Genomic DNA, 115,343 nt, shown 5'->3' with positions numbered 1-115,343 from the left:
GCCGACCTGCCCGGCAGCGGCGCCTCCGGGGGACTCGGGGCCGGGCTCGCGGCCGGGCTCGGCGGCAGCCTGCGGTCCCGGTTCGACGTGCTGTTCGACCAGGCCGACCTGGACCGGCGCCTGGCCGTCGCCGACCTGGTGATCACCGGCGAGGGCGCCATCGACGCCTCCACCGCGCGCGGGAAGGTTCCCGCCGAGGTCGCCCGGCTGGCCAAGCGCCGCGGGAAGCCGGTGCTGGCCATCACCGGCACCATCGGCGTCGGGGCGGAGAGCAGCTACGACATCGGCATCGACGCCATCGCCGGGATACTGACCGGGCCGGTCGACCTCGCCGACGCCATCAGCCGCGCGCCCGAGCTGATCGCCGACGCCACCGCCCGCACCCTGCGGATGCTTCTGCTCGGTCGGTCGCTCGCGGCCTGAACGCCCGTCTTCGATGCTTCGAAGCGGCGCAGCCGCTTGACCCACGCCCGCAACCGGCACCGCCGCGGGTTCTCAGGCGTCCTCTGGCGAGGACAGCTTTCCCGTGGCGTATGGGTGGATACGCGAGAAGAAGATCCCGGAGTCAGAGGGCGCCTGAGGTTCCGCCACCGGAACCGCTGCGCGAGGTGAGTTCGAAGACAGCCTCCGACTACTCGGCCACGGCCAGGGCGGGCCGGATCGGGCCCGCCTCGATCAGGTCGGCCAGCTCGGCCGAGGGCACCGCCTTGGAGAACAGCCAGCCCTGGTAGCGCTCGATCGGGATGCTGCGCAGGCGGTCGAACTGCCCCACCGTCTCGACGCCCTCGGCGACGCAGGAGCAGCCCAGTGCGCCTGCCAGGTCGGTCACCGCCTTGACCACGACGAAGTCGTACGGGCTGGTGGTGATCTCGCTGACGAAGGTCCGGTCGACCTTGATGATCTGCGCCGGGAAGTCGCGCACCCGGCTCAGCGACGAGTAGCCGGTGCCGAAGTCGTCCACCGCGAACCGCACGCCGCGGCCGGTCAGCTCGGCCATCCCGGCGCGCACCCGGCTGGGCAGGTCGACGATCGCGGTCTCGACCAGCTCCACGATGATCCGGTTCCAGTCGATGCCGCTCTCGGCGACCGCGCGCTCGAGCAGATCGGTGAAGATCGGGTACCCGGGCGTCAGCTCGCCGATGTTCAGCGAGACCGAGACCGGCTCGCCGTCCGGCGGTGCCGGCCAGCTCGAGGCGTCGCTCAGCGCCCGGCGCACCACCCAGCGGTCGATGTCGGGCATCATGCCGTTCTGGCCCGCGATCGGCAGGAACACGTCGGGGTGCAGCAGCCCCCGCTGCGGGTGCGGCCAGCGGATCAGCGCCTCGGCGGAGCGGATCGTGCCGTCGGCGCCGACCTGCGGCTGGTAGTGCAGGGTGAGCTCGTCGCGGTCGAGCGCCCGCCGCAGCTCGGCCTCGAGCCGCAGCCTGCCCTCCAGCGAGTCGATCAGCGCGGGTTCGGCCATCGAGACACCGACGCTGCCGGTCTTCTTCGCCCGCACCAGCGCCGACATGGCCAGCCGCACCAGGTCCTCGCCCCGGCCGCCGGACTCGCTGGCCACCGCCGCACCGATCATCGACGACACCTGGAGGCGCTCGCCACGCACCTCGATCGCTGCGTGCAGAACGCGCGAGACGGTGGTCGCCACCGCGGCGATCCCGCCCGCCTCCTCGACGTCCGGGCAGATCACCGCGAACTCGTCACCGGCCGCCCGGGCGACCGGCCAGCCCTCGGGCAGGTGCTCCTCCAGCCTCCGCGCCAGCGCGACCAGCACCTCGTCCCCCGCCGGGTAGCCGAGCGACTCGTTGATCCGGCTGAAGTTGCGGATGTCGCAGTAGAGCACCGCGGCGCGGTCGGGGTGGGCGTCGGCGAGCAGGTCCGGGATGGCCGCGCGGTTCCACAGCCCGGTCAGCTCGTCGTGGTAGGCCCAGTAGCGCAGCGACTCGGCCTCCCGGTAGCGATCGGTGACGTCCTCGAAGACCACCACCCAGAACGGCTCGCCGGAGTCCTGCTCGGCGCGGGCGATGTGCAGCTCGCAGAAGACCGGCTCGCCGTCGGAGCGGACCAGCCGCCACTCCTGGACGCTCTCCTCGTCCGGCCGGACGCCGCGCGCGAACGCTTCGACGAGTTGCTCGCGGTCAGGGGCGTCCCGCGGGATCAGCGCGGTGGCGTGACTGCCGCGCAACCGCTCGGGCAGGTGACCGAACAGCTCGCACATCGCCATGTTGCAGTCGATCACCGTGCCGTGGCGGTCGAAGAGCCCGAGCGCGACCGGCGTCAGCGAGAACAGGTCCCGGAACAGCCGGGAGGACTGCTCCAGCCGCCGCGAGGACTGCTCCAGCTTGTTGTGGACGACGGTGTCGTCCCTGGCGACCTTCGCGTAGCCGCGGAGCTCACCCCTCGACGACCACAGGGCGGTCGTCACCACGTGCGCCCAGAACAGGCTGCCGTCCTTGCGGAGCCGCCAGCCCTCGTCGACGTGGCTGCCCAGCTCCCTCGCCTGCTCCAGCACCCACTCCGGGTGCCCCTCGGCGCGCTGCTCGGCGGTGTGGAACACCGCGGCGCTGCGCCCGATCACCTCGGAGGCCGTCGCCCCGATGATCAGCTCGGCACCCAGGTTCCAGCTCGTCACCAGTCCGTCCGGGTCCAGGGTGAAGACGGCGTAGTCGCGCAGCGCCCGCCCCAGTGGACCGACCGGCTGGTCGGTGTCCCCGTGCAGACCTGTGTCGGACATGCGTCCCTCCAACTACCGAGAGCCGTCGCCGTCCGCGTGGAACGGGTGGTGTTCGCAATGCTCCGCCGAAGTCATTCGACCGTGCGACACGCCCTCCGTCCAGGCGGTGTTGGTGCACCGCCTGCTACCAGTGTCACCACTACTTCGACACGATGCAGCAGTCTATGTGGCGCGTGTGTGTCACGGCTCTCAGATCCTGGTCACCGCCCCGCGGCGTAGCCCTGGGCGCCGCGCGCGTTGGCCGCGGCGCGCAGCGTGCCGGTCTCGGGGTCGCGGGACACCGCCGACAGGCGGCCGAGCGCCCACGGACCGGCGTCGAGCACGTCGTGGCCTCGGCGGCGCAGCTCGACGATGCGGTCCTCGCCCAGGCGGGACTCCACGACGAGCCGTCCCGGCTCCCACGTGCGCGGGAAGAAGGAGCTCGGGAAGGCACCGGTGTGCCAGGCGGGCGAGTCGATCGCCTCCTGGAGGTTCAGGCCGGCCCGCACGTGGGCGAGCCAGAAGCACAGCTGCCACTGGTCCTGCTGGTCCCCGCCCGGCGTGCCGAAGGCCAGCACCGGCACGCCGTCGCGCAGCGCCAGCGACGGGCTGAGCGTGATGCGCGGGCGCCTGCCAGGGGCCAGCGAGTTCGGCAGGCCCTCGTCGAGCCAGAACATCTGCGCCCGGCTGCCCAGGCAGAAGCCGAGCCCCGGGATCGCCGGGGAGGACTGGAGCCAGCCGCCCGACGGCGTCGCCGAGACCATGTTCCCCCAGCGGTCGACCACGTCGATGTGGACCGTGTCGCCCCGGCTCTCCCCGCTCGGCGCAACCGTCGGCTCGCCGAGCCCGACCCCGCTGGGGTCCTTCGGGCCGCCCGCGCCGCGCTCCTGCGCGACGAAGCCGGGCAGGCGGGCCTCGCGGCCGCCGGGAGCGCCGGGCCGCAGCTCCAGCGACGCGCGCTCGCCGATGAGGACGCGGCGTGAGGCCGCGTAGTCGCGGGACACCAGGTCGGCCAGCACGCCCTCCTCGGCGGAGTCGCCGTACCAGGCCTCGCGGTCGGCGAAGGCGAGCTTGGCGGCCTCCGCGGCGGCGTGCACGGTGGCGGCGTCGGCGACGCCGCCACCGTAGCCGACCTCGGCGTCCTCCAGCATCCGCAGCTGCTGGACCAGCGCGGGGCCCTGCGACCAGATGCCGAACTTCGCCAGCGTCCAGCCGCCGGCCAGGTCCGCGGTGAGCGGGTCCTCGTAGGTGGCCTCGAAGTCGGCCAGGTCCTGGCCGGTGATCACGCCCGCGTTGTCGCGGCCGGAGTTGTCGCGGTGCGGGGTGCGGACGAACTCCTCGACCGCCTCCGCCACGAACCCCTGCGACCAAGCTCGGCGGGCTGCGTCGATGCGCGCCTCCCGCCCGGTCGCCGCGGCTTCGGACTCGGCCAGCAGCCGCTCCCACGTGTCGGCGAGCGCCGGGTTGCGCAGCATCGCGCCGGGCCTCGGCACCTCGCCGCCCGGAAGCAGCCACAGCTCGGCCGAGGTCGGCCAGTGCTCGGTGAACATCTCGCGGACCGTGGCGATGGTCGTGGCGATCCGCTCCACCGCCGGATAGCCGTTGCGCGCGTAGCCGATCGCGTAGGTGAGGACGTCGCGCAGCGACTTGGTGCCGTGGTCGCACAGCAGCGTCAGCCAGCCGTCCCACGCGCCGGGCACGGTCGTGGCGAGCAAGCCGGTGCCCGGGACCAGCTCGAGGCCGAGCTCGTCGCGGTAGTGCCGGATCGTCGCACCGCGCGGCGCGGGACCCTGCCCGCACAGGGCGCGCGGTCGCGGGTCCTCGGCGGTGGCGAACAGCGCGGGGACCTCGCCGCCGGGGCCGTTGAGGTGCGGCTCGACGACCTGGAGCACGAACCCGGCCGCGACCGCGGCGTCGAAGGCGTTCCCGTCGTCCTCCAGGACGGCCATCCCCACCGCCGAAGCCAGCCAGTGGGTGGAAGCGACCATGCCATGCGTGCCCGCTAGCTCCGGGCGGGTGGTGAACACTCGAACCACCCTATTCGGCCACACCCGACCGGGCGATATCCCGCCGATCCGGTGGGTGGAAGGCGACGCCGGGGTGCGTGGGGAGAGCGCAGACGGCCGGTCGTCCGGGGGCACCGATCACGGTTGCGGTCGGGCCGGCGTGCCGGGTCAGGGGGTGACCGGGGTGCGGCCCACACCCAGCCAGGACAACCCCGCCCGCCGCAACACGTCCGCATCCAGGTGGTTGCGCGTGTCGACCACCACCGGGCCGTCCAGCAACTCCGCCACCCGCGCCCAGTCCACCGTGCGGAACTCCTGCCACTCGGTCAGCACCACCAGCCCCGCCGCGCCCTTGGCCGCCTGGTACGGGTCATCCACCAAAGTCACCAGCTCCGCGACCCCGGGCTCATCCCCTCGCAACCCCGGGTCGTACGCCACCAACTCCGCACCCCGCTCCGCGAGCAGCCCCGCCACCGCCATCGCCGGCGAATCCCGCAGATCGTCCGTACCCGCCTTGAACGTCAACCCCAGCAACCCCAACCGCACGCCCGCCAACGACTCCTGCGGGCCCACCCCGCACGCCGCGGCGACCTTGTCCACCATCCGCTCGCGCTGGCGCGCGTTGGCCGCGATCGTCTCCCGCAACAGCCCGAACTCGAACTCCACCGACTCCGCCACCCGCATCAACGCCGCGGTGTCCTTCGGCAGGCACGACCCACCCCAGCCCGGACCCGGCTGCAGGAACGACTGCCCGATGCGGCGGTCGAAACCCATCCCCTCGGTCACGTCCGCGATGTCGGCCCCCAACCGCTCGCACAGCTCCGCCACCGCGTTCACATACGACAACTTCGTCGCCAGGAAGCAGTTCGCCGCGTACTTGACCATCTCCGCACTCGCGGCGTCGGTCAGCACCGTCGGCGCACCCAAGCGCGCGTACAACGCCGCCACCCGCTCCGCCGCGTCCTGCGAGTCCGAGCCCACCACGATCCGGTCCGGGTTCAGGAAGTCGTGCACCGCCGAACCCTCGCGCAGGAACTCCGGATTGCTCACCACAGCCACATCCGAGCGGCCGACCAGCTCCGCCACCCGCGCCGACGTGCCCACCGGCACCGTCGACTTGCAGACCAGCACACATCCCGACGGCAGCAACTCGCCCACCTCGGCGACCACCGACTCCACCGCGGCCAGATCCGCCGCACCACCCGAACCCATCGGCGTCGGCACGCACAGGAACACGACCTCGGCCTCGGCCACCGCCGCCGCCGAACCGACCGCGAACTCCAACCGCCCCGCGGCCAGCCCCTCGCCCACCAGCTCGGCAAGCCCCGGCTCCAGAATCCGCACCTCACCCCGCGCCAACGCGGCCACCTTGCCCGCGTCCACGTCGCTGCACACCACCCGGTGCCCCAGCGACGCCAGACACGCACCCGTGGTCAACCCGACGTAACCGGTTCCCACCACAACGATCCGACGGGCGAACACCGCACACCACCTCTCGGCGAAATCCCAGGCCCCGGCCTTCTCCAATCGAATCGTGGCACAGTCACGCGAAAGCGGAACCGACTTGGGCAACTGTTCACCGGACGTATGTCGCATGTGTCCCAGCGGTGTTGCGCCGTTTAGGCTCACGCCCCGTGGAACAGCGACGTCTGGGCGAATCCGGTCTGGTGGTCAGCGCGGTCGGCCTGGGGTGCAACAACCTCGGCAGGCCCGGTACGGCGACGGAGTCACTCTCGGGGGCGAGGGAGGTCGTGAACACCGCTCTGGACTGCGGCATCACGTTCTTCGACGTGGCCGACGTCTACGGCTCCCCTCGCGGGCGCAGCGAGGAGCTGCTCGGGCAGGCCCTGTCCGGGCGGCGCGACAGCGCCATCATCGCGACGAAGTTCGGCATGGACATGCAGGGCTACAACGGCCCCGACTTCGCGGCCCGCGGCTCCCGCAGCTACGTGCGGCGCGCCGTGGAGTCCTCGCTGCGGCGGCTGGGCACCGACTGGATCGACCTCTACCAGCTGCACAGACCCGATCCGGTGACACCGCTGGAGGAAACCCTCTCGGTGCTCGACGACCTCATCCGCGAGGGCAAGATCCGCTACGTCGGGCACTGCAACCTCGCGGGCTGGCAGATCGCCGACGCGTCGTGGACGGCCACCGCGGCCGGCCTGGCGACGCCCGTCTCGGCGCAGAACCACTACTCGCTGCTGGCCCGGGAGGCCGAGCGGGAGGTGGTCCCGGCCTGCCAGAAGTTCGGCGTCGGCGTCATCCCGTACTTCCCGCTGGCCAACGGCCTGCTCACCGGCAAGTACCGGCGGGACCAGGAACCGCCGGAGGGCAGCAGGCTCGCCGGTCGCGACCAGCTGCTGGCCGACGCGCCGTGGGAACGCATCGAGCGCCTGCGCGCCTTCGCCGACCAGCGCGGGGTGCAGATGACGGCGATCGCGGTCGGGTGGCTGGCCGCGCAGGAGGCGGTCGGCTCGGTGATCAGCGGCGCGACCACGGCGGAGCAGGTGCGGGCCAACGCCGCGGCCGGGCAGTGGCGTCCGACGCAAGCCGAGATGGAGGAGATCGACGCGCTCTGCCCGCCGTTGCGACGCTGAACGCCGGAAACGCACCCGTGAGTCCTTCGGGACGTTGTGGCGACGGAAGGACTCACGAGGTCCGGACGTCACCCGAACGCGGGCGGATCCCCTGGTGGTGCGGGCGCCGCACCCCGCCGATCACCACGGACGGTGCCTGAATCGTCCCAGGGATCGACCTCAGGATTCCACCAGCGGCGGACGCGGAAATGCCTGGTCAGGCTGCACCCTGGCAGGTATGGAGCTCATCGCGTTCGCCGCCGTGTTCGTCGGCCTCGCGCTGCTCGCGGCGCTGCCGCTGATGGCGCTGCTGCTGCTCGCCGACACGCCTCCGCGGCACCCCGACCACGACCGCTGACCGCCGCCCGCACCACCGACCTCCTCCGCCTCCCAGCCCAGGCCCGCCGCAGTCCTCCTCACCGCCGAACGGCTCCGCACGGGGTCGTTCCGCGTCGCGCGCCCGGAATCCCCGCAACGGTCGCGAGTGTCGCCATCTGTTCCACAGTCCGAGATCACCCGGTTAGGCTGCGACGGACTGCCGAAGCTGCGACATGCGAGGAGACCTGATGCTGATCACCGACACCGCGGCCATCGTCACCGGCGGGGCTTCCGGCCTCGGCGCGGCCACGGCCAGATCGCTGGCATCGCGAGGGGCTCGCGTGTTCGCCCTCGACCTGCCGCAGGTGATCACCAAGGCTCCGGTCGTCGACGGGGTCAACTACGTCGGCGCCGACGTCACCGACGCCGAGCAGGTGCAGACCGCGGTCGACCAGGCCGCCGGCGGCGGCGTGCCGCTGCGGATCGTGGTGAACTGCGCCGGGATCGGCCCGTCGGCCCGGGTGGTGGGCCGCAAGGGACCGCACGACTTCGACCTGTTCCGGCAGGTCGTCGAGATCAACCTGATCGGCACGTTCAACGTGCTGCGGCTGGCCGCGGAGGCGATCGGACAGACCGAGGCCGACGAGCAGGGCCAGCGCGGCGTCGTCGTCAACACCGCGTCGGTCGCCGCCTACGACGGCCAGATCGGCCAGGCCGCCTACGCCGCGTCCAAGGGCGGTGTCGCGAGCCTGACGCTGCCCGCCGCGCGCGACCTGTCCTCCTCCGGCATCCGGGTCATGACCATCGCGCCGGGCATCGTGGACACCCCGATGCTGGCCACCATCAGCGAGGAGTTCCGCAAGGGGCTCGCCGACAGCGTGCCGTTCCCGAAGCGGCTGGGCACGCCGGAGGACTACGCGCAGCTCGTGGTCGGCATCGTCGAGCACGACTACCTCAACGGCGAGGTCATCCGGATGGACGGCGCGCTGCGCATGCCGCCGCGCTGACAACACCCGTAGTGAAAGCGGGGAACCTCCTTCACCCGGCGAACGTCCTACCGGGTGAAGGAGGTACCGCTTCGAGGACGCACCAGCACGTGCGCGCCGCTCCCGGCAACGGTGAACGCGGCAGGCGCACCTCGTGACCGACCGCCCGACCGCGGTCGCACCACACATTCCGCTTTTCGACCGCGGTACCTCCTGCGCGGAAAGCGGCCGCGACTTTCGCCCGAGGGAGCCAGGGATGGACAACAGCCGATACGACCCCGACCGGCGCCGGGAGCAACTCCAGCGGTGGCAGCGCAAGGCCGCGGAACTGGAGTACTACGCCGAGCGCCTCGCCGAGGAGCGCTTCACCGGCACCTCCGACAGCGGTCTGGTCACCGCCGAGGTCGACGGCAACGGGCGGCTGCTGGGCATCTCGGTCTCCGCGGAGGCGCTGGAGCAGGCGCACCCCCAGAACATCGGCCCGGACACCGTCGAGGCCATCGCGCAGGCGCGTGCGACGGCCGCCGTGACGGCGATGTCGTGGACGGAGTCGGTCCTCGGGGAGGTCTCGGCATGAGCGACCGGATGCGCAGGCTGGTCATGCTCGTCGACGAGATGGAGGAGAGCATCGTGCGGGCCCGGCAGGCCGCGGAGACCGCCGCCGAGCACAGCTACTCCATGGAGATCGACGACGACCTCGGCACCGTCGTCGTCGACTCGTCCGGACGCCTGGTGAGCATCGAGCTCGACCAGGAGAACCTCCGCTACACCAACGCCGGAGCGCTCGGCCCCCGGCTGCTGGAGGCCGTGCTGGCCGCCGAGCAGGGCGCGGAGCGGGCGAGCAGGCAGATCTTGGATTCCGCGGGCCGGACGACCCGGCCCAGCTGACGAGAGGGGAACGCATGCCTGGCCAGGTGGAAGGAACGGGCTACTCGGTAGTCCCGGACTCCCTGCGCGGGACCACGACGGCGTGGGAGGGCTCGCGGGACAGGTGGCTGCAGCTCGCCTCCCGGATGGACGGCGAGTTCTACATGCCCGACAACGCCATGGGGCTGCTCGGCCGGGAGCAGAACTTCCCGCAGAGCTACAACGAGGCGCGGTCCACGATCGCCCGGAAGCTGGCGGAGGGCGCCGAAGTCCTCGCCACCACCAGCACCGACCTCGACCGGGTCGCCACCGAGTACGAGGAGAAGGACTACGAGTACTACAAGAAGTTCGGCTACCTCAACGACGAGATGGACGACCGCGTCAGCGGTTCGTTCTGAAAGGCGGTCCCATGGCACGCAAGAAGCCGGAGTGGCCGGAGGAGAACGCGAGCACGGTCAGCAAGTACGCGAACCGCTTCGACCATGAAGGCGCGCTCGGGACGCTCGACATGATCCGCGACGAGCTGTTCGGTGACTCCGAGACGATGGAGGCACTGGCCAGGCAGTGGGGCTCGGACAACACGATGACCGACTCCGGCCTGGAGATCCAGCGGTCGTCCAACGAGCTCGCCGGCTACTGGCAGGGCGGCGGCTACGACGCCTACACTAAGCACGAGTTCGCGGTCCGCGGCCTGTTCGGCAACAACGAGACGCAGATGAACGGCATCTCCGACGTGATGCTGGACTGCGTCGAGCTGATCTACGGCACCTACGCCGACGCGCTGCGGTTCATCTCGTCCTGCGCGCACGACCTGGTGTCGTTCAGCCTCGCCGACCTGATCCCGGGCGCGGGCACCGTCGTGAAGATCATCCAGGTGCTCAACGACTTCGTGAAGAACGTCTCCGACCTGGTGGCCGCCGCCATCGAGAAGATGGGGACGCTGATGGTGAAGAAGGGCAAGCTGACCACCTTCGCCAACGACTTCTCGGGGCTGGGTACCGACTCCGGCGGACCGCTGGCCCCGCCCGGCGCCGCGGGCAACCCGGACGCCTGGAACGTCAAGCCGATCGAGGCATAGGTTCCGTTTCACACGGCGGAGCCGCTTGCGGTGTGGGACTCGGCTGGACCACCCGTGGGCTCTCAGCCGTCTTCTCGCGAGGACAGCTTCGACGCCGCGTATCGGTCACATCAGTCGGAGATCGCGGAGCGAGAAGGCGGCTGAGGTTCCGCCAAGCGCCCAACTACACAAGCCACCTCTGGAACACGTCCTAGCTGGGCCGGGTCGCGCCCGTCGTGCCGTTCACAGATCTTCGGCGAACGGCACGGCGAGCGCGGCCTCGGAGCTCATCCAGCGGCGGATGGTCCAGGTCGCGCGCACGTCGTCCTCGTTGTAGCGCAGGATGCGGTCGCGCTGCGCCGCCACCGGCGGGGCGCCGTCGAGGCCGACCGCGTCGCGGTACCAGCGCATCGAGTTCTCGCCGCTGGCCTCGGGGTCGCGCCAGGCGAACCCGGCGCTGGGCGCGATGACCTTCAGCCCCTTGCCGTTGGGGCACAGGAACTGGTCGCGGACCGTGGCGAACAGGTCCACCCACTCGTCGGACTCGATGAACGCCCGGACCTCCGACACCGGCGGCACGCCAGGCTTGCCCGCGAACCGCTCGGCCGATGCCAGCATCCAGCGGTTCTCCGCCAGCTCGTTGTAGCAGTAGGCGCGGAAGGTCAGCCCCCGCTCCAGGGCGCGTTCGCGCACCGACGAGAACCACGACCAGAACTCGGCGAACGAGCGGGCCTCGTCGTCGGAGGGCAGCGGGTCCCAGGTGGCGAAGGCGCGGTAGCCCGGCTCCTCGCCGACATCGGCACCGGAGAGCCAGCAGCCCCACATGTAGGCGCCGGAGTCGGCGTAGCTCTCCATGTCCACGTCGACCTCGACCTCGGCGCGCGGCACGCTGAGCCTCCGGACCCGGCGCACCAGCGGCAGCTCGCGCAGCCACGCCTTGGCCAGCAGCACCACGTCGCCGGTGCGGGCGACGGTCAGCGGCAGCGCCTCGGCCGCCGAGGGCGACAACCGCGCCAGATCGTCCACGGTGGAGACGCCGATGGCGCGCAGGCTGACCGCGTCCTCGCCGCGGACCACCAGGCTCACGTCGCGGTCGGCGCGAAGCTGCCGCTCGCAGGTCGGCCACCACGGGCAGCCCTTGCACTCGGTGATCCGCGACGGCCGCGCCAGCGGCTCGGCGCCGGTCGCGGCCGCGGAGGCGACCGCGAGCCGGTCGGCGAAGCGCGCGTCGTACTCGGCCAGCGCGGTGCGCCCGCCCGGCCAGTTCGGCACCCGCAGGTCGTGCCACACGACGAGGTCGGCGTCGACGCCGATCACGCCGCCGGTCGCGCTCGCCGAACCCATGCCGGTTGCCTCCAGCATGCGCACCGCGTGGGCCAGCCGGAGCTGGTCGCGGGAGTGCGAACGCACCTTGAAGCGCTCGTCGGTCCGCGCCGACGCGGGGTTCGGGTCGGTCAGCGGGGAGGTGCGGGCGCCGCTGCCCGGGTCGGTGATCTTGTGGCGCACCACCAGCACCGGCAGGTAGCCGTCGCGGCCGCGCACCAGCAGGTCGACCGCGCCGCGCCTGCCGTTGGCGCGGTCCAGCGGCAGCTGCGCGCCGGAGATGTAGCGGACGCCCTCGTTCATGGCCGCCACCGTCAGCCGCTCCCGTTCGGCGGCGTCGAGGTCGCGGGGAACCTCGGTCCAGGCGTCGCCGAGCATCCTGCCGAGCCGTTCGGCCACGAACCGGCGGTGCTCGGTGGCGTCGGTGATGCGCTGCTCGATACCCGGATCCGGCGGTGCCTTCTCCACCTCGCGCATCGCCGGGTCGGATTCGAGGTGCACGCGTCGACGACAACGCGTCACCACGCCGGCGTCGAGCAGCACCCTGTCATCCACGGTTGAAGCGTATGTCCTCCTACTGACAGCCGCGCCCATCACCCCGGTGACACGACGGGGCGCCCCGCTACGCAGCGTGGCCGCTCCCGGCGCGTTGCTGTCGTGCCCGGCGGCGGGCGGACTTAGAGTGACCGCACCGCCGCCAGGACCAGGAGGGACACCGCCGATGCGCAGGTCCGCGAAGAAGCGCGCGAGGTCGCCGAGGCTCGGCTGCCCCCGCACCGCCGGGTGCTCGCGCATGGCACTGTGGAGGGCCGATCCGGCAGACCGGGCCGGCAGGCGCGCGACGAGGTCGCAGAAGCAGCAGACCAAGGCGCTGAAGCGGCAGATCAAGGCGGAGGAGAAGCAGCTGAAGCTCCAGGAGCGCGGCGAGAGCGGCCGGATCACGGCCGGCACCGCGAAGAAGGTCATCGCGGTGGCCAAGGTCGTCGTGCCGGTGCTCGCGCCGCTCGCCCTGCGGGCGTCGGCGGCCGTGCGTACCTACTACGACCAGATGCGTGCCCGGCGCCTGGGCGTTCCCGTCGACGACCTGGGCCGCTTCACCGGCAAGGGCGCCTCCCTGCACGCTCGGATCGCGGGCGACCGCGACGTGCTGCGGGACATGCGCACCCAGACGGTCGGGCGCAGCGAGGACGAGGTCTTCGCCGTCGACCAGTACGCGGAGGAGACCGACGGCAGGCTCGGGCAGCTCGCGAGCGCCGTCCGGGCCGCGGAGCGGATGCCCGCCCAGCGCCGACGCGCCGCGCACCGGGCGATCGACGGTGAGCTCAAGCGGCTGGAGGGCCACCTCCTGCGGCGGCTCGGGGTTTGACGCCACGTTTCGCCGCCAGGCGAAACGCGCGGTTCCTACGCTGGTCGGCGTGGGTGAGCGCAGAGGCGGTCCAGGTCTGGGCGCGGGTGGTGAGGCGGACTTCACCACCCCGGCGGAGCTGATCGGCAACCCGGCGCGCTCGGCGATGCTGCTGGCGCTGCTGGACGGCCGCGCGCTGCCGATGTCGATGCTGGCCTCCGAGGCCGGGGTGGCGCCGTCCACGGCCAGCGCGCACCTGTCCAGGCTGGTGTCGGGCGGGCTGCTGCGGGTGCGCGGACAGGGCCGCCACCGCTACTACGAACTCGCCTCGCCCGAGGTGGTCGCGGCGCTTGAGGCGCTGGCCCGGCTGGCGCCACCGAGGCCGGTGCGGTCGCTGCGCGCGGGCACCCGGGCGCACGCGCTGCGGCTGGCGCGGACCTGCTACGACCACGTCGCGGGTCACCTGGGCGTCGCGCTGATGCGGGCGCTGCTGGAAGAGGGCGCGGTCGTCGGCGGGGACGGCAGGCACGACCCGCGGGTGGCGCGCCTGGACCGGCTGTCGGCACCGGGGCACGACCTCGAATACCGCCTGACCGACGCCGGGTGGGCGCTGTTCTCCCGGCTGGGCGTGGTCGTGCCGAGCGGAAGGCGCAGGCTGACCGCCCACTGCGTGGACTGGACCGAGCAGCGCCACCACCTGGCCGGCGCGGCGGGCAGCGCGCTTCTGACCAGGTTCGAGGAGCTCGACTGGGTCAGGCGCGGCGCCAAGGGCGCGCCACGCGCGCTCGGCGTCACCGAGTCCGGTCGCCTCGGGTTCGCCGAGCACTTCGGCATCGACACCGAGGCGCTCGCCGCCTGACCGCCGACGGGTGGCCACTTCCAGGTTCTGCTTCAAAAGCGGCGGAGCCGCTTGCGGTGTGGGACTCAGCCTGACCACCCGCGGGTTCTCAGCCGTCTTCTCGCGAGGACAGCTTCGACGCCGCGTATCGGACATACATCAGTCGGAGATCCCGGAGCGAGAAGGCGGCTGAGGTTCCGCCAAGCGCCCAACTACACAAGCCACCTCTGAAGCATGTCCTGACCCCGACGTTTCGTCCGCAGGCGGAAACCCTGGTCCATAGCTTGCGGGGTAGCAGCAAGCACGTCGGGAGGACCGGGCCGGAGCATGACGCCGAACGCCGGGATCACCGCACCGCCACGTCGCAGGCTGCTGCTGGGGGTGATGTGCGTTGGCATGTTCCTGGTGCAACTGGACGTCACTGTGGTCAACGTTGCGCTGCCGCGCATCGGCGCCGAGCTCGCGCCGGATCTTTCCGCCCAGCAATGGGTCGTCGACGCGTACGCGGTGGTACTGGCCGGCCTGCTGCCGGCAGGCGGTGCGGTCGGCGACCGCTGCGGCCACCGGCGGGTGGTGCTCGCCGGGCTCTGCGTCTTCGGTGCCGCCTCGCTGGCCTGCGGTATGGCCCCGGACATCGCGGTGCTGGTCGGCGGCCGGGCCGTCCAGGGGCTGGGCGCGGCGATGCTGCTGCCCAGCACGCTGGCCGTGATCACCAGGGCATTCCCGGACCGAGCCGAGCAGGCCCGCGCGGTCGGCGTGTGGGCAGGCACCTCCGCCCTGGCCCTGCCCGCCGGGCCGCTGATCGGCGGCGCGCTGGTCTCCACCCTGGGCTGGCGTTCCGTCTTCCTGATCAACCTCCCGGTCATCGCGGTGGCCCTGCCGCTGGCGTACGGAGTGGTCGCGGAGTCCGCCGACCGCGGTGTACGCGCGCTCGACGTGCCGGGAGCCGCGCTGGCCACCGCCGGCCTGGCCGCCCCGGTGTACGCGGTGATCGAGGCGGGCGCGGCAGGGATGACCGCCTCGGTGTGGGGTGCGCTGGCGGTCACCGCGCTCGCGGTGACCGGTTTCCTGCTGCGGGAAAGCCGCGCTCCGCAACCCCTGCTGCCGCTGCGGCTGCTGCGTTCCCGCCGGTTCGCCGGAGCCAACCTGGTGGCCGCCGCGATGAACCTGGTGGGCATCGGCACCGTGTTCGTCACGACGCTCTACCTCCAGGGCGTGCAGCACCGGGACCCCGCCACCGCCGGAGCGATGCTCCTGCCGCTGTTCGTGCCGCTGGCCGCGCTCGCGCCGGTCACCGGACGCCTCACGGGCCGCTTCGGCCCGCGTCCGCCGATGACCGCCGGGCTCGTCATCGGCGCCGCAGGTGCCGCGTCCCTGGCCGGCATCGCCCCCGGCAGCGGCTACGCCCGGCTGCTGCCCGCGCTGCTCGGTCTCGGCACCGGCATGGGTCTGCTCACCGCGGCCGTGGTCGCCGCCGCGGTCCGGGCGGTGCCCGCCGACCGCGCCGGGCTGGCCGCCGGCGGACCGCCGTCGCCGAGACGCATGACCGCCGATCAGGCGGTTCCCCCGGCGCTTGGGCCGGGCCTCGACTGCAATGGCGGCAAGGCCGCCGATCGCGACCCGGCGGGGCAAATCCATCGGAAAGGCGGGAGAATGACCGTTCCGGAGCTCGACCACAATGCCACCGGGTACAGCTCGCGGCAGGCTTACTGGCTGGCCCGCGCGGCGGAGCTGACCTACCAGGACGAAGCGGAAATGCGGTCGGAAACCGGGAAGTGGGGCTTCGACCGCTTCCACTACTTCTACACGCAGCACCACGGGCTGCCGATCGAGGACACCCAGGGCTTCGTCGCGGCCAGCGACAACATGATCGTCGTGGCCTTCCGGGGCACCGAGCCGTCCAACATCAAGGACTGGCTGACCGACGCCAGCGGCCCGGCCGCGCCCGGCCCTGGTGCCAAGGGTTTCGTGCACCTGGGCTTCCACCAGGCGCTGATGTCGGTGTTCCCGGAGATCAAGGACAGGATCGCCGAGTTCAGCAGCAACGGCCAGACGCTGTGGATCACCGGGCACAGCCTCGGCGGCGCGCTGGCCATGCTGGCCGCCGCCCAGCTGCACTTCGAGGACCCGAGGCTGCTGCCCGACGGCGTCTACACCTTCGGCCAGCCGCGCACCTGCGACCGGCTGCTGGCCAACGCCTACGACAGCGCGCTGAAGTCGCGGACCTTCCGCTTCGTCAACAACAACGACATCGTGCCGCAGGTGCCGCCGGAGCCGGTCTACCACCACGTCAGCACGCTCCGGTACTTCGACTCGACCGGCAGGCTCCGGGAGCGGACCAGCCTTCTCGGCGGTCTCACCGACAAGGCCAAGGGGCTGACCGCCGACGTGTTCGCCCCGGGAACGGACGGACTGCGCGACCACTTCGTGGCGAAGTACGTCGAACTGCTGGAGAAGAACGCGAACTGACCCGCGCCGGATGCGGGTGGCCCGCGACGGACACCCGCATCCGGTGAACCAGTCGGCGCGATCGCGCGTCGCAGTCGTGTGGCAGGGGTCTGGCAGAGCTGGGGGCACGTCGTCGTCGCGGCGCTGCTCGCCGTTCCGGTGGCGGCCTTGGTCGTCGTGGCCCTGGCGCGCCTGCGAGCGCCGAACGCCGCGGACCGTCCCGCCGCGTGGCGGCGGTCCCTGGCGGAGGTCCTGGCGGTCGCCGGTACCGCGCCCTGGCTCTGGATGGTGCTGACGCCGAAGACCGGCGACCGGGCGGTTTCGCTCGTGCCGCTGCGAGACCTCCTGGAACTGCTCGGGGCGCGGCCCGTGACCATCGCCGTGCAGCTCACCGGAAACCTGCTGGTGCTCGCCGCGTTCGGCGCCGCCCTGCCGGTGCGCTTCGCCGCGATGACCGGACTCGCGCGGGTCGCGGTCGCCGCCGCGAGCGCCTCGGCCTCGATCGAGCTCGCCCAGTACGCTCTGCACCTCGGCCGGGTCACCTCGGTGGACGACGTGCTGGTCAACACCGCCGGCGCGGTCCTCGGCGCCCTGCTCAGCCGGCGCTGGTGGGAATCCCCCCAGGTAATCCGGGAGACCGGTGGCACGCACCGCATGCTCCGGTAGCCCGCAAAGGAGCTTTCGGTGCGGCGCGTGCCGGATGTTGGGCACGCCGAGTGGCGTGAATTCGCCCGAAGATCGCTCAATCGTGCAATTGCCGCAGGTAAACGTGGTGGACGAACCTGGTCCAGCACCGTTGGGACCGCGGCGGACTGGGATCAGGTGATGGACGTGGCGGCAGGGAACGCGGAACTCGATCCGCATCTGGAGGCGGTGCGGGCGAGTGTGCGGGCGGGCTTCCGCTTCCGCCACCTGCCCGACGCCGACGACGTCCACGCCCTGCAGGGTTTCCGGGTCCTCTCCGGCGCGATGGACGTCTACCTCGCCCGCGCCGCCGACGACGCGCTCGCCGCCCGCTACCGGCTCGAGGACCTCCAGAGCCCGAGCCCGGCGGCGCTGTGGCACCGGCAGGGCACGGTCGCCGAGGTGGTGACCGCGCTGCTGGAACTCCCCGAGCACGGCACGCCGAAGGCTCCGAAGCTGGCCCACGCCCGCCCGGAAGGGTTGTGGGTACCGCACCGCGCGAACCCCTGACCTGCGAAGCGGCGAGGGGTGTCCGCGCGGACGCCCCTCGCCGTCGCGGCTACGGCGAGGGGCGTCCGGGCACGGTCACGAAGCCCTTCTCCACCATCCAGTCGCGGGCGACGTCGGCCGGGTCGCGGCCGTCGACGTCGACCTGCTCGTTGAGCCTGAGCAGCTCGGCGTTCGTCAGCTTCGCCGAAACCGGCGCCATCACGTCGGTGATCTGCGGGTACTGCCGCAGCGTGTCGGCGCGCAGCGTGACCCCGAGGTTGTAGCGGGGGAAGAACAGCCGGTCGTCCTCCAGCACCTTCAGGTCCAGCGCCTGGATGCGGCCGTCGGTGGTGAACACCTCGCCGAACGTGCAGGTACCGCTGGCGGTGGCCTGGTAGATGCTGCCCGTGGCCAGGGTCTTCACCTTCGCCGGATCGCTCTTGAAGCCGTAGCGCTGCTCCACGCCGGGCAGGCCGTCGTTGCGGTTGGCGAACTCCGTCTCCACGCAGAAGGTCGCGTCCTGCGGGTTCTCGGCCACGACGCGTTGGAGGTCGGACAGCTTGGTGACACCCAGCCGCCGCGCCGCGTCCTGGTTGACCGCGAAGGCGTAGGTGTTGTCCACGTCGAAGGTCACGGCGGTCCAGTCGATCCCGTTGCGCTCCAGGTCGAGCTTGCGCACCGCCTCGTACTGCCTGCGGGCGTCGGGGATCGGGTCGGTGTTGCCGTTGTAGCTGATCCAGGACGAGCCGGTGTACTCCCACAGCACGTCGATCTGGCCGCTGGCCAGCGCGTTGCGCGCACTGGCCGAGCCGGTGATGTTGTTCAGGTCGCGGACGTTGGCGCCGGCCGCCGCGAGCGCGAACTGGGCGATGTAGCCCAGCACGATCTGCTCGGTGAAGTCCTTGGACCCCACCGTGATCCGCGCGCCCTCCAGCTCCGGGACCGGGCGGATCGAGCCGGGCGCGACCGGCAGCGGCACCGCGGCACCGGAGCTCAGCCCGCAGCCGCCGACCAGCATCCCGGCCAGGCCGGCCGACATCAGCTTGAGCGCGGTTCGACGGTTCAACGCAGCCCCCTCGGCGACAGGTACTCCTCGGCGAGCGCGGCGAGCCAGTCGACCAGCAGCGCGAGGGCCATCGCGAGCACCGAGCCGACGCACATCACCGTCCAGTTGTTCAGCTTGTAGCCGGTGTCGATCAGCTCACCGAGACCGCCGGCGCCGACGAACAGCGCCAGCGTCGCGGTGCCGACGGCCAGCACCAGCGCGGTGCGCAGCCCGGCCAGGATGTAGGGCACCGACAGCGGCAGCTCGATGCGCAGCAGCACCTTCAGACCCGACATGCCGATGCCGCGGCCGGCGTCGACCAGCGAGGGGTCCACCTGCTGCAGCCCGACCATCGTGTTGCGCAGCACCGGCAGCAGCGCGTAGACGGCGATCGGCAGCACCGCGATCCAGAACCCCGTCGCTCCCCTGGTGGCCAGGAAGAACAGCACGAGCAGACCGACCGACGGGGCGGCCTGGCCGACGTTGGCGATGCCGATGACCACCGGCGACACCCGCCGCGCCCACGACCTGCTGAGCAGCACGCCCAGCGGGACCGCGACCACGACGACGATCACCGCGACCGCGAGGCTGAGCGTGAAGTGCTGCCAGGTCAGGCTGACGATGGTGGCGGCGTTGATGCTGCGCGCGGTCACCTCGTCGAGGTCCTGGCTGAACGCCCAGCCCAGCACCGAGCCGACGATGGCCAGCACCGCGACCGGCTGGAGCAGCAGCCGCAGCCGTTCGGCTCCCCTGGAGCCCGAGTCGGAGGCGTACTGGCTGCTCATGACTCGGTTTCCAGGTCGTCGGCGTGCTCCTCGCGCAGCGCCTTGATGGTGTTCATGACGGTGTCGATGTCGACGACGCCGACGTACTCGCCGCGCGAACCGGTCACCACGGCGACGCCGTCGTCGTCGGTGAGGATCGCCTCCAGCGCGTCCTGCAGCGTCGAGGCGGGCGAGACGCTGTCCTCCACCGGGCGCCCGGCGCGGTCCAGCGACGAGACGGCGCCCGCCTCGCGCGCGGTCGCCCAGCGCAGCGGGCGCTTGCGCTTGTCGAGCACCAGGCCGATCGCGCCGCGGCGGGTGCCCAGGCGCTCGCGCAGCGCCGACGGCGGCTCGTCGGCCTGCGCGGTCGGCACCTGGCCGAGCTCGATCTCGCGCACCCGGCGCAGCGTGAGCTGCTTGAGCGCGGCGCCCGCGCCGACGAACCCGGCCACCGTGTCGTCGGCCGGGTTGGCCAGGATCGCCTCGGGCGTGTCGTACTGGAGGATCTTGGAGCGGTCGCCGAGCACCGCGATGCGGTCGCCGAGCTTGACCGCCTCGTCGAAGTCGTGCGTGACGAACACGATCGTTTTGCCCAGGTCTGCCTGCAGGCGCATGAGTTCGTCCTGCAGCACACCGCGGGTGATCGGGTCCACCGCGCCGAACGGCTCGTCCATCAGCAGCACCGGCGGGTTGGCCGCGAGCGCCCTTGCCACGCCGACCCGCTGCTGCTGACCGCCGGAGAGCTGGCGCGGGTAGCGGTTGCGGTACTCGGACGGGTCCAGGCCGACGAGGTCGAGCATCTCCTCGACGCGTTCGACGATGCGCGACTTGTCCCAGCCGACCAGGTTCGGCACCATGCCGACGTTCTCGCCGACGGTCATGTGCGGGAACAGCCCGGCGTGCTGGATGGAGTAGCCGATCTCGCGGCGCAGCTTGTCCGGGTCGAGGCCGAGCACGTCCTGCCCGCCGATCGTGATCCGCCCGGAGGTCGGCTCGATGAGCCGGTTGATCATGCGCATGGTGGTCGTCTTGCCGCTGCCGGACGGTCCGACCAGCACCACCGTCTCCCCCGCGGGGATGGTCATGGTGACCGATTCGACCGCGGGCAGCTTCTGACCGTGGTAGCGCTTGGAGACATCCTCCAGGCAGATCTCCACCCCGTGCCCGGGCATCTCGATGTCGTTGTCAGCCACGAATACCTCTCGATGTGGTCAGGCGCCCGATTAGCACGAAGATCGCGTCCAGCAGCAGCGCGAGGACGATCACGCCGAGGGTCCCCGCCAGCGCCATGTTCACCGCGTTGGCACCGCCGAGCTGGGAGAGACCGCTGAAGATCAGGTTCCCGAGCCCGGGGCCCTTGGCGTAGGCGGCGATGGCCGCGATGCCCATCAGCATCTGGGTGCTGACCCGCATGCCCGCGAGGATCGCCGGCCAGGCCAGCCGAAGCTCGACCCTGGTGAGCACCCCGAACCGGCTCATGCCGATGCCGCGGGCGGCGTCCAGGATCGGCTGGTCGACTGTAGACAGCCCGACGATGGTGTTGCGCACGATCGGCAGCAGCGCGTACAGGACCAGCGTCACCACCGACGGCGCCACGCCCAGCCCGAGGAACGGCAGCAGCAGGCCGAACAGCGCGAACGACGGGATCGTCAGGACCGCGCTGGACAGCGCGGTGGCGATCGCCGCCCCGGCGGGGCTGCGGTAGACCGCAACCCCGACCAGGACGCCGACGATCGTCGCCAGCACGATGCACTGCACCACCATGCTGGCGTGCTGGTAGGAGTCCACCAGCAGCTGTTGCCACCTTGAGGCGACGTAGTCCAGGAAACCCACAGGACTAGTCGCTTCCGCTCGCGGACTTCGCCTTGGAGTCCGCGTCGTCCCCGTCCTCGTCGCCGTTCTCGGTCGGCTCGGCGGGTGCGACCTCCAGCTGGAAGTCGCCGTCGTGCTCCTCGGTACCGATGATGACGGCCTGCTCCAGGACCTCGGCACCCTTCTCCTCGCGGAGGGTGATCCGGTCGCTGCGCAGGTCCCGCATCAGCGCGACGCACATCAGCACCATGATGATCGCGAAGGGCAGCGCACCGATGAAGGTCAGGTTCTGGATGCCCTTCAGCGCGGTCTCCTGCCCACCGCCGATCACCAGCATGATCGCGGCGACGGCACCGGTGGCCGCACCCCAGAAGATCACGACCCACTTGCTCGGCTCGATCGAACCGCGCTGGGACAGCGTGCCCATGACCACCGAGGCGGCGTCGGCGCCGGAGACGAAGAAGATCGCCACCAGGACCATGACGAGCACCGAGGTGACCAGCGTCAGCGGCATGTGCGCCAGCACGTCGAAGGTCTGCGCCTCCGCCGAGCCGTCGCCGTACACCGGCTGGCCGGCCTGCTGGGTGTTGATGGCCGCGCCACCGAAGATGGCGAACCACACCAGGCTGACCACGCTGGGGACCAGCAGCACGCCGCCGATGAACTGGCGGATGGTGCGGCCCCGGCTGATGCGGGCGATGAACATGCCGACGAAGGGCGTCCAGGAGATCCACCACGCCCAGTAGAAGACGGTCCAGCTCGACAGCCAGTCGAGCATGTCCGCACCGCCGGTCGCACCGGCGCGGGAGGCCATCTCACCGAAGTCGCTGAGGTAGGAGCCCAGCGTGGTGGGCAGCAGGTTCAGGATGAACACGGTCGGGCCGACCACGAACACGAAGACCGCCAGCAGCGCGGCGAGCACCATGTTGATGTTGGACAGCCACTGGATGCCCTTGGCCACACCCGAGACCGCCGAGGCGATGAAGCACACGGTCAGGACCGCGATGATGACCACCAGGATGGTGGTGCCGGTGTCGCCGATCCAGTTCGCGGCCTGCATGCCGCTCTTGATCTGCAGGGTTCCGATACCAAGCGAGGCGGCGGAGCCGAACAGCGTGGCGAACAGCGCGAGGATGTCGATCAGCCTGCCGATCGGCCCCTCGGCGTTGCGCTTGCCGATCAGCGGCAGGAACACCGCGCTGATCAGCTGCTTGCGCCCGCGGCGGAAGCTGCTGTAGGCGATCGCCAGACCCGCGACGGCGTAGATCGCCCACGGGTGCAGGGTCCAGTGGAACAACGACGTGGCCATCGCGGTCTTGACCGCCTCGTCGGTCCCGCCCGGGACGCTGCCCGGCGGCGGTTCGACGAAGTGCGACAGCGGCTCGCTGACGCCGTAGAACATCAGACCGATGCCCATACCGGCGCTGAACATCATCGCGATCCAGGAGACCGTCCTGAACTCCGGCTTCTCGCCGTCCTGCCCCAGCGGGATCCGTCCGTACCGGCTGAAGGCCAGGAACAGGGCGAACACGACGAAACCGGTCGCGGCCAGGACGAAGCCCCAGCCGAGGTTGGACATCATCCAGTCGAAGGCCGCCTGCGCGCTGGTGCTCAGCGAGTCGGTGCCGAGCACACCCCAGGAGACCAGACCGAACATGATCGCGGCGGTGACGCCGAAGACCACCCAGTCGGTGCGCGGGTGGTCGGCGAAATTCGGCTGACCTGGTAGTTCCGTCGAGTGGGGGCCCGGGGGCGGGCCACCGCTTCCTTGCTGCGTATCGGTCGACACAGGTATCGGCGCCGACTGCTCGACGCCCCCTCCTCTCCGTCGTCAGTTACGGCGGCCAGGAACCTCGCACCCGTCTCCCACTGCTCGTACGGGATCGATCCTGACCACCGTCTGCAACCCATAGACCGTGACCCAAACGGGGGACCAAGGCAAGCTCACCTGCGGTCGGCGTGGCCGAACCGACACCTAGACTTGACCGCTGTGACGGTCCAGTTGACACCGGCGAAGGGCGCATTTCGCGTCCTCCGCGGTGCCGGTCTGGCCATCACTTCGGCGTCACTTTCCGTAGCAGCGCACATGTCATCTGGCGGCTCGTTGCCCGATCCGGGCACGACCGCTTTGATCACCGTGTTGCTGTCCGGAGCCGGTGTGGCACTCGCCGGTCGCAGGCGGGGGTTGCCGAGCATTGTAGGGGCCCTGGGCGTCGCCCAACTGGCACTTCACGTATTTCTCCAGCTAGCGGGCTCTCACCAGGGCACTCCGGGGCACCTCGCCGCACCGTTCGACCCGCTGGGGATGTCGGCGGGACACGCGCTGGCGGCGCTGCTGACGGCCGTGCTGCTGGCCCGCGCGGAGCATGCACTCTTCGTAGTCGCGCGTGTCCTCGGCCTGTTCCTGCCCCCCAGCCAGCCACGACTACTCACGGTCACTAAATCGGGCACCGTTCGCATGCCCGCGCGCCCGGTTCGCATCCCGCCGCACCAGGCGCACCTGCGGCGGCATCCGCTGCGCGGGCCGCCCGCGCACTCCTGGTGATCAGGTGGCGTTAGAGCCACCCGATCGTTGTCGATTCGTCACTTCACCCGCACGCGCGAAAGCGTGCGGCCATCCGCATGACCAGGAGTTTCGTCCCCTTATGTCCTCCAAGTCCGTAAAAAGAGTTCTATCCCGTTCGGCGGCCTCGGCCGCGGTGGTCGGGATCGTCGCGCTCGCCTCGGCGGGCACCGCCTCCGCGCACGTCTCGGTCAACCCGGACGGCGAGGCCGCCAAGGGCGGCCACGCCAAGGTCGCCTTCCGGGTGCCCAACGAGCGAGACGGCTCGGGCACGGTGAAGATCCGGGTGACGCTGCCGCTGGACCACCCGCTCAGCTCGGTCCGCACCAAACCGATGCCGGGCTGGACCGCGCAGGTGGAGAAGGTCACCCTCCCGCAGCCGGTCGAGGTGGCCGGCGCGTCGGTGGCCGATGCGGTGTCGGCCATCACCTGGACCGCGCAGCCGGGCACCCGGATCGCCCCGGACCAGTTCGACGAGTTCGAGGCGACGCTCGGCACGCTGCCCACCGACACCGACCAGCTCCTGCTGCCCACCGAGCAGACCTACGACAACGGCGAGGTCGTCCGGTGGGACGCCCCCACGCCGCCCGGCGGTGAGGAACCCGAGCACCCGGCGCCGACGCTGGAGCTCGTCGAGGACTCCGAAGGCGGTCACGGCCAGCACGGCCAGCCCGGCACGGGAGAGCAGGCCGAGCCCGCGCACGCCGCCCAGTCCGCCGCCGACGACACCGCCCGCTACCTGGGCGGGGCGGGCCTGGGCGTCGGAGCCCTCGCGCTGGGAATCGGCATCGGCGCCCTCGCGCGGGGCAGGAAGGCCAGGTCATGAGGCGGCTCATCGCGGTCGCGGCGCTGTCGCTCACCGCTCTGCTCGGCGGCGCAGGCACCGCCCTCGCCCACAACGTGCTGATCGGCAGCGACCCCACCGAGGGGGCGCAACTGGAGGTCGGCCCGCAGCAGGTGCGGCTGACCTTCGACCAGCCGGTCCGGGCCGGGGAGGGCTACAACACCGTCAACGTCGTCGGACCGGACGGGACGTACTGGACCGACGGCGCGGTGCAGGTCGACGGCACGTCGGTCACCGCACCGGTGCGGCAGCTCGGCCCGGCGGGCACCTACACCATCGGCTACCGGATCCTGTCCGCCGACGGGCATCCGGTGCCGGGCAAGGTCACCTTCACGCTGACCAAGCCTGGTGGCGGCACGCCGGCCCAGCCGCCCCAGGCCCAGCAGGAGCAGCAGTCCGCCGATTCCGGCGGCATGCCGGTCTGGCCGTGGGTCCTCGGTGCGGTCGTGCTGGTCGGCGTCGGCCTGACGCTCGCGCTGCGGATGGGCAGGCCCACCGGCAAGAGCTGAGCCGCGCGGGTGGTGGGGCGCCTATGCCCCACCACCCGCCGCGGGGAGGACCTACCCCGCCACTCGTCGCGCGGAGGCAAATCGTGGCTGGAAACCGGTGGACCGGCGGAATACGCTGTTGATCATGATCGAGCGCGTGTCCCGGGGCCGGCTGTCGCGTTGCCGGCCTGGGAGATCCGCGCCGCTGACCTGATCGCCTGCCGACGGCTGCCCGGCACGGCGACCCGCACCCCGGTCACACGATGGTCGACGGGTCAGGAGCGCTGGTCGGGCTGCACGGACTGCGCGCCGGCAACCCCGGATACATCGCGACCGCCCGGGCCCGGTCGGCCGACCAAGATCGCTGACGTTCGGCGCGGGCGAAGTCCTGTGCGGTTCACCAGGAATTATTCCGCGATGCGAAAAATCGCGACTGTCGCTGAACGGTCACTCACGTTCGGTGAGTTGCTCCAAAGGTGGCCGCTTGGTTGACTCCATCCGGCGCAACGCGGCCTTGCCGCGGCGCTCCAGCTCGCGCCTGCTGATCCAGCCCGCCGCGTAGTGCCGGTACGCCTGGCCGAGCATGACCATCTCCGCCAGGTGGTCGGCACTGCGCTGCCTGGCCTCCGGCGAGAGCTGCGGGAGCAGCGCGACCTGAGCGTTCACCACGTCGTCCAGCACCTGCGCCGAGCGCAGCGCCCGCTTGCCGCGCCACCTCGGGACCAGCTTCGCCCGCCTCATGTTCGCGATCTCCATCGACAGCCCGTCCGGTCGCCTGACAGCTCTAGCCACTTCTGGTTTACATGCAAAAAGGTGAATCTGTCTCCCAGAATCACTAAACGACATGAGCGTGTCGAACAAGTTCGCCCGAACGTACGAAAGTGCGAGGCGCTGTCATCCACTAGTTGTAGGGCGCCCACTGCGCAGTGACGTCACCGGCCCGCATCGTGCGGAGCCTGCGGCGCAGCTCGCCGCGGATGCCGGGATTGCTGCGCAGGATCGGCAGCACGCTGACGGTGATCTTCAGTTCGCGCAGGTCGCGCAGCACCTGGAAGCCCTCCCACGCCAGCAGGTCGAAGCCGTAGGCGCGCGCCAGCTCCTCGTAGCGCTCCGGCGGATGTCCCAGGCGCAGGCGTCCCACGGCCATCGGGGTCAGGTCCCACTCCGGCGGGCCTACGCACAGCGAGTCCAGGTCGCACAGCACCGGACCGCCAGGTGTGACGATCAGATTCCCGAGGTGGGCGTCGCCGTGGATCACGCCGCGCGGCAGCGGGAAGCGCAGGGCGTCGAGCCGCTGCTCGACGTCGTCGCACCGCTGCTCCAGGAAGTACCGGTCGTCGGAGTCGAGGTCCTCGGCGTCGAAGAGCCTGCGCCGGACGTCCTCCATCGGCCGCCACTCCGGCAGCGTCGTCGGTGGCGGCAGCGAGTGCACCTTGCGCAGCAGCCGGCCCAGGTGCGCGCCGGTCGGCCGCGCACCGGTGTCGGGAACCGAACGCCACAACGTCGCCAGATGCCCGCCGACGCGGACCGGCTGCCGGATGCCCGGCAGCAGCCGCACCGCCGGCACCTCGTGCTCGGCGAGCCACCGCGCGGCCTCGACAACGTTGACAGCACGATATGAAAAAGAAGGCGCGAGGACGATGCGCACGATCACCTGCTCTCGTTCGAGCAGGAAAACCCCGTTGTTGACGAACCGGAGCAGCCGCGCGTCACGCGAGTCGAGCCCGACCGCGGCGCATATCTCGGCCAGCGCCAGCGCCAGCTTGGGCCGGGTGTACCGGCCGTCCTCCATGGAGCGTGTCTGGAAACTCATCATCAGCCAACCGATGCCTGCCCGGGCGGAGCCCCGGCCGCCTGCCCCCGGCGCGGCGCGGGACCGCCCGCGCCGCCGCCGGGGGCGTCCGCCCGGCGAGCTCCGGCCCTCACAATTCGCGGAACCGCCGGATCTCCTCGGAGAGGTCGCGGGCGTCGGAGTTCATCCGGTGCCTTCCCGCCTCCAGCTCGAGCGGCCGCAGCCGGTCGGAGACCCTGGCGGACTTGACCTTCTCGCCGATCGCCAGCGCGGTCCTGCCGACCTTGATGCCCTGCTGCAGGTCACCGGCCCGGATGTGGTTGGTGGCCTGCAGGCTGAGCCCGAACACGTGGGTGCGTTGCATGTCCGCGCCGTAGGCCTCGTTGCACTTGATGGTCTCGGCCACCGCGATCGGGGCATAGCGGTCCGGGTCGAACACGGCGAGCGCGTCGTTGGCGGAGCCGATCATGCCGTGCAGATCGTTCTCGGTGAAGAACCGGACCCAGTCCGGGGCGTCGTTGACGTCGGCCCTGGCGAACTCGTCCTTGGTGCGCCCGACCATCTTCTGCACCTGGTCGGGCTTGTTGAGCATGCCGTAGGCCCACGCCTCGTTGGCGCACAGCACGGCCACGGTGAGCGCCGAGCCGGACTCCTGGGCCGCGATCTGGCCCAGCTGGAACAACTTCAGGGCCTCGTTGGGCTCCTGGTAGTGCAGGTAGACCCGGCCCATCCGGTAGAGCACGCTCGCCACCAGGCTGTCGTCCTCGGCCTGCTTGGCGAACTCCAGCGCCTTGCCGAAGTGCCCGCGGGCGGGGTCGAGCAGGCCGGTGTCGAACGAGGTCCAACCGGCCAGGCTGTGCATGTCGGCCAGCGACACGAACAGCTTCCTGCGCACCTGGTCGGTCGCCGTGGCCTCGAGCAGTTGCTGCGCCCATGAGAGCTGGGCGACCACCGCGTCGCGACAGGTACCTCCGCCGTAGCGGTAGTCGAGGTCTCGCAACGCCTTCGTCGCGGCCTGGATCTGTTGCACGTCGGTCATGCCGATGCGGGCCGGGGCCGGCGTCTGGGCGCTTGCGGGCACCCAGTTGCTCTCCTCGGCGCCGAAGACGGCCGCACCCATGGTGACAGCCGCGGCATGGGACAGAAACTTCCGACGCTTCACCGACTCGTCCTCCTCAGCCTGGGAGTCGCTGGTCGAGTTAGCGACCCTCACTGCCGTCGCCCCGTCGTAGGCGAGGCCCATGTACCCCCTCGGTATTCCCAGCCCGTCTGCGATGCGGGCCAGCACGTCGTATGCCATGACCTGCCGACCCTTGAGGATCTCGGACACCTCGGACTGCGACTGCCCGGTGGAGGCCGCGATCTGGCGTTGCGAAACACCGTGCCTGCGAAGCTGCTTGTAGACCTCGCTGATGTTCCGGTTCGCCAGGGCGTCTCGCATCGGTCGCTCGTTCCACACGTCGGGTGTAACGGGCGAGCCGCTCGAACCGATGATGTTCATTTGGACCCCCTCACGCACTGACGGGCGTTGGTCGCAGAGTAAGGGCACTCCCGCAAGTCGGTGAAGTGCTCTTCGTCGGAGGTGATCGGCGGGGGTGAAGTCCGCCGACCGCTCGTCGTCGCCGTCGGCCCGGTCGTCGCCTACCGACTAGGCGAAGTGGCCCGACTCGCATCAATCTAGTCGTGGGTAAGCAACCGGGTACGGAGAGGAACCCCAACGACCGTGGACAGCACCGAGCAGCAGGGAGACCCGGCCGGTCCGGCCGAGTCCTCCGGTGGTGCGGGCGACCGCACCAGGTGGTGGCGGTTCCACTGTCGGGACGCGACCAACGCGCCGCGGGACCTCACCGTGCTGGTGAACCGGGACAAGGTGGTTCTCGTCGGACCGCCAGGCGAGACCGCAGTGCTTTCCACCGGCGGAGCCGGTGAGCTGAGCACCGCGCTGCGGGCCGCCGCTGAGCAGGCGAGAAAGTGACGGTGAGGTTGCGGTGGACGAGATACTGGGACAGGTGCTGCGCAACGCGGTGTGGGAGCGGCTCGACGTGCTCTCCGAGCTGGCGAACCGCGCGGACGCCCCTTCCCTGCTCGCCGTGGCGCGCTCCGAGCTTCCTCGGTTGACCGAGGGGTGGCGCACGCTGCTCTCCGCTCACGACGCCGACGAGAAGGGCAACTGCCCGGAGTGCTCGAGCCGCTGGCGCCCGTGCAAGGCACCCTGCACGGTGTGGCGCTCGGCCTACGAGCACCTGGTGAGCGGCGCCCTGGCGCCTCGTCCCGCACGGCACCTGCGCCCCGCGCACGCTCTGCGCGAGGTGGCGCCGGTGCCGTAAAGCCGGCGGTCTCGGTCCCGGAAGCAACATCCTCCTCCCCGACCCGGAACCAGACCGAGAAACCGCCTCGTGGTGGCCGACGAACGTGGACGTCGTGAACCCCCGACCTCGGCATCGCGGTCGTCGGCCACCACATCGACCTCCAACTCCACAGTGGAACTCCGCCGACGGCCGCCAGGCCGGGCGGACCGCAGACATCCGCGGACCGGTGCCGAAGCACTCCCCTCCCCCGACCGGTACCGGTTCGCGGATTTCCAAGCCTCTCCGCATCCGTCCTCCCCGACCCGGACGCGGAGTGTGAAAAAGGCCCCGGCACTCGTTTCCCCGGACGAGTACCGGGGCCTTTCGCTTGTGCCGGGGCCGTTCGGCCGTGCGGGCTACTTGCGCCGCAGGCGGACGCGTTCGGCGAGGGCGTCGTCCAGGCGCAGCCCGCCGGACGCCGACGGCCTGGTGTGCTGCGCCGGGACCATCATCCAGGGCTGGCGGGGTCCGAGCAGCGGTGAGTACACCGGGACGAAACCCTGGTCCAGCACGGCGATCGCGAAGTCGACGGCCACGTGCCCGCGGGGGTCGAGCACACCGGTGCCCTGCCACGGCAGCAGGCCCGACCCGCCGAGGTAGGTGAAGCCGCAGCGGCCGGGACGGGCCGCGCTGACGGTCAGCCGCACCCGGTCCGGGAACAGATCCTCGTAGCCGAGTGCCTCGTCCACCCGCAGCGTCGCCACGTAGCGGACGACGGTGTGCCACGCCCGGCTCAGCACCGCGGCCCGCGCCCGCCGGACCTGCTCCGGCACCGCCGGGTCGGCCGGGTTGTAGAGGTCGGCGTAGACCAGCGTCGACCAGGTGAGCCGGTCGACGCCGGCCGGTGCGGTCACCGGCACCGAGTACACCACCGACATCAGCATCTCCCGGAAAAGGCGCATGGCCTCGCCCAGCTCTCCGTCCATCCTGGACACCCGTTGATCGACTTCGTCGAGCGTGCGCAGCGGGTTGGCGGTGATGTCGAAGCCCTGGAGCACCTGGTAGATCTCGGCGCGGTACCGCGCGAGCCGCGCCGAGCGCCGAGCGGGCAGGTCGGGGCCGAGCCGCTGCCGGGCGACGGTGTCGATCTCCTCGACCGTCGTGCAGTCGTCGATGCCGACCAGCCGCACGTACTCGCGCAGCTTGCGGCTGTAGGCGTCGGTGATGGCGGCGGGGCGGGGCCGGAAGTGCCTGCCGTCGGTGAGGATGTTGAAGTGCACGCCGGGCGGGTGGACCGCCCGCACCGCGTTCCGCAGCTCCCGCAGCCGCGCCAGCCCGCCCAGCTCGGCGAGGTCGGGCAGCGGACCGAACGCCTTGAGCCGGTTCAGGCACTGCTTGACCGGGAAGCCCAGCAGCACGATCTCCAGCGGCTGGTCGCGGGAGACGAACGGGCCGGCGTCGCGGAGCATGTCCTCCCACCGGTAGTTCGACCGCGAGCCCTTGAGGAACTGCTTGCGCGTGAACACGTGGTGCAGCGCCCGGATGACCTGCTCGAACCCGGGCTCGCCCTGGTCGAGACCGAACTTCACGCGCGCACCGCGCGCGGTCCTGGCCGCCGAGCGGTCGGCGTCGGCGAGCACCGAACCGACCAGCGAAAGCGTCTCCCGCTCGCTGAGGTGCACCGCCCAGTCGCGCGAGAGCCGGTTGCGCCGCATGGCGCCGATCTGCAGCTCCTCCAGCGAGTGCGTGTTGGACAGGCTCGGTGCGGCACGGCGCGGGATCGTCTCGAACGTCGAGATCACCGGCGCCTGGTCGCCGGCCTGCTGCCCCGGCCGCCGTTCGGTGGCCATCCCCGGGATCTCCACCGCCACCGCCCTGGCCCCGGCGAACTCCCCGGTGAGCGCGACGCGGTTGCGCAGCAGGTCGTCGAAGACCGCGACGACGTCGATGTCGCCGAGCTCGCGCAGCTTCTCCGCCTTCAGCTCGGAGATCGGCCTGGTGCGGTCGTCGGGCATGCACAGCAGCGCCGCTTCCGGCACGCCCGCCGCCGCGAGCACCTCCTCGGTCTGGGCGCGCACGCGTTCGCGGCGGCCAGTGCAGAACACCACGCGGCCGCCGCCGTCGTGGACGTCCCACACGAACCGCGCGAGGCCGGGGCTGACGGTGTCGGTCCGCAGCCGCTCCCAGGGCCGGGAGAACGCGTGGAAGAACTCGGCGTGCACCTGCCGCCAGTCCACCGCCGGGTACTTGCGGCCCAGCCCGCTGAGGTCGACGAAGTTGTCCCAGGCCGATTCGGAGAAGTTGGGCAGCACCGGCAGCGAACCCGGCCGGGCGAGCTCGATGATGCCCTCGGGCGCACCCGGGCGCGGTCCGCAGACCGCGCGGGCCGCGTCGAGCGTCCGCCGCAGCGGCACGATCCCGCACATGTCGAGGTCGATGACGACCACGGGCTGCGGCAAATCGCGGTCCCAGCGCCGCTTGCGCGTGCGCTCCTCGACGACGCGCAGCACTTCCTTGAGCACCCGGTCCTGGTCCTCCGGCACGCTGTGCGCGAAGTCGCGCAGGCCGTGGTCGCCGGAGAGCAGCTCGGCCGTGCGCGGCCGCAGGAACCGCAGCTCCTCCGCCGTCACCTCCTCGACCGCCGCTCGCACCGCCTCGTGCCGGTGCCGTCCGCCCGCGAAGCCGATCGCGGCGAAACCGGCGGTCAGCTCGTCGAGCGTGCGGGTGAGCCCGTCGGCGGCCGCGGTGACCTCGGCCCCGGTCGGCTCCGGCCGGACCTCGCCGAGGTCGGTGACCACCGCGCGTCCGGTGAGCTGTAACTCCGTCGACAGCTCGAACCCGGCACCGTCGGGGTCCAGCGAGAGCAACGCGAGCCGGTGGTCGTCGAGCGCCAGGCGGAACGTCCGCAGCAGCGGCCGGACCAGGTGGTCGAGGAAGTAGCCGAGCTCGTCCTCCCGGTGCTCGAAGCGGTTCTCGATCACCATCCGCAGCAGCCCGGCCCGGCCGCCGGCGGTCGGACGCAGCAGTGCGGGCAGACCCGCGACGACGGTGCCGCCGGGATGCCCGGGGTGTCTCGGCGAGGGCTCGATGCCCTGCAGCAGCAGCGCGGAGTCGGCGTCGGCCAGTGCCCCCGGTACGGCCTGCGCGGCGCAGTGCATCCGCAGCACCGGGTCGGACTCCACCGCGGCCGCCAGCGCGGACCAGTTGCTCAGCTGGCTGCGCGCGGCACCGAGGTCGGTGGCGCGCAACCGGACCGGCGGGCCGGCCTCGCCCCGGACGGTGATCACCCCGCCGTTGTCGTCGACGACGAGGTCCGGTCGCTCCACCCCGCCGCCGGTGGCGGGGAACAGCGTCGAGCCGTCCGACGCCACCAGCGGGGCGAGGAAGTGGCGGAGGTCGGTGCCGCAGCCGGCCGTCAGCCGCTCCAGCCGTCCCGGAGGCACCACGACCCAGCGGGTCGCGCCCGCGGCGGGCACCTCGCCCGACAGCGTCCGGGTCAACCGGTGCAGCCAGGCCGGATCGTGCGTTCGCCGGGTCCGCCGCAACCTGACCAACGCGCGGTACAGGTCGCCCCAGGTCGGCTCGTCACCCAGCGGCAGCCCGACGCCTGCGCCGGGTCCGGTCAGCCGCCACGGTGCCGGCTCGACCCGGAGCCCGTAGGCGCCGTCGCGAAGCATGGCGTTGGCCTCCGCGACCGCCAACGGGGACCACAGGTCCCGTCGACGCCAACCGTCCAACGGGCGCTCTCCTCGTGTCGGTGCCCCCCGGCGGGCGAGGGCCTGCGACGCGGTCACCGGGCGCGCCGCGAGCCTGCCCGGGCGGCCGCGAGCCGCGGGCCGGGCGGCGCTTGCCGGGTGGCCCCGGCCGGTGTCCTACGCATGAGCACAGCACGAGGGGGGCCGGAAGATCGAGAGGCGGCGCCGCAGTTACCCACGATGACCCTTCTGTCGCGGACCGAGAAGACTCGAACACGCTAGATAGTGACCGTTCGCACTGGCAACGTGACCGAATGCATATGCCCTCCCGGCCGCTCCGGCCCCGCGCGGGCGGCGAAAGCGGCTCGACACCTGCGGAACGGCTCCGCGGTCGCGGTCAAGGCGTTGGCGGGTGAAACACCCGACCGGCTGATATAGGTTTCGGCATGTCCGCAGGGCGCGAACAGTGCCGGAACGAGAGACTTGAAGCATCGGGACAGCCGGGTCCCGGTGCACCAGACCGCCGGGCTCCGCCCCTCGGCGACGATGGAAGGGCTCCCCTGAAAGAGAGTCACGGTCGTGGTCGGCAAGATGGTCAAGAACATGATCAAGGAGTCGCCTTGCCCACCGAAGTAGCGCCCCTGCGCCGCAAGCCGGTTCAGCAACGCAGCGCCCAGCGGGTCGAGAAGATGCTCGAAGCCTGTGCCCAACTCATCGACGAGGTCGGTTACGACGGGCTGTCGACGACGCTGATCGCCGAGCGGGCGGGCGTGGCGGTCGGCTCGCTCTACCAGTTCTTCCCCGACAAACGCGCCGTGGTGCAGGAGCTGACCCTCCGCAACCTGGACCGCTTCGTCCGCACTGTCTCGGCGCGCTTCGAGGGCGTCGAGATGGCGCACTGGTGGGACGCCGTGGACGCCGTCTTCGACGTCTACATGACCATGCACCGCGAGGTTCCCGGATTCAGCCGCCTGCACTTCGGCGACGTCGTGGACCTGCGGCTGCTCGACGCGAGCAAGGACAACAACACTGTCATCGCCGAGAAGCTGACCTCCCTGATCGCCGCCGAGTTCGACCTGGACGCCGCCGAGCTGATGCTGCCGCTGTCGGTGGCGGTGGAGGCCGCCGACGCGGTGCTGCACCTGGCTTTCCGCCGCGACCCCGGCGGCGACCCGACGCTGGTCACCGAGGCGCGGGAGCTGGTCCGGGGCTACCTGGCCAACCGGCTGCCCGATGATCAACCGAAGGATCTGCCCTCCCCGCGGTAGGTGGGCACCGAGTCCGCCACCCGGTCGCCCTCGACCAGGTGGTACTCGTTGAACCGCTCGGCGAGCTCGCCGGCCTTGGCGTGGCGGAACCAGACCCGGTCGCCCAGGCGCAGCCGCCGGGCGGCGGGCCCGGCGACCGGCGTCTGCACCTCGCCCGCGCCTTCGACGGCGGTCAGCTTCAACCCCGCGGGCAGGTACGGGGTCGGTGCGCGGTCGGCGCCGACCGGCCCGGACGCGATGTAGCCGCCGCCGAACACCGTCGCGACCCGGCCGCCGGGGCGGTGCACGACGGGCAGCGCGAACAGCAGGGCGGGCTCCGGCCGGAACGACCGGTACGCGTCGAACAGGGTCGGCCCGACCAGCCCGGACCCGGCAGCGACCTCGGTGACGGCGGACTCGGCGGTGGTGGTCTCGATGCTGCCGGTGCCGCCGCCGTTGACGAACTCCAGCTCGGCCAGTTCCCGGATCGCGGTGACGATCTCGGCCCGGCGTCCGGCGAGCTCGGCGGCGGACCGGCGCCGCATCCACCGCACCCCCGCCCCGCGCAGCGGGTTGCCGGGCGGGGCGTCGCCGACCCCGGCGATCTGGCCTTCGTAGGCCATCAGGCCCGCGAGCCGGAACCCCGCTCGGCGCACGATCGCCTCGGCGAGCCGCCGGGCGTCCTCGGCGGTGTGCACCGGCGAGCGCCGGGTGCCGACGTGCAGGGCGGGCAGCGGCCGCCAGGAGGCGTCGACGTCCAGGCACACCCGGATGTCCGGGCGGCGCGTTCCGGCGGTGGCGTCGACCAGGTCCAGGTGCTCGACCGAGTCGACCATGATCGTGATGGCGGCCGCGGCCGCCGGACGTGCGGCGAGCTCGCGCAGCGCTGCCCGGTCGGCCGTCGGGTAGGCGACCAGGACGTCCTCGCTGAGGCCGTCGCCGTGCAGCCAGAGCGCCTCGGCGAGGCTGTAGCACATGAGGCCGGCGAAGCCGGGCGTCTTCAGGGTCCTGCGCAGCAGTTCCCGGCATCGCACCGACTTGGTGGCCACCCGCACCGGTCGTCCCGCCGCACGTCGCACCAGGTCGGCGGCGTTGCGGTGGAACGCGGCGAGGTCGGCCACCGCGAACGGCGGGTCGAGTTCGCGGGTGGCCGTGTCGAGTCGTCGCGACTCGGGGAGCGCCTTGAGCACGTTTCACACGGTAGGCCGACAACCCTTGTTATGTGAATCATATTCACATAATTTCTCCCCACCGAGTGTCATCCGGAAAGGGCTCGCAGTGACCAGATGGACGAACTGGGCGGCCACCGAGACCGCCGACCCGGCACGGGTCGCGGCACCGCGCGACGCCGAAGCGGCCGCGTCGGAGATCCGGGCCGCCGTCGAGGCCGGCCTGCGCGTCCGCCCGCTCGGCACCGGGCACTCCTTCACCGGGGTCGGCGCGCCCGACGACGGCGGCGTTGCGCTCGACCTGTCGCACTGGTCCGGCGTGGTGGGCGTCGACGGCGAACTGGTGACCGTCCGCGCCGGCACGCCCCTGCACCGGCTCAACCGCGAGCTCGACGAGCTCGGACTGGCCATGGCCAACCTCGGGGACATCGACCGGCAGACCGTCGCCGGGGCGATCTCCACCGGCACCCACGGCACCGGCGCCGAGCTCGGCGGCCTGGCCACCCAGGTCGAGGCGATGGAGCTGCTGCTGGCCGACGGCTCGCTGCGCCGCTGCTCGGCTACCGAAGACCCGGAGCTGTTCGCCGCCGCGCGGGTCGGCCTCGGCGCGCTGGGCGTGATCCACACCGTGACGCTGCGCTGCGTGCCCGCCTTCGACCTCAGCGCCGACGAGCACCCCGAGCGTCTCGACAGCGTGCTGGAGCGGTTCGACGAGCTGGCGCGGGACAACGACCACTTCGAGTTCTACTGGTTCCCGCACAGCTCCAACACGCTGGTCAAGCGCAACAACCGGCTGCCGGCCGGGACCAGCCCGGAACCGCTGGGAAGGCTGCGGCACTTCGTCGAGTACGAGATCGTGGAGAACCGGCTGTTCGGCGCGCTGTGCCGGATCGGCCGCCGCATCCCGGCGGCCGTGCGCCCGTTCAACCGGCTCTCCGGCGCGGTGCTCTCGGCCCGGTCCTACAGCGACCGCTCGCACCGGGTGTTCGTGACCCGGCGCGACGTGCGGTTCGTGGAGTCGGAGTACGCGGTGCCGGTGGAGGAGCTCGGTGCGGTGATCGGCGAGCTGCGCTCGGCCGTGGGCACGCTCGAACACCCGGTGATGTTCCCGATCGAGGTGCGGGTCGCCGCCGCCGACGAGGTGTGGATGTCCACCGCGTACCGGCGCCGGCCGGCCTACGTCGCCATCCACCAGTTCGTCGGGATGCCCTACCGGCACTACTTCGAGACGTTCGAGTCGATCGTCGCCTCGGTCGGCGGGCGCCCGCACTGGGGCAAGATGCACCGTCTCGACGCCGCGGCGCTGCGCTCGCGCTACCCGCGGTTCGACGACTTCCTGCGGGTGCGCAAGGCCGTCGACCCGGGCGGCGCGTTCGGAAACCCCTACCTGGACCGCGTTCTCGGCGCGTGAGCGTCAGGCGACGGCCGCCCGCACGCCGTCGGGGATCGGGGTGTCGCCGTTGACCGCTTCGAGGACCTTGCGGACCGATGCCGGTTCGTCGAGCAGCGCGATGACGACCGATGCGACGTCGGCGCGGGTGATCTCGGCCCTCGCCACCGACGCGCCGATGCGGACCCGTCCGGTCGGGGCGTCGTCGGTCAGCCTGCCGGGCCGCAGGATCGTCCAGTCCAGGTCGCGCTCGCGCAGGTCCTGCTCCGCCGCGCCCTTGGCGTCGAGGTAGGCGGCGAAGACCTCGCCGATGTCGGGCGGGTACGGGCCTTCGGTGCCCATCGCGCTCACCTGGACGAAGCGCCGCACACCCGCGCGTTCGCACGCGTCGGCCAGCAGCGCCGACGCCGCGCGGTCCACTGTGTCCTTGCGCTGCGCGCCGCTGCCCGGGCCGGCCCCGGCGGCGAACACCGCGGCGTCGAAGCCCTCGAGGTACCTCGCGAGTTCGTCGGTGCCGATCTGCTCCAGGTCGGCGACGACCGGCACGATCCCGTCGGCGCGCAGGTCGGCTTCGTGTTCGGGGTTGCGCACCAGGCCGAGCGCGGAGTCCCCGCGCGCGGCGAGCGCCGCACCGAGCAGCCGGGCGATCTGACCGTGTCCACCAGCTATCGCGACTCGCATGCCGACAACCCTAGTTCGGTGCTCGCCCGGTCGCGCTCGACGGCGTTCCGGCGAGCGCCGCCGGACGGCGCTCGCGGCGCGTCAGCCGCGGGTCGGGGCCGGGACCTCGACGGCCAGCAGTTGCTGGTAGACGACCTCGTTGATCCAGCGCGAGACCGCGGTGTGCTCCACCGGCGGCTGGTCGTCGAAGCAACGGCCTTCCAGCTCGCTCTGCACGCTCTCGCCGTCGGCGGAGAGCACGCCGATGCCGAACTGCCGCGCGCGGATCAGGCAGGTGGACATGAAGTCCGGCGCGACGGTGACGCTGCGCGGCACGACGATCGCGGTGTTGGTGAACCGCGCGAAGGGCACGGCCGCGGTCAGGGCGCTGCGCCAGTGCCGGGCGGGGGCGAGCACGCCGGTGACCCTGGCGGCGGGCGGCGGCACCCTGCCGTCCATCTCCGGCCAGACCCAGGTGGCGATCTCGGCCCGGTCCAGCACCGGTTCGCTGCCCAGGCAGAGCCGCTCGGCGTGCGCGTCGGGCACCAGGTCGGCCACCGGCACGACGTGCCTGCCCAGCAGCTTCAGCGGCGGCAGCAGGCTGCCGGACCAGCCCAGCACGCGCACCGACTGCTCGGCCAGCTTGCCTATGGAGGACGGTAAGTCCAGCGGTGACCGCACGTGGGCCGAGCAGACCCGAATCTCGTTGTCGATCGCGGTACGTCCCGGCGTTCCGGTCACGGTCTTCCGCCTCCCTCGATGCACTGCGAAGGCCACTGGCGTGGTGGTACCGATGACTAAAACAGCTCAGCGGCTTTCACAGGCGGTGCGGCGGCGGCTTCTGCGACCGGCGGACGGCAGCGGTCGGTGACTGGTCGATGAGCGACAACTCGACTTCAGCCCGGCGATCCTCCATTCAGGTGACGTCGGGGAAATCAGGGTGAAAGCATGCCGTCGGAGGCCGGGTCCTTCTCCAGCAGCCGCTGCCGGATCGACTCCGCCGCGGGCAGCAGCGGCTTCACCAGCTTGACCACCTCGGCCCGCACGCTGTGCGCGACCAGGCCGAGCGCGGCGACGACGGAGCCGGTCGCGTCGCGCACCGGGACCGCGACCGAGCAGTTGCCCAGGCTCATCTCCTCGGTCGCCTGGGCGAAGCCCCGGGCGCGCACGCCCTGCAGCTCACGTCCGAGCCTGCCGGGCTCGGTGATCGTGTAGGGGGTGTGCCGGGAGAGACCGTGCTCGCAGCACTCCTGGAGCAGCGACGCGGGCGCGTGGGCGAGCAGCACCTTGCCGACGCTGGTCGCGTGCAGCGGCAGCCTGCCGCCGCTGCGGGAGACGATCGGCACGGAGGTGTGCGCGGTGAGCTTCTCGACGTAGACGGCCTCGGTGCCGTCGCGCACGGCCAGGTGCACGTTGTCGCGGGTGGCGGCGCACAGCTCCTGCATGAACGGCAGGGCGACCTGGCGCAGCGTCGAGTTCACCGGCGAGAGCAGGCCGATCTCCCACAGCCGCAGGCCGATCGAGTACCGCCCTTCGGAGTCGCGGTGCAGCGCGCCCCAGTGCTCCAGTTCGCGGACCAGGCGGTGCGCGGTGGCCAGCGGGATGCCCGCGCGGCGGGCGATGGCGGTCAGGGTCAGCCGGCTGTGGTCGATGTCGAAAGCCGTCAGGACGCTCAGTGCACGCGCCGTGACCGAACGACCGGCATCTCGGCTGTTGCCCGCCATTTCGTACCTCCTGTCGTGACGGCAACAGCCCAGCACAGTCACCGCGCGACGCCAAGACACAGTCTCGAGTCATTTCGCAGCCACCGTCGGGTGACCCTTCGGAACGTCCACGCTGCTCGGGGACGTCCCGGCTCGCGCACGGGCTCCTCCCGCCGGAGGCGGAACGCGGGCGCGAGCGGCCGCCCGGCGGCGCAGGTGTAACCGAGATCTCTTGCCTTCCCGCGTTCCGGGCGGCGCGCACCGTTGAGTTCCACCGCGCTCGAAGTCCTACCTTCACTACCGGATATAGGGAGGAAGCTATGGATACGAGCAAGCACCGCGAGGGCCGCGGCTGGGAAGGCGAACGGCTCGACCTGGACGCCTACCTCGCCAGGATCGGCTACCGCGGCGACCGGTCGCCGACCATCGAGACGCTGCGCGCGCTGCACTTCGCTCACGTGACCTCGATTCCCTTCGAGAACCTGGAGATCGTGCTCGGCCGCGGCCTCCCGCTCGACCTGGACCCGCTGCAGGACAAGCTGGTCCGCCGGGCCCGGGGCGGCTACTGCTTCGAGCACGCCCGGCTGTTCTCAGCGGTCGCGGAGCGGCTCGGCTTCGGCGTGACCGGGCTGCTTTCCCGGGTGAGCCTGGGCAGCGGCAAGCTGCGGCCCGCCACCCACGCGGTGCCGCTGGTGACGACCGCCGACACCGATGCGAGGTGGCTCTGCGACGTCGGCTTCGGCAGCAGCCCGCTGCAGCCCATCGAGTTCGCCGACGGCACCGTGATGTCGCACGGCGGCTGGACCCACCGGCTCGCGCGCGACGGCGGCACCGGCGAGTGGGAGGTCCAGCGGCCGGCGGGCGACGGGTGGGAGGACATGCACCACTTCCCGCTCAACCCGGCCTACGCCATCGACTACGTGGTGGGCAACCACTACGTGTCCACGCATCCGAACTCGCCGTTCGTCGGGCGGGTGGCGTTGCAGCGGATGGAGCCGGGCGTGCTGCACGTGCTCGACGAGATGGTGCTGACCACCCACCGGCCGGACGGTTCGGTCGAGAAGCAGACGCTGGAGGCGGGCGAGGTGCCCAAGGCGGTTTCGGAGGTCTTCGGCATCGAACTCGATGCCGAAGACGACACGGCCCTGCTCGCGCACCTGCGCCGCGACACCGCATAACTCCCGGTCCGCGCCGTGCGGCCCCGGCCCGTGCGGTGCAGCATGGGGCGAGGCGGGCCCCAGTCCACGGTTCGGGGCCCGTGGCGACCCACTCCGCGGTGCCGGCCCTGTCCGGCGCCGCCGACATGGGAGGTGCGGGGGGCATGAAGATCAAGTGCGTCGGGGCCGGGCCGGCCGGGTTGTATTTCGCCATCTCGGCGAAGCTGCGAGACGCGGGCAACGACATCAGCGTCATCGAACGTGATCCACCGGGCGCGACCTACGGATGGGGCGTCGTGTACTGGGACGACCTGCTCGACGTGCTCTACAGCAACGACCGGGAGAGCGGGCAGCAGCTGCGCGCGGCCTCCACGCTGTGGCAGGAGCAGGAGATCTGCCTCCGCGGCGAGGACTCGGCCTACCTCGGCGGTTACGGCTACAGCCTCGGGCGGGCGGCGCTGCTGGAAGTCCTGGCGAACCGGGCGCGGTCGCTGGGCGTGGACGTGCGGTACCGGCACGGTGTGGAGGACCTCTCCGAGCTCGCCGACGCCGACCTGATCGTCGGTGCGGACGGCGTGCACAGCCGGGTCCGGCAAACCCACGAGCAGGAGTTCGGCACCCAGATCGATGTGGGCAACAACCCCTACATCTGGCTGGGCACGGACAAGGTGTTCGACCGGTTCACCTTCGCGTTCGAGGAGACCCCGGCGGGCTGGATCTGGTTCCACGCCTATCCGTCCAGCGCCGGGATCAGCACCTGCATCGTCGAGTGCACGGCGCAGACCTGGGAGGCGCTGGGGTTCGACTCGCGCACCGAGGAGGACGGCGTGCGGCTGCTGGAGAAGATCTTCGAACGGCCGCTCGGCGGGCGCAGGCTGATCAGCCAGTCGCGAGGGAGGCCCGCGCAGTGGATGCGGTTCACGCAGGTGCGCAACCAGAGCTGGGTCCACGGCAACATCGCGTTGATGGGCGACGCCGCGCACACGACGCACTTCACCATCGGGTCCGGCACCCGGCTGGCGATGCTGGACGCCATCGGTCTCGCCCAGTGCCTCTACGAGGGCGAGTCGGTGTCGGCCGCGCTGCACGAGTACGACCGGCTGGCCCGGGCGGCGCTGCGCCCGGTGCAGGCGGCGGCGCGCAGCAGCATGGCGTGGTTCGAGCACGCCGACGACTACCTGGACCGGGACGCCACGGCGTTCGCCTACGCGATGGCGTCGCGGCACGGTCTGCAGCCGCCGTGGCGCTACCAGCTGCACCGGGCGACGCAGGTTCCCGCGGTACGCAGGACGATGCGGGTCATCGACACGGGCCGGCGCCGGGTACTGGCTCTGCGGCGGGGTGAGTCGAAGATGCCGGCGCTGCGGCAGCAGCGGGTTCCGCTGACGTCCTGAGACCCGCGGAGACGAGCCCGGCCCCGACCACAGCGGTCGGGGCCGGGCTCGTTCCCGGTCAGGGCCGGACCCAGCGTTCGGCGTTGCCGCTCGAGGAGCCGTTGGGCCGCACCTCCGCCGGGTGGTGCAGCCGGTAGAGGTTGGCGTAGCCGCGGTCGTTGGCGAGCAGCTCGGCGTGCGTGCCGGACTCGACGACCACGCCGTGGTCGAGGTAGACGATGTGGTCGGCGTCGGCGACGGTGAGCAGGTTGTGCGAGATGACGATCGTCGTGCGCCCGGACATCAACCGGCGCAGCGGACCGAGCACGCGCTTGCTCGCCTCGGCGTCGAGACTCGTCGTCGGCTCGTCCAGCAGCAGCACCGGTGCGTCGCGGATCATCGCCCGCGCGATCGCGATTCTCTGGCGCTGACCACCGGAGAGCAGCCTGCCCCGCTGGCCGACGCGGGTGTCGTAGCCGTCGGGCAGGTCGAGGATGAACTCGTGCGCGTCGGCCGCCTTGGCCGCCTCGACCACCTCGCGGTCGTCGGCGTCGGCCTTGCCCGCCCGGATGTTCTCGCCGATGGTCCCGTCGAGCAGCAGCGTCTCCTGGAGCACGATGGCGATGTTGGACCGCAGCTCGCTCAGGTCCAGCTCGCGCAGGTCGTGGCCGTCGAGCCGGATGCGGCCCTCGGTCGGGTCGTAGAAGCGCAGCAGCAGCTTGGTGAGCGTGGACTTGCCCGCACCGCTGGCGCCGACCACCGCCGTCGTCGTGCCCGGCAGCGCCTGGAAACTGATCCCGGACAGCACGTCGACGCCGGTGTCCGGGTAGCGGAAGCCGACCTGCTCGACGCTCAGCGTCCCCTCGGTCCGGCCGATCCGGACCGGGTTGTCCGGCGTCCGGACGTGCGGTTTCTGGTCGAGCAGCTCGGCGATGCGCTCGGCACCGGCCGACGCCTCGAACACGGTGTTGGCGAGCTGCCCGAGGTTGCGCACCGGCGTGTAGAGCTGCGACAGGTACACCAGGAAGGCGAGCAGCCCGCCCAGGCTGATGCGGTCCGACGCCAGCTCCCAGATACCGACGCCGAGGATCGCCATCACGCCCAGGACCTCGACCAGGTCGACCAGCGGCGAGAACGCCGCCCCGATGCGGGCGGTCGCCAGCTCGGCGCGGACGTTGCCGATGCTCTGCCGGTAGAAGCGGCCTACCTCTGCCTGCTCGCGGCCGTAGGCCTGGATGAGCGGGGCGTTGCCGAGGCTCTCCTCGGCGACGGTGGTGATGGAGCCGCTGCGCCCCCGCACCTCGCGGGACGCGATCTTGATGCGCCGGGAGAAGAACCGGGCGACCCAGAGGAACAGCGGGACCGCCACCAGCGCCACCAGGGCCAGCCGCCAGTCGAGGTAGAAGATCACCCCGGCGAAGACCACGACCTTGACCAGCGAGGAGACGGTCTGCGAGATCCCCGACAGCACCAGGCTCTCGATGGCCCCGACGTCACCGGTGAGCCTGCTGATGGTGTCACCGAGCCGCCTGCGGTCGAAGAAGCCGACCGAGAGCGTGTGCAGGTGGGCGAACACCCGGGTGCGCATCCGGTGCAGGAAGTTCTCGCCGATCCAGACCGTGAGGTAGGAGGAGGCGAAGTCGATCGCACCGCCGAAGATCGTGATCCCGGCGTAGGCGGCGGCGACCGCCGGGAACAGCGCGAAGTCGCGCGGGGTCAGCACGTCGTCGATGACGATCTTGAACAACCAGATCGCCGCGCCGTCCAGCAGCGGGGACAGCAGCACCAGCACCAGGCTGAGCACCATCCAGCCCCAGAACGGGCGGGCGTCCGGCCAGAACCGGCCGAACACCTCCCGCACGCGCAACGTCGGCGCGGCCTCGACCAGCCCTTCGGAATCCGGCGCCGCTGGTTGCAGCAGCCATCTCATCGCCCCCAGCACTCTCTCACCCCGCAACCGTCGTAGGACACGCGTAGCTCCCACTCAGGGAGTGGGAGCTACGCCGCTTCATCTCATCGCTGGATAGCTCGTGGGAGCGGGACGCTCAGCAGTCCCACCAACGGCCCCACCAGCCGCCCCAGTGGCCCCAGCCCCAGCCGTGGCCCCAGCCCCAGCCGTGGCCCCAGCCCCAGCCCCAGCCGTTGCCCCAGCCCCAGCCACCGCGGTGGTGGTTGCGGTTCTTGCCGGAGAAGAACACAGTGCTGATTCTCATTTCCGATCTCTCGCTTTCCGGGTCTCTCGGCCCTGGTGGGCCGTTTCCCTAGAAGGCTTCTCCGCGCCCGGCCCGCCCCCATACCGGTGCACAGGCCTGGACGGGTGTCAACGATCATTTCCGATCGTCCGCACCCTCGCTGCCGCGATTGGTTCCGCAGGGCTCTCGTGGGAGTCCCCCGTCCCAATTCCCCGCGGTCGGAGGGCACATGCGGGTGATCCACTCATCCGCGCACTGTTATCACTCCCGTTGATCGGAGCAGTCACCGTTATCCCCCGGTGACTCGTCCACCCTAAACCCGCATTCGGGGTCATACAAGCGATACCGGAAACCTACCCGGAGGATGGTCGGACACCGATCGAAATCACCGTCCGTCATTGATTTTTCGGCTTCGAGCCACCCGCACGGGCACTAGGACCCTGGCGTCCACCAGAGGCGATGAACGAATGGGACGACTACCGCGCGCAGGATCACCGAAATATGATCTAGTGGCCCCCGAGGCAGCCGGCCAGTGGCGAATCAATTTTCGACCGAGCAGCTACAGCACGCAGCCACAGAGGGGATAATAGCGGCCCGCCGGTGAGCAATTAACAATTGCCCGTCATTTTCATGATAAATCCACATCGCGAGGAGAGAGCATGGATCTGCGCCGATGGCTCACGACCGCGGTCGAGGAGGTCGAGCGCTGGCAGGAGGAGTTCGGGAAGTACACCGCGCACCCGGCGGCGGCGGTCGCCGACCAGGAGCTCGGCCCGGCGTTCGCAGAGCTGGCCGAACGGCTGCGCGACAACTACCCGTTCTTCCACCCCCGCTACGCAGGCCAGATGATCAAGCCCGCGCACCCGGCCGCCGTCGCTGGGCACCTGGTGGCGATGCTGGTCAACCCGAACAACCACGCGCTCGACGGCGGCCCTGCGACCGCGCGCATGGAGCGGGAGGTGGTCGCCCGGCTGGCCGGCGTGCTCGGGTACGGGCCGGACCACCTCGGCCACCTGACCACCAGCGGCACCATCGCCAACCTCGAGGCCCTGTACGTGGCCCGCGAGACGCACCCCGGGCGGGCGGTCGCCCACAGCGCCGACGCGCACTACACGCACTCCCGCATGTGCCGGCTGCTCGGCGTCGAGGCGGTGCCGGTGCCCACCGACGACGCGGGCCGCATGGACCTCGACGCGCTCGAATCACTGCTGCGCACCCACGACATCGGCACCGTGGTCCTCACCGCGGGCACCACCGGTCTCGGCGCGGTCGACCCCGTGCACGAGGCCCTCGCGCTCCGCGAAAGCCACGGGGTGCGGCTGCACGTCGACGCCGCCTACGGCGGGTTCTTCACACTCATCGCCGACGACTCCCCCGACGGTGTGACCTCGGCGCCGTTCCGGGCGCTCGGCGCGTGCGACTCGCTGGTCGTCGACCCTCACAAGCACGGGCTCCAGCCCTACGGCTGCGGCGCGGTGCTGTTCGCCGACCCGGCCGTCGAACGCTTCTACCGGCACGACTCGCCGTACACCTACTTCACCTCGGCGGAGCGCCACCTGGGCGAGGTCTCGCTGGAGTGCTCGCGGGCCGGCGCGGCCGCCGCCGCGCTGTGGCTGACGTTCCGGCTGCTGCCCCCGACGCCCGAGGGGCTGGGCCGGGTGCTGCGGCCGGGCCGCCGCGCCGCGCTGCGCTGGGCGGACCTGCTCGCCGAGTCGCCGGTGCTGGCCCCCTACCAGCGCCCCGAGCTGGACATCGTCACCTACCTGCCGCGCGCCGGGCGCCTCTCGGAGATCGACGCCCTTTCCGCCGCGGTGCTGGAGGCCGGCATGACCGCGCCCGCCGCCGAGTCGGTATTCGTGGCCACCTATGGCGTGGACGGGCCCGCCCTCACGGCGCGGGGCCACGAGGTCGAGGCCGACGTCGCAGCCGGCCGCATCCTGCGCAGCGTGCTCATGAAACCCGAGCACGACGACTGGCTCGACTACCTGCACACCCGGATCGAGGAACTCGTCCGCGCCGCGGCGAAGCGGTGAGACCGTCACGGCGACATCCATTCCGGCGGCAAGTCATTGCCATCCGGCCCACCTCGAGCACGATTTTCGACCGGTCGGCGGGCTCTTCCGGAACGTTCTGGCGGCAACCCGACGACCGCCCCGGCAGGTAACGCTGAGTCACCACTTCTCCGGCCGCGCGCGGGCGCGACAACGGACCGCGAGAGACGCCGACCGTTCCTTCGAGGCAGAAGTCCCGGCAGCGGTCACGCAGAGTCTCCACTGAAGGACATCGGCATTTTCGGTAACACTACCGACCGCGACGAGGACGCGGCACAGGAATTCGAAAGAAACGTCGTCGTGGATTCGAACGATAGAGGCGCCATCACGGCCCCGAAAGGCGGCTGCCCGAAAAATCCCATTGCCAGCAAGGCAATTCTTCGTCCTCGCGCCGGAAACGTCGTGAGAACCGGCAGAAGCCGGAAGACGCGCGCGGCGAACTCCGGCAGCCGTTCACGGCGACCGGTCGGCCCGTCGCGCGGCGAGGACCTCCCGCCAGTGCTCCGCCGCCCGCGCCAGGTCGCCGCAGTTCGGCGGCGGTCATCCCGCCGCTGTCGCTGGAGCGCTGCGACTCGTCGATCATGGTGCTGGCCCTCCGGGCTCGGCGGCAGGGCCACCCGGCCGCGCTGTTCTCAGCTGCGCCTGGTCGGCGCGGTCCCCGTGGGCACCGCCGTTGCGGTTGACCTCCCGGCTGACCGTCGAGGTCGGCCGCCGCAGGCGCCGTGGCTGGTTCGGCCGGACCGCCTGCTGGTCTTCACCACCGCCCACGCCGCGCGCAGGCTGCGCTGCTACGGCTTCGCCGGGGCGGTGCCCATGCGGGTCCACCTGAGCGAGGACACGATCCTGCATCCGGACCTGCGCGAGATCACCGACCACTACGACGACTACGGGGTGATGAAGTCACCGTTGTCGGACTTCCAGTTGGCGCTGGACCAGCGGCCCGGCATCCGCGCGCACTACGTCCACAAAGGACAGCCCTGTGCGCTGCCGCCGCCTGACCGGCCGTCGTCCTGATACGGCACCGGAGCGGAAACCCCGAGTTCGCAAAGACGCCATCGCGGGTTCTCGCCGTTCCCCGAGTGGTACGCAATGCTTGCGCGCGCCTGGAGGCCCGCGGCGCGCGCGGGCAGGCGACCGCGAGGGGACGGACATGCGAGCCAACCGGAGAGACCTGCTGCGCGGCGCGGTCGCCGCGAGTGCCCTCGGGGCGGCCTGGCCGCTGAGCTCCCGGCTCTCGCCCGCGCAGGCGCACGCCGCGGCCCACGAGCTGGGCGCGACCTGGGACGAACCGCCGTTCACCCTCGGCGTCGCCTCCGGAGATCCGCTGCCCGACGGCGTTTCGCTGTGGACCCGGCTGGCCCCGCGACCGCTCGCCGACTCCCAGCCGCTGCCGGACACCGTCGAGGTCGAGTGGGTCGTGGCCACCGATCCAGGACTCTCGAACCGGGTCGCGCGCGGGGCCGCTCCCGCCCGCGCCGAGTTCGGGCACAGCATCCACGTCGATGTCGGCGGCCTGGAACCCGGACGCCGCTACTTCTACCGGTTCGCGGCGCAGGGCAGGTCCAGCCGCCTGGGCCGCACCCGGACCGCACCGGTCGGACCGCTCGGCCGGGTGCGCTTCGCCGCCGCCAACTGCCAGGCGTTCCACGACGGGTTCTACGCCGCGCACCGCGGGATCGCCGCGGAGGACGTCGACTTCGTCGTCCACCTCGGCGACTACATCTATGAGCACGGCCAGGTCGGCGGCGAGCACGTCCGCGACCACGAGGGCCCCGAGGTCTGCACCCTCAGCGACTACCGTCGCAGGCACGCGCTCTACAAGGGCGACCCGTCGCTGCGCGCCGCGCACGCCGCCCACCCGTGGTTCCTGACCTGGGACGACCACGAGGTGGTCAACGACTACAGCGGCACCGAACCCTCCAAGCCGTTCCGCGAACGGCGGGCCGCGGCCTACCAGGCGTGGTTCGAGCACATGCCGGTGCGCTCGGCGAACGCCCGGGCTCCGCGCATCCACCAGCAGCGCCACTGGGGCGACCTGCTGGAGCTGACCATCCTCGACCTGCGCCAGTACCGGTCCGCGCAGAACCTGCCGCAGGGCACGATCCTGGGACAGGAGCAGAAGGACTGGCTCAAGCAGCGGGTCGACGCCGCGCCCGACTCGTGGCACTGCTGGGTCAACTCCATCATGCTGAGCCAGCTCGCCGAGCCCGGCGGCGGCTACTACTTCACCGACCAGTGGGACGGGTTCCTCGCCGAGCGCAGGGAAGTCCTGACCCACGTGCACGACTCCGGGATGCCCGACCTCGTGGTGGTCACCGGCGACTGGCACTCGGCCTTCGTCGACGACGTCCGCCCGGACTTCGACGACCCCGACGCGCCGGTGATCGGCACCGAGTTCACCGCGCACTCCGTCTCCTCCAGCGGCTACGACGCCGAGTGGAACCGCACCAACGGACCGGTGATGGGCGGCGCCAACCCGCACCTGAAGTACTTCGAGGGCAACCGCTACGGCTACGACGTCCACGAGGTGACGCCGCGCAGGTGGAGCACGCACATGCGGGTGGTGGCCGACCGCGACGACCCGCGGTCGCCGGTCTCCACCCTCACCACCTTCCACGTCGACCGGGGCAGGCCCGGCTCGTACGAGGACCCGGCCACGATCCACTCGCCCGCCCAGTACCGGCGGGCCTGAACCGTCCACACCGGACAAACGGGGAGACGCTGATGCGAAGGCTGGCCGCACTGCTCGCGGCGACGATCGCCGGGCTCGGCGCGCTCCCGGCCGCGGCCGCACCGGAGGCGGAGCCGACGGGCACCCAGGTGCGCGTGCTGACCTGGAACATCCTGCACGGCGGGCGCGAGTACGGGCCCCAGAACCTGCCGAACCTGCTCGACCAGGTGGTCGCCGTGCGCCCCGACGTGTTCTTCACCGTGGAGACCTACGGGTCGGGTCCGGACATCGAACGCGCCCTCAGCCAGCGGGCAGGCAAGGGCGCCTACACCGGTGTCCGGGTCACAGACCGGCCGCCCGGCGAGGACAACCTGTGGCTGTTCACCCGCTTCCCGGTGAGCCACCGGTATCCCGCTCCGCAAGGCGGCGTCGTCGACGACTTCAACTTCGGCGGGGCGCGGGTGCGGCTCCCCGAGGGCACGGAGCTCAACCTGTTCACCGTCTGGCTGCCCTACAGCGACCCGTGGAACGGCTACCTGGTCGACGACAACGCGGCGGCGATCCGGACCGGTGTCCCGCCGCGGCACAGCGGGGCCGACATCCAGCGCGCGGAGACCGAGCAGCAGCGCCACATCGACGACATCGTGCGGACGCAGCTGCCCGCGATGCTGGGCGGCAACACCGATCCCGTCCTGATGGGCGGCGACCTCAACACCCTCGCCGCGCACGACTGGCGGCCGGAGCACGCGGCGTGCACGGGCCACCTGGGCATGAGCTACCCGCTCGGCGCCACCGCTGCGGTGACCGCCGCCGGCTTCGCCGACACCTACCGCACCGCCCACCCCGACGTGTGCGCCGAACCGGGCAGCACGTGGAGCCCGCAGCCGGCGGAGCGGATGATCACCCCGCAGCGCATCGACTTCACCTTCGCCCGCGGCGACGTCCGCGTGGAACGAAGCGAGGTCGTCGACCAGCGCATGCCCGAACACGGCCCCGGCGTCTTCTACTCCGACCACGCCGCCGTCGTCACCGACCTCGTGGTCCCCCACCACCGCTGAAACCCGGACGGCCGAACGGAAACGCACGGGGAACACCCCGGCGGCCCACCGAGGTGGAAGGGCTCGATCTTCGGCCGCGTGATGTGCGCCGACATCTGGTGCGATGCCGAGGAGACCAGCTTCACCAACGGCAGCGCTTCCGATGTCGATCTATGACATGCGCCTCAGTGGGGTTGGGCACCGGTCGCCGACGCGACGTGCCCGGGAAGACGGCCCCGGAAAGCAGTGAGGCCCCCACCTCGCGGTGGGGGCCTCACTTCGAGTGGGCGAGGAGGGAGTTGAACCCTCACGTCCTTACGGACACACGGACCTGAACCGTGCGCGTCTGCCATTCCGCCACTCGCCCGTGGCTTGAGCCGAACTCTACACTGACTGATTTCGGCCCCTGGCACCGGGGTCGGTGTAGTCGGTTCGACCCGTCTCCACCGGACCCGCTGCCCTGTTGGCTGGAGCAGCCTAACACCCCCTGACAAGCGTCTTCCGCAGGGGGGCGCCCCAGTTGGGAACTGGGCGGTGTCCCGGCCCGTTGACCCAGATACGATGGTCGGTGGAGTCGTTCGCGTGGAGGGGATTGTCGTGGGCCTCGTGCAGCGCTTCGAGCGCCGGCTCGAAGGCATCGTCGGTAATGGCTTCGCGCGCGTTTTCGGTGGGAAGGTCGTCCCCCAGGAGGTCGCGCAGGCTCTGCAGCGGGAAGCCGAGCTGCAGATCCGCGAGCTCGCCGGGGGACGGTTGCTCGCCTGCAATCACTACGTTGTGCAGCTGAGCACCCCCGACCACCAACGGCTCGCCGGTGAGGAGGACCGGGTTACCGACCTCCTCGCCGACTGCGTTCAGGAGCACCTCACCGAGCAGGGGTGGGACACATATGGTGACGTCGTAGTCTCCCTGGAGCGCTCTGAAACGCTGCACACGGGACAGTTTCGAATCAGATCGTCCGTCGACCCCGACGTAAGCCGACGGCCGGCAACACCTCGTACCGCAGGAGACCGACCCATGAGCCAGCCACCAGGCCACTACCCCCAGGGAGACCCGTACGGCCAGCAGCAGGGGCAGTACGGCTACGACCAGGGATACGGCCAAGGCCAGTACGGGCAAGACCCCAACTACGGCTACGGCCAGCAGCCCCCCGGGTATGACCAGGGCGGTTACGGCCAGCAGCCCCCCGGCTACGACCAGGGCGGCTACCCCCAGCAGGGCTACGCCCCGCAGCCCGGCTACGACCAGGGCTACGGCCAGCCCGCCGGTTACGACCAGGGCTACGCCCAGCAGCCCGGCGGCTTCGACCAGGGCGGCTACCCCCAGCAGCCCCCGGCGGCCTACGACCAGGGCTACGGGCAGCAGCCCCCCGGCTACGACCAGGGCTACGGCCAGCCGGCCGGGTATGACCAGGGTTACGGCCAGCAGCCCCCCGGCTACGACCAGGGCTACCCGCAGCAGCCGGGCCAGTACGGCTACGACCAGGGCGGCTACGCCCCGCAGCCCGGCGGTGCGTACCCGCCGAGCCAGCCCGGCGGCTTCCCCGAGCAGGGCTACGCCCCGCAGCCCGGCGGCGCATACCCGCCGAGCGCGCCCGGTGGCTACCCCGAGGCCGCTCCGCGCCAGCTCACCGCGACCCTGCAGCTCGACGACGGCTCGAACCGCTCCTACACGCTCCAGCACGGCTCGAACGTGATCGGACGCGGCCAGGAGGGCCAGTTCCGGCTGCCCGACACCGGTGTGTCCCGCAAGCACATCGAGATCACCTGGGACGGGCAGAGCGCGATGCTGGCGGATCTCGGTTCGACCAATGGCACCACGGTGAACGGCACCCCGGTGCAGACTTGGCAGCTGGCGGACGGCGACGTCATCCGGGTCGGTCACTCCTCCCTGGTCTTCCGCAGCCAGGGTTGAGCCGGTCCCCCGGGTAACAACGCCCCAGACACGAGTAGGAGCGTTCACAACAAGTGCCAGAGCTGGTTATACAGCTGACCAGAGCAGGGTTCCTGGCCCTGCTCTGGTTGTTCGTGCTGGCCGCGCTGCGCGTGGTTCGCTCCGATCTCTACTCGGCGTCCGGCATGCGCGTTCCGATGCCGGGTTCGGGCAGGGTCCAGGGCAAGCAGGCCCGCGGCAAGAGCAGGGCACCCCGGCAGATGGTGGTGACCCACGGGGCTCTCGCGGGCACCCGGATCTCGCTGGAAGGCCGGCCGATCATGATCGGCCGCGCCGACGACTCCACGCTGGTCCTCGACGACGACTACGCGTCGACCCGGCACGCCAGGCTGTCGCTCCGCGGCGCCGACTGGTACGTGGAGGATCTAGGCTCCACTAACGGCACATACCTCGATCGGGCGAAGGTCACGGGGCCGACCAAGGTCCCGCTCGGAGTTCCGATCAGAATCGGCAAGACGGTGATCGAGCTGCGCTCATGACCCTCGTCCTTCACTACGCAGCCCGCAGCGACCGCGGCCTGGTGCGATCCAACAACCAGGACTCGGTCTATGCCGGCCCACGACTACTCGCTCTCGCGGACGGCATGGGAGGCCATGCCGCCGGTGAGGTGGCCAGCAAGGTCGTCATCGCGGCGCTCGCGCCGCTCGACGACGACGAGCCCGGCGACGACCTGCTCGGGCAGCTCCGCGACGCGGTGCTGTCCGGCAACAGCGCGATCTCCGAGCTCGTCGCAGGCGACCCGGACCTCGACGGGATGGGCACCACCCTCACCGCCGTGCTGTTCGCGGGGAGCAAGCTGGGACTGGTCCACATCGGCGACTCACGCGCCTACCTGGTGCGCGACGGCGAGCTGTCCCAGATAACCCACGACGACACCTTCGTGCAGTCGCTGATCGACGAAGGCCGGATCACCGAGGAGGAGGCCGCCAACCACCCGCAGCGCTCGCTGCTGCTGCGGGCGTTGACCGGCCACGAGGTGGAACCGAGCCTCGCCGTCCGGGAAGCCCGCGCCGGAGACCGCTACCTGCTGTGCTCCGACGGCCTCACCGGACCGGTCAGCGAGGAGACGCTCGCGGAGGCGTTGCGCATCGCCGACCCGCAGCAGTGCGCGGACCGGATGATCGAGCTCGCCCTCAAGGGCGGCGGTCCGGACAACGTCACCGTCATCATCGCCGACGTCGTCGACGTGGAGTTCGGTGAGGACGCCCCCATCGTCGGGGGGGCCGCGGGAAATGGCGATGAGCATCCACAGCCGGATTCCTCGGCGGCACGAGCCTCGGCGGCGACCATGCCGAGGCCGCAGCCGCAGCGGTACGAGCCCACGTCACCGCCACCCGAACCGCGGCGCCGCAGGCGCTGGCTGCGTTCGGTGCTGGTCGTCGCAGGCGTGCTGGTCGTGCTCGCGGGGGCAGCGCTGGCCGGGCGCTGGTGGATGCTCAACCAGTACTACATCGGGGTCAACCAGGCCGATGATGTGGTGATCTTCCAGGGGTTGCAGGGCAACGTCCTCGGCGTGCCGCTGAGCACTCAGGTCGAGGACTCTTGCCCCGCCGGCTCGCCCCCCACCTGCGATCCGATCAACATCAAGGACCTGCAGGAAGCACAGCGCGCGGACATCCGCAACGGGATCACCGAGGTCAACGGGCTGGAAGCGGCACAGGCGGCTATGCACCGCCTGCGGATGACGGCGTTGCTGCCCGAGTGCGAGCAGCCCAAGCCGCAGCCCGACCCGAACGTGCCTCCCCCGCCGGGCCAGACCCCGCCCACACCGCCGGCGTCGGGCCAGCCCCCGCCGCCGCCGGACCCGAACCAGCCGAACGTACCGCCCAGCCCTGAAGACACCCCCTTGCAGCAGCAGGAGCAGAAGCCGGGCGTCACCTGCCGGACGGTGAGTTGATGTCACAGCCGGCCGCCGCAGCCGGAACGCAGACCCCCAGCGGCCACACCCCGGAACCCGGGGTTCCCACCCGTCGGGGGACCGAGCTGTTCCTGCTCATCTGTTCCGCGGTGATCATCACCGTGGCGATCATGCTGGTGCAGATCAGCCGCGAGCAGACGATCAGCCGCGAGCTGTTCTACTACGGTGCCGCGTTCCTGGCGCTGTTCGGAGCGGCGCACTTCGCTGTGCGCAGGTGGGCGCCGTACGCCGACCCGCTGATCCTGCCGCTGGTGTCGCTGATCAACGGCATGGGACTGGTGTTGCTGCACCGCCTCGACTTCGAGGAGGTCACCGGCTCGCCGTTCACGGGCAAGCAGATCATGTTCGCGACCGTGGGCGTGGTGCTGTTCATCCTGGTGCTGGCGCTGGTCAAGGACCACCGGACGCTGGCCCGCTACAGCTTCACCTGCGGGTTCGTCGGCCTGGCGCTGCTGGCCCTGCCGGGTCTGCTGCCGAGCAGCATCTCGGAGGTCAACGGCGCGAAGCTGTGGATCAACATCGGCGGGCAGTCGATCCAGCCGGGCGAGTTCGCCAAGCTGCTGCTGCTGATCTTCTTCGCGTCCTTCCTGGTGTCCAAGCGCGAGCTGTTCACCACGGCGGGCCGCCGCTTCCTCGGCATCGACTGGCCGCGGGCCAGGGACCTGATGCCGGTGATCGTGGCGTGGCTGCTGTCCATCGGCATCGTCGTGCTGGAGAAGGACCTCGGCACCTCGCTGCTGTTCTTCGGCATCGTGCTGGTGATGCTCTACATCGCCACCGAGCGCGCGGTGTGGGTCGGCCTCGGCCTGTCGCTGTTCGCGATCGGCTGCTTCATCGCGTTCAACCTCTTCGACCACGTCCAGGGCCGGGTGAACACCTGGCTGGACCCGATGGCCACCGCGGGCGAGGACGTCGACCCGGGTTTCCAGCTGCGGGGCGGCCTCTACGGCATGGCCAGCGGCGGCATCTTCGGCTCGGGTCTGGGCGGCGGCAGGCCGGACCTGACGATCTGGGCCGCCAGCGACTTCATCATCGCCGCCATCGGCGAGGAGCTCGGCCTGGTCGGGCTGATGGCGCTGCTGATGGTCTACCTGCTGCTGATGATGCGCGGGCTGCGCACCGCGCTGGCCGTGCGCGACTCTTTCGGCAAGCTGTTCGGCGGCGGACTGGCGTTCACCGTCTGCCTGCAGCTGTTCGTCGTCGCGGGCGGCGTCACCGGGCTGATCCCGATGACGGGTCTGACCGCTCCGTTCCTGGCATACGGTGGTTCGTCATTGCTGGCGAACTACATCCTGATCGCTCTGCTGTTGCGGATCTCCGACGCCGCGCGCCGGCCGCAGGCCCCGTCGAAGCCCAAGCCCAAGCAGGCTCCGATCGCCGAAGCACATACCGAACTGGTGGAGCGTCCCCGATGAACAAGCCGCTGCGCCGGGTGGCGCTGGCCATGATGGTGATGGTGGTGTTGCTGATGGGCAACGCCACCTACGTCCAGGTGATCAAGGCCGACGAGCTGCGGGACGGTCCGGGCAACACGCGGACGCTCTACGACGAGTACTCCCGCCAGCGCGGCCAGATCATCGCGGGCGGCCAGTCGCTGGCCAACTCGGTGGAGACCGACGACAAGCTGAAGTACCTGCGCACCTACCCGGAAGGGCCGGCGTTCGCCCCGGTGACCGGGTACTACTCGTTCGTCTACGGCGCCAACGGCGTCGAGCGGGCGCAGATGAACCTGCTCAACGGCACCGACGACAGCCTTGCGTTCGACCGGCTCTCGGACATGATCACCGGTGAGCCGCCGCGCGGCGGCGACGTCGAGCTGACCATCAACCCCGCGATGCAGCGGGTCGCCTACGAGCAGCTGACCAGCAAGAACTTCCAGGGCTCGGTGGTCGCGCTGGACCCGAAGACGGGCGCGATCCTGGCGATGGCCAACGCCCCGTCCTACGACCCGAACAGGCTGGCCTCGCACCTGAAGTCCGAGGCGCTGGCGGGCTGGAACGAGGCGTCGCAGGCCAAGGGCGACCCGATGCTCAACCGCGCGGTCTCCGAGATCTACCCGCCCGGCTCGACGTTCAAGCTGATCACCACGGCCGCGGCCCTGCAGAACGGCTACAACGCCAACAGCCAGGTCACCGACGCGCCGTCGATCACCCTGCCCGGCACCAGGACTCCGCTGCCGAACTACGGCGGCAACACCTGCAAGGGCAACACGCTGACCAAGGCGCTGGCCCACTCGTGCAACACGGCGTTCGCCGAGATCGCCGGCAAGCTCGGCGCGGACAAGATGCGCGAGACCGCGTCGGCCTTCGGCTTCGGCCAGGACCTCCAGGTGCCGATGCGCGCCGCCAAGTCGGACCTGGGCCCGATGGCGGACGCTCCCTCGCTGTACCAGAGCGGCATCGGCCAGCGCGACGTCCGCGTAACCCCGCTGCAGAACGCGATGATGGTCGCGGCGATCGCCAACGGCGGCAAGCTGATGAAGCCGGAGCTGGTGCGCAGGACCACGGCCCCGGACAAGTCGTCGATCAGCGAGATGCAGCCGGAGGAGCTGAACCAGGCGGTCTCGCCCGAGGTGGCCCGCACGATCCGGGACATGATGCTGCAGTCGGAGCAGAACACCAAGGGCGACGGCAAGATCTCCGGCGTCGAGATCGCCTCCAAGACCGGTACCGCGCAGCACGGTGACCCGGACGACAAGCCGCACGGCTGGTACGTGGCGTTCGCGCCCGCCGAGGCGCCCAGCATCGCGGTCGCGGTGATCGTGGAGAACGGCGGTGACGAGGGCGCCGAGGCCACCGGCGGGTCGATCGCGGCGCCGATCGGCCGCGCCGTCATCCGCGCCGGGCTGCAGGGGGGTGGCTGAGCCGTGCTGACCACCGGCCAGTTGCTGGCCGAGCGCTACCGGCTCGGCCAGCGCATCGCCGTCGGCGGGATGGGCGAGGTCTGGAAGGCCACCGACGTCCGGCTGGACCGGACGGTCGCGATCAAGGTGCTCAAGGCGGAGCTGTGCGGCAACGCCGAGTTCCTGCACCGCTTCCGCACCGAGGCCCGCACCACCGCGTCGCTGAACCACCCGGGCATCGCCGCCGTGCACGACTACGGCGAGACCGCGGCGATCCCGGACGGTCCGGAGGACACCGCCTACCTGGTGATGGAACTGGTCGAGGGCGAGCCGCTGGCCGCCACCCTGGCGCGCGAGGGCCGCATCAAGGTCGAGCACGCGCTGGACATGCTCGAGCAGGCGGGCCACGCACTGCAGGCCGCGCACGAACGCGGCCTGGTGCACCGCGACGTCAAGCCCGGCAACATCCTGATCACCCCGAACGGCAAGGTGAAGCTCACCGACTTCGGCATCGCCAAGGCGGCCGACGCGGCACCGGTGACCCGCTCGGGCATGGTCATGGGCACCGCCCACTACATCGCTCCCGAGCAGGCGCTGGGCAGCGAGGCCACCCCGGCCAGCGACGTCTACTCGCTGGCCGTGGTGGGTTACGAATGTCTCAAGGGCCACCGCCCGTTCCTGTCGGACAACGCGGTGACCGTCGCGATGATGCACATCCGCGAGGTCGCGCCGCCGCTGCCACCGGACGTGCCGCCAGGGGCGCGGGCGCTGATCGAGGCGACGCTGGTGAAGGACCCGCGCCGCCGCTACGCGACCGGTGGCGAGTTCGCCAACGCCGTCGCCGCGGTGCGCGCGGGACTGCCGCTGCCGACCCCGGCCGCGCTCGCCGTGCCGCAGCAGCGGCAGCAGATGGGCGTGCCGGTGCCGGGCACCGGCGTGCACCAGCTGCCTCCGGCCATGCCACCAATGCAGAACACCTACCCACCGGGGCTCATCCCGCCGCAGGCGGCCGCACCAACGCCGCCCGCGGCCCGCCAGCGCTACAGCCGCACCATGATCTGGGTGGCCGTGTCGGTGGTGGTCGTCGTCGCGCTGACCGCGATCGGCATCGCCGTGGCGTTCAGCACGAGCAACGGCCAGGGTGCTCCTCATAACGATCCAGAACGGACCCGGCAGGTCGCGGCCGGTGCGGCCGCGCACCACCTGGATTCCGCGGGCCGTTTCGGCCAGACTGCGCTACGTCCTGTCCAAGGGACGAACCGCGCGAACACGCACGAAAGCACCGAAGTCGGGGGGACCGCGCACTACGTCCAGCGGGGGACGTCGTGACACCGCCGGTCGGCATGATGATGGGACGATCGTTGACAAGGATCGGGACGACGCATCGATGAGCTCACCGCGACTTCTCTCCAACCGCTACGAGATCGGTGACACGCTCGGCTACGGCGGTATGTCGGAGGTGCACCGCGGCCGGGACATCCGGCTGGGGCGCGACGTGGCGGTCAAGGTCCTGCGCGCCGACCTGGCCCGGGACCCCACCTTCCAGCTCCGGTTCCGCCGCGAGGCGCAGAACGCCGCCGCCCTGAACCACCCGGCGATCGTCGCCGTCTACGACACGGGCGAGACCGACTCCGAGAGCGGTCCGCTGCCCTACATCGTGATGGAGTACGTGGACGGCCGGACGCTGCGCGACATCGTCAAGTCCGAGGGTCCGCTGCCGCCGCGCCGCGCGATGGAGGTCATGGCCGACGCCTCGGCCGCGCTGGACTTCAGCCACCGCCACCACATCATCCACCGCGACGTGAAGCCGGCCAACATCATGATCACCCGCTCCGGCGCGGTGAAGGTGATGGACTTCGGCATCGCGCGGGCGCTGACCGACGGGCAGGCAGCGGTCACCCAGACCGCCGCGGTGATAGGGACCGCCCAGTACCTCTCGCCCGAGCAGGCGAGGGGCGAGTCCGTCGACGCGCGAAGCGACGTCTACGCCTCGGGCTGCGTGCTGTTCGAGCTGCTCACCGGCGAGCCCCCGTTCACCGGTGACTCGCCGGTCGCGGTGGCCTACCAGCACGTGCGGGAGGACCCGCGCAAGCCTTCCGACGTCAACCCGCAGGTCCCGGCGTCGCTGGACGCCGTGGTGCTCAAGGCGTTGAGCAAGAACCCGGCGAACCGCTACCAGTCGGCCGCCGAGATGCGCGCCGACCTGGTGCGGGTGCTGTCCGGGCAGCGGCCGAAGGCTCCGATGATCATGTCGGAGGAGGAGCGGACCTCGATGATCGCTCCGACGCCCGCGACCGAGATGATGTCCCCGGGCGGACGCCACCGCAGCATGGAGCCCGCCGTCGAGGAGGACCTCGACGCCGAGGCGCAGCGCAAGCGGCGCAAGAACTGGATGATCGCGCTGGTCACGCTCATCTGCGTCGCGGTGTTCGCGCTGGTGGCGTGGGTGGCCAACGCGCTGCTGAGCGGGCCGACCGGCGACGACAGGGTCGCGGTTCCGCAGTTGGAGGGCATGACCAAGTCCCAGGCGCTCAGCGAGCTGACAGCCGGCAACTGGTTGTGGCAGGAGCAGATCCCGTGCCCGTCCAGCCGGGAGGACGTCGGCCGCGTCATCAACCAGACCCCGGACCCGGGCGTCCCGATCGACAAGAAGCAGGACCGGGTCAGGGTCTGCTTCGGCACCGGACCGGAGCAGGTCCAGATCCCGGACCTGCGCGGGATGTCCATGGACCAGGCCAGCGCCAAGCTGTCGGAGGTCGGGCTCACGCTCGGCTACAACCCCAAGACCCGCGAGGTCGACAACGACAGCCAGGTCGACAAGATCCTGGAGTGGGACCCGGAGGGCACCGTCGCCAAGGGCACCACGATCAACGTGGTGCTCGGCAAGAAGGCCGAGCAGCGGCCCGTCCCCGACGTCCGCAACATGCCGTACGAGACCGCCGATCGGCTGCTCAGCTACGCCGGTTTCAAGGTCGTGCGCTCGGAGCGCGACTCCAGCGAGCCCGCCGGCATAGTGGTCGACCAGACCCCGGCGGCCGACACCAAGCTGAAGCCGGGCGCGCAGGTGACGGTCTACGTCTCAAACGGGCAGCAGATCTCGATGCCTTCGCTGACCGGGCTCTCGCCCAGCGACGCCAACAGGCAGCTCCAGCAGCTCGGCTGGAACGGCCGGCTCGTCGAGCAGAAGGAGTCGACCACCGACAGCAATCTCGACAACAAGGTCGTGCGCAGCTCCCCGTCAAACGGCGACAAGATCAGCAAAAACCAGACGATCACGATCTACGTCGGCGAGTACGACAGTTCGCCGACCACGCAGCCCGACGACGGGTTCTTCCCGCCGTTCCCCTGAACGAAGCCGTGATGGAAAGGGCCCCGCGATTCGCGGGGCCCTTTCTGCGTCGGCGGGTCAGCGGCGCGCGGCCGCGGCGACCTTGCGCATGCCCTCTTCGAGCTGGGACACGACGCGCTCGTCGACCGGGTTCCCGGCCGAGGCCATCCAGTTGGCCAGCATCCGGTGGCCGCCGTCGGTGAGCACCGACTCGGGGTGGAACTGCACGCCCTCGACCGGCAGCTCGCGGTGGCGCATGCCCATCACGATGCCCGACTCGGTGCGGGCGGTGACCTCGAACTCGTCCGGGATGGTGTCGGCGCGGACGATCAGCGAGTGGTACCGGGTCGCGATGAAGGGTTCCGGCAGGCCGGCGAAGACACCGGCGCCGTCGTGGCGGATCTCGCTGACCTTGCCGTGCAGCAGCTCGGGGGCGCGCTCGACGACGCCGCCCCACGCGGCGCCGATGGCCTGGTGACCGAGGCACACGCCGAGGACCGGGCGCCGCTCGTCGGCGCAGCGCCGGACGAGCTCCATCGTGCGGCCTGCCCGGTCGGGGGTGCCCGGTCCGGGGCTGAACAGCACGCCGTCGGACCACTCCACCTCATCGTCGGCGACGACGTCGTTGCGGCGCACGACGCATTCGGCGCCGAGCTGCGCCAAGTATTGGACGAGGTTGTAGACGAAGCTGTCGTAGTTGTCGACGACGAGTACGCGCACGCCCACAGGGTACGTGGCACGCCGCCGCGGTGTCGCGCACGTTCCGACAGGTGGCACCCCGCGCGCCCGGGTGCCTTCAGAGCGTGGTGACCTCGTTGAACGGCAGCAGCGGCTCGACCCGCGGGAAGACCACGAACAGCAGCAGCGCGATGACCGCCGCGACCAGCAGCACGGCCTGCACGGCCTTCGCCGCGGTCGGGCCCGGCAACCGCCGCCAGATCCAGCCGTACATCAGCGCTCCTCGAGTTCGGGCGGTCGCAGGTCGGGGTCGGCCGGGTCCTTCGGGTACCGCTTGACCAGCACCCCGTGCACGATGAGGCGCTGCGCCGCGGAGAACTCCGGGTGGCAGGTGGTGAGGGTGATGAGCCTGGTCTGCTGGTCCTTCGGCAGGGTGTCCCGTGACCTCCCGGGTACCGGGTAGATGACCTCGCCCTGTTCCGGCCCGACGATGCGCTGGCCAAGCGCCAGGTCGTAGGGCACTCCGATCGGCGCCACGCCCCGGCACTTCGGGTCGGTCGCCCGGGAACCCCAGGCCGCGGCCTCTTCCGCCCGCGGCAGCACGCGGTAGACGTACCACTCCGTAGCGGTCTCGACGACCAGCGCGTCGCAGGAGCGCAGCCGGTCAACGTCGTTGAACGGCGCGCCCTTGCCGATGCGGTGTCCGGCGACCGCGAAGTTGCCCTGCTCACCGGGCTGGGCGGTGGCCGAGTAGTGGCCGGGTCCCGCCGCGAGCGTCGCCGGATCTGTGCCTTCGAGGACCGTGAACCGGTAGTCGGGGCCGAAGGCGGGGATGTGGAGCCGGGCGAACGCGTCGCCCTGCCGCGGCGCAGGCGGCGGAGGCCCCGGAGCCTGCCACTGCCGGTCGAGCCGGCGGCTCGCGTCGTCCTGCTTGCGCGCTGTGAACCAGTCGGTGACGTAGACCTCGTAGAACACGAACAACAGGAGCACCAGGCCGAGGGTGATGAGAACCTCGCCGAAGACCCGGGCGGCGGCGCGGACCCGCTGGGGACGGCGGTCCGGCGGTGGTGCCACTGCGATGTCGGTGGACCCCACGGTGTCCCTTCCCACTGCGGAGCCGGCCGAACTCGCCAGCGCAAGGGGTGTTCGGTCGGCTACGAGATTGCGTTAACGTGTTAGTCGGAAAACGAGCCGCTCCGCGTCCGGTTCCGCTCCGGGCCGGATCGCGCGGTACGGCCGCCGCCCCCGAGCACGCAGCCGACGCTGCGCTGCCTCCCCTGGCGAGGACACCATGCCGAAGTCCAAAGTCCGCAAGAAGGACTCCTCCACCCCGGTGGCTGATCGCCGCACGCCGGTGAAGGCGAAGGCGGTAGGACCGTCGCACCCGATCTACGTCGTGGTCATGCTGGGCATGATGGTCATCGGCCTGCTGTGGCTGGTGGTCAACTACCTGGCCGGCGACAAGATCCCGTTCATGGCCGACCTGGAGGCGTGGAACTTCGCGGTCGGGTTCGCTTTCATGATCGTCGGGCTGCTGATGACCATGCGCTGGCGCTAGCCGTCGAACCGCACGTGACCGGGGCCCGGAGGTGCTACACCTTCGGGCCTCACTCTGTTCATGTCGGCGAAAGCGTCCGGTAACCGAACAACACGTGTGTAACTCATCCCCACTGGGGATAACTCCTGTGGACAACTTCACTCGCTGAACGGATCAGCGCAGGTCAGAACCTGGTTTCACGTGAAACCAGGGCGGTGGATGAGGAGGCGGAAACGGTGCAGCCCGAGGTTTCGCGCGAGTGGTCCACACCCGTCGGCCTGGCCGCTTCCGGGTGGGTGCTCACCGCCGCCGCGGCGGTGTGGTGGCTGCTGAGCGGCAGCGCGCTGGACCGGTTGTTCGTCGGCGTGGTGGTGGTCGTGCTCGCGGCCGCCTCGGCCTACGCCACGCTCTGCCGGCCGCGGCTCAGCGCCGGCGCCGAAGGCGTCGCCGTGCGCGGGCTGCACGGACGCAGGGCCTGGCCTTGGCCTGCGGTGACCGTGCGAACCGAGCGCAGCTCGCGGCTCGGCCGCACTGTAGAGGTGCTCGCCATCGACACCGCCGACGACGAGCTCGTGGTGCTGACCAGGCTCGACCTCGGAGCCGATCCGGTCGAGGTCGCGGAGGCGCTGAACGCGATGCGGCCCGGCTAGGCCCTGTTCAACAAGCGGTGTCAGCCGCCCGCGGTGCGGTAGCTGGCTCGCACCGCCAGGCGAACCACATCTGGAACATCACTAGATCACGCCGCAGCGGGTGCCATCGCCGCCGTAGCCGGTGCAGACCATGTTGCCCAGCGACATGTCCTTGGTGACCAGCGCGACGGCGAGCACCAGGAAGATCGCCGCGAGCGCCCCGCCCTGGAACAGCAGCCTGCGCTGCCTCGGCGCGTAGACCAGCGCCGCCGTCGCGGCGGCACCGACGAACAGCCCGCCCAGGTGCCCCAGCAGGGACAGCCCCGGGATGGTGACGCTGAGCAGCACGTTCAGGCCGATCACGATGAGCACCGGCCGCAGGCTGACCTTCAGCCGCAGCGCGGCGACCGCGATGCCGCCCATCAGGCCGTACACCGCGCCGGATGCCCCGGCGACCGGCTGCACCAGCTCGCCGAACACGAACACCGCGGTGCTGCCGCCGAGCAGCGACAGGAAGTAGACCGCGGTGAACCGCAGGCGGCCCAGCACCAGTTCGAGGTCCCGGCCGATCACCCACAGCGCGATCATGTTCATCGCCAGGTGGGGCAGCCCGATGTGCAGGAAGCCGGACGTGACCAGCCGCCACCACTGGCCGCCCGCGACCAGGATCGGCAGCAGCGCCGACGTGGCGAACCCGTCGGAGTCGAAGTTGTCCATCCCGCTGCCTGCCTGGACGGACGTGTAGACGTGCACCAGCACGTTGAGCGCGATCAGCACCGGCACGACGATCGGCTTGGCGGCCAGTCGCGCACCCGCGACCGTGACCGGCTGGCGGGTGCCGCCGCGCCCGGCCTGCACGCAGTCGACGCAGTGGTAGCCCACCGAAGCCTCGCGGAGGCAGTCCGGGCAGGCCGGGCGTTCGCAGCGCGTGCAGCGCAGCCCGGTCGGCCGGTCCGGGTGGCGCACGCACGCCTGCAGCGGCGGCGCCCCGTCCGAACCGGTCGGCTGCCCGTGCGGCGGTACCGTCACGTCAGCCCTCGCCGCGCTCCACGGCGACCTTCTCGATCACGATGTCGTTGACCGGGCGGTCGGCGGGACCGGTCGCGGTCGTGGCGATGGCGTCGACGACATCGCGCGAGGCCTGGTCGGCGACCTCGCCGAAGATCGTGTGCTTGTAGTTCAGCCAGCTCGTCGCGCCCACGGTGATGAAGAACTGCGAGCCGTTGGTGCCGGGACCCGCGTTGGCCATCGCCAGCAGGTACGGCCGGTCGAACTGCAGCTCCGGGTGGAACTCGTCGCCGAACTGGTAGCCGGGGCCACCGCGCCCGGTACCGGTCGGGTCTCCCGTCTGGATCATGAAGCCCTCGATGACCCGGTGGAAGATGACCCCGTCGTAGAACGGCCCGGAGCGCTCGCCCTTCGCGTTCGGGGCGTCGTACTCCTTGGTTCCTTCGGCCAGGCCGACGAAGTTCGCGACGGTCTTGGGCGCCTTGTTCGGGAAGAGGTTGACCCGGATGTCGCCCTGCGTCGTGTGCAGGGTCGCGGTCAACGTCGTCCCAACGAGCGATCCGTTGTCTTCAGCCACCAGACCATCCTGCCATCGAAAGGCGGGAACGTGGTGTCTGGGTGCAGTATGGGGGCTGATCGTCACGTGCCAGGCGTTCCCGCCACCCGGCCGGGCCGCCTGGACGCCAGAGCGAAGACCGGCGAACGCCGGGCGTAGGAGGCACACGATGGACGAAGTGAAGACCATGACCCGAGCCGGCGAGAACGTGGGCAGGGCAGTCGGCACCGGGATCCGCTCGGCCCGCATCGGGGCCGCGCGAGCCGGGCGGGCCGGGATGGCGATGTCGAAGACGGCCGCGGCGCGCGCCGAGTACGAGCTGGCGAACCGCGGCATCGACACCGACGAGTTGCAGGAGCTGATCGCCCGCAAGGCGACCGGCATGTCGCGCAAGCAGCTGGCCAAGCGGCGCCGCAAGGCGCGGAAGCAGTTCGCCAGGAACACCGAGATCGCCCGCCGCGAGCTGGCCGGCCGCATCGCGCCCGAGCCGCGGCGCAGGCGGAAGTGGCCGTGGGTGCTGCTGGTGCTGGCCGGACTGGCCGCGGCGGGCGTCGCGCTGTCGCGCAGGCCCGAGGAGCTGCCGGTCGCCGAGGCCGAGGACGGGCCGCGGCACGGCACCGACGGCCACCACTCGCCGGTGCCCGCGCAGGGCGACGGCCGCGCCGACCGGCCGACCTCGCTGGGTACGGAGTACCAGCGCTGAGGGGCTCTCCCCGGGAACGGCGGCACCCGCTGGGTGTCGCCGTTCTCACGTCCGCGGGCACCTGGGGTCGCGCAGACTGATCAGATGAGCGAGCAGATCGATCTGTCCTTCGACATCGAGGCCACGACGAAGGTCGACGCGTCCCCCGATGAGGTCTACCGGGTCGTCAGCGACATCACTCGCATGGGCGAGTGGAGCCCGGAGTGCACCGGCGGCGAGTGGGTGCTTGGCGAGCCCGGCGCGGTCGGGTCCCGGTTCCACGGGCACAACCGGGCGGGCGAGGAGACGTGGACCACCGAGTGCGAGGTCGTGGCCGCGGTCCCGGGCCGGGAGTTCGCGTGGGCGGTGCTGACCTACGCCAGGAGCGCCGAGACCTCGGTCTGGTCGTTCGCGATCGAGCCGGACGGCGGCGGGTGCGCGCTCACCCAGCGCTATCGCATGCAGGAGCCGCCTTCCAGGTTCGCGAGCTACCTCCGGGGCATGGACGACGACCAGGCCGCGGCCCTGGGCGCGAAGCGGCGGGCGATGCTCGAGGACGCCATGTCCAGGACGGTCGCCGAGATCAAGGCGGCCGCGGAGGGCTGAGCACACTGTCAATGCAAGTTGACACACCCTCCCGTGTCAACTTACATTGACACCATGACTGAAGCGACGGAACTGGCCTCGGCCGCGGGCGGCCGCGACCCGCGCGCGGGCCTGCGCGCCGTGGCCGCCCTGCGCAAGCTGCTCGAACAGCTCGAGTCGGTGCAGGTCCGCAACGCGCGCAACCAGGGCTGGTCGTGGCAGGAGGTCGCCAACGAGCTGGGGGTCTCGCGGCAGGCGGTCCACAAGAAGCACGGGAGGGCATGACGATGTTCGAGCGATTCACGCGCACCGCCCGCGACACCGTCGTCAGGGCCGTCGAGGAGGCCAAGCGGGCCGAAGCCGCCGAGGTCACCGCGGAGCACCTGGCGCTGGCGCTGCTGGCGACCCCGAGCGGGGCGCTGCTGGCCGAGCACGGCGTGCGGCGCGAGGACATCGCGTCGGCCTACGAGACGGCCCGCCGCCGCGCCGGGCTCTCCGAGTCCGACGCCTCCGCGCTGCGCGAACTGGGCATCGAGGTGGACCACGTCGTCGGCAGCGTCGAAGGCGCCCACGGCACCGGAGCGATGGTGCCGCGCCGGCGCCGCCGGCGCTTCGGCCCGCGCGGGCACGTCCCCGTCGCCGCCGACACCAAGGAGGTGCTGCGGCGCTGCCTGCGGGAGGCGCTGGACATGGGTGACCGGCAGCTCGACGACCGCCACCTGCTGCTCGGGCTGGTCACCACCTCCGGCGTCGCGGCCGACCTGCTGGACGCGCACGGGATCGGCTACGCGGCGCTGCGTGCCCGCCCGCGCAAGGCGAGCTGACGGAACGGCACGGGGACCTGCCACGAGGTCCCCGGCCGGCTTCCGGTGCAGCCGCTCATCGCGGACCGCGGTTCACAGCGGGTCCGAACCGTCTTCGGAGGTGAGCATGTCGCGCATCCTGGCCAGTACGCGCATCCGCGTCGGGCCGACCGACCCCCGCGGCATCCGCAGGGCCTCGGCGACGTCGTCGTAGCTGGTACCGGGATCGGACACGAGCATTCCCAGCAGCGCCTGGTGCTTCTCCGGCAGCAGGCGGAAGGCGGCGAGCACCTCCCGGTCGCGATCGTGGGTGACCGCCACTTCCTCGGGTGTCGCACCGGTCGACGCGCGTCCGGGCCCGACCTCGGTGGGATCGGCGACGGGCACCGTGCGGACCCGCACCCGCCGGTTCCGGATGGCCTCCCGCTTGGCGACGGTGACCAGCCACGGCCGGATGCGGTCGGCCCGGTGCAGCCTCGGCAGGTGCTCGACGAGCCGCTGCCAGGTCAGCTGGCACACGTCCTCGCAGTCCGGCGCGGACAGTTCGTAGGAGCGGGCCACGGTCCAGATGACCGGGCTGTAGCAGCGCACGAGCTCGTTCCAGGCACGCCGGTCGCCACGACGGCACCGGTCGACCAGCGGTACCGGCTCGGTCCGCGGCTCTCTCTCGGCGGGCTCGGCCTCCGCGGTCGTCTCCCGGCCGGCAGTCCCCAACGCAGGCATCCTGTTCTCCCTCCGGCAACGTCCCCTCGCGGGCAGGTGGCTGGCGTTCGAACCTTGATCACCTTCGATGGTGGTGCCGGGAGATTCACGGGAAATCGGTCAGGATGACTGGTTCGCGTCCGGGATCGAGAAAGAGCCGGACCGCACCGGCCGGATCAGCTCTCGCGGAGCTGCCGCACGAAGTCGGTGCAGGCGGCGCCGCGGCGGAACACCGGGTGGTCGACCACCTCGCGGTGGAAACCGATGGTGGTGGCCATGCCCCTGCCCTCGACCCGGTACTCGTCCAGGGCGCGGCCCATCCGGTCCAGCGCCCTGTCGCGGTCCTCCGCCCAGACCAGGAGCTTGGCGATCATCGAGTCGTAGTTCGGGGGCACGGTGCAGCCGGGGAAGCAGTGGGAGTCCACCCGCACCCCGGGACCGCCCGGCACCACGTACTCCTCGATCGTTCCCGGTGTCGCGGCGAAACCGCGGTCCGGGTCCTCGGCGTTGACCCGGCACTCCACGGCGTGGCCGTGCATCCGCACGTCCTGCTGGTGCACCGACAGCCTCTCCCCCGCGGCGATGCGGATCTGCTCGCGCACCAGGTCTAGCGAGGTGACCAGCTCGGTCACCGGATGTTCGACCTGGATGCGCGGGTTGACCTCCATGAACCAGAACTCGCCGTCGTCGTCGAGCAGGAACTCCGCGGTCCCCACGCCCTGGTACCCGGCGGCCACGGCACCGTCGACGGCCGCGCGGCCCATCCGGGCGCGCAGGTCGTCGTCCACGCGCGGCGAGGGCGCCTCCTCCACGAGCTTCTGGTTGCGCCGCTGCACCGAGCAGTCGCGTTCGCCGAGGTGGACCGCGCCGCCGTGGGAGTCGCAGACGACCTGGATCTCCACGTGGTGCGCCGGACTGAGGTACTTCTCCAGGTAGACCGACGGGTCCTTGAACAGCGTCTGCGCGGTGGCCCTGGTCTCGGCCAGCGCCGAGGGCAGGCTCCCGGGGTCGCGCACGACGGTGATGCCGCTGCCGCCGCCGCCCGCGGACGCCTTGATGATGACCGGGTAGCCGATCTCCCCCGCGATCCGCTCCGCCTCTCCCGCGGAGGCCACCGGCGACAACGTGCCGGGCAGCAGCGGCAGGCCCGCGTCGCGCATGACCCGGCGGGTGCTCGCCTTGTCGCCGAGCACGTCCATGACCCCGGGCGGCGGGCCGATCAGGGTGATGCCGTGCTCCTGGCAGATCTCGGCGAAGTAGGGGTCCTCCGACAGGAAGCCGTAGCCGGGGTGGATGGCGTCGGCGCCGGTCTTGCGGGCGGCTCCGATGATGTTGGGGATGCTGAGGTAGCTCTGCCGCGCCGCCGAGGGGCCGATCCGGACCGCTTCGTCGGCCGACCGGACCGGCAGCGAGTGCGCGTCCGCGGTGGAGTACGCCGCGACCGTGGCGATGCCGAGCTCGCGGCAGGCGCGGATGATCCGCAGCGCGATCTCCCCGCGGTTGGCGACGAGCACCTTGGCGAACACGGTCACACCTCCTCGACGGGGTCGAGCTCGACCAGCACCTGCTCGAACTCCACCAGGTCGCCGTCGGGGACCCGGATGGCGCGGACCCGCCCCGGCCGGTCGGCCGTGATCGGGTTCATCAGCTTCATCGCCTCGATGATGCCGAGCTGCTGGCCCTCCTCCACCACGTCGCCGACCTCGACGAACGGTGCGTCGCCCGGTGACGGGGCGTGGTAGAAGGTGCCGACGAGCGGCGCGACGACGCGGATCGCGCGGTCCTCCCCCGCAGCCTCCTCGACCGGCGGATCAGCGGGCCCGACCGGCGCCGCTGCACCTGCCGGCTCGTCGCCGGTCTCCCAGTCGACCTCGATCGCGTTGCCGCCGGCGCGCAGGCTCACCCGGCGCACCGGCCGCCCCGCCGCGCGCATCAGCCGTTCCGCCTCGGCGCGCAGGGTCGCGAGGCTGTCGCCGTGTTCGGGTGCCTCACCCGCGATCCGGGTGACGCCGGTTCCGTCGGTGATGTGCGCGGTCATGGTTGCACCTCGCTGTCGCTGTGGTCTGGGTCTCCGAACCGGTCGAAGCGCCGCCGCCGCTGGTCCAGCAGCGCGCCCCCGTCCATTGCGGACAGTTCGCCGATGCTGGTGCGCAGGGCGGCGGCGAGCCTGGCCGCCATGGCGGCGTGGTCCTGCTGCGCTCCCCCGGCGGGTTCGTCGACCACCCCGTCCACGACGCCGAGCCGCAGCAGGTCGTCGGCGGTGATCCGGAGCTGCTCGGCGGCCTGCGGGGTGCGCTCGGCGGTTCCCCACAGGATCGTCGAGCAGCCTTCCGGGCTGATCACCGAGTAGTAGGCGTTCTCCAGGACCAGGACCTCGTTGCCGACGCCCAGTGCGAGCGCGCCACCGCTGCCGCCTTCGCCGGTGACGACGGAGACCGCGGGCACCTTCAGGCGCGCCATCCGGCTGATGCACTCGGCGATGGCGGTGCCCTGACCGCGCTGCTCGGCGTCCACCCCGGGGTAGGCGCCGGGGGTGTCGACGAAGGTGACCAGCGGGAAGCCGAACCGCTCGGCGTAGTCCATCATCCGCCGCGCCTTGTGGTAGCCGGCAGGCTGCGGCATGCCGAAGTTGCGCTGCACCAGCTCCGCGGTCTCGTGGCCCTTCTGGTGGCCGACGACCACCACCGGCCGTCCTCCGAGCGTGCCGATGCCCGCGATGACGGCGGGGTCGTCATCGGAAAGCCGGTCGCCGTGCAGCTCCACGAAGTCCTCGAAGATCCGGGCGCAGTAGTCCGATGTGCTCGGTCGTCCGATGTCGCGAGCGGCGTGGAGGACCTCCGAGGCGTCCCGGTCCGCGGCCGGGCGCGGCCGCGTGCGGTACCCGCCCTCCGCCGCCGGGGCCGCGGGCCCGCCCGAGTGCACCCGCAGCAGGCGGGCGAGATGGGTGCGCAGCTCGTGGCGCGGCACGACGAGGTCGACCATGCCCGCGTCGCGCAGGTACTCCGCGGTCTGGAAACCGGCGGGCAGCTCCTGCCTGATGGTCTGGCGGATCACCTGCGGGCCCGCGAAGCCGATGCGCGCGCCGGGCTCGGCCACCACGACGTCGCCGAGCATGCCGAACGACGCGGTGACGCCGCCGTAGGTCGGGTCGGTGCCGATGCTGACGACCAGGACGCCTGCTTCGCGCAGCCGCGCGACTTCTTGGCTGGTCTTGGCCAGCTGCATCAGCGAGATGGTGCCCTCCTGCATCCGGGCGCCGCCCGAAGCGCAGACCAGCACCAGCGGTGTCCGCCGGTCCAGCGCGGTGCGCGCCGCGCGGGCGACCAGCTCACCGGTGACGCCGCCGACGCTGCCGCCGAGGAAGCCGAAGTCCAGCGCGGCCACGACCACCGGCGCGCCGTCGATCGTCCCGGTGCCGCACAACACGGCTTCGTTGGAGCCGCTGCGGCGCTGGGCCTGCGCCAGCCGTTCGGTGTAGGGGCGGGAGTCGGTGAAGCCCAGCACGTCGACCGGCGCGACGTCCGCGCCGAAGCGCTCGAAGGAACCGTCGTCCAGCAGGGACCCGATCCGGTCGTGCACCCCCATGCGCATGTGGTGCGCGCAGTCCGGGCACACGTGCCCGTTGCGGCGCAGCCTGCGCAGGTAGACCAGCGCCCGGCAGCTCGGGCACCGCGTCCACCGCACCTGGTCCGCGTCGGCCAGTCTCGGGTCCTGGGCGAGCGTGCGAGCCGGCTCAGCCATCGTGCCTCCCTCGGTCGTCCTCGGTGCCTGCGTGCGCGCGGCCGGACTCGGCGAGCGGGAGCGCCACGGCCGACACCAGCCGTCCCGACCTGTGCAGCGCCCTCGCGCGCCGGGCCAGCGGCTCGGCCAGCTCGGCGGGCAGCCGGGTGGTGACGCCCCGGGCCCGGTCCAGCAGCAGCCGCAGGGCGGCGGCCAGCCATTCCGGTGACTCCGGTGCTCCTCCGAACAGCGGCAGGTGCCTGCTGAACCACCACAGGTGCACGCAGCAGGCGGCCGCGTGCAGGTAGCAGAAGCGTTCGGCGTGCTCGAAGCGGTCCTCGGCGTCGCGGGCCCGGCCCGCGTGCTCGCCCATCTCCGCGAGGTCGTGGGCCACCTGCCGCACGAGTGCCGCCGCGTCACCGTTGCCGGAGGTCAGCAGGGCGCGGTCGGCGCGGGCCACCACCGCGGGCAGCGCGGAGACGAACGGGTCTCGGCGGCAGGAGAGCACCAGCCGGTCGAGCCGGAACTCGGGCAGCGGCGCGTCGAGCGCGAAGGTGCCGGCGAGCGCGTCGTCCGGGTCGCCGCCGTCGGCGGCGAGCACCCGCACCACCTGCGCCGCGACCTGCCGGATGTTGGCCACCGGCCCGGTGTCGACGTAGCGGACCACCTCGTTGTCGCGTCGCGCGGTCTCGAACGCGCCGGGCAGCTGGCTGCGGGTGCCGAGCACGTCGGCGCAGCGGGCGAAGACCTCCGCCGAGAGCTCGGTGAGGACCTTCTTGACCACGCTGGAGTGCAGGCTGGCCGCGGCGGGCGCGGTGTGCAGGGCGCGGGTGCACGCCAGCGCCAGCGCGTCGCACGCGACGACGGCCGCCGCCGCGGTGCCCAGCTCGCGGCGGGCGTGCTCCTGGTCGATCAGCGCGCTGCCTGCCACCACGTGATCGGTGGCGAAGTCCAGCGCCAGCCGCAGCGCGGTGTCGGTGCCGGCGAGGTTTGCCGCCGCGCTGGTCGTGCGCACCAGTTGCATGGCCGTCATCGCGGTCTCCATGCCGCGCCCGGTCTCGCCGACCACCGACTCCTCCGGCACGGGCGTGCCGTCGAACCGGAAGCCGGCGAAGTCGATGCCCCGCATGCCCGCCGGGCGCTGCTGCTCGCCGGTGCGGGCGTCGCGTACCGCGTCGCCTTCGACCAGGACCGTCGAGAAAGCCGCTGGACCGCGACCGCCGGAGCGCGCCACGACCAGCAGCGCGTCGCACCGGCTGCCCAGCCCGACCAGCCACTTGTGCCCGTCCAGCCGCAGCGCGCCTTCGAAGTCCCGGGTCAGCGCGCAGGTGTTGGACAGCAGGTCGCTGCCGTGCTCGGCCTCCGACAGCGCGAACCCGACCGCTCCGCCGTCGCGCAGCAGGCCGACCACGCGCCGCCGCTGCTCGTCGGAGCCCGCCAGCAGCACGCACCCGGCCGCGGTGATGCTGAACATGGTGGCCGGCATGACCGTGATGTCGCGCCGGGCGGCGACGCGCACCATGGCCAGCGCCTCGTCCATAGTGGACAGTTCACCGCCGTGGCGCGCGGGCAGGTAGGAGAGCCGCAGCGCTTCTCCGGCGGACTCGACCAGCGCGTCCGGGAACGCGGCGCGCTCGTCGCGCCCGCGCATCGCGGCGAACCCGCAGGGGTTGTCCGGATCGGCCGGGTCGCCGAGCCTGGCGTCCAGTTCGGCGGCAGCGGCATAGGGCCCGGTCCAGTTCCCGGCGGCTCCCCGCCACGCGACCTCGTTCACCGTCGTCACCGCTGGTCACCTGCCTCCGGACGGTATTCGGCGCACGACGCCGGCAGCCGCACGCCGCAGAGCTGGAGCTGGTGCACCCGGCTGGTGAAGGCGGCGCCGCGCAGCAGTTGCCAGGCGACCTCGGCGACCGCCCGGTCGTCCGGTTCCGCCAGGTGGCTGCCGCGCACCCACTCGTTGAACGCGCCCATCGCCGGGCCGCACCAGATCTGGTAGTCCTGCTCCCGGCCGGCCTCCCCGGTGTTGGCCCAGCGCGAGGCCATCCCCAGGTACCAGCGGAATATCAGCGCCATCCGGCGCTTCGGGTCGGCGGCGGCCCGTTCGAGCTGGTCCGGGTCGCGCCGGCGGAAGTACCCGACGACCTCCTCCCACACCTGCTCCACCGGACGCCGCAGCACCGACTTCTCCAGCCGCTCGCGCTCGGCCTCCGGCAGCGCCTCCACGCCGTCGTGGTCGCGGTACAGCTCGTAGAGCTGCTTGGCCCGCATCGGGAACAGCGTGCCGCGCTTGAGCACCTGAAGCTGCACGCCGAGCTCGAACATGTCGGCCGCCGGCGCCATCTCGCAGTCGGCGATCCCCGCGCCGGCCAGCAGCCCGCGCACCGCGGGCGAGGTGCCCGCCTCCAGGCAGGACTGGTTCACCGAGCCGGTCACCACGTAGTCGGCGCCCATCGCGAACGCCGCGGTCGCGGAGGCCGGGGTGCCGATCCCGCCGGCCGCGCCGATCCCGACCCGTTCCCGGTAGCGCTGACGACGCCGCACCTCGTCGCGCTGGCGCAGGATCGTCGGCAGCAGCGCGGGCATCGGCCTGCGGTCGGTGTGGCCGCCGGAGTCGGCCTCGGCGGTGACGTCGTCGGCCAGCGGCACGTGCCTGGCCAGCTCCGCCTGCTCGGCGGTCACCAGCCCGTCGGCGGCCAGCGCGTCGACCACCGAGGGCGGGGCCGGGTGCAGGAACTTCTCGGCAACCTCGGGTCGCGACACCTTGGCGATCAGCCTGTTGCGGGCCAGCGGCGCGCCCTGGGCGCCGCGTTCGAGCCCGGCGACGCGGTAGCGCACCAGGTGCGGTGTCACGTCCATGAACGCCGATGCCTCGACGCAGCGCACGCCGTGGCGCAGGTAGAGCTCGACGGCACCGCGTTCCAGGCCCTCCTCGCTGGGGCTGTGGATGAGGTTCACCGCGTACGGGCGGTCCGGGATCTCCTCCGCGAAGCGCACCAGCGCCTTCTCGATGCGCTCCGGCAGCAGCCCGGCCGATCCGAAGGACGACAGCAGGCCCGCCCGCGCCATCGCGATGACCAGGTCCTCGGAAGCGACGCCGCCGGCCATCGATCCCGCCATGTAGGCGTAGCGGGTGCCGTGCCGGTCGCCGAACGCGCTGGAGCCCAGCCGCTCCGGAGGCAGCGGTCCCGCGGCGGCGAGCACCTGCTCCTGGTCGGCGGGCAGCTCGTTGGACGCCCCGTACCCGGCGCCGGTGTCGACGACGTAGCAGGGCCGGTCCAGCCTGCGCAGCGCCTCGTACACGCCGGGTGGGTCGGTGCGTACCGGTGAGGGGGACGCTTCGGGTGCGGTGGTGGCGGTCATGGGCACCTCCGTTCTCGGCTGTCAGCTCACGCGGTGGGCCTGCACGGCGACGCCGGTGAGCTCGTAGATGCGCAGTCCGGGCTTCCACACGTTCGCGTCGGCCACCACGACCACCCGGTCGTCGTCGACGCGAACGTCGGTGATGTGCGCGTCGAAGGTCATCTCGCCGTCGGTGCGCAGGATCTGGCCGCGGTACTTCCACTCCATCCGCTCGTCGACCGGCGTCGCGAACGTCGCCTCGCCCAGGTGGTCGGCGAGCCCGGTCTCCAGCACGTACAGGTGCAGGGCCTGGATGACGGCCTCGACGCCGAGGGAGCCGGGCATCACCGGGTCCCGGTGGAAGTGGCAGTCGAAGTACCACTCGTGCGGGTCGATCTCGCGCCGGCCGCGCAGGTAGCCCTTGCCGTGCTCGCCGCCGTCCTCGACCAGGTCGACCTCGTCGACCAGCCGCAGGTGCCCGTCGGAGAGCCGCAGCCCGTCGCGCGGGGTGAACCAGCGTTCGTCGCAGCGCACCGGGAGGGTGCGCACCCGCGCGGGGTCGAGGTCGTGCTGCCGGTCTAGCCACGGTGCGACGTGGCGTCCGGAGTCGAGGCCGACCTGGTTGGCCAGCGCCTCTTCGGTGAAGTAGCCGAACAGCGACTCGCCGCGGTAGAACACCTCGCCGTCGGCGGAGAGCTCGTAGCGGAAGCGCTGCAGGATCGCCCCGGTCGCGGTGCCGCTGGAGAGCATCGTGGTCTCGTGCCGGATCGTCCTGCCGCGTAGGTCGACGCGCTTCACCAGCTCGGCGCTGCCGTCCAGGTTGCGAATGCTCAGCTCCTGGTCGGGATGCTCCAGCGTCGCGCCGAGGTAGTAGCCGAGGAGGATCGCGGCCTGCAGCGAGGTCTCCATGTAGACGCAGTTCGGGATGTCCTCGACCGCGGCCTCGTGGTGGTACCAGGCTTGCGGCGGGCAGTCGTACTCGGTGGCCATCGACACGCCCGGCTCCAGCCGCCCGCGCGTGCCGTCCAGCCGCATGATCCGGTCGACGAACCTGAAGTCCCCGTTGGGGATGTAGGGCGCGCGGCGGTCGTCGTAGACCTCGAACTCCGGTCCCATCGCGGTGCCGAGGTGGCCCTTGGCCGCGTGCGCCAGGTGCAGCTCGTTGATGAACGCCGCCTCGCCGGACTCGTTGCGCCTCGGCCGCACCTCGGGCACCACGCCGCCTTCCCCTGGGCGGTACGGCGTGCCCGGCTTCTCCCGGACCTGGACGCCGAAGTCGCGCATGGCCACGATCGGCTTGTCCCCGTCGTAGACGGTGATGTCGGCGATCACGGTCGGGCGCGGCAGCATGGTGATCTCGGTGATCTCGACGTGGTAGTCGATGCGCGGTGTCCGCGGGGTGATCTGCCCGCGCACCTTGACCTCGGTCCGCAGCCCGGGCACCGACTGGAACTCCGCGTCGGGCAGCACCAGGTGCATTCCGAGGTACATGGCGTAGACCTGCAGGATCTGCACGCCGCCCTCGGCCACCATCGATCCGGCCAGCACCGGATCACCCGGGAAGTGGCACTCGAAGTACCAGCCGTCCGGGTCGAGGTGCTTGACCGCCGCCAGGTCACCCAGCTCGCGCGGTCCGCCCAGCCGGTCGATGCGCGGCACCTCGTCGATCATGCGGAGCGCGTCGCCGGGCAGCCGCAGAGACGGGTTGAAGCCGTCGGCGGACTGGTCCCAGCGCGGCCCGAAGACCTCGCCGGGGCGGCCCTGCGCGAGCAGCCGCAGGTCGGCGGCCGTCAGCGAGGTGCGGTCGGTGCGGGCCAGGGGCTTGAAGCCGCTCGGGGTCATCGCCTCGCGGCGCCTGCGGTCGGCGTCGGTCTCGACGATGCCCAGAGACTCGTCCAGCTCCTCGCGGCTGAAGAACCCGGCCGACGCCTCCAAGAGCTCCAGGATCAGCTCGCCGTCGGCGTAGCAGCGGTAGTTGAAGAAGAACAGCAGCCGGTCGCCGGTGGAGACGAAGCGGTCGATGTTGATCTCGTAGCGCAACGTCTGGCCCCGCCGGGGCAGGTCGCCGTGGAAGACCAGGCTGCTGTCCAGCAGCCGGTACACCCGTTCGCCGCGGTTGCGGAAGTCGATGCCCAGGTAGCTGATCAGCAGCATGTCGCACTGACCCGCCTCGATCGTCACCGCGCAGGGCACCAGGCCGTCCACCGCGTACCAGGGGTCGTCCGGGATGTCGTACTCGGTGGTCAGCGAGCAGGGTTCGTACTGCCCCGGACGGGCGTCGAGGTCGGTGACGCGGCTGACGAACAGGTACGGCGGGGCGGGCAGCCGCACCCGCACCGGGTGGGAGTCGATCTCGGCGTAGGAGGGGCCGAACACCTCGCTGATTCGTCCCTGCGCGAACTCCAGGAGGTCGGACTCGTCCCACACGACATCGGCACGCTCGCCCGACGGGGGATCGGCGGGGTGGTCTGCCGGGGGCGGCTCGGTGGCGTGCGCTGAGCCGTTGCCGCTCGCGTCCGGTTCCGTCCTTTCGAGGTCGCGCAGCGCGCATTCCTGGAGCGCGGCCTGCGCGCGAAGCGCGCTGCGGTGCGCGCGTCCGACGGTGGCCGCGATGGCCTGCACAGGCCCGGGAGCGCGCCGCTGTTCGGGCAGCAACGACCGTTGCCCGGAATGCTGTCGCGCAGGCGGTGCACCGCGCTGGGCGGGCACGGCGCGCGTCGCCGTCGTCAGGTGCACGAACGGCTCGTGCTCGATGGTGATCGCCTCGTCGTCGGCCGGATCGGCGTCCGGGGCTCCGGCCACCGCCTGGACAGCGGCGTGCAGTACCGGCTCGGCCGCCTCGCGAACGCGCTCCACCACGGACTGCCCGCCGCAGGGCACGACGTGGGTCGTCGCGGCTCGGGCGCCGGAGTCGGGCATCCCGAGCAGCCGCGTCAGGTCCACCCGCATGCCGTTGCTGACCAGCCGGGCCACCGCCCTGGCCAGCGAGGCGCCGGCCGGGGCGCCTCGGCGGTCCAGCGACACCGCGACGTGCTCCCGCCCGTCGAGGGTGTCGGTGATCCACCTGGTGCAGGTCGAGCCGGGACCCACCTCGACGAAGTAGCGGAACCCGCGTTCGTGCGCGGTGCGCGCCAGCCGGGCGAAGTCGATGGGACCGCGCAGAGTCCGGGCGATCCGCTCGGCGATGCGGCCCCGGTCGGAGAAGTCCACCGGCTGGTGGTCGTAGGCCGACAGCAGCTCCAGCCCGGGATCAGGCTCGCCGAGCGGGTAGTCGTTGAGCGCGGCCAGCGCGTCCAGGTGCGGATCGACCAGCGGCACGTGCATCACGTGGTTGGCGGGCGCCTTCGCCGCCTGGCAGCCAATCCGCTCGACCAGCTCGCGGCACTGGCCCGGATCACCCGCGACCACCACCTCCTCGGGGGTGTTGACGTGGGTGAGGAAGACCCGGTCCAGCTCGCGCATGTGGCCGCGCACGGTTTCGGGGTCCGCCAGCAGGACGTGTGTCGACCAGACAGCCGAGTCCGCCGTCTCCGGCGGGAGGTCCCAGCTCCGCCGCACCTGCCGCTTGGGGCCGCGCAGCTCGTCACGGAACAGCGGGCTGGCCGCGAGCGCGGTGTCGTCGCGGGCCTGCGCCGACCACACCCCGGTGGCGAAGAGCATGCTGCTCTCGCCGAGGCTGTAGCCGAACCCGCCGTCCGGCCGCACGCCGAGCACGTCTCGCAGCATCCTGGTGGCCAGCACCGCGAAGTTGGTGCCGGTGGCGAGCATGACCGGGATGTCGTCGAGCAGCTCGGCCTCGTGGCGCAGCATCGTGCGCCGGTCGAGCGGCTCCCGCGCCCGCGGGTAGAGCTCGCGGTGCTTGAAGCGCTCGGCCGGGTGCTCGCACTCGGCCTCGAAGTCGGCGAGCAGCCCGGGGAACATGCGGAACATGTCGCGCCCCGCCCCCGGGTAGGTCGTGAACGCACCGGGGTAGACCAGCGCGACGCGGCCCTGCGATCCCAGCGGCCGGCCGGTGCAGAAGCTGCCCGCCGGGGTGCTCCACTCGCCGTCGGCGACCGCGGCGGGCAGGTCGCGCTCGGCGCTGCGCAGTTCCTCGCGCAGCCCGTCGCCGCTGTCCGAAACCAGCACCGCCGTCAACCTCGCGCTCTGCGCGTCGTGCGCGTGCTCCCGGCACAGCGCGAGCGCGTCACCGCCGGAGTCGAGCTCGGCGGCGCAGTGCGCGGCCTGCTCGGCGATCCCTTCGGCGCCGTCGGCGGAGAGCGCGAGCACCAGCGGCCCCGCGACGTGGGCCGTGCGCACCGCGTCGCCGGTGGCCACCTGCCCCGACGACAGGACCACGTGCGCGGCGGTGCCGCTGCCGACCGCGCTGAGCGCGGCGATCCTGCGGCCGTCGCGGTGGCGGCGCAGCCACGGGCGCGGCTCGTCCACGCGGTAGAAAGCGCTCTCCGCCAGTTTCGGTCCGGAGAGCGGCAGCTCGGCCGGTGTCGCGGGCAGTTCCGCGCCGTCCAGGCACAGCGCGACCTTCACCAGCGACGCGACGGCGCAACCGGCCTGCGTGTCACCGACCAGCGGCGCCAGGCCGCCGACAGCGCAGGACAGGTCGTCGGCGCGGTATGCCCCGGCCAGCTCGGCCACCTCGGTGGCGAGCCCGTCCGCGGTCGCCGCTCCCAGCTCCAGGTAGTCCACCGCCGAGGCGTCCGCGCCCGCGGCGCGCAGGGCTTCGCGAGCGGCGGACTCGGGGTCCGGCCGCAGGCTGACCGAGTCGACCGTGGCGTACTCCCGCCCCTGCGGGCCGGCCCGCGTCAGCACGACCGCCGCCGCGCCGTCGCCGAGCGGCGGCAGCGACTCGCCGCGCTCGTCGGCGAGCCGTGCGCGGGCGTTGACGTTCGCCGGTCCGCAGGCCAGGTCCACGCCGCCCACGACGACGGCCTCGATGCTCTCGTCGAGCAGCAGCAGACCGGCGATCTCCACCGCACGCGCGCCCGCGGTGCGGTCGGCGGAGATCGTGAACGACGGGCCGACCAGGTTGCGCGACGCGGAGATCCGGCTGGACATGATGTTGCCGATGTAGGAGAGCACCTCGTTGGCGCCGATCGGCTCGTGCACGGCGTCGCGCACCGACCGCTCCAGGCGCTCCAGTGCGTCGCCGTCGAGCTCTACTCCGGCTCGGGCGCATTCGGCGCGGACGTGCGCGCCGATGTCGAAGCGCGCGCGGTGGGTGTGGGTGTGCGGCTCCATCTCCATCGCCACGACCACCGCGACGCGGCGGGCCGGTCGCCGCTCGGCGCCGGAGGTCTCCTCCGGGTGGTCGAACCCGGCGTCGGCGAGCGCGGCGTCGGCGGCCTCGAACATCATCAGGTGCTGCGGGTTCGCCTGGTTCAGCTCGAACGGCGGGATGCGGTAGGTGGAGAGGTCGACCTTGAGCTGCTCGGCGTAGCCCGACTCGCCGAGGCCACCGGGCGGCTCTGCGATGTCGTCCGCGCCGTACCAGCGGCCGGCCGGACGTTCCCGCAGGCCGCTCTCCGCGCGGCGCACCTTGCGCTGTAGCGGCGCGGTCGTCTCCAGCGGACCCAGCCTGGCGCCCACGCCGGTGACGGCCATGCGCGGCACCCGCTGCGGCGGTGCGTGCCGCGAAGGCTCCGGACCGGGCTCGGAGGAGAGAACCACATGCGCGTTGGTGCCGCCGAACCCGAACGCCGACACCCCCGCGCGGCGCGGACGTCCCGCGGTCTCCGGCCACGCGCGCTCCTGGAGCACCATGCGCCGGGCCGCGGCCTCACCGCCTGACGGGCTCAGCGCCTCGCCGACGCCCGGCGTCGCGGGGATCCGGCCCTCGCGCATCGCCATGATGACCTTGAGCATGCTGGTCAGCCCGGCGGCGGTGAGCAGGTGTCCCACGTTGCCCTTGACCGAGCCGAGCAGCGGCGCGCTCCCGCGTCCGTCGAAGAACTCGCTGAGGCTGCGCAGCTCGGTGGAGTCCCCGAGCGGTGTTCCGGTCGCGTGGCACTCGACGTAGTCCACGGTGGCCGGATCGATGTCGGCGTAGGCGGCGCGGTAGGCGTCGAGCTGCCCCGCCGCGTCCGGGCTGAGCACGTGCCTGCCCGCACCGTCGTTGCCGAGACCGATCGACTCGACCACGGCGTGGATGCGGTCGCCGTCGGCCAGCGCGTCGGGCAGCCGCTTGAGCACGAACGCGCCCGCGCCCTGGCCGGTCACGATGCCGGCGGAGCGCGCGTCGAACGGCTGGCTGACGTCGTCGTCGGAGGGCAGGGCGCGCAGGTCGGAGAAGGAGAGCTGGATCAGCAGCGGGTCCGGCGCGCACACGGCCCCGGCCAGCATCACGTCGGCCGCACCGGTGAGCAGGTAGTCGCGGGCGAGCGCGATGCCGTAGAGAGTGGACGAGCACGCCGCGTCGAGTGCCAGGTGCGGTCCTCCGAGTCCCAGCGCGGTGTGCACGACACCGGCGGGCAGGCCGCTGGCCCACACGCTGCGCGGGTCGGCGGCGGGCGGCGGCGACGCGTCGTCGGGCAGCGGCAGTCCCGCCCGGCGCAGCCCGTCGCTGACCTGGGCGCGCAGCATCGGCAGCACGAAGCGCGAGGACTCCTCGGTCGGGAACGAGTAGTTGCCCAGCACCAGGCCCGTGCGGGCGAGCACTTCGGCGGACTCGGGCAGCCCGGCGTCGGCCAGTGCCCGCCGGGCGGTGTGCAGTGGCCATCGCACGACCCGGCCGAGGCCGTCGAGCTCCTCGGCGGGCAGGCCGAGACCTTCCAGGTCGGTCTCGACCTCGCCGACGAACCCGCCGCGGGTCGTCGTGATCGAGTGCTGGTCGTCGCCCCATCCGCCCGGCACGCTCGGATCGGTGCCGAACACCTCGCGACCACCGTGGCTGCGCTGGTCCGCGCCCTCCCGCAGGCTCGTCCAGAACTCCTCGGGAGTGCTCGCGCCCGGCAGCAGGCACGACATCCCGACGACGGCGATCGGTGTACCGCTGGACATCTCAGCTCCCCCGCTCGCTGCTCGTGAACTTGCTTTCCAGTGCCGTGCTGACCACCGCGTCGACGTCGCGGAACCGCAGCAGAACTCCACCCGCCTGGTCGCAGGCGGTGGCGGTGGCCCGCACCAAGCCCTCCGCGGCCCGGGCCTCGTCGACGACGACGTGGAACGGTTCGCCGTCCGGCAGCGGCGCGTGCGGTTCGACGCGCCCGACGGCAGTGGGCAGGCTGGGCCTGCCCAGGTGCCTGCGCACCCACACCAGGACCGCTTGGAGCAGCAGGTCGGCCTGTTCCGGCCGGTAGCCGGCGACTTCGTAGGCGCCGTCGGCGATGCCCGCCGCGCGGAGCCGGCAGCCCAGCACGAGCCGGTCGCCGTCGGCGAGCAGCCGCTCGATCCCGCGCAGCGCCGGGCCGTGGAACAACGTCCCGTCGGAGTACGGGTCCAGCGGTTCGCCCGCCGTGGCCGGGGGCAGGTCTCGCAGCGGTTCGGCGCTGGGCAGGTCCGTGCGCGCGGTTGCCCGGTACCGGGGCTTGCCGGTGTCGTCCGAGGCGGTGACGTCAGCCCCCACCGCCACGTGCAACGCCTGCACCGACCCGTCGAAGACGACCCCGCTGAGCACCTGGAACTCTTCCAGCGCGCGCACGTCCGGGCGCACCTGGCGCGCCGCGTCGAGCAGCCCGCCGATCGCGACCGCGGCCGGCAGGACCGGGGCGCCGCCGATGACGTGGTCGGCGATCACCGGGTCGTCGGTGAGCGGGCCGAGGTCGCGGCGCAGGCGCACTTCCCCGTCCCACCGCGGCGGTTCCGGTTCGGACAGCGGCTTGCCGGGACCGACCACGCACACCACGTCACCGGAGTGTTCGGGCCGGAACTGCTCGGCGAACACGTCCACACCGGTCTGGAGCGGGATCAGCTCGACGCCTCGCTCGGCGAACATCTTGGCGAGCCCGGGGGTGACCATGCCGCCGTCCCACGCTCCCCAGTTGACGGCGGTGACCGACGCGTCCGGGTGTTCCCGCTTGAAAGCGCAGGCCAGCGAGTTCAGCGCGGCGTTGGCCATGCCGTAGTCGGACTGCCCCCGGTTGCCGAAGAACCCCGCCACCGACGAGAACAGCTTCAGGTGGCGCAGGCGGTCCTGGTCGACCGCGCCGAGCACCGAGCGCAGGCCCGCCAGCTTCGGCGCCAGGACCCGCGCCACCTCCGCTTCCTGCTTGGCGGTGATGAGCTGGTCGGCCAGCACGCCCGCGCCGTGCACCACCCCGGTGATGCGGTCGCGGTAGGCCGCCAGCGCCTCGGCGGTCGCCGCCGCGTCGGTGGTGTCGACCGGCAGGTACTCGGCGAACGCACCGCTCTCGCGGATCGACGCCAGGGTCCGGCGGATCTCCCGCTGCGCGACGAGCTCCCCGTGCAGGCCGCCGACTTCGCGCGGTGTGGGCGTGCGCCCCTCTGCGCGCAGGTGGTCCGCGATGGCCGCCTTCAGCTCATCGTCGCTCACACCTTCGGTCCAGGACGGCTCGTCGGCCAGCTTGGTGCGGCCGAGCAGCAGCGCGCCGCAGCCGTATCGCTCGGCCAGACCGACCGTGCACGCGGCCGTGACACCGCGGCCGCCACCGGTGACGACCAGCAGGTCGTCGGGCCCCGGTTCCGGTGCCGCGGAGCCGTCGGCGGAGCCGTCCTCGTAGGCCGCTTCGACCGTCCAGCGGGTGCCATCGGCCGAGTAGCCGGACTTCACCAGATCCGAGCGCGCGTCGTGCAGTTCGGCCACCACGAGTTCGGCGCAACGCTCCTCGGAAAGCTCCGGGGCCAGGTCGAGCGAGCGGCAGAACAGCGCGGGAGCCTCGATCGCCAACGTGGAGACCAGGCCGACCGCACCACCGAGCACGGCCTTCGGCATGTTCTCGGCACCGGACATCCCGAGCCTGCCGTCCATCCGGGTGACCGTCACGAACGCCGCGCGCCCGGACTCCGCGACCCGCTCCAACGGCTCCTGCACACGACCGGCCAGCAGCAGCGCGTCGGTCAGCGCCGACGACGCCTGGTCCCAGCCGGTGGGCTGCTCGGGTGCCGGCCAGAGGACCACGTCGGGTTCGGCGCCGTCGCCGGGCTCCTCGTGCCGGACCCGCCAGCCTGCGGTGGCCAGCGCGTCGGCGAGCGCGGTGCTCAGGGACGACCGCTCACCGGCGATCAGCACCACCGGGTCGGTGCGGTACGCGCCTTCGAGGACGTCGGGGGCGGGGAGCCGGCTCGTGCGCGCCGGCATCCGCCCGATCAGGCTTTTGGGGCTTGCGCCTGCCCGCCCTCCGACGCTCCGGCGCTCGCGATGAGGCCGACGATGTCATCCAGCGTGCGCAGCTCGGCGAGCTCCTCCGGGCTGGGTTCGGGCATCGCGGGGAACCGCTCCCGCAGGCCGCCCATGATCTCGACCCGCTTGATCGAGTCGATGCCCAGGTCGGCCTCGACGTCCATCCCGGGGTCGAGCATGTTGGCGGGGTAGCCGGTCTTGTCGGCGACGATGTCCAGCAGTGTCCGGCGCACCTCTTCGGGGCCGGTCGGCCCGCCACCGGACTCCGGCTCACCGGTCTCGGTCTGCGCCGGCTCGACCGGGGCACCGGCGTCCTGCGCCTGCTGCTGCGTTGGTGCCGCTGCCTGCGGTGTTTCCTGGGCAGGTGCAGGCTCCGGCGCGGCGGGAGCGGGTAGCGCGATCTGCTCGTCCGGCGCCGGTGCCGGAGCGGGCGGCGTGGCGGGCTGGTCGCTGTAGGCGGCCGGCATCCGGCGCGGCGGGACGGCCGGTGACGGTGGCGCTCCCGCTTCCATCTCGGCGAAACCGCGGAGCACGTCGCTCGCGTGCATGTGACTCTCGCCCACGGTGACGCTCTGCTGCGCGACCGCGGAGATGCCCGAGATCATGCCGTCCCGGGGACCCTGATCGGACTCCCGTTGCAGCATCGAGCTCAGGTGCTGCGCCACCCGGAGCTGACCGTCCAGGAACTCGCGGTGCGCGGCCATGTGCTCCGCGGCGACCGACCCCGGCCCGAAGGCCGCCGAGGTTTCCTGCGCGCCGTCGTGCCGGCCCGCTTGCTGACCGGACGCGGGATGCTGTGCCGGCACCTGGCCGTTCGACTGCTGCGCCGGCATGTGGCCGTTGGACTGCTGCGCATGGCCGTTCGCCGGGGGCGGCGGCGCGTCGCCGTTGCCGGTCTGCGCGCCGCCCTGCTGGTCGACGCGGTAGCCGTTCTGGAGTGCTTCGCGGTATGCCTCGCGGCGTGCTTCGGACACGTGATTCACACCATTCAACGGAATCGTCATCCCCTTGCCCGGCTCGCGCCGGGCGGTCTCGGCGGCGTAGCGGTTGAGGCGCGTCAGCGGCGCGCCGAGCACCACCAGCCGGGCCGCGAGCTGCTTGAGCGCGCGGTCGCTGTCGCGGTCGGGTCCGGCGTCGGCGCTGAGCACGACGACGTCGTCCCGGTCGGCCAGGGTCCGCCGGACCATGCCGGAGAGCAGGGATCTGGGACCGAACTCGACGAAGACCCGGTAGCCGTCGTCGTGGAGCTGCTCCAGGCGCGGAGCGAACGAGAGCGTGCTGGTGAGCTGGCCGACCAGCACCTCGCGGTTGGCCGCCTCGTCGCGGCCGTAGGAGGCGCCTGCGGTGTCGGCGTATACCGGGAAGGCGGGCTCCCGCACCGCCACGCCGGCGACCTCGTCGGCGAACGGTTCGACCGCGTGCGCCACGTAGCGGGTGTGGAAGGCGCCCGACACCGGCAGCGGCCGGACGTCCACGCCGGCGTCGCGGGCGGCCGAGACGAACTCGCCGACCGCGTCGGTGCCGCCGCCGACCACGGTCTGGTCCGGTGCGTTGAGGTTGCACACCACGACGTCGTCGTGGCCGTCCAGCAGCTCTCTGACCCGCTCGGGACCGGCGCTCACGGCGGCCATCGTGCCGGGATCGGCGCCGCCGTCCGGGGAGACCGCCATGGCGCGGCCCCTGGCCCGGGCGAGCCGGTGGAAGCCGTCGTCGTCGAGGCTGCCCGCCGCCCACAGCGCGGTCAGCTCGCCGAAGCTGTGCCCGAGGGCGCCGTCGGCGCGGAAACCGAGCTCGGCGAGGAAGCGGTGCTGTCCGGCGGAAAGAGCGCCGATCGCAGGCTGGGCGTGCTCGGTGCGGCGCAGCTCCTCCTGCTGCGCCTTGCCGGTCTCCTCGTCGAACGCCGGGGGCGGGAACACCACCCGGCCCAGCGCCGTCGCGGCGGAGGCGGTGTCGAAGGCGGCTCGCACCGGCGGCACCGCGACGGCGGCGCGAGCGCCCATCCCGACGTACTGGCTGCCCTGCCCGGCGAACAGCGCGGCGACCTTGCCGCCCCGTTCGGACCCGATCAGCGCCCGGCCGCGGTAGTGGGCACCGCCCGGGAGGTCGAAGGACTCCTGCCTCGGCTCGGAGCTCAGCCGCTCGATGCTCTGCTCGCGCAGGTTCGCGAGCTCCTGCTCGTCGGCGGCGACCACGGCCAGCCTGGCGTCCTCGGCGGGGACCGGCTCCTGCGGATCGAGGCCCTCCGCGTCCTGGCGCAGCGCGTCGAGCAGTTCCTCCGCGGTCGGCGCGTGCCAGACGTGCACCCGCGGTCCGGGATGCAGCCTCCTGGTCGACGAGGTTTCCGCATGCTCTTCGAGCACCGCGTGGAAGTTGGTGCCCCCGAAGCCGAACGACGACACCGCCGCGCGCCGCACCGGCCGGTCCGGGTCGTGCACCCATGGCCGGGTCCGCGCGGCGACGTGGAACGGGGAGCTGCCGAAGTCGGCGTCGCGCCGCGGCTGCTCGACGTTGATCGTCGGTGCCAGCACCTTCTCGTGCAGCGCGAGCGAGACCTTGATCAGGCTGGCCGCGCCCGCGGCGGCCTTGGTGTGCCCGATCTGCGACTTCACGCTGCCCACGGCGGCGAACTGGGTGTCGTCGGTCTCGGCCGCGTAGACCTCCCGCAGCGCCGAGAGCTCGGTGAGGTCGCCCACCGCGGTCCCGGTCCCGTGGCACTCCACCAGCCCGACCTTCTCCGGCCCGAACCCGGCGTCCTGGTAGGCCCTGCGCAGCGCGAGCACCTGGCCTTCCTTGCGCGGCGCGTAGATGCTCTTGGACCGGCCGTCGCTGGCCGAGCCCATGCCGCGCAGCACCGAGTAGACGCGGTCGCCGTCGCGCTCGGCGTCCTCCAGCCGCTTGAGGGCGAGCATGCCCATGCCCTCGCCGATGAGCGTGCCGTCGCTGGACTCGTCGAACGGCCGGATGCGGCCGCTGCGGGAGAACGCCGGGGTCTTGGAGAAGCACAGGTACATCAGGATCGTGTTCTCCGCGTCGCAGCCGCCGGTGACCATCAGGTCCGCGCGGCCCGACACCAGCTCGTCGACCGCCATGTCCACCGCTGCCAGCGAGCTGGCGCAGGCCGCGTCGACGGTGCAGTTCTTGCCGCCGAAGTCGAACCGGTTCGCCAGCCGGCCGGCCACGACGTTGCCCAGCATCCCGGGGAAGGAGTTCTCCTCCCACGGGGCGAACGCGCGGGTGAACTTGTCGGCGATGGCCTCGGCGTCCTGCTCGGTCAGCCCGCAGGACCGCACGACCTCCTTGAGCACCGGTGTCTGCAACCGGGTGGCCAGCGGCTGGGTCAGCGAGTTCGCGCCGGTGACCCCGAGGACCGTGCCCGTGCGCGACGGGTCGTACCACTCGGCGCCCTGCACGCCCGCGTCGTCCAGCGTCTGCTTGGCCACGACCAGGCTCAGCAGTTGCAGCACGTCGGTGACCTCGAGCATGTTGGGCGGCAGCCCGAACTCCATCGGGTCGAAGTCGACGGTGGGCACGAAGCCGCCGCGCTTGCAGTAGGTCTTGTCGGGTGCCTCGGGATCGGGGTCGTAGTAGTCGTCGACGCTCCAGTGCGATTCCGGGACCTCTTCGATGCAGTCCCGGGCCTCGACGACGTTGCTCCAGAACTCGCCGAGGTCGCCCGAGCGCGGGAAGAGCGCGCCCAGCCCGACCACGGCGACCGGGTTGTCGGACAGTCTGCGTTGCGCGGTTGGTGTCATGACGGTTGCCTGCCAGTCGTGCGGGATGGGACGGGGGCACGGGAACCGTTGCGCTCCCGGGCCGCATCGGCGATGACCGCGACGGCGTCGGGATCGGACAGCATCGAGTAGTGGTCGCCGGGGCAGTCCAACGTGGACAGACCGGCGGCGGCGAGCTGGTCCCAGCCCAGCGGTCTGCTGCCGCCGAGCAGTCCGGAGCGGGGACGTACCAGCGTGATGGGCACGTCCACGGGTTTCGCCGCGTAGTCGCGCGCGACCCGGTCGTTTCGCAGCAGTCCCCGCGAGTAAGCGCGGTAGACGCCGCGCAGGCCCGCCACGCTGGTGTCGGGCGGCAGCGCTCCCGCGTCGAGGACCGCGGTGAGCGCCCGCTCCAGGCCGGCTTCGACGTCCATGCCGCGGACGTCGCCGGCGTCGAGGTCGATGGCGACGCCCCGCTTCGCGCCGAGGTACATGGCGAACCACGGCAGCAGCAGCTCCGGGCCGATCTCGTCGTCGGTCGTGGTGGTGAACTCGGCCACCGGGGCGATGCTGTCGGCCACCAGCAGCCTGCGCGGACGCTGCCGCGGCGCCGACCTGGCCGCCACCGCGTAGCCGACCACACCGCCGAACGACCAGCCGCCGAGCACCACGTCGTCGCCCAGCAGGTCGCATGCCGCAAGTTCGCGGTGGACCCGCTCGGCCATGCCGTCGAGCGACAGGCCGGTGTCGTGGTCGGTCAGCGCCGCCTCGAAGTACTCCGGGACCTTCTCCAGGTCCACCACGTGCAGCGAGGTGTCGCCGGACAGCTCCGCCGCGATCGGCCGGTAGCAGCTCAGCGGCAGCGCGCCGGGATGCACGAGCACGACCCGGTGGCCGGTGCCGCTGCCTGCCACCAGCTCGCGGACCAGTGGCTCATCCCCCCGCATTGCCGCCCCCGTACTCGTCGGCGATGTGCCGGGAGAGGTCGGAGATCGTGGGGTGGTACCAGAGCGCGGTGGCCTCCAGCTCGAAGCCGAGCCACTTCTCCAGCTCCCCGGAGAGCACCAGCGCCTCGGTGGAGTCCAGGTCGAACTCGTCGAAGTACATGTCCACGTCGACCTTGGCCGGCTCGACGTCGAGCTTGTAGGCCATCTTGTCGACCAGCCACCGCTCGACCTGCTCAGGGGTGAGCGTGCCGGTGCTGTTGGTGGTCTCTGCCATGGGAACGGCTCCTTCTCGGCAGGGTCGGTGTTCGCGGGTTTCAGGCCACTGCCCGGTCGGCGGCGTCGCGCCGCACGGACTCCGCGGCCGCGGCCCCGGAGTCGAAGGCCGCCTCGTGCGAGCCGACGATGTCCGGGCCCATCCGGCGGCTGTGGAAGTAGGAACCGGCGAACTTCACCCGGGATCCCTCGTTGACCGAGTGGATGTCGGGCTGCATGCGCCGGACGTCGATGGTGAAGATCGGGTGCCGGTAGTCGAACCGCTCGATCACCCGGCTCTCGTCGACGGGCACGGGGCAGTCGAGGGTGACGAAGTAGTCGTGCTCGGAGGTCAGGCCCTGCAACTCGTTGAGGTAGTAGACGACCCACGAGTCCTGGGTGTCGTCCCGCCGGACCCGGCCGTAGTTCCAGCTCCGCCAGCGGCTGCGGTCGGCCGGCATGACGGCCGGATCGGTGTGCAGGTCCACCTTGGTCCGGTGGTAGCGCACGGCTTCCAGCCTCCGCTGCCGCTCGGTCGGACGCTCCAGCACCGCCAGCGCGTCGTCGGCGTGCGTGGCCAGCACCGCGTAGTCGAAGTGCTCCACGCCGGCGTCCGTGCGCACCGCGACGCCGTCCTCCCGCTCCTGCACCCCGGTCACCGGTGCGTTCAGCCGGACTTCGTTGCCGCAGCGGCGAAGTTCCTCCACCGCGGCCCGCACGTAGCGCACGCTGCCGCCGGTGACCGTCCGCCAGGGCACGCCGCGCCCGCCGAGACCTTCGGCGCCGTGGGCGAGGAAGAAGGCCACCACGGTGCTCGCCGGCATGTCCCAGACCCGGTCCGCGGGCACCGACCACGCGGCGGTGGACACCAGCACCACGAACCCGTACTTGAACTCCTCGCTGTAGCCGTTGCGGTCCAGGTACTCGCCGAGCGGGCAGTCGGTGCGCTTGCGGATGAAGTCGCGCGGCGACTCGCGGTAGAAGCGCGTCGCCTCCTCCCACAGCCGTGCGAACTCGGCGGGGTAGCGCGCCCGCACCTGCTCCGCCGTCAGGTCGAAGTCCTCGGACACGTAGGCCGTCGGACTGTCGAGGTCGAAGAACGAGAACCGGCCCGGGTGCTCGCGGGTCGCGACGCCGAGGTGGTCGAAGAACCGGGTGACCTCGGGGTAGTGCGGCTCGTTGTAGACGACGAAGGCGGTGTCCAGGCCCAGCGTCCGGCCGTCGTCGGTGACCTCGACCGTGCGGGCGTGCCCGCCCGGCCGGTCGGACGCCTCGAACACGGTCACGTCCGCGTCCGAGCGCAGCCGGTGCGCGGCCGAGATGCCGGCGGCACCGGCGCCCACCACAGCGACTCGCACACTCACCACGTCCCTTCTGAAAGGTCGTCGCGGACGAGCGGGGCCCGTCTCGCGCGGTGATCACGCACGCGGCGCGACGCGGAGTCGGCTCGCCCGCGAGATCCACCCGTACAGAGCGGGCGGTGCCGCCGCGGGATACATGCCGCGGCCGATCCGGATCGCCGGCGCCGGTCATGTATCCACGCGCGCCCGCGCTGCCTCGGTGTAGGTGAGGACACGTCCACACCGACCGCATCAGGAGGAGGACGTCGTGACGCTCGCCGGAAAGGTCAGGGCGGCCAAGGGGGCCACCAGCCCCACCGCGGAGCTGTGCGCGGTGATCCGGGCGGCCGAGACGCAGCAGCCGGAGCAGTCGCGACTGCTCGACGACCCGTTCGCCCGGTACTTCCTGCAGAACTGGCGGTTCCGGAGCACCCACCCGTTCCCGCCCGTCTTCAGGTTCTGCCTGCGCATGGCCGACCGCCGCTACACCGGTCTGCTTGCCGAGGTGGTGCTGCGCCACCGCTTCTGCGACGAGGTCGTCGACGCCGAGGTGGCGGCCGGTTGCACGCAGGTCGTCGTGCTGGGCGCCGGGTACGACACCACCGCGCTGCGCCACGACTTCGGCTCCGACGTGGTGGTCTACGAGGTCGACAAGCCCGACACCCAGGCCGAGAAGATGGCCATCATGCGGCGGAACTCCTTGCACCCCAAGGCGCGCGTGCAGTACGTGACGTGCGACTTCGCCGCAGGCGACGACCTGGGCGAGCGGCTGACCTCACAGGGCTTCGACCCCGCGCGCCGGTCGGTGGTGATCTGGATGGGCGTCACCTACTACCTGCCGGGCGACTCGGTGCTGGACACCCTCGGCAAGCTCGGCGCCGTCACCGCACCGGGCAGCAAGGTCGTGCTGGACTACATGGACGCCTCGGTCGTCGGCGGTTCCGGCGACGACTCGGCGCGGCGGGCGAGGCAGCTCGTGGCCAGCGGCGGTGAGCCGTTCGTCTTCGGCGTCGAGGCCGACGACATCCGCGCCTTCTGCGACGCGGGCGGTTTCGGCGTCGCCGGCCACCACCGCATCCCGGACCTCCTGCGCCGATACGGCGACGACGACCGCTTCTGGCTCACGGTCGTCGACTACATGGGAGTTTTGCTGCTGGAGAAGGAGAACGCGCCGGTCGCCTGAGCGGGCCCTCGGCCCGCGCCGCTTGCGGTGTGGACGACCGGTCTGCCGCCTCAGTTGGTCTTTGAAGCGGCGCAGCCGCTTGGCCCACCCCCGCAACCGGCACCGCCGCGGGTTCTCAGGCGTCCTCTGGCGAGGACAGCTTTTCGCAGCGTATGGGCATACGTCAGAAAAGATCCCGGAGCCAGAGGGCGCCTGAGGTTCCGCCACCGGCACCCCCACGCAAGGCGAGTCCAAGTTCCGCCACCGGGGCGAAGACAGCTCCTCAGTCGTCCTGGGTGGGGGCCGACTCCAGGTCCAGTCCCCGCAGCTGGGCGCGCGAGGAGATCCCCAGCTTCGGGAAGAGCTTGTACAGGTGGTGGCTGACCGTGCGGGGGCTGACCGAGAGCTGCGCGGCGATCTCCTTGTTGGTCATGCCGGTGGCGGCCATGCCGGCGATCTGCTTCTCCTGCCTGGTCAGCACGGCCGGGTCCGCGGTGCGCAGCAGCGCTCCCCGGGCCGCGCGCAACTGGCCACGGGCGCGTTCGGACCAGGGCGCCGCACCGAGGCTGTCGAACAGCTCCGCCGCCTGCTGCAACTGCCAGCGGGCCTCGGCCTGGCGCCGGTTGCGGCGCAGCCATTCGCCGTGCAGCAGCGCCGCGCGGGCGCGGTCGAAAGGGCGGTCCTCGCCCAGGTCGGCTCCGGTGGCGGTGGTGAAGTCGGCGCCGGACTCCTCGACCAGCGCCCGGCACATGTGCAGGTGCAGCTTCCGCCACCGCGCCGTCGTCCCGCGACAGCCTTCCCGCGCCTCGGAAAGCAGCACCCCGGCGGCGTCCGAATGTCCACATCGGACCGACGCTTCGACGAGGTCGGGTTGGACCAGCGCCGCGACCTTGCTGTTGGCGTACGGCGATCCCTCCGCCCTGATCGACGACAACCGCCGGTACGCGTCGGCGTCGCGTCCCCTGGCCAGGTCCGCCAGCCCCAGCGCCCAGCTCACGTGTGCCGCGGCTGCCCGGTTGCGCAGCACCAGCGCCGTCTCCAGCGCGGCGTCGGCGTGGTCCTGGCATCCCTCCCAGTCGCCCCGCACGGAGGCGAACCGGGCGAGCAGCGCCAGCCCGTCGGCCATCCGGTTTCGCTGCCCGGTGTCGCGGGCCAGCCGCACCGCCTCCTCGGCGTGCGCCTGCCCGTCGCGCCACAACCCCAGGTGGTACTCGATGTCGGCCACCCAGTTCAGCATCACGGGCAGAACGCTGGCCACGCCCTTGAGCCGGAACGTCCGGCAGGCCGCGAGCCCGAACTCCCTGGCCTGGCGCTGGTGCGGACCGAGCCAGCTCATGGCCATCACCCACAGGAACCGGATCTCGTCGTCGGGCGTTGGCAGGGCGGGCGCGGCCTCGAGCAGCTCGCGCGGGGTGGTGCCCTCCAGCGGCAGGCGCCCTTCGAGCGCGGCGCACATCCGCTCGGCTAACAGGCGGTAGTCCGGCCCGCAGTCCAGCTCGGTCATCAGCCGCGCCGCCCGGCCCGCGTCCTCGATGCGCCCCGACAGGTAACCGCCGTCCACGGCCAGGAAGAGCAGGGTCAGCGCCTCCACCGGGTTGTGCTCGGCGACCTCCTGGGCACCCCGGATGAACTGCGCGCACGCCACCGCGGGGTCGTTGCTGTCCAGGTCGATCAGGCCCAGCAGACGCGTCAGCCCCACTCGGGCGTGCATGTCCGTCGGCGCGGTCATGACCTCGGTCGTCAGCGCCCTGGCGAGGTCGGGCTGACCGGACTGCCACGCCGCGTACGCGGCCGAGGCGGTGCGCCGCGTACGTCCCTCGGGGTCGGTGCTCAGCTTTGCCGCACGTTGCAGGACCGAGACCACCGCCGCGCTGCCGCCGCGCCGCTCGGCGGTGTCGGCGCTGCGCTCCAACGCCGTGGCGAGCTCCTCGTCCGGTTCGACCGCCGCCATCGCCCGGTGCCAGGACGCCCGGTCGGACTCACCGCGGCCAGTCAGCTCCTCGGCCACCGCGGCGTGGGCTTTCGACCGCATCCGCAACGATGCCTTGTGGTAGGCCGCCGACCGCATCAGCGAATGGCGGAAGCGCACCCAGCGCTCGGTGATCTCTAGCTGGTCGTAGCCCCTGAGAACCGAGTCCAGCACGCCGGCGTCGATGCCCAGGCGGGCGCACGCGCCCAGCACCACGCCGAGCCTGCCGGTCTCCTCGACGGCCACCACCAGCAGCAGGGCCCGGGCTTTGGCGGGCAGCCCTTCCATCCGCTGGATGAACGCCGTCCGCAGGCGCTCGCTCAACGGCACGGTGCCCAGCAGCAGTGCGTCCCCGACGAGCTGCTCCGGCGCACCGAGCCTCGTCAGCTCCCGCAGCGCGAGCGGGTTGCCGCCGGTAGCGGTGATCAGCGAGTCGCGGGCCGGTGCGTTCCAGCCCAGCTCGTCGAGCAGGTCGTTGGAGGCTTCGTCGGACAGGCCGGTCAGCAGCATGGTGGGCAGGTCGCGAGCCTCCCGCTCGTGGTGCTCGGCCTCGCCCATGCCGAACAGCATCGCGATCGGCTCGGTCGCGATGCGGCGAGCCGTGAAGTACAGCGCGCCGAGCGTGGCCCGGTCCAGCCACTGCGCGTCGTCGACGACGACGAGCAGCGGTGTTTCGCGCGCGGAGTGAGAAAGCAGCGAGCACACGGCCGCCGACACCACGAACTCGGTCACCGGCAGTTCGGACATCCCCAGCGCCGCGCGCAGCGCCTCGGCCTGCGACGGCGGCAGCCCGTCGATCTCGTCGAGCAGCGGCGCGACCAGGTGCTGCAACCCGGAGAACGCGAGCTCGGACTCCGACTCCAGTCCGGAGCAGGACAGCAGCCGCATTCCCCCGGCCCGGCGTTGCGCGTACTTCAGCAGCGTGCTCTTGCCGATCCCGGTTTCGCCTCGGAGCACGAGTGCGCGGCCTCTCGCCGACTTCGCATCATCCAGAATAGACCGGATCGCGGGGCGTTCGCGTTCGCGCCCGTGCAACACGTGTTCTTCCGCCGGGCGAAGCACATTGCCCGGCATGCTCGCGACATCTTCGGTTAAGTCGTAATCATCCACAGCGGCACCCCATCGCGCGGCCGGAACCCCCCAGTGCCACCAGCCGCGGCGAACGGGTTCACCGGTCCACATCGTCATCGCTTTTCATGATTGTCCCGCGCGAACGCGAACCTGGGAAATCGGAACGCTTTCGCCGGGGTCACGACGATGACGCCCGGAGCCGGAATTGCCAGTGCGAGAACAGCCGGTGCTCGCCGTGCTGCCACCTGAGCACCTCGACGACGCGGTCGATCACGTCGACGTCGGTGACGGGTTCGTCCGAGCGGAACTGCCGCCACACCCTTTCCAGGCACAGCAGCAGCACGGCGCCGTCGGGCATCGGGTCCTGCAACACCTCGGCGGAGCGGGTCACCAGATGGACCAGCGCGGCACCCGCGTGCACCGCGCAGTACTGCTCACCGAGCCGGAACAGCTCGTCGGAAGTGCTGTATTCCTTGCCCCACTGCTGCTTGAGCCGCGTGGTCCCCTCGTGCAGGCGGTCGAGCTGACCCATCAGTCGTTGCGCGACCTCGGCGGAGCGCAGGTACCACTGCCGTTGCGCGGGGTCCTGCTGCCTTTCGGCCAGGGCGCGCAGCCGCTCGATGCCGTCGGGCATCGCCAGCACCGTGTCGTCCTTTCCGCGGCTGAACAACGACTGGCGTTGCGGTTGCCAGCGCGGCAGCTTCGCGTCCACGTCGTACAGCAGCCCGACGCTCTTCTCGGCGGCGGCGCGCAGGTCCTCTCCGGGATCGCGCGAGGTGCCAAGCAGTTCGTGCAGTTCCAGGGCGATGTTCTTGAGGTTCACAACGGTGTTGCCGTCGGCGAAGATGGCCACCAGGACATCGCGCATCATCTTCTGGTAGACGCCGAAATGAGGATGGTCGCGCAGGTAGAGGCGAGCTCCGAGAACGACCGACGTCTGCGCCATCGTGCGTTCCAGCAGCGTCGGCACGAAGTACTTCACCACCGACGAGAAAACGCTCGCCTGCGCCGGATTTCCCTGCAACCCGCGCACGGCCTCGGTGCACAGCGCATCCCCGATCAGCAGATCCGCGAAGCATTCGGCCAGCTGCCGCCGCGAGTACGGGATCTCGACGACCTTCCTGCCGAAGATCTCGCGCTGCTCGGCGAAGTCCATCGCCAGCCGCAGCGCGGTGTCGACCGCGCCGAGCGACATGCTGCAGATCGAGATCCGGGCGACCTGGGCCCCCTTGATGGAGATCTCCAGACCCCTGCCCTCTTCGCCGAACCTGCTCGACTCGGGCACGAAGACCTGGTCCAGGCGGAACCCGCCGAGGTCCGAGGCGCGCAGCCCGTGCAGCCGCTCCCGCGGCAGGTGCTCGAAGGTGCCGGGAGCGCACTCGCGCTTGTCCACCGCGAACAGCGACCACCCGCCCGGTCCGCCGCGCTCGTCGGTGCGCGCCTGCAGGCTCACCACGTCGGAGACCGTCGCGTTGCCGATCAGGTACTTCTCGCCGGACAGCAGGTAGCCGCCGGGCACCTTCTCGGCCCGCATCTCGTTGGCGAGCACGTCGCTGCCGTGGTGCCGCTCGGAAAGCCCCCACGCCATCTTCGTGCCGTCGGTGATCGCGCGCACGAACCCCTCGCGCTGCTCGGCGGTCCCGGCGATCCATGCCGGCATGAAGGCCAGGTCGGTGAGCATGACCGCGGTGGCAGCCGCGGGGTCCCGGCGCGCCACCAGGCGCAGCAGGTTGAACCCCACCTCCACGTCGATCGCGCGCCCGCCCCACTCCTCCGGCAGGAGGTAGGTGTGCAGGCCCCACTCGTGCAGGACGTCGACCAGCTCGTGCGGGTACCGCTCGCTCTCGTCGTGCTCCAGGATGCGCTGGTAGGACATCCGGCTGGACGGGTCGTGGGGGTCGCCGAGGTAGCGCTCCACTTCCTCCGCGAGCGAGATCAGGTGTGAGACGGTCACGGTGCTGCGCCCCTTCCAGACAGCTCTCTGCAAGACAGAGGACCCGCACGCCCGGAGGGATACATCGCTCAGCCGATCAGCCGCGCTCCCCGGCCGTCCTGGAAGGCCACCAGTTCCACTTGCGCAGCAGCACCGCGGTGGCGGGGATGACCAGCGTCCGCACCACGAAGGTGTCCAGCAGCAGGCCGACGCCGATGGTGAAGCCGAGCTGCGCCAGGATGTCCACGGTTCCCGACATCAGCGCGAACATGCTCGCCGCGAAGATGACGCCCGCCGAGGTGATCACGCCTCCGGTCGTGGCCACCGCACGCGCGATTCCCTCCCGCGACCCGTCGTCGGACTCCTCCCTGATCCGCGACATCAGCAGCATGTTGTAGTCGGCGCCGACGGCGACCAGGATCACGAACGCGATCGGCTGGACGCTCCAGTCCAGCTCGCCGCCGAGCAGGAACTGCCAGAACAGCACGGCGATCCCCATCGCGGCGGCGTAGGAGAGGATCACCGAGAGGAGCAGGTAGATCGGCGCCACGATGCTGCGCAGCAACAGCATCAGGATGACCAGCACCGACAGCAGCGCCACCAGCGCGAAGACCGAGAAGTCCGCGTCGGACATCCGCGCGAGGTCGCGGTTCACCGACGCCGAGCCGGTGTTGTGCACCCCGCTGCCGTCCAGCGATGTCCCGCGAAGCGCGTGTTCGGCGGTGCGCACGATCTCGCCTGCCCGGTCCATCGCGGCCCGGTCCAGCGGATCGCCGCTGTGCAGCACCACCAGCCGGGCCGTCCTGCCGTCGTCGGACAGGAACATGCCGCTGGCCATGGCCATCCGGGGATCGCTGAGAGCGTTGGGCGGCAGGTAGAACCCGCCGACGCCGGGGTGGTGCGACTCGGCGCGCACGGTGCGCAGGAAGTCCGCGGCCTGGGCCAGCCCGCGTTCCAGCTCCTTGACCGAGACGGTCGCGTTCGCGGTGCCGTCGCGCAGCTGACCCGCGCCGTCGGCGGCCAGGCCCGCGTTGTCGGAGAGCTGCTGCGCGCCGTTCGCCGCCTGGCCGGCACCGTCGGCCAGGGCACCCAGCTGGTCCCGCATCGTGCGCTGGCCCTCGGCGAGCCGGGCGATGCCGTCGCGCGCGGTCGCGATCCCACCGCGCAGGTCGTCCATGCCCGAGGCCAGGTCGCCGTTGCCGTCGGCGATCTTGTGCGCGGCGGCGGCCGCCTGCTCCAGCCCCGGCAGGAGCTGGTCGCGCTCGCTGACGTAGATGTCGTGGATCCCCTTGCGCGCCTGGGCGCAGATCGGGTCGAGCGTGCACACGGCGTCGGCCGCCAGCGCGTTGTAGGCCAGCCCGAGGCCGTCGACGGCCAGCGACGTCTGGTCGCGCGCCAGGTCGAGGCCGGTGGCGAGCTGCCGCGCGCCCTCGGCGAGCGTGGTCGCGGCCGACCCGGCGTCGTCGGCGCCGTCACCTGCGGTGCCCAGACCACCGTGGGCCGTGTTCAGCCCGTTGAGCAGCTGGTCGGCGCCGTCCACCGCGCTGCGCGCGCCCTGGGCCAGGCGCCCGCTGCCCGCGGCGAGCTCCGCGGCTCCCCCGGCGAGCCTGCCCGTGCCGTCGGCGAGCTGCCCCGCACCGTCGGCCAGCCCTCCGATGCCCTGCTGACCGCCGCCGAGCTGCTCCTCCGCCGCGCCGAGCCGGTCCCCGACCACGCCGACCTGGTTGCCCACGTTGGCTTCCGCGATAGGCTCGCCGGTCGGCCTGGTCACACCGCGCACGGCCCGCACACCGTCCACTTTGGCCACGTTCGCGGCCGCGGTCTCCAGCGCCGCGAGGTCCTGCGGGTTGCGCATGTCGTGGTCGGAGTCGACCAGTACGTACTCCGGGAGGATCTCGCCTGCCGGGAAGTGCTTGCCCAGCGCGCCGTAGCCGAGGTTGCTGTCGGTCGCGGCCGGTTGCACGGCTCGCTCGTCGTAGCTCAGCCGCGCTGCCGGGTAGAACGCGGCCAGCAGGAGCAACACCACCAGCCCCGCCGCCAGCACCCGGGCCGGCCTGGCCACGACGCGCTCCGCGATGGCCGTCCACCGGCCGTTCTCCGGCGACCGCCGCGGCTTCGCCCAGCCGCGGGTGGCCGCGATGGCCAGGAGCGCGGGCGTCAGCGTCAGGCCCGCCGCCAGGGTGACCGCGAGGCTCACCGCGATGGCCGGCCCGGTGGTGCGGAAGATGCTGACCTCGGCCAGCGCCATGCCGCTGCACGCCGCGATCACGGTGCCCGCGGAAGCCGCGATCACCGCCGCCACCCTCCGGTTCGCCGTGATCACCGCCTGCTCGGGGTCGTCACCGGCTCGTATCCGCTCGTGGAACCGGCTGAGCAGGAACACGCCGTAGTCGGTGCCCGCGCCCAGCACCACGGCCGTGAGCAGCGACGCGGTGAAGGTCGAGACGTCGAAGAACTGAAGGCCGCACAGCGCCGTCACCGCACGGGCGGTGCCCAGCGACAGCCCGATGAGCGCCAGCGCGACGAGCGCGGTCACCACCGACCGGTAGATCACCAGCAGGATCGCCGTGATGAGCCCGATCGTCACCGCCGTGATGACGAGCATGCTCTTCTCGATCTCGTCCTGCATGTCGGCGATCGTGGCCATCGGCCCGGTCACGTGCACGGCCAGCGAGTCCGGCCTGCCCTGCTGCGCCGTCTCGCGGATGTGCTTGATCTGCGCGGTGGTTTCCGGAGACCCGTTCTCCCCGCGCAGGCCGACCGGGATGTAGATCGCCTTGCCGTCGCGGCTGACCAGCGCGTCGGCCAGCTCGGGCTGCGAGACGGCGTCCTGGACCGAGGCGATCCGCGAGTCGTCGCGTTCCATCCGGCCCACGAGCTCGGCGTAGTAGCGGTGGTCCTCTTCGGACAGACCGCCTTCGTCGGCCATGACGACGAACACGAGGCTGTTGGCGCCCTCACCGCCGAACCTGCGGTCCATCTCGGGCAGTGCCCGCACCGAGGGTGCGCCGTCGGGGACGAACGGGACGCGGCTCTGCCCGATCACCGCCTCGAGCTGAGGTACCAGCACGTTCAGCAGCGCGGCCAGCGCCACCCACGCGCAGACGACGGCACCTCGCCTGCGGACGACGAATCTGCTCAGGCGGGCTAACGGACCACCGTCCCGCTCATCCGACCGCGTCGCGTTCATCGGGCCGCCGGCACCGGACGCGCAGCGCGCCGCGGATGTGGAGCGTGGACCGGGATGTGCATGACGCGCTCCCCTCCCCAGGTTCCGAAGCGCTGCCAGGGAAGAACGGATCGATCACCGTTGTCAAGGGCTCGATCTACTCTGGCGGCGTATCCGCTGGTCACCGGCTGCTGAACTGGCCGTGGAAGCCGAACGGGATCGCGTGCGGCACCTCGGCCCTGGCGATCTCGGTGAACGACCGGCCGTCGAGCGCGAGCAGGAAGGAGCGGCCGGCGGCCGAGTCGAGGACGACCGACAGCACCACGCCGTCGTCCTCGGCCTCCGGTTCCGGGGCGGGAACGAAAACCGGCTCGCCGGGGTAGCAGCCTTGCTCGTACCACGTGCTCGACCGCCCTTCCTCGACGTCGATCTTCACGAGCTGGTCGAGGAAGTCACGTCCGTCGCGCCCGCGCATGCCGACGCCGTATGCGTAGCGGTAGGGCCGGCCGTTGCGGCGGCCGTACGAAATCCCGGGCAGTTCCAGCGGTTCTTCGGCCAGGTGTCGCGAACGGACGGTCCCGGCGTCGAGGTCCACCCGGTACCGCATCGGCGCGGGCACCGGCATCCGCGCGCCCGAACGCAGGCGGTCCAGGTAGAAGGAGTCGACAACACCCGAGTCCGGATACGCGCAGACGTCGACCACCAGCTCCGAACCGTCCACATAGGAGTTGATGTGGTGGAAGGCGAAGAACGCCTCCTCGGTGCGGACGCTGCGCACCGACCCGTCGTCCAGTCCGATCACGATGAACCGCGTCCCGAGATCCGGGCGCCAGCGGTAGTTCTCGATGAAGGGCTTGCCGCTCAGCAGCAACGCGAGCGGGTTCACCACGAACGGGAACTCCACGAGCACCGCGTGGTCCTCGGTGATGGCGAAGCTGTGCAGGTAGCCGGGCTGTTCGGTGGGAACCGACGCGACCAGCTCCCGGGTCCGGCCATCCGGCCGCTGCCGGTAGATCCGGTACTCGCTCTGCCGGGAGAAGCGGAGCACGTAGTTCACGAGGTCGCCGGTGCGCGGGGCCTGGTGCGGGTGCGCGGTGGTGACGTTGCCGCCGATGCGGTCGTCGTACCCGGATATCCCGATGGTCTCCAGGGTGTGCGGGTCGAAGTCCACGGCCATCGGGATCTCGGTCAACGCCGCGTAGGTGTCGTCGCCGTTGGGCACGACGTTGACGCACGCGTTGGCCGAGGGTTCGCTGCGGCGGAACCGGGTGAACAGCCGCGCGAACAGCGAGCGGCACGGATCGGTGGCGAACTCCGAGTAGCGGATGCGTCCGTCGCGGGCGCTGCGAAACGCCGGGCTGTCCAGGAAGCGGTTGCGGTAGGCCACCCTGCCGTCGGCGATGGCGAAGCGGTGCAGCATCGCCTGGCCGTCGAACCAGTGCCGGAACCGCCTGCGCCCGGCCTCGAACTTCGCCGGGCCGTTGCGTAACAGCTCGCCGCTGAGCCACTCCGGGAGTTCTCCGGTCACCGGCAGCTCGGCGGCCTCGACCTCGTTCTCCAGGCTGGCGAACCCCTGCGCGAAGCCGGTGGCGGGTGTGTCGTCGGTGTGCGTCCGTGTGCTCATAACATAGTTATGTAACACTGTTTGGAAACGACGTCAAACCCCATGTCGACGACGAAAGCCCACCTCAGGCACCACCCGAGAATCAAAACACTGTTATGTTATGTTGCCGGGATGGGGCGCAAGAGGGTCCACGACGAGACGCTGCGGCTGCGGCTGCTCGACCGCGCGGGCGAACTGCTCGCCGAAGGCGGTGCCGACGCGCTCGGCCTGCGCAGCCTCGCCAAGGCGGCCGACACCTCGACAAGCGCCGTCTACTCGCTGTTCGGCGGCAAGGACGAGCTGCTGCACGCCCTGTACGAGGAGGGCTTCCGCCGGCTGGCCGAGCGGCTGCGCGCGGTGCCCGCCGACGACGACATCGTGGAGCACCTGGTCCGTTTGAGCCACGCCTACCGGGCCAGTGCCCTGGAGGGCCCGCACTACTACCGCGCGATGTTCGACCGCCGGCGCACCGCCGAGGAGGACGACGCCGTCCGCCGGGCAGGCCACGACGCCTTCGAGCCGCTGCTGGAAACCGTTCGGCAGTGCGTCGAGCAGGGCAGGCTCGTCGACGCCGACCCCACCCTGGTCGCCTCCGCCCTGTGGGCCCACGTCCACGGCCTGGTCTCGCTCGAGCTGAGCAACCTGCTCCCCGACGTGGAAGACGACATGTTCGAACGCGCCATCCGAGCCGGCCTCTCCGGCTGGCAAACAACGACCACTGCTGATCGCTGAATACCGGACCAAACTTCAAACGGCGAAACGGGCAGTCCGGACTCAAAAGCCCAATCCACCCCGAAAACCAGTGCCAACGAAACAACTGAATCGGCGCCCACTCGGAAAAGCGACCCGCCGCAATGAACGACCCACCGCAAACCCAGGGGAACCGAAGGGGCTGGTCAAAGACCAGGCCGGGAAAGAGAAGAAAGTGCGAAGCCGGTCAGAAGCGACCACCGCACCGTGGGGGTCTACGGGGGCTCGGCCCCCGTAAAGAAATCAAGCCCGGGGAAGGTGCGAAGCACCGAACAACCCGAGAGTGGAGACGAGGGGAATCGAACCCCTAACCCCCGCCTTGCAAAGGCGGTGCTCTGCCAATTGAGCTACGTCCCCTGGCGTCGGGCGCCGGTCACCGTCTGCTGGCTGTCCGCCGCGATGGCAACCGACCCTCGAACGACATGAACTCCGCCCCGACCTGCTTCCGCTCGGGGAAGTGCAGGAGTGGAGGCGGAGTCGGTTCGCCGGCCGGCTCAGGCTTCCGCGGTGGCCTCGCGCCAGAGGTCGGCCTCGGCCTTGGCCGCGCGGTTGCGGCGGACGACGAACAGAACGGCACCAGCAACCACGGCGAGTGCGATCAGCTTCTTCACTTCAGTCGCCTCCTAGCACGGCGTTGGCCCGTGTCGTTCCGGATCAGTTCGTCGACACGGGGTGGTGGGCCTAGAAGGACTTGAACCTTCGACCTCTTCGTTATCAGCGAAGCGCTCTAACCGCCTGAGCTATAGGCCCCTGGTGCGCTCCAAACATTACATGACGCTCGGAGCGCTCCGAAACGGGGGGTGCATGTGGCGGTTGCCCAGCGGAAACCGCCACATGCGCGTCACTCCCGTTCGGACAGCGTCACCTCGACGCCACCGGCGAAGTCGGCGGCCACGTTGTAGATGAACGCGGCCACCGTCGCCAGCGCCGTGATGAGCACGATGTTGATCGCCCCGATGATCGAGGCGACGCCGAACACCCGGCCCGCGCTGATCAGCGGCTCGGCGGCCGCGTCGTCGGGCTGGGTGAGCTCGGTGAAGGTGCCGTTGAGCTGGTCCCAGACGCCCATGCCGTCCAGGACGCCGTAGAGCACCGCCACCGCGATCATCCACACGAAGAACAGCGCAACGCTCAGCACCAGGGCGAGCTTGAGCACCGACCACGGGTCGATCCGCTTGACCTGCAGGCTGGCCCGCCTCGGTCCCCGGCTGGGACGTCTGGCGCTGCCCGCGGTGGTGGCCCGCCCGGTGGACCCGAAGGTCACCGCGGTCCGGCCGCCCGAGGACGACTGCGGGACCTCGTTGCGGGCGGTCTCCTGCTCCTGCGCGGGCCGCGGGATCTTCTGGGTGTCCTCGGAGTCCGGCGCGCCGCCGGCACCCGCCGGGGACCCGGAGGTCCCGGCAGGCTGCTCCGTGGGCCACGAGGGCTGGTCACCGGCCGAGGAGGTGGCCGCACCACGTTGCCACGGCGGAGGTGCGTCGGTGCCGTCGAGCGCGGCGGCCTCCTCGCCGTGGTTCGGTGCCTGGTCCTCAGCGGCCGGCGTGCCCCGCTCGGCGGTGGACTCGTTGGCTTCTTCGGACTGCGTGATGACCGAGGTCCGGCTCGCGTCCTTGGACTGCGATGCCGATTCCTCCGGCTTCTCGGAAGGTGTCACGAGCGATCCTTCGATGATCGTCGGTGGCCTGTGGCGGTGTGGTTACCCGCTCCCCTATTTTTGCTGCTCCGGCCCGGCGGCGTCGGGATCGGCGGCCTCGTCGGCATTGCGTGCGACCGCGACCACCGAGGTCCCGTCCCCGAGGTTCATGAGACGAACACCCTTCGTCTGCCTGCCGGCCTTGCGCACCTCCTTGGCGGTGGTCCTGATGACCCCACCGGTCGAGGTGATCGCGTAGAGCTCATCATCCACTTCGACGATGAGCGCCCCGACCAGCCTGCCACGCTTCCTGTCGTACTGGATCGTCAGCACTCCCTTACCGCCGCGACCCTGCACTGGATAGTCGTCGATGGGCGTCCGCTTCGCATATCCACCGTCGGTCGCGACCAGCACGTAGCGGTCCGGACGGACGACACCCATCGCGAGCAGTTCGTCCCCGTGGTTGAAGCGCATGCCCAGCACACCGGAGGTGGCCCGGCCCATGGGGCGAAGCGCCTCGTCGCTGGCGTGGAAGCGGATCGACTGCCCCTCGGCCGAGACCAGCAGCAGGTCGTCGTCGGCAGAGCACAGCACGGCCCCGACCAGCTCGTCGTCGTCCTTGAGGTTGACGCCGATGAGACCACCCGATCGGTTGGAGTCGAAGTCGGTGAGCCGCGACTTCTTCACCAGCCCGTTGCGGGTCGCCAGGACCAGGTACGGCGCCGCCGTGTAGTCCTTGATCTGCATGACCTGGGCGATGTGCTCGTCGGGCTGGAACGCGAGCAGGTTCGCCACGTGCTGCCCGCGCGCGGTGCGGTTGGCCTCCGGCAGCTCGTAGGCCTTTGCGCGGTAGACGCGGCCCTTGTTGGTGAAGAACAGGATCCAGTCGTGGGTCGAGCACACGAAGAAGTGCGACACGATGTCGTCCTGCTTGAGCTGTGCGCCCTGCACGCCCTTGCCGCCGCGCTTCTGCGCCCGGTACAGGTCGGTCCGGGTGCGCTTGGCATAGCCGGTCCGGGTGATGGTGACGACCACGTCCTCGTCGGCGATGAGGTCCTCCATGGAGACCTCGCCCTCGTGCGGGACGATCCTGGTCCGCCGGTCGTCGCCGTGCTTCTCCACGATGGCCATCAGCTCGTCGCGGATGATCTGGCGCTGCCGCTCGGGCTTGTCGAGGATGTCCTTGAGGTCCTCGATCTCGCGCTCGATCTCGGCCAGCTGGTCGACGATCTTCTGCCGTTCCAGGGCAGCGAGCCTGCGCAGCTGCATCTCCAGGATCGCGTTCGCCTGGACCTCGTCGATCTCGAGCAGGTCGATCAGGCCGGTGCGCGCGTCGTCGACCGTCTGGGACCCGCGGATGAGGTTGATGACCTCGTCGAGCATGTCCAGCGCCTTGACCAGACCGCGCAGGACGTGGGCGCGCTCCTCGGCCTTGCGCAACCGGAAGCGGGTGCGCCGGACGATGACCTCGACCTGGTGCTTGACGTAGTGGCGGATCACCTGGTCCAGCCGCAGCGTGCGGGGCACGCCCTCCACCAGCGCCAGCATGTTGACGCCGAAGGTGTACTGCAGCTGGGTGTGCTTGTAGAGGTTGTTGAGCACCACCTTCGGGATCGAGTCCCGCTTGAGGGTGATGACGATGCGCATGCCGCGCCGGCTGTTGGACTCGTCGGCGATGTCGGAGATGCCGGTGAGCTTGCCCTCGCGGTGCATCGCCGCGATGCTCTCGATCAGGTTGTCCGGGTTGACCTGGTACGGCAGCTCGGTGACGATCAGCGAGGTGCGGCCCTTGGTGTCCTCCTCGACGTCGACCACCGCGCGCATCTTGATCGAACCGCGGCCGGTGCGGTAGGCGTCGGCGATCGCGTTGGTGCCCATGATCAGGCCCCGGGTCGGGAAGTCGGGGCCCTTGATCCGCTCCATCAGCGCTTCCAGCAGCGCCTCGTCGTCGGCCTCCGGGTTCTCCAACGCCCAGACCACGCCGTCGGCGACCTCGCGCAGGTTGTGCGGCGGGATGTTGGTGGCCATCCCGACCGCGATGCCGCCACCGCCGTTGACCAGCAGGTTCGGGATGCGCGCGGGCAGGACGTCGGGTTCCTGGCTGCGACCGTCGTAGTTGTCGGAGAAGTCGACGGTGTCCTCTTCGATGTCGGCGAGCATGTGCATCGCCAACGGCATCAGCCGCGACTCCGTGTACCGCATCGCCGCGGCCGGGTCGTTGCCGGGCGAACCGAAGTTGCCCTGGCCGTCGATCAGCGGGTGCCGCATCGACCACGGCTGCGCCAGCCGGACCAGCGTGTCGTAGATCGACGAGTCGCCGTGGGGGTGGTAGTTGCCCATGACGTCGCCGACGACGCGCGAGCACTTCACGTAGCCGCGGTCCGGCCGGTAGCCGGAGTCGTACATCGCGTAGAGCACCCGCCGGTGCACCGGCTTCAGCCCGTCGCGCACGTCGGGCAGGGCACGGGCCACGATGACGCTCATCGCGTAGTTGATGTAGGAGTTCTGCATCTCCTGCTGGATGTCGACCGGCTCGATCCGGCCGTGTTCCGGCGGCAGGGTTTCCGTCACGAGTGGGGATTCCTTTCAGGCGGGTCAGCGTGTTCCTGCGCCGCCACAACGCGGGCAAGTATTCCCTCGGACCTTTCCCGTTCCGTTGCAAACGGGGCACTGCTGGGGACTGGCCATGGCAAAGGTTCCTCGGGGGATGGCAGGTGACCGCAATGTCAGATGTCGAGCAGACCCGCGTCCTTGGCGTTGCGGGTGATGAACGAGCGCCGGGCCTCGACGTCCTCGCCCATCAGCACGCTGAACAGCTCGTCGGCCGTCGCCGCGTCGTCGAGGGTGACCTGCATGAGCAGCCGGGTCGCCGGATCCATGGTGGTTTCCCACAGCTCGTCGGCGTTCATCTCGCCGAGACCCTTGTAGCGCTGGATGCCGTCTTCCTTGGGCAGCTTCTTGCCCGCCGCGGCGCCCGCCTCCAGCAGCGCGTCGCGCTCCTTGTCGGAGTAGGCGTACTCCGGCTCCGACCGCGGCCACTTGATCTTGTAGAGCGGCGGGCGGGCCAGGAAGACGTGGCCGTGCTCGATCAGCGGGCGCATGAACCGGAACAGCAGCGTCATCAGCAGCGTCTGGATGTGCTTGCCGTCGACGTCGGCGTCGGCCATCAGCACGATCTTGTGGTAGCGCAGCTTCGACAGGTCGAACTCGTCGTGGATGCCGGTGCCCAGCGCGGTGATGATCGACTGGACCTCGTTGTTCTTGAGGACCTTGTCGATGCGCGCCTTCTCAACGTTGATGATCTTGCCCCGGATCGGCAGGATCGCCTGGAAGCGGGACTCGCGGCCCTCCTTGGCCGAACCACCGGCCGAGTCGCCCTCGACGATGTAGAGCTCGCACTCGTCGGGCTGGTTGGACTGGCAGTCCTTGAGCTTGCCGGGCAGGCCGCCGATGTCCATCGCGCTCTTGCGGCGGACCAGCTCCTTGGCCTTGCGGGCGGCCATGCGCGCCTGCGCCGAGGAGACGGCCTTGTTGACGATGACCTTGGCCTCGGCTGGATTGCGCTCGAACCAGTCGACGAGCCATTCGAAGGCGTTGGTCTGCACGAACGACTTGACCTCGGTGTTGCCGAGCTTGGTCTTGGTCTGGCCTTCGAACTGCGGCTCGGACACCTTCACCGACACGATCGCGGCCAGGCCCTCGCGGACGTCGTCACCGGTGAGGCTGCCGTCCTTGTCCTTGAGGAGCTTCTTGTCCTTGGCGTAGGCGTTGACCACGCGGGTCAGCGCGGACCGGAAGCCCTCCTCGTGGGTACCGCCCTCGTGGGTGTTGATGGTGTTGGCGAAGGTGTAGACCGACTGGTTGTAGCCGGAGTTCCACTGCATCGCGACTTCCAGCTCGTGGCCCTTGCCGGACGCGCTGAACGCCACGACCTTCTTGTGGATGGGCTCCTTGGTCGCGTTGATGTGCTTGACGAAGTCCTCGAGCCCGCCCGGGTAGTGGAAGGTGCGCTCGGTGGCGCGGGCGGCGCTGCCGCTGGCGTCCTCGCCGCCCTCGTGCTCCTCCGCGGCGCGCTCGTCGCGCAGGACGATGGTCAGGCCCTTGTTCAGGAACGCCATCTCCTGCAGGCGGCGCGAGATCGTCTCGGCGTTGTACCTGGTCGTCTCGAAGATGGTCGGGTCCGCCCAGAACGTGATGGTGGTCCCGGTCCGCTTCGTGGCCTCGCCCTTCTGCAGGTCGTGGACGGGCTTGGAGTCCTCGTAGCGCTGCCGCCAGACGTGGCCATGGAGGTGGATCTCGGCTTCCAGGGCCGTGGAGAGCGCGTTGACCACGGACACGCCGACGCCGTGCAGACCACCGGACACCGCGTAGCTGTCCCCGCCGAACTTGCCGCCCGCGTGCAGGACGGTCAGCACGACCTCGAGCGTCGGCTTCTTCTCCACGGGGTGCATGTCGACCGGGATGCCGCGGCCGTCGTCGACGACGCGCACGCCGCCGTCGGCCAGCAGCGTGACCTCGACCCTCGTCGCGTAGCCGGCCATCGCCTCGTCGACGGAGTTGTCCACAACCTCCTGCACCAGGTGGTGCAGGCCGCGCTCACCGGTCGAGCCGATGTACATGCCGGGACGCTTGCGGACTGCCTCAAGGCCCTCGAGAACGGTGATTGAGGAAGCGCTGTAGTCGTTCTTCTTCGATGCCACGGGCCTCGGTGTCTCCTAGAGCAGGCTGTTCTGTCAGGGTGGTCCGGTGGGCGGAGCCCACTTGCGCCGCTGCACAGCATCGGGACCAGTGCGGAACGGCGTCACACGGATGGCCGAACCTCAGCGGTGCGCCGCCCGTCGCCCGGCGGCCGTCGGGCGGTGCCGGGGGAGCCGAGCCGCGCCCCTCCAATCGATTCTACTGGTCCCGCCCGACAGAAGTAGGGCAAGGACACCCCTGACTTGCTCACAGAGTCGAGAAATCGGATCAGGACACCATCGGAGAGCGGCAACGGCCCCAGCGAACCTCCTGCGAGGCGTTCGGCGCCCCGCCGACCAACGGCCCCGGACACCCGCGACACAACAGCACCACCGGAGTGGTCCAGGCCACCTAACGGGTGCGATTCACCCCCGCGGCGAATCCCACCCCGCCCTCACACCTCTTATTGGAAGGGGCCTCGACCCGCGCCGACGGCGGGCGCAACCCCGCTATGAGGAAGAGGCGCGGCGGCGGGTCCTGGATTCACCGCTTTCGGGTGGTTGGGGCGTGGCGGTTCGGGCGAGCGGGCTGGAGGGAACCCGCGGTGGCCCGGATGGTGGCCCGGGGGTTCGGGGTGGGGGCGGGATGAGGATCGAGCGGGGTAGCGGGGCGCCGGCCAGTGGCCGGCCTCGCTGACTCAATGCGCGGGCGTGTCGTTTGCGCTGGTCACAGCGCGGTCAGTGGCTGTGCTCGGTTCAGCCGCGACGAGTACCTCGCGACCGAGTCGGTGATGACCGGGTTGGTCGCCGATCCGTATCCCCGTGCAGGGTTCGCGAGCCCAGCCGCCAGCGACCACGGGCGCGGGGCCACGGACGCGGGTCAGCCGTAGGTGTCGCGGGGGCCTCGGCCCGGGATGTGGCGGGGGCCGTGGCGCCAACTCGGCGCGGCCGGGCCCTGGACCTTGATGCGGCGCACGACGTCCTTGCCCACGCCGTCGGCGATGCGCTTGAGGATCTGGCGCTGGAGCAGGCGGAGCTGGGTGGCCCACGCCGTCGACTCGGCCTGCACGCTCAGCTCACCGTCCTTGAGCGCGACCGGCTTGGTGTGTTCGGCGATGTCACCGCCCACCAGGGTCGACCACTCCCCGAACACGCGACCGCCGGAGAGGCGGTCCGCCCAGCCCCGGTCGGCCGCCATCCGGGAGGCGAGCCGCCCCAGCGGCTGCGGGTCGCGGTCGTCGGCGCCCGGCCCCGACCAGCTCCGGCGCCGCCGCTGACCAGCACCGCCGTAGCGGCGGCGGGCCGTCGAGCGCTTCGCCTTCGACTGCTCGCGGGCCGCCTGCAGCGCCGCCCGCGCCAGGTCCGGACCGTTCAGCGCGGCACCGTCGGTGCCCATCGCCATCCCGGTGTCCGCAGAGTTATCCACACCATCCACAGAGTTATCCCCAGATGTGGGTAGTTCGGCTTCGTTAGGTGTGTGCGGCGTCACCCTGCGTGTACCGAGTTGCTCATTCGACACGCCGCACCTCACCTTCGCGTACGTCGAAGCGGACGCCGGTGAGCTCCTCCGGGACGTCCTCCGCCACCGCCGCCGTGACGAGCACCTGCTCGGCGCCCGCCACCAGCTCGGCCAGCCGCGAGCGGCGGCGCCGGTCGAGCTCGGCGAAGACATCATCGAGGATCAACACCGGTTCCGCGCCATCCTCCGCCAGCAGGTGGTAGGAAGCCAGGCGCAACGCCAGGGCGAACGACCACGATTCACCGTGACTGGCGTATCCCTTCGCCGGCAGCTCGCCGAGCATCAGCTCCAGGTCGTCGCGGTGCGGCCCGACCAGCGACACACCTCGCTCCAGCTCCTGCTGCCGGACCCGCTCGAGCTCGGCCAGCAGCGCCTTCTCCAGCACCTCGACGTCGGCCGGCTCGCTCCGCGGCACCCCGTAGCCCTCGGGAAGCGAGTCGCCCAGGCTGCTGCGGTAGCGCACGTCGGCGACCCGGCCCGAGGGCGCGGTCTCCTCCGCGGTGGCCGCGACGTTGGCGTACGCGCTGGTCACATGGGGTGCGATGGCCGCGACGAGGTCCAGCCGACCGGCCAGCAGCTCGGAGCCGTAGCGCGCGAGGTGGCTGTCCCAGACCTCGAGGGTGCGCAGGTCACCGCCCGACCCACCGCGTTTGGCGGCGCCGGCCGACTTGAGCAGCGCGCTTCGCTGCCGCAGGACGCGGTCGTAGTCCGAGCGCACGCCCGCATAACGGGGAGCACGGGCCACGAGCAGGTCGTCGAGGAACCGCCTGCGCTCGCCCGGGTCGCCGCGGACCATCGCCATGTCCTCCGGCGCGAACAGCACCGTGCGCAGGATTCCCAGCACATCGCGCGGCTTGCCGGCCGCACCGCGGTTGATCCGCGCGCGGTTGGCCTTGCCCGGGGTGATCTCCAGCTCGACCAGCAGCTCGCGCCCGTGGTTGACCACCGCGGCACGCACCACCGCGCGCTGCGTGCCGTAGCGCACCAGGGGTGCGTCGGTGGCGACCCGGTGCGAGCCGAGCGTGGCTACGTAGCCGAGCGCCTCGACCAGGTTGGTCTTGCCCTGGCCGTTGGAGCCGACCAGCACGGTCGGCCCCGGCTCGAAGGTCAGGTCGGCGTGCGGCCAGGACCGGAAGTCGGTCACTTGGAGATGGCGGACGTACACGGCGGTCCAACATAGTCGTGGGTGCCGCCCGCGCGGTGCGGTTCACCGAGCGGGCATGACCGGAGCCGATACGACGACTGATCGATTTGTCGACAAATCGATGTGGCGCGGTGGGTCCGGTGCGCGCCCTCGCGGATGCGCACCGGACTCAGCGGCGATCAGCTCTTCTGGACGGAGTGCCCGCCGAACTGGTTGCGCAGCGCGGAGACCGCCTTCATCGCGGGCGAGTCGTCCTGCCTGGAGGCGAAGCGCGCGAACAGCGCGGCGGTGATCACCGGAGCGGGCACCGCGTTGTTGATCGCTTCCTCCACCGTCCAGCGGCCCTCGCCGGAGTCGCTGACGTAACCGCGCAGCTGCTCCAGCTCCGGGTCCTCCTCGAGCGCCCGCACCAGCAGGTCGAGCAGCCAGGACCGGACGACGGTGCCGCGGCTCCACGCCTTGATGGTCGCGGGGACGTCGGTGACGACGTCGGAGGCCGCGAGCAGCTCGAAGCCCTCGGCATATGCCTGCATCAGGCCGTACTCGATGCCGTTGTGCACCATCTTCGCGTAGTGCCCCGCGCCGACCGGCCCCGCGTGCGCGAAGCCCTCGTCGCGCGGGCCCTCCGGACGCAGGGCGTCGAAGATGGGCATCGCCCGCTCGACGTCCTCGGCGTCACCGCCCGCCATCAGGCCGTAGCCGTTGTCCGCGCCCCAGACACCGCCCGACACGCCGACGTCGACGTACTTGATGCCCTTCTCCACCAGCAGCGCGGCGTTGGCCTGGTCATCGGTGAACTTGGAGTTGCCGCCTTCGATCACCAGGTCGCCCGCCGAGAGCAGCCCGGCGAGCTCCTCCACGGTCTGCCGGGTCGGGTCGCCATGCGGAACCATGATCCACACGATCCGGGGCCCGGACAGCTTCTGCACCAGGTCGGCGATCGATGCGACGTCGCTGACCTCCTGGTTCCGGTCGTAGCCGACGACCTCGTGGCCAGCGGCGCGCAGCCGCTTGCGCATGTTGAAACCCATCCGGCCGAGACCGACAAGTCCGAGTTGCAACCCGATCTCCCTAGAACGATTCCGTAATCGGTGGCGCGTGCCACCGCTTGGCACGTGCTCGCGGTTCAGCCGGGCAGGCGAACCGGCATGAGCAGGTAGAGGTAGCCCTCCGCCACCTCCCCATCTTCCCCGACCGGCTTGAGCACCGCCGGTCGGTTCGATGTGGTGAACAGCATCTGCGCGCGGTCCGACTTCAGCGCGCCCAGGCCGTCGAGCAGGTAGGCCGGGTTGAACGCGATCGTCAGCGCCTCACCGACCAGCTCCACCGGCAGCTCTTCTTCCGCGCTGCCCTCGTCGTCGCCGCCGGCGGTCAGGCGCAGGCCCGCGTCGGAGAACTCCAGCCGCACCTGGGTGCCGCGCTCGGCGACCAGCGAGACGCGCTTGATCGCCTCGACCAGCGGCGCGACGTCGACGATCGCGGTCACCGCGCTCTCCGAGGGCAGCAGCTGGCGGTACTTCGGGAACTCCGCGTCGAGCAGCCGGGTGGTGTTGCGGCGACTGTTGCCGGAGAGGCCGAGCAGGCCGTCGCCGGAGGCCAGCGAGATCTCGACCTTGTTGCCACCGGTGCCGAGGGTCTTGGCCGAGTCCGACAGCGTCTTGGCCGGCACCAGCACGGAGGTGTCCTCGATGCTGGAGCCGGGCTCCCAGGTGAACTCGCGCATCGCGAGCCGGAACCGGTCGGTGGCGACCATGGTCAGCCGGTCGGCGTTGATCTCCATCCGCACGCCGGTGAGCATCGGCAGCGTGTCGTCCTTGCCCGCGGCGACCGCGACCTGGGAGACGGCCTCGCTGAACAGGTCTCCGGGAACCGAACCCGCGTGGTCGGGCATCGCGGGCAGCTCGGGGTAGTCCTCGACCGGCATCGTCGGGAGGCTGAACCGCGAGCTGCCGCAGGTGATGGTCACGCGCGAGCCGTCGACGGTGATCTCGACCGGGCGGTTCGGCAGTGCCTTGGTGATGTCGGCCAGCAGCCGGCCGGAGACCAGGGTGCGGCCGGTGGAGTCGATCGAGGCGTCGATCGTGACCTGCGCCGAGACCTCGTAGTCGAAGCCCGAGATGGTCAGCGCCTCACCTGAGCTGGCGTCGAGCAGCACTCCGCCCAGCACCGGCACCGGCGGCCGCGACGGCAGGCTGCGCGCCACCCAGGCGACGGCGTCGGCGAGACCGTCGCGTTCCACGCGGATCTTCATGGGTGTCCTTTCGGTTTCAGCCGTGGCTCGGCTGCCGGAGAACTGTGGTCGAGCCTGGGCACTTCGGGGTCGAACCGCTTCGGGCGCGGACGCCGTCGCAGCGGTCCCGCGCGACTGCGGCGAGCACGAAGAGCGGCTACCGGCCTTCGCGGGAGTTCCACCGTAGAGCGTTCGCGGTGAACGCCGCATCCGGGTCGGGGCACTCGGCGGGAGCGGTCGACCCCGCCACCGCGAGTTGTCCACTTGTCCACCGCCCCTTCTCTTCTTTTCTTTTTTCTTTCAAGAGAAGAAAAGAGCGCAGTAGTAATAGGGGCTGTGGGTTGTGGGGACAGCCGCTGTTTGCGCTGGTGGTGCGGCGGGTCGGACTGTGGATGAACACTGGGTGTAACCGGTGGATGGTTCCTTCGGGTGGTGGACAACTTCGGCCTCCCCCAGGTTCATCCACAGCCATCCACAGTTGTCCACACCCCCATCCACAGCTGGGGCCCGAGTTGTACCCATCCCCTGCGGATTTTCCCCATCTCCACCGATCGGGGTGTGGGCGGATCTGTGGGTTTCCTGTGATCAACTGCCCGGAGCCTGTGGGTCGGCTGTGCACAGCCTGTGGGTGGATTGGGGAGAACTCCAGGTCAGGTCTGGGGATGGGTCGACTGTGGACAGCTGGCGCCGCGGCGGGTTTTTCTGGCGCGGGGGTGAGGCGAAGAACACCCGGGGCCCCAGAAAAGAACCAGTGCCCTGGAAGCATTTCCGTGTACGCGGTGGCGTTACCGCGGGACGCGCAGTAGTCGAATCCGGGGTATCGCGGGCGCCGGCGGATGCTGCGGAACTTTTCTGCTGGGGCGGTGGGGTCGCGCCGGGGTGGGTCGACAGAAAGATCTGACGTCCGAAGCCGGGGTCATCGGAACCGCCGCGCGCTCTCCGCGCGCCTGGCCAACCGCGCCCCGGGACCCTGATCGGAGCCGTCCACACGACTGCGGACGGCCGGCCGCCGCATCGGTAGCGCCGACGGCGGCCCTCGGGCCCCGCTCGCGGGCATTCCGGGTCGATCTCCGCGACAACCGGCTCAGGCCGCCGCTGCCGGCGTGGTGCGCGGCGGCAGCCACGACCGCCCTCGGGATCGAGGCGCGGGTTTTCTGGCCGAGGGGGCGGCTCGCGCCGGGGTGGTTCAGCAGAAAGATTTCACGTCCGCCCCGAGGGTGGCGAGCCCGGCGCGCGACACGTCGCGGTGACGCGGTTGAGAGAGGTGTGGAGATGAACTGAGAGAGCCCGAGGGCGTCAGGAGCCGCGCGACTGCTGCTTGATGCGGGAGGTCAGCTCCTGCACCTGGTCGTAGACCCGCCTGCGCTCGGCCATCTCCTTGCGGATCTTCTTGTCGGCGTGCATGACCGTGGTGTGGTCGCGGCCGCCGAAGCTCTGGCCGATCTTCGGCAGCGAGGAGTCGGTCAGCTCGCGGCACAGGTACATCGCGATCTGCCGCGCCTGCGCCAGCGCCTTGGTCTTGCCCGGGCCGCACAGGTCGTCGATGGTGACGCTGAAGAAGTCGGCGGTCACGGCCATGATCGTCGGCGCGGTGATCTCCGGCGTCTGGGAGTCCGGGATCAGGTCGCGCAGCACGATCTCGGCGAGCTGCACGTCCACCGGCTGCCGGTTCAGCGACGCGAACGCGGTGACCCGGATCAGCGCGCCCTCCAGCTCGCGGATGTTGCGCTCGATGCGCGCCGCGATGAACTCCAGCACGTCGGCGGGCGCGTTCATCCGGTCCTGGGCCGCCTTCTTGCGCAGGATCGCGATCCGGGTCTCCAGCTCGGGCGGCTGGATGTCGGTGATCAGACCCCACTCGAACCTGGTGCGCAGGCGGTCCTCCAGCGTCCGAAGCCCCTTGGGCGGGCGGTCGGAGGACACCACGATCTGCTTGTTCGAGTTGTGCAGCGTGTTGAAGGTGTGGAAGAACTCCTCCTGGGTGCCTTCCTTGCCCTCCAGGAACTGGATGTCGTCGACCAGCAGCACGTCCACGTCGCGGTAGCGGCGCTGGAAGGCGACCTGGCGGTCGTCGCGCAGCGAGTTGATGAAGTCGTTGGTGAACTCCTCGGTGGACACGTAGCGGACACGCATCCCCGGGAAGAGCCGTTGCGCGTAGTGCCCGACCGCGTGCAGCAGGTGCGTCTTGCCGAGCCCGGACTCACCCCAGATGAACAGCGGGTTGTACGCGCGGGCCGGCGCCTCGGCCGCGGCCACCGCGGCGGCGTGCGCGAAGCGGTTCGACGCGCCGATGACGAAGGTGTCGAAGGTGTACTTCGCGTTCAGCCTGGTCTGCGAGGTCGGCGGGGCGTGCTTGGGCGCGGTGAACGGCTGGCCCTGCTGGGCCTCCGGCGCCTGGCCGCGCCCGAACGTCGGCCAGATCTCGTTGGCCGCGTCGATCCCCTCGCGCTCCTCGTCCACCTCGTCGTCGGACTCCGGGGCCGCCTCGGACTCGCCCTCGTGCGGGGTTCCCGCCGTGAGCTCGGCCGCGGTCGGCCAGTCGTGGTACTCCGTCGTCGGGTAGTCCCCGCTCTGGTAGTCGACCACCCGCGGCTGCTCGGCCGTCGGGTAGTGGTTGTCGCCACCGGGCAGCGACCCGGTGACCGGCGGGGTGAAGGAGTCCGGTCGCGGTGGCGGCAGGTAGGAGGACGAGGTCGAGATGTAGGGCGAGACACCGGCCTCGGCGAAGCCGGCCGGGCGCTCCGGACTGGCGATGCTGTCCCGGGTGGGCCACGATTCCGTGGGAGGCGGGGCGGGCCTGGTCGGGGCCTGGACCGCGGTGTCGACCTTCACGGCCAGCGAGACGTCGCGGCCGAGGCGGCGCGACAGCGCGTCGGTGATGGGTTCGCGCAGCGCGCGTTCGATGGCTTCCTTCGCGAAGTCGCTGGGCGCGGCCAGCAGCGCCGTCCCGTCCAGCAGGCCGATGGGGCGCGTCACGCGCATCCACGCGCGCTGCTGGGGTGAGAGCGTGCCGGAGGACAGCTCCTGCACCACCTCTTCCCAGACCCGGCCAAGATCCGCCTGGTGGTCGGCCAC

At 71.3% G+C, this 115,343-nt stretch carries 88 protein-coding genes, 3 tRNA genes and 1 pseudogene (1 of these 92 running past the window's edge); 40 read left to right on the top strand and 52 right to left on the bottom strand.

Annotation, left to right across the window (positions count from 1 at the left end; all coding sequences use genetic code 11):
• On the top strand, positions 1 to 423 hold the end of the coding sequence (locus HUO13_RS00465) for a glycerate kinase family protein (RefSeq protein ID WP_211899558.1). It extends 729 nt beyond the left edge of the window; only the last 423 of its 1,152 coding nucleotides appear in the window; the start codon falls outside the window, past its left edge; the stop codon is at positions 421 to 423.
• Positions 424 to 631: 208 nt separating this feature from the next.
• On the opposite strand, the gene HUO13_RS00460 is transcribed toward HUO13_RS00465, so the two are convergent.
• From HUO13_RS00460 to HUO13_RS00450, 3 genes are all read right to left on the bottom strand, one after another.
• Positions 632 to 2,731 carry a putative bifunctional diguanylate cyclase/phosphodiesterase gene (locus tag HUO13_RS00460; protein ID WP_211899557.1) on the bottom strand — a complete coding sequence of 700 codons (2,100 nt, stop codon included), beginning with the start codon at positions 2,729 to 2,731 and terminating at the stop codon, positions 632 to 634.
• Between the two features lie 200 nt (positions 2,732 to 2,931).
• Complete coding sequence (locus tag HUO13_RS00455) at positions 2,932 to 4,737, bottom strand: gamma-glutamyltransferase family protein (RefSeq protein WP_211899556.1); 1,806 nt, start codon at positions 4,735 to 4,737, stop codon at positions 2,932 to 2,934.
• 147 nt (positions 4,738 to 4,884) lie between these two features.
• The gene (locus HUO13_RS00450; protein ID WP_211899555.1) at positions 4,885 to 6,198 is read right to left on the bottom strand and encodes a UDP-glucose dehydrogenase family protein; all 1,314 of its coding nucleotides are present in this window, start codon (positions 6,196 to 6,198) and stop codon (positions 4,885 to 4,887) included.
• 152 nt (positions 6,199 to 6,350) lie between these two features.
• On the opposite strand from HUO13_RS00450, the gene HUO13_RS00445 reads away from it, so the two are divergent.
• From HUO13_RS00445 to HUO13_RS00420, 6 genes are all read left to right on the top strand, one after another.
• Positions 6,351 to 7,313 carry an aldo/keto reductase gene (locus tag HUO13_RS00445; RefSeq protein WP_211899554.1) on the top strand — a complete coding sequence of 321 codons (963 nt, stop codon included), beginning with the start codon at positions 6,351 to 6,353 and terminating at the stop codon, positions 7,311 to 7,313.
• A gap of 545 nt (positions 7,314 to 7,858) precedes the next feature.
• Positions 7,859 to 8,617: an SDR family NAD(P)-dependent oxidoreductase gene (locus HUO13_RS00440; RefSeq protein WP_211899553.1), complete on the top strand. Its 759-nt coding sequence runs from the start codon at positions 7,859 to 7,861 to the stop codon at positions 8,615 to 8,617.
• Between the two features lie 235 nt (positions 8,618 to 8,852).
• Positions 8,853 to 9,173, top strand: coding sequence for a YbaB/EbfC family nucleoid-associated protein (locus HUO13_RS00435; protein ID WP_211899552.1), 321 nt, complete (start codon positions 8,853 to 8,855; stop codon positions 9,171 to 9,173).
• Entirely contained in the window at positions 9,170 to 9,484 is a 315-nt protein-coding gene (locus HUO13_RS00430; RefSeq protein WP_211899551.1) for a hypothetical protein, read from the top strand. The genes HUO13_RS00435 and HUO13_RS00430 overlap by 4 nt, the downstream gene beginning before the upstream one ends.
• 14 nt (positions 9,485 to 9,498) lie before the next feature.
• Positions 9,499 to 9,861 (top strand): hypothetical protein, encoded by a 363-nt coding sequence (locus HUO13_RS00425; RefSeq protein ID WP_211899550.1) that lies wholly within the window; start codon positions 9,499 to 9,501, stop codon positions 9,859 to 9,861.
• Between the two features lie 11 nt (positions 9,862 to 9,872).
• On the top strand, positions 9,873 to 10,541 hold the full coding sequence (locus tag HUO13_RS00420; protein WP_211899549.1) for a hypothetical protein: 669 nt from the start codon (positions 9,873 to 9,875) through the stop codon (positions 10,539 to 10,541).
• Between the two features lie 222 nt (positions 10,542 to 10,763).
• Here the strand turns inward: HUO13_RS00420 and HUO13_RS00415 are convergent, their stop codons facing one another.
• Positions 10,764 to 12,398: a TM0106 family RecB-like putative nuclease gene (locus tag HUO13_RS00415; RefSeq protein WP_211899548.1), complete on the bottom strand. Its 1,635-nt coding sequence runs from the start codon at positions 12,396 to 12,398 to the stop codon at positions 10,764 to 10,766.
• Positions 12,399 to 12,636: 238 nt separating this feature from the next.
• On the opposite strand from HUO13_RS00415, the gene HUO13_RS00410 reads away from it, so the two are divergent.
• From HUO13_RS00410 to HUO13_RS00385, 5 genes are all read left to right on the top strand, one after another.
• Positions 12,637 to 13,209 (top strand): DUF6474 family protein, encoded by a 573-nt coding sequence (locus HUO13_RS00410; protein ID WP_249124363.1) that lies wholly within the window; start codon positions 12,637 to 12,639, stop codon positions 13,207 to 13,209.
• 49 nt (positions 13,210 to 13,258) lie between these two features.
• Positions 13,259 to 14,047 (top strand): ArsR/SmtB family transcription factor, encoded by a 789-nt coding sequence (locus HUO13_RS00405; RefSeq protein WP_249124362.1) that lies wholly within the window; start codon positions 13,259 to 13,261, stop codon positions 14,045 to 14,047.
• A 306-nt stretch (positions 14,048 to 14,353) separates the two neighbouring features.
• Positions 14,354 to 16,495: an MFS transporter gene (locus HUO13_RS37205; RefSeq protein WP_249124361.1), complete on the top strand. Its 2,142-nt coding sequence runs from the start codon at positions 14,354 to 14,356 to the stop codon at positions 16,493 to 16,495.
• 78 nt (positions 16,496 to 16,573) lie between these two features.
• Positions 16,574 to 17,140: a VanZ family protein gene (locus tag HUO13_RS00390; RefSeq protein WP_249124360.1), complete on the top strand. Its 567-nt coding sequence runs from the start codon at positions 16,574 to 16,576 to the stop codon at positions 17,138 to 17,140.
• 159 nt (positions 17,141 to 17,299) lie between these two features.
• Positions 17,300 to 17,668 carry a hypothetical protein gene (locus HUO13_RS00385; protein WP_211899546.1) on the top strand — a complete coding sequence of 123 codons (369 nt, stop codon included), beginning with the start codon at positions 17,300 to 17,302 and terminating at the stop codon, positions 17,666 to 17,668.
• 49 nt (positions 17,669 to 17,717) lie between these two features.
• Here the strand turns inward: HUO13_RS00385 and HUO13_RS00380 are convergent, their stop codons facing one another.
• Genes HUO13_RS00380 through HUO13_RS00360 form a run of 5 tightly spaced genes read right to left on the bottom strand, consistent with a single transcriptional unit; the run spans position 17,718 to position 22,925 of the window.
• Positions 17,718 to 18,713 (bottom strand): glycine betaine ABC transporter substrate-binding protein, encoded by a 996-nt coding sequence (locus HUO13_RS00380; protein WP_249124359.1) that lies wholly within the window; start codon positions 18,711 to 18,713, stop codon positions 17,718 to 17,720.
• Positions 18,710 to 19,477: an ABC transporter permease gene (locus tag HUO13_RS00375; RefSeq protein ID WP_211899545.1), complete on the bottom strand. Its 768-nt coding sequence runs from the start codon at positions 19,475 to 19,477 to the stop codon at positions 18,710 to 18,712. Before HUO13_RS00375 ends, HUO13_RS00380 begins: the two co-directional genes overlap by 4 nt.
• Positions 19,474 to 20,628 (bottom strand): ABC transporter ATP-binding protein, encoded by a 1,155-nt coding sequence (locus tag HUO13_RS00370; protein WP_211902555.1) that lies wholly within the window; start codon positions 20,626 to 20,628, stop codon positions 19,474 to 19,476. The genes HUO13_RS00375 and HUO13_RS00370 overlap by 4 nt, the downstream gene beginning before the upstream one ends.
• A 13-nt stretch (positions 20,629 to 20,641) precedes the next feature.
• Positions 20,642 to 21,289, bottom strand: a complete 648-nt coding sequence (locus tag HUO13_RS00365; RefSeq protein ID WP_211899544.1) for an ABC transporter permease — start codon at positions 21,287 to 21,289, stop codon at positions 20,642 to 20,644.
• A gap of 4 nt (positions 21,290 to 21,293) precedes the next feature.
• A complete protein-coding gene (locus tag HUO13_RS00360) occupies positions 21,294 to 22,925 on the bottom strand; it encodes a BCCT family transporter (RefSeq protein WP_211899543.1) in 1,632 nt (543 codons plus the stop codon).
• A gap of 429 nt (positions 22,926 to 23,354) precedes the next feature.
• On the opposite strand from HUO13_RS00360, the gene HUO13_RS00355 reads away from it, so the two are divergent.
• From HUO13_RS00355 to HUO13_RS00345, 3 genes are all read left to right on the top strand, one after another.
• On the top strand, positions 23,355 to 23,813 hold the full coding sequence (locus tag HUO13_RS00355) for a hypothetical protein (protein ID WP_211899542.1): 459 nt from the start codon (positions 23,355 to 23,357) through the stop codon (positions 23,811 to 23,813).
• Positions 23,814 to 23,913: 100 nt separating this feature from the next.
• Positions 23,914 to 24,657 carry a YcnI family copper-binding membrane protein gene (locus HUO13_RS00350; protein ID WP_211899541.1) on the top strand — a complete coding sequence of 248 codons (744 nt, stop codon included), beginning with the start codon at positions 23,914 to 23,916 and terminating at the stop codon, positions 24,655 to 24,657.
• Positions 24,654 to 25,184: a copper resistance CopC family protein gene (locus tag HUO13_RS00345; RefSeq protein WP_211899540.1), complete on the top strand. Its 531-nt coding sequence runs from the start codon at positions 24,654 to 24,656 to the stop codon at positions 25,182 to 25,184. The genes HUO13_RS00350 and HUO13_RS00345 overlap by 4 nt, the downstream gene beginning before the upstream one ends.
• A gap of 426 nt (positions 25,185 to 25,610) precedes the next feature.
• On the opposite strand, the gene HUO13_RS00340 is transcribed toward HUO13_RS00345, so the two are convergent.
• From HUO13_RS00340 to HUO13_RS00330, 3 genes are all read right to left on the bottom strand, one after another.
• The gene (locus HUO13_RS00340) at positions 25,611 to 25,904 is read right to left on the bottom strand and encodes a hypothetical protein (protein ID WP_231849891.1); all 294 of its coding nucleotides are present in this window, start codon (positions 25,902 to 25,904) and stop codon (positions 25,611 to 25,613) included.
• Between the two features lie 160 nt (positions 25,905 to 26,064).
• Entirely contained in the window at positions 26,065 to 26,955 is an 891-nt protein-coding gene (locus HUO13_RS00335; RefSeq protein ID WP_211899539.1) for a phosphotransferase enzyme family protein, read from the bottom strand.
• A 130-nt stretch (positions 26,956 to 27,085) separates the two neighbouring features.
• Positions 27,086 to 28,396, bottom strand: a complete 1,311-nt coding sequence (locus tag HUO13_RS00330; protein WP_249124358.1) for a helix-turn-helix domain-containing protein — start codon at positions 28,394 to 28,396, stop codon at positions 27,086 to 27,088.
• Between the two features lie 282 nt (positions 28,397 to 28,678).
• Between HUO13_RS00330 and HUO13_RS00325 the strand changes: the two genes are divergently transcribed.
• Both HUO13_RS00325 and HUO13_RS00320 read left to right on the top strand, forming a co-directional pair.
• Entirely contained in the window at positions 28,679 to 28,930 is a 252-nt protein-coding gene (locus HUO13_RS00325; RefSeq protein WP_009949878.1) for a hypothetical protein, read from the top strand.
• A gap of 13 nt (positions 28,931 to 28,943) precedes the next feature.
• Positions 28,944 to 29,282 (top strand): hypothetical protein, encoded by a 339-nt coding sequence (locus HUO13_RS00320; protein WP_211899537.1) that lies wholly within the window; start codon positions 28,944 to 28,946, stop codon positions 29,280 to 29,282.
• A gap of 377 nt (positions 29,283 to 29,659) precedes the next feature.
• Here HUO13_RS00320 and HUO13_RS00315 read toward each other — a convergent pair whose 3' ends face one another.
• Positions 29,660 to 32,980 carry an L-tyrosine/L-tryptophan isonitrile synthase family protein gene (locus tag HUO13_RS00315; RefSeq protein ID WP_211899536.1) on the bottom strand — a complete coding sequence of 1,107 codons (3,321 nt, stop codon included), beginning with the start codon at positions 32,978 to 32,980 and terminating at the stop codon, positions 29,660 to 29,662.
• A 578-nt stretch (positions 32,981 to 33,558) separates the two neighbouring features.
• Here HUO13_RS00315 and HUO13_RS00310 point away from each other — a divergent pair.
• Positions 33,559 to 34,206, top strand: a complete 648-nt coding sequence (locus HUO13_RS00310; RefSeq protein ID WP_211899535.1) for a TetR family transcriptional regulator — start codon at positions 33,559 to 33,561, stop codon at positions 34,204 to 34,206.
• Here the strand turns inward: HUO13_RS00310 and HUO13_RS00305 are convergent.
• A complete protein-coding gene (locus HUO13_RS00305) occupies positions 34,176 to 35,375 on the bottom strand; it encodes an amino acid deaminase/aldolase (RefSeq protein ID WP_211899534.1) in 1,200 nt (399 codons plus the stop codon). The two genes, HUO13_RS00310 and HUO13_RS00305, sit on opposite strands and share 31 nt — an antisense overlap.
• An 88-nt stretch (positions 35,376 to 35,463) precedes the next feature.
• Between HUO13_RS00305 and HUO13_RS00300 the strand changes: the two genes are divergently transcribed.
• Positions 35,464 to 36,765 (top strand): D-arabinono-1,4-lactone oxidase, encoded by a 1,302-nt coding sequence (locus tag HUO13_RS00300; RefSeq protein WP_211899533.1) that lies wholly within the window; start codon positions 35,464 to 35,466, stop codon positions 36,763 to 36,765.
• 3 nt (positions 36,766 to 36,768) lie between these two features.
• Here HUO13_RS00300 and HUO13_RS00295 read toward each other — a convergent pair whose 3' ends face one another.
• From HUO13_RS00295 to HUO13_RS00285, 3 genes are all read right to left on the bottom strand, one after another.
• Positions 36,769 to 37,425: an NAD(P)H-binding protein gene (locus HUO13_RS00295; RefSeq protein WP_211899532.1), complete on the bottom strand. Its 657-nt coding sequence runs from the start codon at positions 37,423 to 37,425 to the stop codon at positions 36,769 to 36,771.
• Between the two features lie 81 nt (positions 37,426 to 37,506).
• Entirely contained in the window at positions 37,507 to 38,145 is a 639-nt protein-coding gene (locus HUO13_RS00290) for a hypothetical protein (protein WP_211899531.1), read from the bottom strand.
• Between the two features lie 194 nt (positions 38,146 to 38,339).
• Entirely contained in the window at positions 38,340 to 39,128 is a 789-nt protein-coding gene (locus HUO13_RS00285) for an IclR family transcriptional regulator (RefSeq protein ID WP_211899530.1), read from the bottom strand.
• Between the two features lie 299 nt (positions 39,129 to 39,427).
• Between HUO13_RS00285 and HUO13_RS00280 the strand changes: the two genes are divergently transcribed.
• Both HUO13_RS00280 and HUO13_RS00275 read left to right on the top strand, forming a co-directional pair.
• The gene (locus HUO13_RS00280; protein WP_211899529.1) at positions 39,428 to 40,285 is read left to right on the top strand and encodes an arylamine N-acetyltransferase family protein; all 858 of its coding nucleotides are present in this window, start codon (positions 39,428 to 39,430) and stop codon (positions 40,283 to 40,285) included.
• Between the two features lie 143 nt (positions 40,286 to 40,428).
• Positions 40,429 to 41,658 carry an FAD-dependent monooxygenase gene (locus HUO13_RS00275; RefSeq protein WP_211899528.1) on the top strand — a complete coding sequence of 410 codons (1,230 nt, stop codon included), beginning with the start codon at positions 40,429 to 40,431 and terminating at the stop codon, positions 41,656 to 41,658.
• Positions 41,659 to 41,716: 58 nt separating this feature from the next.
• Here the strand turns inward: HUO13_RS00275 and HUO13_RS00270 are convergent, their stop codons facing one another.
• Complete coding sequence (locus tag HUO13_RS00270; protein ID WP_249124357.1) at positions 41,717 to 43,594, bottom strand: ABC transporter ATP-binding protein; 1,878 nt, start codon at positions 43,592 to 43,594, stop codon at positions 41,717 to 41,719.
• Between the two features lie 88 nt (positions 43,595 to 43,682).
• Positions 43,683 to 43,850 (bottom strand): hypothetical protein, encoded by a 168-nt coding sequence (locus HUO13_RS00265; RefSeq protein ID WP_211899527.1) that lies wholly within the window; start codon positions 43,848 to 43,850, stop codon positions 43,683 to 43,685.
• A gap of 638 nt (positions 43,851 to 44,488) precedes the next feature.
• On the opposite strand from HUO13_RS00265, the gene HUO13_RS00260 reads away from it, so the two are divergent.
• The 4 genes from HUO13_RS00260 (at position 44,489) to HUO13_RS00245 (ending at position 49,609) form a co-directional block, all read left to right on the top strand.
• On the top strand, positions 44,489 to 45,862 hold the full coding sequence (locus HUO13_RS00260; RefSeq protein ID WP_211899526.1) for a pyridoxal phosphate-dependent decarboxylase family protein: 1,374 nt from the start codon (positions 44,489 to 44,491) through the stop codon (positions 45,860 to 45,862).
• A gap of 678 nt (positions 45,863 to 46,540) precedes the next feature.
• Entirely contained in the window at positions 46,541 to 46,894 is a 354-nt protein-coding gene (locus HUO13_RS38290; RefSeq protein ID WP_432757809.1) for a hypothetical protein, read from the top strand.
• Between the two features lie 136 nt (positions 46,895 to 47,030).
• Positions 47,031 to 48,572: an alkaline phosphatase D family protein gene (locus HUO13_RS00250; RefSeq protein WP_211899525.1), complete on the top strand. Its 1,542-nt coding sequence runs from the start codon at positions 47,031 to 47,033 to the stop codon at positions 48,570 to 48,572.
• 32 nt (positions 48,573 to 48,604) lie between these two features.
• Positions 48,605 to 49,609 carry an endonuclease/exonuclease/phosphatase family protein gene (locus tag HUO13_RS00245; RefSeq protein ID WP_211899524.1) on the top strand — a complete coding sequence of 335 codons (1,005 nt, stop codon included), beginning with the start codon at positions 48,605 to 48,607 and terminating at the stop codon, positions 49,607 to 49,609.
• Positions 49,610 to 49,872: 263 nt separating this feature from the next.
• On the opposite strand, the gene HUO13_RS00240 is transcribed toward HUO13_RS00245, so the two are convergent.
• Positions 49,873 to 49,955 (bottom strand) — tRNA-Leu (locus tag HUO13_RS00240).
• Positions 49,956 to 50,185: 230 nt separating this feature from the next.
• On the opposite strand from HUO13_RS00240, the gene HUO13_RS00235 reads away from it, so the two are divergent.
• From HUO13_RS00235 to pknB, 7 genes are read left to right on the top strand one after another with little or no spacing between them, the layout of a single operon-like run.
• Positions 50,186 to 51,499 carry an FhaA domain-containing protein gene (locus tag HUO13_RS00235; protein WP_282976992.1) on the top strand — a complete coding sequence of 438 codons (1,314 nt, stop codon included), beginning with the start codon at positions 50,186 to 50,188 and terminating at the stop codon, positions 51,497 to 51,499.
• Between the two features lie 53 nt (positions 51,500 to 51,552).
• Positions 51,553 to 52,017 (top strand): FHA domain-containing protein FhaB/FipA, encoded by a 465-nt coding sequence (locus HUO13_RS00230; protein WP_211899522.1) that lies wholly within the window; start codon positions 51,553 to 51,555, stop codon positions 52,015 to 52,017.
• Positions 52,014 to 53,435, top strand: coding sequence for a PP2C family protein-serine/threonine phosphatase (locus tag HUO13_RS00225; RefSeq protein WP_211899521.1), 1,422 nt, complete (start codon positions 52,014 to 52,016; stop codon positions 53,433 to 53,435). Before HUO13_RS00230 ends, HUO13_RS00225 begins: the two co-directional genes overlap by 4 nt.
• Complete coding sequence (locus HUO13_RS00220; RefSeq protein WP_211899520.1) at positions 53,435 to 54,871, top strand: FtsW/RodA/SpoVE family cell cycle protein; 1,437 nt, start codon at positions 53,435 to 53,437, stop codon at positions 54,869 to 54,871. Before HUO13_RS00225 ends, HUO13_RS00220 begins: the two co-directional genes overlap by 1 nt.
• On the top strand, positions 54,868 to 56,319 hold the full coding sequence (locus tag HUO13_RS00215; protein ID WP_211899519.1) for a peptidoglycan D,D-transpeptidase FtsI family protein: 1,452 nt from the start codon (positions 54,868 to 54,870) through the stop codon (positions 56,317 to 56,319). The genes HUO13_RS00220 and HUO13_RS00215 overlap by 4 nt, the downstream gene beginning before the upstream one ends.
• A gap of 3 nt (positions 56,320 to 56,322) precedes the next feature.
• A complete protein-coding gene (locus tag HUO13_RS00210; protein WP_211899518.1) occupies positions 56,323 to 57,627 on the top strand; it encodes a serine/threonine-protein kinase in 1,305 nt (434 codons plus the stop codon).
• Positions 57,628 to 57,685: 58 nt separating this feature from the next.
• Positions 57,686 to 59,647 carry a Stk1 family PASTA domain-containing Ser/Thr kinase gene (gene pknB / locus HUO13_RS00205; protein ID WP_211899517.1) on the top strand — a complete coding sequence of 654 codons (1,962 nt, stop codon included), beginning with the start codon at positions 57,686 to 57,688 and terminating at the stop codon, positions 59,645 to 59,647.
• Between the two features lie 57 nt (positions 59,648 to 59,704).
• Here pknB and HUO13_RS00200 read toward each other — a convergent pair whose 3' ends face one another.
• The 3 genes from HUO13_RS00200 to HUO13_RS00190 all read right to left on the bottom strand — a co-directional run bounded on the left by HUO13_RS00200 (position 59,705) and on the right by HUO13_RS00190 (position 61,399).
• Entirely contained in the window at positions 59,705 to 60,346 is a 642-nt protein-coding gene (locus HUO13_RS00200; RefSeq protein WP_211899516.1) for an aminodeoxychorismate/anthranilate synthase component II, read from the bottom strand.
• Positions 60,347 to 60,422: 76 nt separating this feature from the next.
• Entirely contained in the window at positions 60,423 to 60,578 is a 156-nt protein-coding gene (locus tag HUO13_RS00195; RefSeq protein ID WP_009945648.1) for a hypothetical protein, read from the bottom strand.
• Positions 60,578 to 61,399, bottom strand: coding sequence for a class E sortase (locus tag HUO13_RS00190; RefSeq protein ID WP_211899515.1), 822 nt, complete (start codon positions 61,397 to 61,399; stop codon positions 60,578 to 60,580). The genes HUO13_RS00195 and HUO13_RS00190 overlap by 1 nt, the downstream gene beginning before the upstream one ends.
• A gap of 196 nt (positions 61,400 to 61,595) precedes the next feature.
• Here HUO13_RS00190 and crgA point away from each other — a divergent pair, with 196 nt between their 5' ends.
• Positions 61,596 to 61,862: a cell division protein CrgA gene (crgA, locus tag HUO13_RS00185; protein WP_211899514.1), complete on the top strand. Its 267-nt coding sequence runs from the start codon at positions 61,596 to 61,598 to the stop codon at positions 61,860 to 61,862.
• A gap of 215 nt (positions 61,863 to 62,077) precedes the next feature.
• Positions 62,078 to 62,491, top strand: a complete 414-nt coding sequence (locus HUO13_RS00180) for a PH domain-containing protein (RefSeq protein ID WP_211899513.1) — start codon at positions 62,078 to 62,080, stop codon at positions 62,489 to 62,491.
• An 81-nt stretch (positions 62,492 to 62,572) separates the two neighbouring features.
• Here the strand turns inward: HUO13_RS00180 and HUO13_RS00175 are convergent, their stop codons facing one another.
• Together HUO13_RS00175 and HUO13_RS00170 are read right to left on the bottom strand one after the other, a co-directional pair.
• Positions 62,573 to 63,499, bottom strand: a complete 927-nt coding sequence (locus HUO13_RS00175; protein ID WP_211899512.1) for a rhomboid family intramembrane serine protease — start codon at positions 63,497 to 63,499, stop codon at positions 62,573 to 62,575.
• Position 63,500: 1 nt separating this feature from the next.
• Positions 63,501 to 64,055, bottom strand: coding sequence for a peptidylprolyl isomerase (locus tag HUO13_RS00170; protein ID WP_211899511.1), 555 nt, complete (start codon positions 64,053 to 64,055; stop codon positions 63,501 to 63,503).
• Positions 64,056 to 64,203: 148 nt separating this feature from the next.
• On the opposite strand from HUO13_RS00170, the gene HUO13_RS00165 reads away from it, so the two are divergent.
• The 4 genes from HUO13_RS00165 to HUO13_RS00150 all read left to right on the top strand — a co-directional run bounded on the left by HUO13_RS00165 (position 64,204) and on the right by HUO13_RS00150 (position 66,125).
• The gene (locus tag HUO13_RS00165; protein WP_211899510.1) at positions 64,204 to 64,737 is read left to right on the top strand and encodes a hypothetical protein; all 534 of its coding nucleotides are present in this window, start codon (positions 64,204 to 64,206) and stop codon (positions 64,735 to 64,737) included.
• A gap of 84 nt (positions 64,738 to 64,821) precedes the next feature.
• On the top strand, positions 64,822 to 65,322 hold the full coding sequence (locus HUO13_RS00160; RefSeq protein WP_211899509.1) for an SRPBCC family protein: 501 nt from the start codon (positions 64,822 to 64,824) through the stop codon (positions 65,320 to 65,322).
• A 54-nt stretch (positions 65,323 to 65,376) separates the two neighbouring features.
• Positions 65,377 to 65,586, top strand: a complete 210-nt coding sequence (locus HUO13_RS00155; protein ID WP_211899508.1) for a helix-turn-helix domain-containing protein — start codon at positions 65,377 to 65,379, stop codon at positions 65,584 to 65,586.
• 2 nt (positions 65,587 to 65,588) lie between these two features.
• On the top strand, positions 65,589 to 66,125 hold the full coding sequence (locus HUO13_RS00150) for a Clp protease N-terminal domain-containing protein (protein ID WP_249124355.1): 537 nt from the start codon (positions 65,589 to 65,591) through the stop codon (positions 66,123 to 66,125).
• A gap of 72 nt (positions 66,126 to 66,197) precedes the next feature.
• Here the strand turns inward: HUO13_RS00150 and HUO13_RS00145 are convergent, their stop codons facing one another.
• From HUO13_RS00145 to HUO13_RS00090, 12 genes are all read right to left on the bottom strand, one after another.
• Entirely contained in the window at positions 66,198 to 66,827 is a 630-nt protein-coding gene (locus HUO13_RS00145) for an RNA polymerase sigma factor (protein WP_211899506.1), read from the bottom strand.
• A gap of 155 nt (positions 66,828 to 66,982) precedes the next feature.
• A complete protein-coding gene (accC, locus tag HUO13_RS00140) occupies positions 66,983 to 68,332 on the bottom strand; it encodes an acetyl-CoA carboxylase biotin carboxylase subunit (RefSeq protein ID WP_211902552.1) in 1,350 nt (449 codons plus the stop codon).
• Positions 68,333 to 68,334: 2 nt separating this feature from the next.
• The gene (locus HUO13_RS00135) at positions 68,335 to 68,844 is read right to left on the bottom strand and encodes an acetyl-CoA carboxylase biotin carboxyl carrier protein (protein WP_211899505.1); all 510 of its coding nucleotides are present in this window, start codon (positions 68,842 to 68,844) and stop codon (positions 68,335 to 68,337) included.
• Positions 68,841 to 70,547 carry an acetyl-CoA carboxylase carboxyltransferase subunit alpha gene (locus HUO13_RS00130; RefSeq protein WP_211899504.1) on the bottom strand — a complete coding sequence of 569 codons (1,707 nt, stop codon included), beginning with the start codon at positions 70,545 to 70,547 and terminating at the stop codon, positions 68,841 to 68,843. The genes HUO13_RS00135 and HUO13_RS00130 overlap by 4 nt, the downstream gene beginning before the upstream one ends.
• A complete protein-coding gene (locus HUO13_RS00125; protein ID WP_211899503.1) occupies positions 70,540 to 72,309 on the bottom strand; it encodes an acyl-CoA dehydrogenase family protein in 1,770 nt (589 codons plus the stop codon). Before HUO13_RS00125 ends, HUO13_RS00130 begins: the two co-directional genes overlap by 8 nt.
• Positions 72,306 to 73,886, bottom strand: coding sequence for a PfaD family polyunsaturated fatty acid/polyketide biosynthesis protein (locus HUO13_RS00120; RefSeq protein ID WP_211899502.1), 1,581 nt, complete (start codon positions 73,884 to 73,886; stop codon positions 72,306 to 72,308). The genes HUO13_RS00125 and HUO13_RS00120 overlap by 4 nt, the downstream gene beginning before the upstream one ends.
• A gap of 21 nt (positions 73,887 to 73,907) precedes the next feature.
• The gene (locus HUO13_RS00115) at positions 73,908 to 80,861 is read right to left on the bottom strand and encodes a beta-ketoacyl synthase N-terminal-like domain-containing protein (protein ID WP_211899501.1); all 6,954 of its coding nucleotides are present in this window, start codon (positions 80,859 to 80,861) and stop codon (positions 73,908 to 73,910) included.
• A gap of 1 nt (position 80,862) precedes the next feature.
• Positions 80,863 to 83,118: a KR domain-containing protein gene (locus tag HUO13_RS00110; RefSeq protein ID WP_211899500.1), complete on the bottom strand. Its 2,256-nt coding sequence runs from the start codon at positions 83,116 to 83,118 to the stop codon at positions 80,863 to 80,865.
• Positions 83,119 to 83,126: 8 nt separating this feature from the next.
• Positions 83,127 to 86,912 carry a type I polyketide synthase gene (locus tag HUO13_RS00105; RefSeq protein WP_211899499.1) on the bottom strand — a complete coding sequence of 1,262 codons (3,786 nt, stop codon included), beginning with the start codon at positions 86,910 to 86,912 and terminating at the stop codon, positions 83,127 to 83,129.
• The gene (locus tag HUO13_RS00100) at positions 86,909 to 87,817 is read right to left on the bottom strand and encodes an alpha/beta fold hydrolase (RefSeq protein WP_211899498.1); all 909 of its coding nucleotides are present in this window, start codon (positions 87,815 to 87,817) and stop codon (positions 86,909 to 86,911) included. The genes HUO13_RS00105 and HUO13_RS00100 overlap by 4 nt, the downstream gene beginning before the upstream one ends.
• Positions 87,804 to 88,091 carry an acyl carrier protein gene (locus tag HUO13_RS00095; RefSeq protein ID WP_211899497.1) on the bottom strand — a complete coding sequence of 96 codons (288 nt, stop codon included), beginning with the start codon at positions 88,089 to 88,091 and terminating at the stop codon, positions 87,804 to 87,806. The genes HUO13_RS00100 and HUO13_RS00095 overlap by 14 nt, the downstream gene beginning before the upstream one ends.
• A gap of 40 nt (positions 88,092 to 88,131) precedes the next feature.
• Entirely contained in the window at positions 88,132 to 89,433 is a 1,302-nt protein-coding gene (locus HUO13_RS00090; RefSeq protein ID WP_249124354.1) for an NAD(P)/FAD-dependent oxidoreductase, read from the bottom strand.
• Between the two features lie 244 nt (positions 89,434 to 89,677).
• Between HUO13_RS00090 and HUO13_RS00085 the strand changes: the two genes are divergently transcribed.
• Positions 89,678 to 90,592, top strand: a complete 915-nt coding sequence (locus HUO13_RS00085; RefSeq protein WP_211899496.1) for a class I SAM-dependent methyltransferase — start codon at positions 89,678 to 89,680, stop codon at positions 90,590 to 90,592.
• Positions 90,593 to 90,854: 262 nt separating this feature from the next.
• On the opposite strand, the gene HUO13_RS00080 is transcribed toward HUO13_RS00085, so the two are convergent.
• The 4 genes from HUO13_RS00080 to HUO13_RS00065 all read right to left on the bottom strand — a co-directional run bounded on the left by HUO13_RS00080 (position 90,855) and on the right by HUO13_RS00065 (position 100,337).
• On the bottom strand, positions 90,855 to 93,614 hold the full coding sequence (locus HUO13_RS00080) for a helix-turn-helix transcriptional regulator (protein WP_249124353.1): 2,760 nt from the start codon (positions 93,612 to 93,614) through the stop codon (positions 90,855 to 90,857).
• A 175-nt stretch (positions 93,615 to 93,789) separates the two neighbouring features.
• On the bottom strand, positions 93,790 to 95,565 hold the full coding sequence (locus HUO13_RS00075; protein WP_211899495.1) for an acyl-CoA dehydrogenase family protein: 1,776 nt from the start codon (positions 95,563 to 95,565) through the stop codon (positions 93,790 to 93,792).
• 76 nt (positions 95,566 to 95,641) lie between these two features.
• The gene (locus HUO13_RS00070; RefSeq protein ID WP_211899494.1) at positions 95,642 to 98,734 is read right to left on the bottom strand and encodes an RND family transporter; all 3,093 of its coding nucleotides are present in this window, start codon (positions 98,732 to 98,734) and stop codon (positions 95,642 to 95,644) included.
• Positions 98,735 to 98,894: 160 nt separating this feature from the next.
• Positions 98,895 to 100,337 (bottom strand): carotenoid oxygenase family protein, encoded by a 1,443-nt coding sequence (locus HUO13_RS00065; protein WP_211899493.1) that lies wholly within the window; start codon positions 100,335 to 100,337, stop codon positions 98,895 to 98,897.
• Between the two features lie 111 nt (positions 100,338 to 100,448).
• On the opposite strand from HUO13_RS00065, the gene HUO13_RS00060 reads away from it, so the two are divergent.
• Complete coding sequence (locus HUO13_RS00060) at positions 100,449 to 101,048, top strand: TetR family transcriptional regulator (protein ID WP_211899492.1); 600 nt, start codon at positions 100,449 to 100,451, stop codon at positions 101,046 to 101,048.
• A gap of 302 nt (positions 101,049 to 101,350) precedes the next feature.
• On the opposite strand, the gene HUO13_RS00055 is transcribed toward HUO13_RS00060, so the two are convergent.
• The 11 genes and pseudogenes from HUO13_RS00055 to dnaA form a co-directional block, all read right to left on the bottom strand.
• Positions 101,351 to 101,423: transfer RNA gene (locus tag HUO13_RS00055), tRNA-Ala, on the bottom strand.
• 146 nt (positions 101,424 to 101,569) lie between these two features.
• Positions 101,570 to 101,677 (bottom strand): annotated as a pseudogene (locus tag HUO13_RS00050) (DLW-39 family protein); the annotation flags it as partial.
• 62 nt (positions 101,678 to 101,739) lie between these two features.
• Positions 101,740 to 101,816 (bottom strand) — tRNA-Ile (locus HUO13_RS00045).
• Between the two features lie 91 nt (positions 101,817 to 101,907).
• Positions 101,908 to 102,720, bottom strand: coding sequence for a DUF3566 domain-containing protein (locus HUO13_RS00040; RefSeq protein ID WP_211899491.1), 813 nt, complete (start codon positions 102,718 to 102,720; stop codon positions 101,908 to 101,910).
• A gap of 54 nt (positions 102,721 to 102,774) precedes the next feature.
• On the bottom strand, positions 102,775 to 105,270 hold the full coding sequence (gyrA, locus tag HUO13_RS00035) for a DNA gyrase subunit A (protein ID WP_211899490.1): 2,496 nt from the start codon (positions 105,268 to 105,270) through the stop codon (positions 102,775 to 102,777).
• 155 nt (positions 105,271 to 105,425) lie between these two features.
• Complete coding sequence (gene gyrB, locus HUO13_RS00030) at positions 105,426 to 107,399, bottom strand: DNA topoisomerase (ATP-hydrolyzing) subunit B (protein ID WP_211899489.1); 1,974 nt, start codon at positions 107,397 to 107,399, stop codon at positions 105,426 to 105,428.
• An 856-nt stretch (positions 107,400 to 108,255) separates the two neighbouring features.
• Positions 108,256 to 108,777, bottom strand: coding sequence for a DciA family protein (locus tag HUO13_RS00025; protein WP_211902549.1), 522 nt, complete (start codon positions 108,775 to 108,777; stop codon positions 108,256 to 108,258).
• Between the two features lie 106 nt (positions 108,778 to 108,883).
• Positions 108,884 to 110,059 (bottom strand): DNA replication/repair protein RecF, encoded by a 1,176-nt coding sequence (gene recF, locus HUO13_RS00020; protein ID WP_211899488.1) that lies wholly within the window; start codon positions 110,057 to 110,059, stop codon positions 108,884 to 108,886.
• Positions 110,060 to 110,217: 158 nt separating this feature from the next.
• On the bottom strand, positions 110,218 to 111,099 hold the full coding sequence (gene gnd, locus HUO13_RS00015) for a phosphogluconate dehydrogenase (NAD(+)-dependent, decarboxylating) (protein WP_211899487.1): 882 nt from the start codon (positions 111,097 to 111,099) through the stop codon (positions 110,218 to 110,220).
• A gap of 65 nt (positions 111,100 to 111,164) precedes the next feature.
• Complete coding sequence (gene dnaN / locus HUO13_RS00010) at positions 111,165 to 112,289, bottom strand: DNA polymerase III subunit beta (protein WP_211899486.1); 1,125 nt, start codon at positions 112,287 to 112,289, stop codon at positions 111,165 to 111,167.
• A 1,275-nt stretch (positions 112,290 to 113,564) separates the two neighbouring features.
• Positions 113,565 to 115,343: a chromosomal replication initiator protein DnaA gene (dnaA, locus tag HUO13_RS00005; RefSeq protein WP_211899485.1), complete on the bottom strand. Its 1,779-nt coding sequence runs from the start codon at positions 115,341 to 115,343 to the stop codon at positions 113,565 to 113,567.

Origin of the sequence: Saccharopolyspora erythraea (assembly GCF_018141105.1) — a bacterium.
GTDB lineage: Bacteria > Actinomycetota > Actinomycetes > Mycobacteriales > Pseudonocardiaceae > Saccharopolyspora_D > Saccharopolyspora_D erythraea_A.
The sequence above is the reverse complement of the archived record's forward strand: the minus strand, read 5'-3'. Positions and strand labels throughout refer to the sequence as shown.

Bases quoted from the DNA above. Each gene is read 5' to 3' on its own strand.
- HUO13_RS00410 (WP_249124363.1), top strand. From the start codon at position 12,637: ATGGCACTGTGGAGGGCCGATCCGGCAGACCGGGCCGGCAGGCGCGCG.
- HUO13_RS00120 (WP_211899502.1), bottom strand. From the start codon at position 73,886: ATGACCGCCACCACCGCACCCGAAGCGTCCCCCTCACCGGTACGCACC.
- HUO13_RS00245 (WP_211899524.1), top strand. From the start codon at position 48,605: ATGCGAAGGCTGGCCGCACTGCTCGCGGCGACGATCGCCGGGCTCGGC.
- HUO13_RS00280 (WP_211899529.1), top strand. From the start codon at position 39,428: ATGGATACGAGCAAGCACCGCGAGGGCCGCGGCTGGGAAGGCGAACGG.
- HUO13_RS00265 (WP_211899527.1), bottom strand. From the start codon at position 43,850: ATGAGAATCAGCACTGTGTTCTTCTCCGGCAAGAACCGCAACCACCAC.
- HUO13_RS00285 (WP_211899530.1), bottom strand. From the start codon at position 39,128: ATGGCGGGCAACAGCCGAGATGCCGGTCGTTCGGTCACGGCGCGTGCA.
- HUO13_RS00275 (WP_211899528.1), top strand. From the start codon at position 40,429: ATGAAGATCAAGTGCGTCGGGGCCGGGCCGGCCGGGTTGTATTTCGCC.
- HUO13_RS00250 (WP_211899525.1), top strand. From the start codon at position 47,031: ATGCGAGCCAACCGGAGAGACCTGCTGCGCGGCGCGGTCGCCGCGAGT.
- HUO13_RS00385 (WP_211899546.1), top strand. From the start codon at position 17,300: ATGGACGTGGCGGCAGGGAACGCGGAACTCGATCCGCATCTGGAGGCG.
- HUO13_RS00065 (WP_211899493.1), bottom strand. From the start codon at position 100,337: ATGAGCACACGGACGCACACCGACGACACACCCGCCACCGGCTTCGCG.
- HUO13_RS00100 (WP_211899498.1), bottom strand. From the start codon at position 87,817: ATGCGGGGGGATGAGCCACTGGTCCGCGAGCTGGTGGCAGGCAGCGGC.
- HUO13_RS00165 (WP_211899510.1), top strand. From the start codon at position 64,204: ATGGACGAAGTGAAGACCATGACCCGAGCCGGCGAGAACGTGGGCAGG.
- HUO13_RS00335 (WP_211899539.1), bottom strand. From the start codon at position 26,955: ATGGAGGACGGCCGGTACACCCGGCCCAAGCTGGCGCTGGCGCTGGCC.
- HUO13_RS00160 (WP_211899509.1), top strand. From the start codon at position 64,822: ATGAGCGAGCAGATCGATCTGTCCTTCGACATCGAGGCCACGACGAAG.
- HUO13_RS00460 (WP_211899557.1), bottom strand. From the start codon at position 2,731: ATGTCCGACACAGGTCTGCACGGGGACACCGACCAGCCGGTCGGTCCA.
- HUO13_RS00375 (WP_211899545.1), bottom strand. From the start codon at position 19,477: ATGAGCAGCCAGTACGCCTCCGACTCGGGCTCCAGGGGAGCCGAACGG.
- HUO13_RS00295 (WP_211899532.1), bottom strand. From the start codon at position 37,425: ATGCGAGTCGCGATAGCTGGTGGACACGGTCAGATCGCCCGGCTGCTC.
- HUO13_RS00440 (WP_211899553.1), top strand. From the start codon at position 7,859: ATGCTGATCACCGACACCGCGGCCATCGTCACCGGCGGGGCTTCCGGC.
- HUO13_RS00155 (WP_211899508.1), top strand. From the start codon at position 65,377: ATGACTGAAGCGACGGAACTGGCCTCGGCCGCGGGCGGCCGCGACCCG.
- HUO13_RS00150 (WP_249124355.1), top strand. From the start codon at position 65,589: ATGTTCGAGCGATTCACGCGCACCGCCCGCGACACCGTCGTCAGGGCC.
- HUO13_RS00430 (WP_211899551.1), top strand. From the start codon at position 9,170: ATGAGCGACCGGATGCGCAGGCTGGTCATGCTCGTCGACGAGATGGAG.
- HUO13_RS00130 (WP_211899504.1), bottom strand. From the start codon at position 70,547: ATGGCTGAGCCGGCTCGCACGCTCGCCCAGGACCCGAGACTGGCCGAC.
- HUO13_RS00350 (WP_211899541.1), top strand. From the start codon at position 23,914: ATGTCCTCCAAGTCCGTAAAAAGAGTTCTATCCCGTTCGGCGGCCTCG.
- HUO13_RS00115 (WP_211899501.1), bottom strand. From the start codon at position 80,861: ATGTCCAGCGGTACACCGATCGCCGTCGTCGGGATGTCGTGCCTGCTG.
- HUO13_RS00260 (WP_211899526.1), top strand. From the start codon at position 44,489: ATGGATCTGCGCCGATGGCTCACGACCGCGGTCGAGGAGGTCGAGCGC.
- HUO13_RS00220 (WP_211899520.1), top strand. From the start codon at position 53,435: ATGTCACAGCCGGCCGCCGCAGCCGGAACGCAGACCCCCAGCGGCCAC.
- HUO13_RS00070 (WP_211899494.1), bottom strand. From the start codon at position 98,734: ATGAACGCGACGCGGTCGGATGAGCGGGACGGTGGTCCGTTAGCCCGC.
- HUO13_RS00225 (WP_211899521.1), top strand. From the start codon at position 52,014: ATGACCCTCGTCCTTCACTACGCAGCCCGCAGCGACCGCGGCCTGGTG.
- crgA (WP_211899514.1), top strand. From the start codon at position 61,596: ATGCCGAAGTCCAAAGTCCGCAAGAAGGACTCCTCCACCCCGGTGGCT.
- dnaN (WP_211899486.1), bottom strand. From the start codon at position 112,289: ATGAAGATCCGCGTGGAACGCGACGGTCTCGCCGACGCCGTCGCCTGG.
- HUO13_RS00135 (WP_211899505.1), bottom strand. From the start codon at position 68,844: ATGACCGCGCACATCACCGACGGAACCGGCGTCACCCGGATCGCGGGT.
- HUO13_RS00215 (WP_211899519.1), top strand. From the start codon at position 54,868: ATGAACAAGCCGCTGCGCCGGGTGGCGCTGGCCATGATGGTGATGGTG.
- HUO13_RS00345 (WP_211899540.1), top strand. From the start codon at position 24,654: ATGAGGCGGCTCATCGCGGTCGCGGCGCTGTCGCTCACCGCTCTGCTC.
- HUO13_RS00195 (WP_009945648.1), bottom strand. From the start codon at position 60,578: ATGTACGGCTGGATCTGGCGGCGGTTGCCGGGCCCGACCGCGGCGAAG.
- HUO13_RS37205 (WP_249124361.1), top strand. From the start codon at position 14,354: ATGACGCCGAACGCCGGGATCACCGCACCGCCACGTCGCAGGCTGCTG.
- HUO13_RS00095 (WP_211899497.1), bottom strand. From the start codon at position 88,091: ATGGCAGAGACCACCAACAGCACCGGCACGCTCACCCCTGAGCAGGTC.
- HUO13_RS00105 (WP_211899499.1), bottom strand. From the start codon at position 86,912: ATGACACCAACCGCGCAACGCAGACTGTCCGACAACCCGGTCGCCGTG.
- HUO13_RS00330 (WP_249124358.1), bottom strand. From the start codon at position 28,396: ATGCGAGACGCCCTGGCGAACCGGAACATCAGCGAGGTCTACAAGCAG.
- HUO13_RS00080 (WP_249124353.1), bottom strand. From the start codon at position 93,614: ATGCCGGGCAATGTGCTTCGCCCGGCGGAAGAACACGTGTTGCACGGG.
- HUO13_RS00145 (WP_211899506.1), bottom strand. From the start codon at position 66,827: ATGCCTGCGTTGGGGACTGCCGGCCGGGAGACGACCGCGGAGGCCGAG.
- HUO13_RS00355 (WP_211899542.1), top strand. From the start codon at position 23,355: ATGTCATCTGGCGGCTCGTTGCCCGATCCGGGCACGACCGCTTTGATC.
- HUO13_RS00340 (WP_231849891.1), bottom strand. From the start codon at position 25,904: ATGAGGCGGGCGAAGCTGGTCCCGAGGTGGCGCGGCAAGCGGGCGCTG.
- HUO13_RS00370 (WP_211902555.1), bottom strand. From the start codon at position 20,628: ATGCCCGGGCACGGGGTGGAGATCTGCCTGGAGGATGTCTCCAAGCGC.
- HUO13_RS00110 (WP_211899500.1), bottom strand. From the start codon at position 83,118: ATGCCGGCGCGCACGAGCCGGCTCCCCGCCCCCGACGTCCTCGAAGGC.
- HUO13_RS00425 (WP_211899550.1), top strand. From the start codon at position 9,499: ATGCCTGGCCAGGTGGAAGGAACGGGCTACTCGGTAGTCCCGGACTCC.
- HUO13_RS00420 (WP_211899549.1), top strand. From the start codon at position 9,873: ATGGCACGCAAGAAGCCGGAGTGGCCGGAGGAGAACGCGAGCACGGTC.
- pknB (WP_211899517.1), top strand. From the start codon at position 57,686: ATGAGCTCACCGCGACTTCTCTCCAACCGCTACGAGATCGGTGACACG.
- HUO13_RS00360 (WP_211899543.1), bottom strand. From the start codon at position 22,925: ATGTTCGGTCTGGTCTCCTGGGGTGTGCTCGGCACCGACTCGCTGAGC.
- HUO13_RS00025 (WP_211902549.1), bottom strand. From the start codon at position 108,777: ATGGCGATGGGCACCGACGGTGCCGCGCTGAACGGTCCGGACCTGGCG.
- HUO13_RS00435 (WP_211899552.1), top strand. From the start codon at position 8,853: ATGGACAACAGCCGATACGACCCCGACCGGCGCCGGGAGCAACTCCAG.
- HUO13_RS00060 (WP_211899492.1), top strand. From the start codon at position 100,449: ATGGGGCGCAAGAGGGTCCACGACGAGACGCTGCGGCTGCGGCTGCTC.